Source organism: Streptomyces sp. NPDC047869 (assembly GCF_040704065.1).
Taxonomy (GTDB): domain Bacteria; phylum Actinomycetota; class Actinomycetes; order Streptomycetales; family Streptomycetaceae; genus Streptomyces.
Genome location: NZ_JBEYRK010000039.1, coordinates 1 through 83770 on the forward strand (window position 1 = coordinate 1; position 83770 = coordinate 83770).

The 83770-nt window shown below is 71.6% G+C and carries 63 protein-coding genes, 1 pseudogene and 1 riboswitch; of the genes and pseudogenes, 19 read left to right on the plus strand and 45 right to left on the minus strand.

All coding sequences use genetic code 11. The features are described 5' to 3' along the window. Positions 1 to 112: 112 nt before the first annotated feature. Positions 113 to 964 carry a sulfurtransferase gene (locus AB0924_RS33855; RefSeq protein ID WP_358936614.1) on the minus strand — a complete coding sequence of 284 codons (852 nt, stop codon included), beginning with the start codon at positions 962 to 964 and terminating at the stop codon, positions 113 to 115. Positions 965 to 1278: 314 nt separating this feature from the next. Here AB0924_RS33855 and AB0924_RS33860 point away from each other — a divergent pair, with 314 nt between their 5' ends. Further along, entirely contained in the window at positions 1279 to 2070 is a 792-nt protein-coding gene (locus AB0924_RS33860; RefSeq protein ID WP_366913513.1) for a VOC family protein, read from the plus strand. A 21-nt stretch (positions 2071 to 2091) separates the two neighbouring features. Here AB0924_RS33860 and AB0924_RS33865 read toward each other — a convergent pair whose 3' ends face one another. From AB0924_RS33865 to AB0924_RS33875, 3 genes are all read right to left on the minus strand, one after another. Then, positions 2092 to 5544, minus strand: coding sequence for an AAA family ATPase (locus tag AB0924_RS33865; protein WP_366913514.1), 3453 nt, complete (start codon positions 5542 to 5544; stop codon positions 2092 to 2094). 468 nt (positions 5545 to 6012) lie between these two features. Further along, on the minus strand, positions 6013 to 6195 hold the full coding sequence (locus AB0924_RS33870) for a hypothetical protein (protein WP_358936620.1): 183 nt from the start codon (positions 6193 to 6195) through the stop codon (positions 6013 to 6015). Between the two features lie 144 nt (positions 6196 to 6339). Next, positions 6340 to 6876 (minus strand): ATP-binding protein, encoded by a 537-nt coding sequence (locus AB0924_RS33875; RefSeq protein ID WP_358936622.1) that lies wholly within the window; start codon positions 6874 to 6876, stop codon positions 6340 to 6342. Between the two features lie 152 nt (positions 6877 to 7028). Here AB0924_RS33875 and AB0924_RS33880 point away from each other — a divergent pair, with 152 nt between their 5' ends. From AB0924_RS33880 to AB0924_RS33890, 3 genes are all read left to right on the plus strand, one after another. Further along, entirely contained in the window at positions 7029 to 7928 is a 900-nt protein-coding gene (locus AB0924_RS33880) for a helix-turn-helix transcriptional regulator (RefSeq protein WP_358936743.1), read from the plus strand. After that, the gene (locus AB0924_RS33885) at positions 7925 to 8140 is read left to right on the plus strand and encodes a DUF397 domain-containing protein (protein WP_358936624.1); all 216 of its coding nucleotides are present in this window, start codon (positions 7925 to 7927) and stop codon (positions 8138 to 8140) included. Before AB0924_RS33880 ends, AB0924_RS33885 begins: the two co-directional genes overlap by 4 nt. Positions 8141 to 8613: 473 nt before the next feature. Then, a complete protein-coding gene (locus AB0924_RS33890; protein ID WP_366913515.1) occupies positions 8614 to 9489 on the plus strand; it encodes a PhzF family phenazine biosynthesis isomerase in 876 nt (291 codons plus the stop codon). A gap of 37 nt (positions 9490 to 9526) precedes the next feature. Here the strand turns inward: AB0924_RS33890 and AB0924_RS33895 are convergent, their stop codons facing one another. The 4 genes from AB0924_RS33895 to AB0924_RS33910 form a co-directional block, all read right to left on the minus strand. Further along, complete coding sequence (locus tag AB0924_RS33895) at positions 9527 to 10177, minus strand: thymidine kinase (protein WP_358936626.1); 651 nt, start codon at positions 10175 to 10177, stop codon at positions 9527 to 9529. Between the two features lie 40 nt (positions 10178 to 10217). After that, positions 10218 to 11408 (minus strand): nucleotide pyrophosphatase/phosphodiesterase family protein, encoded by a 1191-nt coding sequence (locus AB0924_RS33900; protein ID WP_358936628.1) that lies wholly within the window; start codon positions 11406 to 11408, stop codon positions 10218 to 10220. Continuing rightward, complete coding sequence (locus tag AB0924_RS33905; protein ID WP_199212309.1) at positions 11408 to 12004, minus strand: DUF5998 family protein; 597 nt, start codon at positions 12002 to 12004, stop codon at positions 11408 to 11410. The genes AB0924_RS33900 and AB0924_RS33905 overlap by 1 nt, the downstream gene beginning before the upstream one ends. A gap of 117 nt (positions 12005 to 12121) precedes the next feature. After that, positions 12122 to 15094, minus strand: coding sequence for a GNAT family N-acetyltransferase (locus AB0924_RS33910; RefSeq protein WP_358936630.1), 2973 nt, complete (start codon positions 15092 to 15094; stop codon positions 12122 to 12124). Between the two features lie 179 nt (positions 15095 to 15273). Here AB0924_RS33910 and AB0924_RS33915 point away from each other — a divergent pair, with 179 nt between their 5' ends. Beyond that, the gene (locus AB0924_RS33915) at positions 15274 to 15555 is read left to right on the plus strand and encodes an HPr family phosphocarrier protein (RefSeq protein ID WP_358936632.1); all 282 of its coding nucleotides are present in this window, start codon (positions 15274 to 15276) and stop codon (positions 15553 to 15555) included. Between the two features lie 149 nt (positions 15556 to 15704). On the opposite strand, the gene AB0924_RS33920 is transcribed toward AB0924_RS33915, so the two are convergent. From AB0924_RS33920 to AB0924_RS33935, 4 genes are all read right to left on the minus strand, one after another. Continuing rightward, positions 15705 to 16400, minus strand: coding sequence for a GntR family transcriptional regulator (locus AB0924_RS33920; RefSeq protein WP_358936634.1), 696 nt, complete (start codon positions 16398 to 16400; stop codon positions 15705 to 15707). 201 nt (positions 16401 to 16601) lie between these two features. Continuing rightward, the gene (locus tag AB0924_RS33925) at positions 16602 to 17357 is read right to left on the minus strand and encodes a M23 family metallopeptidase (protein ID WP_358936636.1); all 756 of its coding nucleotides are present in this window, start codon (positions 17355 to 17357) and stop codon (positions 16602 to 16604) included. A gap of 12 nt (positions 17358 to 17369) precedes the next feature. Continuing rightward, a riboswitch (cyclic di-AMP (ydaO/yuaA leader) is annotated at positions 17370 to 17533 on the minus strand. 245 nt (positions 17534 to 17778) lie between these two features. After that, positions 17779 to 19167, minus strand: coding sequence for a pitrilysin family protein (locus AB0924_RS33930; protein ID WP_358936638.1), 1389 nt, complete (start codon positions 19165 to 19167; stop codon positions 17779 to 17781). After that, on the minus strand, positions 19164 to 20558 hold the full coding sequence (locus AB0924_RS33935) for a pitrilysin family protein (RefSeq protein WP_358936640.1): 1395 nt from the start codon (positions 20556 to 20558) through the stop codon (positions 19164 to 19166). Before AB0924_RS33935 ends, AB0924_RS33930 begins: the two co-directional genes overlap by 4 nt. Positions 20559 to 20840: 282 nt before the next feature. On the opposite strand from AB0924_RS33935, the gene AB0924_RS33940 reads away from it, so the two are divergent. Then, the gene (locus AB0924_RS33940; protein WP_358936642.1) at positions 20841 to 23297 is read left to right on the plus strand and encodes a DNA topoisomerase IV subunit A; all 2457 of its coding nucleotides are present in this window, start codon (positions 20841 to 20843) and stop codon (positions 23295 to 23297) included. Positions 23298 to 23324: 27 nt separating this feature from the next. Here AB0924_RS33940 and AB0924_RS33945 read toward each other — a convergent pair whose 3' ends face one another. Together AB0924_RS33945 and AB0924_RS33950 are read right to left on the minus strand one after the other, a co-directional pair. Then, positions 23325 to 24392 (minus strand): GTP-binding protein, encoded by a 1068-nt coding sequence (locus tag AB0924_RS33945; protein WP_366913516.1) that lies wholly within the window; start codon positions 24390 to 24392, stop codon positions 23325 to 23327. A gap of 328 nt (positions 24393 to 24720) precedes the next feature. Continuing rightward, positions 24721 to 25884, minus strand: coding sequence for a citrate synthase/methylcitrate synthase (locus AB0924_RS33950; protein WP_358936646.1), 1164 nt, complete (start codon positions 25882 to 25884; stop codon positions 24721 to 24723). A gap of 114 nt (positions 25885 to 25998) precedes the next feature. Here AB0924_RS33950 and AB0924_RS33955 point away from each other — a divergent pair, with 114 nt between their 5' ends. The 4 genes from AB0924_RS33955 to AB0924_RS33970 all read left to right on the plus strand — a co-directional run bounded on the left by AB0924_RS33955 (position 25999) and on the right by AB0924_RS33970 (position 30785). Further along, positions 25999 to 27258, plus strand: a complete 1260-nt coding sequence (locus AB0924_RS33955) for a citrate synthase (RefSeq protein ID WP_358936648.1) — start codon at positions 25999 to 26001, stop codon at positions 27256 to 27258. Positions 27259 to 27358: 100 nt separating this feature from the next. Next, complete coding sequence (locus tag AB0924_RS33960) at positions 27359 to 28300, plus strand: sucrase ferredoxin (RefSeq protein WP_366913517.1); 942 nt, start codon at positions 27359 to 27361, stop codon at positions 28298 to 28300. Positions 28301 to 28398: 98 nt separating this feature from the next. Continuing rightward, positions 28399 to 30108 (plus strand): sensor histidine kinase, encoded by a 1710-nt coding sequence (locus tag AB0924_RS33965; RefSeq protein WP_366913518.1) that lies wholly within the window; start codon positions 28399 to 28401, stop codon positions 30106 to 30108. Beyond that, positions 30105 to 30785, plus strand: coding sequence for a response regulator (locus tag AB0924_RS33970; RefSeq protein WP_366913519.1), 681 nt, complete (start codon positions 30105 to 30107; stop codon positions 30783 to 30785). Before AB0924_RS33965 ends, AB0924_RS33970 begins: the two co-directional genes overlap by 4 nt. A gap of 18 nt (positions 30786 to 30803) precedes the next feature. Here AB0924_RS33970 and AB0924_RS33975 read toward each other — a convergent pair whose 3' ends face one another. The 3 genes from AB0924_RS33975 to AB0924_RS33985 form a co-directional block, all read right to left on the minus strand. Further along, positions 30804 to 31859, minus strand: a complete 1056-nt coding sequence (locus tag AB0924_RS33975) for an ABC transporter substrate-binding protein (RefSeq protein WP_358936656.1) — start codon at positions 31857 to 31859, stop codon at positions 30804 to 30806. Positions 31860 to 31947: 88 nt separating this feature from the next. Then, positions 31948 to 32811, minus strand: a complete 864-nt coding sequence (locus tag AB0924_RS33980; protein WP_358936658.1) for an ABC transporter permease — start codon at positions 32809 to 32811, stop codon at positions 31948 to 31950. Beyond that, positions 32801 to 33616: an ABC transporter ATP-binding protein gene (locus AB0924_RS33985; RefSeq protein WP_358936660.1), complete on the minus strand. Its 816-nt coding sequence runs from the start codon at positions 33614 to 33616 to the stop codon at positions 32801 to 32803. The genes AB0924_RS33980 and AB0924_RS33985 overlap by 11 nt, the downstream gene beginning before the upstream one ends. 158 nt (positions 33617 to 33774) lie before the next feature. Here AB0924_RS33985 and AB0924_RS33990 point away from each other — a divergent pair, with 158 nt between their 5' ends. Then, positions 33775 to 34467, plus strand: coding sequence for a response regulator (locus AB0924_RS33990; protein WP_358936662.1), 693 nt, complete (start codon positions 33775 to 33777; stop codon positions 34465 to 34467). Between the two features lie 82 nt (positions 34468 to 34549). Here the strand turns inward: AB0924_RS33990 and AB0924_RS33995 are convergent, their stop codons facing one another. The 6 genes from AB0924_RS33995 to AB0924_RS34020 all read right to left on the minus strand — a co-directional run bounded on the left by AB0924_RS33995 (position 34550) and on the right by AB0924_RS34020 (position 41520). Next, positions 34550 to 36142: a cation acetate symporter gene (locus tag AB0924_RS33995; protein WP_358936664.1), complete on the minus strand. Its 1593-nt coding sequence runs from the start codon at positions 36140 to 36142 to the stop codon at positions 34550 to 34552. Further along, on the minus strand, positions 36139 to 36687 hold the full coding sequence (locus tag AB0924_RS34000) for a DUF485 domain-containing protein (protein ID WP_358936666.1): 549 nt from the start codon (positions 36685 to 36687) through the stop codon (positions 36139 to 36141). The genes AB0924_RS33995 and AB0924_RS34000 overlap by 4 nt, the downstream gene beginning before the upstream one ends. 69 nt (positions 36688 to 36756) lie before the next feature. Further along, complete coding sequence (locus AB0924_RS34005) at positions 36757 to 37437, minus strand: response regulator transcription factor (protein ID WP_358936667.1); 681 nt, start codon at positions 37435 to 37437, stop codon at positions 36757 to 36759. Further along, a complete protein-coding gene (locus AB0924_RS34010; RefSeq protein ID WP_366913521.1) occupies positions 37434 to 38585 on the minus strand; it encodes a histidine kinase in 1152 nt (383 codons plus the stop codon). The genes AB0924_RS34005 and AB0924_RS34010 overlap by 4 nt, the downstream gene beginning before the upstream one ends. After that, on the minus strand, positions 38582 to 39103 hold the full coding sequence (locus AB0924_RS34015) for a DUF1453 domain-containing protein (protein WP_366913536.1): 522 nt from the start codon (positions 39101 to 39103) through the stop codon (positions 38582 to 38584). Before AB0924_RS34015 ends, AB0924_RS34010 begins: the two co-directional genes overlap by 4 nt. Before the next feature lie 293 nt (positions 39104 to 39396). After that, the gene (locus AB0924_RS34020) at positions 39397 to 41520 is read right to left on the minus strand and encodes a DNA topoisomerase IV subunit B (protein ID WP_358936671.1); all 2124 of its coding nucleotides are present in this window, start codon (positions 41518 to 41520) and stop codon (positions 39397 to 39399) included. 439 nt (positions 41521 to 41959) lie between these two features. On the opposite strand from AB0924_RS34020, the gene AB0924_RS34025 reads away from it, so the two are divergent. Next, complete coding sequence (locus AB0924_RS34025) at positions 41960 to 42190, plus strand: hypothetical protein (protein WP_285553302.1); 231 nt, start codon at positions 41960 to 41962, stop codon at positions 42188 to 42190. 102 nt (positions 42191 to 42292) lie between these two features. Here the strand turns inward: AB0924_RS34025 and AB0924_RS34030 are convergent, their stop codons facing one another. The 6 genes from AB0924_RS34030 to AB0924_RS34055 all read right to left on the minus strand — a co-directional run bounded on the left by AB0924_RS34030 (position 42293) and on the right by AB0924_RS34055 (position 51413). Then, a complete protein-coding gene (locus tag AB0924_RS34030) occupies positions 42293 to 43153 on the minus strand; it encodes a serine protease (protein ID WP_358936674.1) in 861 nt (286 codons plus the stop codon). Positions 43154 to 43272: 119 nt separating this feature from the next. After that, complete coding sequence (locus AB0924_RS34035; protein ID WP_358936676.1) at positions 43273 to 44814, minus strand: RNA polymerase sigma factor; 1542 nt, start codon at positions 44812 to 44814, stop codon at positions 43273 to 43275. A gap of 432 nt (positions 44815 to 45246) precedes the next feature. Next, a complete protein-coding gene (locus AB0924_RS34040) occupies positions 45247 to 46134 on the minus strand; it encodes a FadR/GntR family transcriptional regulator (RefSeq protein ID WP_358936678.1) in 888 nt (295 codons plus the stop codon). Positions 46135 to 46297: 163 nt separating this feature from the next. Next, a complete protein-coding gene (locus tag AB0924_RS34045; RefSeq protein ID WP_366913522.1) occupies positions 46298 to 48640 on the minus strand; it encodes an ATP-binding cassette domain-containing protein in 2343 nt (780 codons plus the stop codon). A 161-nt stretch (positions 48641 to 48801) separates the two neighbouring features. Continuing rightward, positions 48802 to 49560, minus strand: coding sequence for an NUDIX hydrolase (locus AB0924_RS34050; RefSeq protein ID WP_366913523.1), 759 nt, complete (start codon positions 49558 to 49560; stop codon positions 48802 to 48804). A gap of 284 nt (positions 49561 to 49844) precedes the next feature. Continuing rightward, the gene (locus tag AB0924_RS34055) at positions 49845 to 51413 is read right to left on the minus strand and encodes a DUF4192 family protein (protein WP_366913524.1); all 1569 of its coding nucleotides are present in this window, start codon (positions 51411 to 51413) and stop codon (positions 49845 to 49847) included. A 144-nt stretch (positions 51414 to 51557) separates the two neighbouring features. Here AB0924_RS34055 and AB0924_RS34060 point away from each other — a divergent pair, with 144 nt between their 5' ends. Together AB0924_RS34060 and AB0924_RS34065 are read left to right on the plus strand one after the other, a co-directional pair. Further along, a complete protein-coding gene (locus AB0924_RS34060; protein ID WP_366913525.1) occupies positions 51558 to 53723 on the plus strand; it encodes a RecQ family ATP-dependent DNA helicase in 2166 nt (721 codons plus the stop codon). 286 nt (positions 53724 to 54009) lie between these two features. Continuing rightward, positions 54010 to 54630 (plus strand): hypothetical protein, encoded by a 621-nt coding sequence (locus tag AB0924_RS34065; RefSeq protein ID WP_366913526.1) that lies wholly within the window; start codon positions 54010 to 54012, stop codon positions 54628 to 54630. A 296-nt stretch (positions 54631 to 54926) separates the two neighbouring features. Here AB0924_RS34065 and AB0924_RS34070 read toward each other — a convergent pair whose 3' ends face one another. The 3 genes from AB0924_RS34070 to AB0924_RS34080 all read right to left on the minus strand — a co-directional run bounded on the left by AB0924_RS34070 (position 54927) and on the right by AB0924_RS34080 (position 57025). Next, entirely contained in the window at positions 54927 to 55544 is a 618-nt protein-coding gene (locus AB0924_RS34070; protein ID WP_358936690.1) for a hypothetical protein, read from the minus strand. Positions 55545 to 55612: 68 nt separating this feature from the next. After that, positions 55613 to 56314, minus strand: a complete 702-nt coding sequence (locus AB0924_RS34075) for a ribonuclease HII (RefSeq protein WP_358936692.1) — start codon at positions 56312 to 56314, stop codon at positions 55613 to 55615. 81 nt (positions 56315 to 56395) lie between these two features. Then, positions 56396 to 57025, minus strand: coding sequence for a TetR/AcrR family transcriptional regulator (locus tag AB0924_RS34080; protein ID WP_366913527.1), 630 nt, complete (start codon positions 57023 to 57025; stop codon positions 56396 to 56398). A gap of 185 nt (positions 57026 to 57210) precedes the next feature. Here AB0924_RS34080 and AB0924_RS34085 point away from each other — a divergent pair, with 185 nt between their 5' ends. Continuing rightward, positions 57211 to 58758 carry an MFS transporter gene (locus AB0924_RS34085; RefSeq protein WP_358936747.1) on the plus strand — a complete coding sequence of 516 codons (1548 nt, stop codon included), beginning with the start codon at positions 57211 to 57213 and terminating at the stop codon, positions 58756 to 58758. Between the two features lie 305 nt (positions 58759 to 59063). Here the strand turns inward: AB0924_RS34085 and AB0924_RS34090 are convergent, their stop codons facing one another. From AB0924_RS34090 to AB0924_RS34100, 3 genes are all read right to left on the minus strand, one after another. Beyond that, on the minus strand, positions 59064 to 59969 hold the full coding sequence (locus AB0924_RS34090; RefSeq protein WP_358936697.1) for an ADP-ribosylglycohydrolase family protein: 906 nt from the start codon (positions 59967 to 59969) through the stop codon (positions 59064 to 59066). A gap of 12 nt (positions 59970 to 59981) precedes the next feature. After that, positions 59982 to 60641, minus strand: coding sequence for a phosphoglycerate mutase family protein (locus AB0924_RS34095; protein ID WP_358936699.1), 660 nt, complete (start codon positions 60639 to 60641; stop codon positions 59982 to 59984). 173 nt (positions 60642 to 60814) lie between these two features. Next, positions 60815 to 61420, minus strand: coding sequence for a YdbC family protein (locus AB0924_RS34100; protein ID WP_366913528.1), 606 nt, complete (start codon positions 61418 to 61420; stop codon positions 60815 to 60817). Positions 61421 to 61568: 148 nt separating this feature from the next. Between AB0924_RS34100 and AB0924_RS34105 the strand changes: the two are divergent. Then, positions 61569 to 62105: pseudogene (locus AB0924_RS34105) on the plus strand (TerD family protein); the annotation flags it as partial. 67 nt (positions 62106 to 62172) lie between these two features. Here AB0924_RS34105 and AB0924_RS34110 read toward each other — a convergent pair. Together AB0924_RS34110 and nrdR are read right to left on the minus strand one after the other, a co-directional pair. Next, positions 62173 to 65070: a vitamin B12-dependent ribonucleotide reductase gene (locus AB0924_RS34110; protein WP_366913529.1), complete on the minus strand. Its 2898-nt coding sequence runs from the start codon at positions 65068 to 65070 to the stop codon at positions 62173 to 62175. 165 nt (positions 65071 to 65235) lie between these two features. After that, on the minus strand, positions 65236 to 65784 hold the full coding sequence (gene nrdR, locus AB0924_RS34115; RefSeq protein ID WP_358936705.1) for a transcriptional regulator NrdR: 549 nt from the start codon (positions 65782 to 65784) through the stop codon (positions 65236 to 65238). Between the two features lie 566 nt (positions 65785 to 66350). Here nrdR and lexA point away from each other — a divergent pair. Then, positions 66351 to 67130 (plus strand): transcriptional repressor LexA, encoded by a 780-nt coding sequence (gene lexA, locus AB0924_RS34120; protein ID WP_358936707.1) that lies wholly within the window; start codon positions 66351 to 66353, stop codon positions 67128 to 67130. A gap of 158 nt (positions 67131 to 67288) precedes the next feature. Here the strand turns inward: lexA and AB0924_RS34125 are convergent, their stop codons facing one another. The 4 genes from AB0924_RS34125 to AB0924_RS34140 all read right to left on the minus strand — a co-directional run bounded on the left by AB0924_RS34125 (position 67289) and on the right by AB0924_RS34140 (position 73897). After that, positions 67289 to 69280: an ATP-dependent DNA helicase gene (locus tag AB0924_RS34125; RefSeq protein ID WP_366913530.1), complete on the minus strand. Its 1992-nt coding sequence runs from the start codon at positions 69278 to 69280 to the stop codon at positions 67289 to 67291. 198 nt (positions 69281 to 69478) lie between these two features. Next, the gene (locus AB0924_RS34130; RefSeq protein ID WP_358936711.1) at positions 69479 to 70153 is read right to left on the minus strand and encodes a GNAT family N-acetyltransferase; all 675 of its coding nucleotides are present in this window, start codon (positions 70151 to 70153) and stop codon (positions 69479 to 69481) included. 65 nt (positions 70154 to 70218) lie between these two features. Next, positions 70219 to 72168: an IucA/IucC family protein gene (locus tag AB0924_RS34135; RefSeq protein WP_366913531.1), complete on the minus strand. Its 1950-nt coding sequence runs from the start codon at positions 72166 to 72168 to the stop codon at positions 70219 to 70221. A gap of 274 nt (positions 72169 to 72442) precedes the next feature. Beyond that, on the minus strand, positions 72443 to 73897 hold the full coding sequence (locus tag AB0924_RS34140) for a diaminobutyrate--2-oxoglutarate transaminase family protein (RefSeq protein ID WP_358936749.1): 1455 nt from the start codon (positions 73895 to 73897) through the stop codon (positions 72443 to 72445). 361 nt (positions 73898 to 74258) lie between these two features. On the opposite strand from AB0924_RS34140, the gene AB0924_RS34145 reads away from it, so the two are divergent. After that, positions 74259 to 75233 carry an alpha/beta hydrolase gene (locus AB0924_RS34145; protein ID WP_366913532.1) on the plus strand — a complete coding sequence of 325 codons (975 nt, stop codon included), beginning with the start codon at positions 74259 to 74261 and terminating at the stop codon, positions 75231 to 75233. 313 nt (positions 75234 to 75546) lie between these two features. Then, positions 75547 to 76779 (plus strand): hypothetical protein, encoded by a 1233-nt coding sequence (locus AB0924_RS34150; protein ID WP_366913533.1) that lies wholly within the window; start codon positions 75547 to 75549, stop codon positions 76777 to 76779. Between the two features lie 256 nt (positions 76780 to 77035). Here the strand turns inward: AB0924_RS34150 and hflX are convergent, their stop codons facing one another. The 4 genes from hflX to dapF all read right to left on the minus strand — a co-directional run bounded on the left by hflX (position 77036) and on the right by dapF (position 83619). Next, on the minus strand, positions 77036 to 78526 hold the full coding sequence (gene hflX / locus AB0924_RS34155; RefSeq protein ID WP_358936721.1) for a GTPase HflX: 1491 nt from the start codon (positions 78524 to 78526) through the stop codon (positions 77036 to 77038). 134 nt (positions 78527 to 78660) lie between these two features. Continuing rightward, positions 78661 to 80184: a M1 family metallopeptidase gene (locus AB0924_RS34160; RefSeq protein WP_358936723.1), complete on the minus strand. Its 1524-nt coding sequence runs from the start codon at positions 80182 to 80184 to the stop codon at positions 78661 to 78663. 121 nt (positions 80185 to 80305) lie between these two features. Then, positions 80306 to 82465, minus strand: coding sequence for an HD domain-containing protein (locus AB0924_RS34165; protein WP_366913534.1), 2160 nt, complete (start codon positions 82463 to 82465; stop codon positions 80306 to 80308). A 284-nt stretch (positions 82466 to 82749) separates the two neighbouring features. Next, positions 82750 to 83619, minus strand: a complete 870-nt coding sequence (dapF, locus tag AB0924_RS34170) for a diaminopimelate epimerase (protein WP_366913535.1) — start codon at positions 83617 to 83619, stop codon at positions 82750 to 82752. Positions 83620 to 83770: the final 151 nt, after the last annotated feature.

Sequence of the window (83770 nt, forward strand, 5' to 3'; positions counted from 1 at the left end):
ACTGGCCGAGCAGGCGAAGGAAGCGGGCCGGCAGGCCGCCAAGGAGACCGCGGCCGCCAAGACCGAGTCCGCCAAGGCGGTCGAGGCCGCCGGGCCCCCCACTTCTCGTCGCCTACCGCGGGTCCGGGCCCACCGCCACCGGACGGGACGGGTCCGAGGACCACTCCGACCAGGAACCGACGTACAGGGCCGCCGGAATGCCCGCGACCGCGAGCGCCAGCACCTCCTGGGCGGCCGACACGCCCGAGCCGCAGTAGACGCCCACCGGAACGTCCGTGGACACCCCCAGGGCCTTGAAGCGGTCCCGCAGGTCCGTCGCGGACAGGAACCTGCCGTCCGGGCCCACGTTCTCGGTCGTGGGTGCCGACACCGCGCCCGGAATGTGGCCGCCGACCCGGTCGATGGGCTCCACCTCACCGCGGTACCGCTCCCCCGCGCGCGCGTCCAGCAGTACGCCCGAGCCGGCCAGGGCGGCCGCCTGGTCCGCGTCCAGCAGCCCGGCGGGGTCGGGCGCGGGCCGGAAGTCGCCCTCGGCCGGCTCGGGCGTCCCGGTCGACAGCGGGCCCTGCCAGGCCGGCAACCCGCCGTCGAGACACCGCACGTCCGGGTGACCCGTCCAGCGCAGCAGCCACCACGCGCGCGCGGCGGCCCAGCCCACCCCGCCGTCGTACACGACGACCGGCCGGGCGGCCGACACACCCGCGCGGCGCATGGCCGCGCCGAACTCCGCGAGATCGGGCAGTGGATGGCGGCCACCCTCCCCGGGGGCAGAGGCGAGCTCCCGGTCCAGGTCGACGAAGACCGCGCCGGGGATGTGCCCGGCCGCGTACTCGGTCCGGCCGTCGAACTCCGGTTCGCCCGCCGCCTTCGCGAGGCTGAGCTGCCAGCGGACGTCCAGCAGGACGGGCGGGGTCTCCCCCTCGATCTCGTGAGCCAGTTCGGTCGCGCTGATGATGGCTGTCATGGCGTCATCCTTACGTCAGGGGTGGCCCCGGCGTCCAGGTCCGGCTACTCTCCCGCCGGACAGGTCCGATCACCCGGCGTACGGGATCGGGCACAGGCTGTACAACTGTCGGACACTCGCCGGCCATCGTCAGGAAGCGACGGGAGACGGCGGAGCGGACATCCTTCCCCGGTGCCCCGGGCGGTCGGCGCGGCCCGGCGTGCGGCACCCCGGAGGACGCGGGTACCGGCACGGGTGTGCGCGCGTGGGCGGCACACCCCTTCCGGCAAGCGGAAGCGACACGGCCCCCGTGAGGGCCGGGGAGAGAGTGATCGATGACCGAGGCACGGGGGTCGGCCGGCCCGCACGCACGGCGCGCGCCCGGCACACCCTGCTGGGTGAGCCTGATGGTGCACGGGCTGGCCGCGACCGAGAGGTTCTACGGGACGCTGTTCGGCTGGGAGTTCCGGCCGGGCCCGCAGCAGCTCGGCCCGTATGTGCGGGCGCTGCTGGACGGCCACGACGTGGCCGGCATCGGCCACCTGCCCCCGGACCGCCGGCTGCCGGTCGCCTGGACGCCGTACTTCGCCTCGCGGGACGTGGACGCCACGGCCGACCAGGTGCGCCTGTGCGGCGGCACGGTGGCCGTGGGCCCGCTGGACGCGGCCGAGGCCGGGCGGATGGCCATCGCCGCCGACCCCTCCGGGGCGGTGTTCGGCATCTGGCTGGGCGCGGCCCACCTCGGCACGTCGATCAGCGGCGTCCCGGGCACCCCCGCCTGGAACGAGCTGCTCACCTTCGAGACCACCGCCGTGGCCAAGTTCTACGAGACGGTGTTCGGCTACGAGGAGGAGCCGGAGATCTCCGCCGACTCCGACCACGTGACCCTGCGCGCCGGCGGCCGGCCGGTGGCCGGCCTGAGCGGCCTGGGCCATGCCCTGCCCGGCGACCGGGGCGCCCACTGGCTGACGTACTTCCAGGTCGCCGACACCGCGGAAACGCTGCTTCAGGTCACCGAACTGGGCGGCCGGATCCTGGACCCGGCCCACGACAGCCCGCACGGCCGGGTCGCCACGGTGGCGGACCCGGAGGGGGCGGTGTTCTCTGTGGTCGAGGATCCGAGCTGACGCCCTGGCCGCCCGGCGCCCCTACTCGCCGCCCAGGGCCGCCTTCGCCTCGTTTCCGTCCCAGCCTGCCGGCGTCCGCCAGATGACGTCGACACCGAACACGTCCCGGACGGCCTGGGCGGACCAGGCCTCCCCGGGCGGCCCGGACAGCACGAGGTAGCGGCGGTCGCCCTTGGCCGACAGGGCGTACTCGATCTCCAGGAGCCGGGCCGCTCCCGCACGCAGTTCGGCGTGGGACGACTGGCCGGCGCCGAGAACCTCGTAGAGCGAAAGCCCCTGCTCGGTGACGCAGCTGACGTCCACGAGCGCGGAGTTCTCGGGCTGCAGGTCGGCTCGCAGCAGAGCCGCCATCAGTTCGAGACGCACCGCTTCGTGGGTCTTGCACCTCCGGTCGGCGGTGACAGCCTCTTCCAGGTGGTGGAGCAGGTCCCCGGCCTGCTGGGGACTCTGGGCGACGGTGGCCATGGAACCGGGCTCCTTCTCTTCGGACTCTGCGGTCTGCGTGATGTCGGTCTGAGTGATGCCGATCTGAGGTTCGACCTCGGTGACTTCCGGCAGAGCCACTTGGCCTTCCACGACGGCCACGCGTTCCTCCAAAACCTTCCGCGCGGTCGTCAGGGCGTCGGCCCATCCGCTGCTCGCCAGCTCGGCCCGGAACAGGTCCGGGTCGAACGTCCCCGCCTTCAAAGCGTGGTTGGTGCTCACGGCGAGGTTCTGCAGGCGGCCGAGACTCGCCTTGTCGGGGGAGCCGAGAACGCGCCACACGTCCAGCCAGTCGCGCTGGTCGAGTTTCATGCAGCGGGTCGCCATGCCCTTGAGCTCCGAGACCCTGGCGCGGGCGTCGTCCGGGGCCGCGGCGCGGGTCAGTTCGTCCACGACACCGACAGCGTCCAGATAGCGCCTCAGCATGGTCGGGGAGATGGGCTGGCGGCCGGAGTCATCGGGTGTGACGAAGGTGGCGTTCGCCGTCCGGCGCATCACCCACACGTCCAGTTCGGTTCCGATGGCCGGCGCCACGGCGTCCTTGCGCACGGCCACGTACAACGGGAGCGCGTGGGCACCCTGAACGGCCTCGGCCTTGTACCGGCCTCCGCTGATCGAGACCACCCGCACCCGGAGCTCTGCGCCGATCTCGAGGGTGCCGGCCGCTTCCGCGCCCTCCGAGGGCGGGGTCGGGAACGGCTCGGGGCGGTCGTCGGCGCCGGTCAGCACCGCTGGAAGAGGAGATGAATGCATGATCGTGAGGCTCTGGGTGCTTCGGGTCAGGGAGATGTAGAGCAGGCGCAGGCCGGCTGGTTCGTGGCCCGCGATGGCCGACGGTTCGACGACGAGGACGTGGTCGAACTCCAGGCCCTTGGCCTGCGAGGCCGGAAGCACGGTGATGGCCTGGCGCTCCTCGGCCGTGATGCCGTCGGCTTCGTCCAGTCCGCGGTCGATCTCACCGGTGGCCTCGTAATCGTCGGGGACGATGACAGCCACGGAACGCACGAGGTTCTGGACGTCGGTGGTGCCGGTCAGGTGGCCGATATGGGCGATCGTCTCGGCGACGAGCGAGCCCGGTTCGGTCTCGACCAGTCGCACGGCGTCGTCCCCGGCCGCACGAACCGCCTCCGGGTACGGCAGCGTGGGTGCGACGGCGCGGGCCAGTGGCGCGGCAAAGCGCATGATCTCGGCGGGAACGCGGTAGCTCGTGTTCAGTTCGGCAAGCCTGCAGTCTCCGTGGTCGGAGAGAAGCGTGCCGAGGCGGTCCCAGTCGGTGTAGGCGTGAGGGCCGGTGGCCTGTGCGAGGTCGCCGAGCACCGTCATGGAACCGCCGGCCGCGAGACGGCGCCGCAGGGAACGGGCCTGCATGGGCGTCAGGTCCTGGGCCTCGTCGATGATGACGTGTCCGTAATGGCGCGGAGTCTCGCCCGCGATGAGGTACCGGAGTTCTTCGAGGCAGACGCGGTCGTCGAGCGTCCACGGCTCCTCGTCCGCCTTGGCCGCGCGGGGGCGCTGCAGGGCATCCTGCTCGACGTCCTCCAGGATGCCCTCGGCGCAGGCCCGCAGCAGCTGCGGGGAGTCGTAGAGGGTGCGCAGGGCCTCCGCCGGGCCGGGCGACGGCCAGACGCGTTCGATGAGGCGCTCCACCCGCCGGTTGCGCTCCAGTTCACGACGGATCGTGTGGTCGCGACTACGGCGTGGTGCGACGGCGACGAGCTCGCGCAGGAGCAGGTCGACGACGAGTCCGCGGAAACGGTCGCGCCGTTCGCGATAGGACCCTCCGCCCTGCCGGACCTCCTCGAGGGCGGTGAGGATCTCCGAGCGCACCACACGCAGGGTCGTGCCGGCAGCGGTGACGACGAACGCGGGCTCGTCCCCCTCGAAGGAGGGTGGCGTGGTGAGGTCGTCGAGAGCCCCCGGGCGGTACTCGTTCTCGACACGTCGCCGCAGCACGGCGGCCATGCGCTCGTCGGACTTCACCAGCCGCGTACGCGCACTGTCCGTGCCCCGGATGTCACCGTCCCACAGGCGTGACAGCTGCACGGCGTTGACGTCCCGGGTGCCCAGGGTGGGCAGGACCTGGCCGACGTACTCGAGGAATCGCTGGTGCGGGCCGATGACCAGGATGTCCCGCGCCTTGAAGTGGTCGTTGTTCACCAGCCACGTCACGCGGTGCAGACCGACCGCGGACTTACCCGTTCCCGGGCCGCCCTGCACGACCAGAATCTCGGAGGGCGCCTCGGTGACGAGTGCCATCTGGTCGCGCCGGATCGTCTCGACGATGTCCCGCATGCGGCCGCTGCGCGAGCGCTGCAGGTCACGCAGCAGGAGGTCGTCCGGCTGCTGGGGCTTGCGCCGCTGGATGCGGGCGATGTCGCCGGGGGTGGGTCCCGGGCGGCCTGCGGTTTCCGGCGCGGCCTTCTCTGCCCCACCGGCCGACCCGCTCCGGACGGCCGGCCGGCGAGCGGCCGCGTCGGTCTTGCCGGGTGCGTCCGCCGCGGTACCCGGTACGGCAACCGAGCTGTCCGGTGTCTGTGTCGCCGGTGCGGGAACCGCTGATGCGATGTCGTCGGTGTAGTCGTCGACGACCCGCTGCGAGCAGATCAGACGGCGCCGCAGCACCACGTCTCCGGGCGACTCCGGCGATGCGTCGAACCACGTCTTGGCGAGCTGGTTGGTCCACTCCACGACGACTCGGTTGCTCTCGTCGTCCGAGACCCCTCGGCGCCCGACGTACCAGGTCTCGACCTCCTGGTGGGGAGCGCTGACGTCGACGCGGCCGATGACCAGGCTCTCGCCCCCTAGGCCGCCGTAGGCGGCCGCCTGTTCCTCGGCCTTGATCCGGTTGACGACACTGTCCTTTCCGCTGGCCGATGCCTTGGCCACGAAGTCGCCGGTCATCTGCGCCAGCCGGGCCTCATAGCAGTCGTAGGCGAAATCCACCTTCTTCTGCTCCAAGGCGATGATTTCCTTGCGCGCGGGTGCTCCCATGTACTTCCCCTCCCTCACGGCCCTCCGGCCGCACCGGACGCATGGCGTCCGGTCCCCTTCACAGAATTATCACGTCTCGTCAGTTGCCGGAGGCACAGTCCCTGTTCTCGGTGTCACCGCATGGAGGGTGACGTCGGCCTCCGTCGGCGTCTCGTCGCGCGGCGCCTGCCGCACGCCCTTCTGCTGGGGGAAGGCCACGGTGCCCACGGGCGCGGCGAGTTCCATGACGAGTGCTGCGACGGTCGCCTGCCAGGCGCACACCTGGGCGTGACTCGGACGGCTTGCCGCTGATCATGTTGCCGAGGTCGGCGTACGACAGGAACGGACGGTGGGCGCGCATCGTCTGCTCCCAGCCGGACTGCTCCGGCGGTACGACGCCCTGTCCCGGCCGCTTCAGCACGGCCCGTGAGTCGGTGAAGGCGTCACCGGTCCAGGTACGGGCGAGGGTGCTCGGCGACGGGTCGCCCTCTATGGCCAGCTTGGCTTCGACGGCGGTCGTCTCACCGTGGTGCAGGCACCCTCGGAGCCACCGAGCGCCTCGCGGACGAGGGCCTTCGCGGCCACGCTGAGCTTCGTGTCGGCGGCCAACCGGGCCTCGACGAGGTCGGGCAGCGGCAGGACGTGGGTGGGGTCCGGTTCCGTCGCGTCCATGTGGTGTCTCCCGTGGTTTCCGTACTGGTGCGGAAGGGGCGAGCACCGACAGGCCGGGGGCGGTGGGGCCGCCGGTACCTGTCGACGGATGGAACCGTAGGAGCGGGCTGGGCTGCTTAGGTGTGGAGCGGTCGATAACCCGTGTTAGCAGCCTGGTTGACGCTGTGATGCCGCGAACACGTACTCCGCCCAGACGGTCTTGCCCGGACCGTCCGGGCGCGGGTGCCAGTCCCAGCGGGCGGCGAGCTGCGATACGAGAAGCAGCCCCCGGCCGGCCTCTTCCTCGGTGTCGGCTGCGCCCTGCGGAACGGCGGGGCGACGGGGAAGGCGTTCGCCGCGGGTGTCGGTGACCTCGACGCGCAGGACGCGGTCGTGGGGCGGGGCGTGGAGGCGCAGGTGGAAGTCCCGGCCGGGGACGTGTCCGTGCCGCACGGCGTTCGCGGTGAGCTCAGCGACGATCAGTACGACCGCGTCATGCGCGTCGGTGCCATACGGGATCCCCCACCCGTCCAGGCGGACGGCCGCCAGGCGGCGGGCGAGGCGGGCTCCGCGGGGTGTGGAGGTGAAGCGCATCTCGAAGGTGTGCTCCGGGGGCGAGGTGCTGGTGGCGCCGGGGCTTAAGAGGGCGTGCGGGATGGTGGGTTGGGCGATGGCGGTGCGATTGATGGGTTTTGCCGTCATGCCGATCACAGTGCCGTTGGTCGCGTAGCGTAACCAGCGGTGACGCAGCGACAGAGCGCGCCTGTACGCGCGGTGTCGGGGGGCGTAGGCGCTGTGCGCCGTAACGGCGTTCCCTGCGGGGGCGTTGGGTCGAGGAGGCGGTGATGGCGGACATGGCGGAGCGCGAGGACGCGGGGGCGGAGACCGGGCCGGTCGTGAGTCTCGGGGACGGCTGGGACAACGACGACGCGGCCGGGCGGCGCCCGGAGGACGAGGCCGGGCGCGGGGTCGTGGTCGCGTTCGGGCAGACCCTGAAGACGCTACGGCTGCGGGAGGGCCTGGAGCGCGAGGAGTTCGGGAGGCGGCTCGGCTACTCGGCGTCCACGGTCGCGGCGTTCGAGCAGGGGCGGAGGATCCCGTCGCCCCGGACGATCGAGCGCGCGGATGAGGTGCTGGGGGCGGGCGGGTTGCTGTGCCTGTGGAAGGACCAGGTGGAACGGGCTCAGTATCCGGTGTTCTTCCAGGGGATGGCGGTGCTGGAGAAGGAGTGCCTTGAGCTCCTCATGTACGACACCCACGTGGTCAACGGACTACTCCAGACCGAGGAATACATGAGGGCGCTGCTCGCCATGCGGCGCCCGCCGCTGGACCCGGAAACGGTCGAGCAGCGGGTGACCGCTCGGCTGGCTCGGCAGGACATCTTCGATCGGCGGTCCGCTCCTCTGCTGAGCTTCGTGATGGACGAGGCGGTCTTGCGGCATCGCTACGGCGGCGAGGGCGTACTGCGCGGACAACTGGAGCTCATTCTCCTCGTCGGTCAGAAGCAGAACGTCGAGATCCAAGTCATGCCGACCGAATGCGAGGAAAACGCAGGCGTGAACGGACCCTTCACAGTGGTCACCCGCAAGGACGGCAAGAAATTCGTGTACGCCGAGACACATGCGACCAGCGCTCTTGAGACCGACCCGGAACAGACAGCTCTCGCCTCGGCCCGCTATGGGATCATCCGATCACAGGCTCTCAGTCCGCGAGAGTCGAAGAAGTTCATTGAAGGGTTGCTGGGGACGCTATGAACAACGCTGAGTCCGCGACCGCAACATCCGGCCTCGCCTGGTTCAAGAGCAGCTACAGCGGGACCGAGGGCGGTCAGTGTGTGGAGGTCGCGCCGGGTTCCGCAGTCGTGCACGTCCGTGACTCCAAGGTCGTCGCGGGGCCCATCCTCTCGGTCTCGCGTGAGGCATGGGCAGGGTTCGTCGGCCTGGCCTCGTCGGAGCGGGGCGTCTGACGCTCGAACGGCCGGAAGAGCCCTGTCGGTTTCTGTCGAACGGCAGGGCTCTCGCGTAGGCAGATGTCCGCTCAGTCCTCCGGGACCCCGTTCACGGACCACTCGTTGGCGAAGTGTTCCATCTGGCGGAGGAGTCCGTCGCCGCCGACAAGGTAGGCACCGGCTACCTCGCCACCACCGGCGAGACCGGACTGCGCGCCATCGGTGCCGGCATGATTTCCGCGGTCCTCGGCAGGGTCGCCGCCGACGCCCAGCGCGGTATTGCCAGACCCGCTTCCTGTGCGACAAGTACGGGATGCCACTGCCGACCGCACTGGCGACCGACCGGGACGACGACCTCCGGACGGACGCCACGTAGCCGATGGCCGCCGGGTCCGCGACACGGCCTCTGCGGGTCCCCGCCCACGGGCGGGCGCCCGCCCCCGTCAGGTCACTCGCGGAATAGGCCATGCCTCGCCCATGTTGCCGCGAGCATGACGACAAATGCGCCGCGGCCCGAGGTGCTGCGCTACACCGCCTTCTCCAGTGACCCCGCCGGCGGTAACCCGGCCGGCGTCGTGCTGGACGCCACCGGCCTGGACGACGGTGACATGCTGGCCATCGCCGCCGACCTCGGGTACTCGGAGTCCGCGTTCCTGACCGCGCCTCCGGAGGGCCTGGGCGGCCGGGAGGGGCGGGCGTACGGCATCCGTTACTTCAGTCCCAAGGCCGAGGTGCCGTTCTGCGGGCACGCCACTGTCGCGACCGCCGTCGCGCTTGCCGAGCAGATCGGCCCCGGGGAGCTGGTGTTCGCGACGCGCGCCGGAACCGTGCCGGTGGAGGTGACCGAGGAGGGCGGAACGGTCAGGGCCACGCTCACCAGTGTCGAGCCGCACGTCGAGGAGATCGCCGGTGCCGACCTCGCGGAGGCGCTCGCCGCGCTCGGCTGGCCGGCCGCCGACCTCGACCCGGCCTTCCCGACCCGGATCGCGTTCGCCGGTGCCCGCCATCTCGTTCTCGCGGCGGCGACCCGCGCCCGCCTCGCGGACCTCGCGTACGACTTCGCGCGCCTCGAAGCGCTGATGCACCGCCTGGACCTGACCACGGTGCAGTTGGTGTGGCGGGAGTCGGCCGCCGTCTTCCACGTCCGTGACCCGTTCCCCGTCGGCGGCGTCGTCGAGGACCCCGCGACCGGCGCGGCGGCCGCCGCGTTCGGTGCGTACGCCCGTGAGCTGGGCCTGGTTCCCGAGGACGCCGTCCTCACCCTGCACCAGGGGGAGGACCTGGGCCGCTCCGGCGAGCTCACGGTGACGCTGCGCGCGGGCGACCCGCGCGTCCGGGTCGGCGGCGCCGGGGCTCGCATCGGCTGACGCGCCGGCGGGGAGGCGCTTCGCCTCCCGGTCGGGGTCAGTCCGCCGTGACCGGCAGGACGTCCGGGGACAGGGCCGCCGCGCGGGACGTCGCGGCGGTCATGCGGCGGCGGTGGTGGCGGCGGCACAGCACTTCGTAGCCGATCTCGCCCGCCGCGTGGTTGACGTCGCCGACGACCACCTGGGCGCCCTCCACGACCATCTCGCCACCCACCGTGCGGGCGTTGTGTGTGGCGCGGGCGCCGCACCAGCACAGGGCCTCGACCTGCAGCACCTCTATGCGGTCGGCCAGTTCCACCAGGCGCTGGGAGCCGGGGAAGAGCTTGGAGCGGAAGTCGGTGGTGATGCCGAAGGCGTAGACGTCCAGGCCCAGGTCGTCCACCACGCGCGCGAGCTGGTCGATCTGCTCCGGCGCGAGGAACTGGGCCTCGTCCGCGATCACGTAGTCCGCGCGGCCGCCCTGGGAGAGGTGGTCGACGAGGTAGGCGTACAGATCCTGGCCGTCCTCGACCTCCACCGCGTCGGTGACCAGGCCGAGCCGCGAGGACAGCTTGCCCTCGCCCGCGCGGTCGTCCCGGGTGAAGATCACGCCGACGAGGCCGCGCGTGGAGCGGTTGTGCTCGATCTGCAGAGCCAGCGTCGACTTCCCGCAGTCCATGGTTCCGGAGAAGAACACCAGCTCGGGCATGAGGGGATGAGCACCTTTCGGCGGGGACGGGCAGGGGGATTCAGGAACGTACTTCGAGCAGCGGGACGAGCTGCTCGGCGGGGGTCATCGAGCCGTGGTTGCCGACCAGCGCCGACTCCTTGGGCTCCCGCTCGGAGGCGATGATCAGGACGTCGTCGTGCGCGGCCGCGATCACGTCCCCGAGCCGCGCGTACACGCGCTCGTCGACGCGCGGCCCGAACCAGCCGGCCTCGATCGCCTCGTCCCGCGAGGCCACCCAGAACTGCTCACCGAGAACCTCGCGCCAGACGGTCAGCACGTCGGTCTCGGCGCCCGGCACCGCGTACACGTGCCGCGCCCGGCCCTCGCCGCCGAGCAGGGCGACGCCGGCGCCCAGCTCCCAGTCCTCGTCGAAGTCGATCCGGTGCTCCTCGTCGAACGGCACGTCGACCATCCCGTGGTCGGCGGTGACGTACAGCGCGCTGCGCGGCGGAAGCTGCTCGGCGAGGCGCTGGGCGAGCCGGTCGACGTTCATGAGCTGGCCGCGCCAGGTGTCGGAGGCGACGCCGTAGCGGTGCCCGGCGCCGTCCAGCTCGGCGTAGTAGGTGTACACCAGCGAGCGGTCGCCGGCGGCCAGTTGTTCGGCGGCGAGGTCCATGCGGTCCTCGCCGGTGAGCCTGCCGTGGAAGGTGCCGCCGCTCAGCGCGACCTTGGTCAGCGGGGTGCTCGCGAAGGCCGGCGAGGACACCTGGGCGGCGTGCACTCCGGCGTCGTGGGCCAGTTGAAAGACCGTCGGATACGGCTGCCAGGGGCGCGGCGGGGCCCACGGCTGCCAGCGGAGCTGGTTCATCAGCTCGCCGGTGGCGGGGTTGCGCACGGTGTAACCGGGCAGGCCGTGCGCGCCGGGCGGCAGGCCTGTGCCGACGGAGGCCAGGGAGGTCGCGGTGGTGGCCGGGTAGCCGGCCGTGAGCGGGCGGCCGGTGCCGCCGCGCGAGCTGCCGAGCAGCGAGTTCAGGAAGGGGGCCTCGTCGGGGTGCGCCCTGAGCTGCTCCCAGCCGAGCCCGTCGACCAGGAAGACGCAGACCCGGTCGGCCGGGGTCAGTTCCCCGATCGTGGCGGTCATGCCGGGGACGCCGAGGCCCGCGGCCAGGGTGGGCAGCAGGTCGGCGAGCGAGCCGCTGCCGTACTGGGGCAGCGGCGCGGTGTCCAGGGCGAGTGGCTCCGGGTGGTCCCAGGCGGAGATCTGCGCCATCAGCGCGTGGGGTCCGCGGTCGCCTCGGAGATGGCCTGTGCGAAGGCGAGCGCCTGGCGCACCGTCTCGGGGCCGTCGCCCGCCTCGCTCACCCGCAGGCTGAGGTCGTCCGCCGTGGAGCTGCCCGTGTAGCCGTGGTCGGCCTCGCAGTTGGGGTCGCCGCAGGCGGCGGGCTCCAGGTCGATGCGGCTGACCGCGCCCCAGCCGATGGTCAGCACGATCTCGCGGGGCAGGGTGCCCGGCTTGTACTGCTCCGGGTTGGCGACCACCCGGCTGACCACGACGGACGAGATCCGGCCGAGCTTCACGGACTCCGTGGAGGTGGTGGCGTACGGCGTCGGGGAGGTGCTGTCGGCGGCCTGCTCGTCGGTGTGGCTGACGATGAAGCGGTTGCCGGTGAGGACCAGCACGGTCACGTGCCGGCGCACCTCGTTCTGGTCGAACGTCGTCTCCTGGTGGACCAGGTACGACCGGATGGGCTCGCCGCCCACGGCGGCCTCCACCGCCTCGGCCACGAGGGCCGGGTAGTAGCCGCTGCGCTCGATCGCCGCGCGCAGCCCCTGGGTCGTCGTACTGGTCTTGGCCATGGCGTCCATCCTAATCCGTGGGCAAGGGCGGTCCGGGCCAGTCGCCGACGGCCGCGGTGGCCCGCCTCCCCGCGCGCGAGAGGGCACCACGAAGGGCGCCGGCGGGCGGCCCGGCCGCTCCCCCGCTCAGTACGCGGGCATGGTGCGCGGGCCGAGGTCGTCGCGGGCGGGCGGCGGCGCGAGGCGCACGGTGGCGCCGAGGACGCTCACGCCCCGCTGGGCGACGACGACCGGCTCGAGGGTGACGGCCACCACTTCGGGATGGTCGTCCACCAGCCGGGACACGCGCAGCAGCAGCCGCTCCAGCGCGGGGGTGTCCGCGGGCGTGGAGCCGCGCCAGCCGAACAGCAGCGGTGCCGTGCGGATGGAGCGCACCAGCGAGGTCGCGTCCCGGTCGGTGACCGGGACCAGCCGGTGCGCCATGTCCCCGAGCAGTTGCGAGGGGGCCCCGGCGATCCCGAAGGACAGCACGGCGCCGGCCGCCGGGTCGATCACCGCGCGTACGACCGTGTCGACGCCCCTCGGCGCCATGCCCTGCACCACCGGCCGCAGCTCGTCGGGCTTCCCGAACAGCTCGGTCAACTCGGCGTAGGAACGACGAAGTTGTTCCTCGTTCGCGAGGTCGAGGCGTACGCCGCCGAGGTCGGCGCGGTGCCGCAGGTGCGGGGCGGTGGCCTTGAGGGCCACCGGGTAGCCGAGGGTGCGGGCGGCCTCGGCGGCGGCGTCGGGGGTGGGCGCGGGCAGCGCGCGGCGGACCGGGATGCCGTACTTGCCGAGCAGTTCGCAGGTCTCCGCCTCCCCGAGGGTGAGCCCCTGCCCGCGTTCGAGCAGGACGCCGATCAGTTCGGCGGCGCCCTTCTCGTCGATGTCCTCGTACTCCGGGACCTTGCCGGGATCGGTGGCCTCGCGCCGCCACTGCCCGTACTTCACGGCCTCGGCGAGGGCGCGGACGGCACGTTCGGCGGCGGGGTAGGCGGGGATGAGGCGGGTCCCGTCCTCCCGGGGAGCACCGGGCGCGTCGGGCGCCGCGGCCGGCGGTCGCCGCGCGGGGTGGACCGGACCGGTGCCGTCCGGGGTGCCGGGTGCCCGCGCGGGCCGGGGCGCTGCGTTCGCGGCACCGGGGAAGCGCGGGGCGGCCTGGGATGCGGTGCCCGTCGCGGCCGAACCCTGCGCGGCGGCCTGAGGCGTGGTGGTCGCCGGGTCCGAAGCCTGCGCGGCGGCCTGCGGTGCCGTGCTGGCCGCGGCGGACAACGCCTCCGCGAGCCCGCCGAGTTCCACGTGCACCACGAGCACCGGCTTGCCGGACACCCCGGAAGCCGCCGACCGCAGCGCCTCCGCCAGTTCGGCGTCGCCCGGCGAGCCCTCCCCGATCGCGGGGATCGCCGTGACCACGACCGCGTCGCACGTGTCGTCCGCCAGTGCCCTCGACAGCGCGCGGTGGAAGTCCTCCGCCGTGGCGCCGGTGGTCAGGTCGAGCGGGGGCGATGGCCGCAGCCCCTCCGCGAGGCAGCGGTCGTAGGTCAGCAGGCCCAGCGACTCGGAGTTCCCGAGGATCGCCACCCGGGGCCCGGCGGGCAGCGGCTGCCGGGCCAGCAGCAGGCCGGCGTCGACCAGCTCGGTGATCGTGTCGACCCGGATGACGCCGGCCTGCCGGAGCAGCGCCGACACGGTCTCGTGGGGCAGTCGCGTCGCCCGTACGGCGTGTCCCTGCGGCGCGGATCCGGCGCCCTGCACCACGACCAGCGGCTTGGCCGCGGCCGTGCGCCGGGCCAGGCGGTTGAACTTGCGCGGGTTGCCGATGGTCTCCAGGTACATGAGGGCGACGTCGGTCTCGGGGTCGTCGTACCAGTACTGGAGGACGTCGTTGCCGGAGACGTCGGCCCGGTTGCCGGACGACACGAAGGTGGACACGCCCGTGACGCCCGTGACCCCTCCCCCGCGCCGGTGCAGCCGGGACAGCAGGGCGATGCCGATGGCGCCGGACTGGGCGAACAGGCCGATGCGGCCGGGCCGGGGCATCTCCGGGGCCAGTGAGGCGTTCAGCCGGACGCCGGGCGCGGTGTTGATGATCCCGAAGGCGTTGGGGCCGATGATCCGCATGCCGTACGCGCGCGCCTGCCGCACCAGCGCCCGCTGCCGCTCGCGCCCCTCGGGCCCGCTCTCGGCGTATCCGGCGGACAGCACCACCAGCCCCTGCACCCCGTGCTCGCCGCACTCGGCGACGACGGCGGGCACGTGCTCGGCCGGGACGGCGACGACGGCGAGGTCCACGGGCCCTTCGATGTCCCGCACCGAGCGGTGCGCGGGCACCCCGTCGACCTCCTCGAGGTCCTCGGTGAAGGCGCTGTTCACGGCGTGCAGCCGACCCTGGTAGCCGGCCTCCCGGATGTTGCCGAGGACGCCGCGGCCGACGCCGCCCGGCGTGCGGCCGACGCCGACGACGGCGACGGAGCCGGGCGCCAGCAGCCGGCGGACCGAGCGTGCCTCGGCGCGCTGCTCCCGCGCGCGCTGGACGGCGACCGAGCGGTCGGTGGGCTCGAGGTCGAACTCCAGGCGTACGACGCCGTCCTCGAAGCTGCGCTTCTGGGTGTACCCGGCGTCCGTGAACACCTTGATCATCTTGGTGTTGGCGGGCAGCACCTCGGCGGCGAAGCGCCGGATGCCCCGCTCGCGCGCGACGGCCGCGACGTGCTCCAGCAGCGCGGACGCGACGCCGCGGCCCTGGTGGGCGTCCTGGACCAGGAAGGCGACCTCGGCCTCGTCCGCGGGCACGGACGCGGGCATGCCGTCGGTGCCGATGCGGTCGTAGCGTACGGTGGCGATGAACTCGCCGCCGATCGTGGCCGCGAGTCCCACCCGGTCCACGAAGTCGTGGTGAGTGAAGCGGTGGACGTCCTTGGCGGACAGGCGTGGGTACGGCGCGAAGAAGCGGTAGTACTTCGACTCGTCCGAGACCTGCTCGTAGAAACTGACCAGGCGGTCGGCGTCATCAACCGTGATGGGCCTGATGCGCGCGGTGCCCCCGTCGCGCAGCACCACGTCCGCCTCCCAGTGAGCGGGGTACTCGTGCCGGTCCTGCCGGTCCGCCGGGCTCTGCATGGGCCCCAGGGTACGGCTCGCGTACGGCGACGTCGCGAGGCAGTCTGTGGAGGACGACAAGCCGGATCGAGGCCGCGGTCCGGCGACAGCACCGCGGCGGGACGCAGGACCGCCCGGGGCACGCTTCACCGTATGGGAAACTGGTCTAGACAACCCTGAACACCGAAGGGCAGCAACACATGGCTGAGCGCCGCGTCAACATCGGCTGGGCCGAGGGCCTCCACGCCCGCCCCGCCTCCATCTTCGTCCGAGCCGCCACGGCCACAGGCGTCCCGGTGACGATCGCCAAGGCCGGGGGCAACCCCGTCAACGCGGCCTCCATGCTGGCCGTCCTGGGTCTGGGCGCCCAGGGCGGCGAGGAGATCGTCCTCGCCTCCGACGCCGAGGGCGCGGACATCGCCCTGGACCGTCTGGCCAAGCTGGTCGCCGAGGGGCTCGAGGAACTGCCCGAGACGGTCTGAGCGCCGGCTCAGGAGAAACATCGGAGCCGTGCCACCCTTTTCGGGCGGCACGGCTCCGGTGTTTCACCGGCAATTCTGATGCGCGGGAAATCCGGGCAGCGAAAATACCCCGCCCCGAAATTCCCTCTTCTTTGTATACGGTGCCCGTGTTAATTACGCGGGCCCGACATGTTTACAACGTGTTGCGAAGTCCTCACACGGTCCGGGCGGCCCTCGCCGCCGGAAAAGCGCAACCGGTGCGCGGCCGTCGCGCGCTCGGTGTGCAGCGCCGTGACGGCACGCGCGCGTTCGCCGTCGCCACGCGCCACCGCGTCCACGATCGCGCCGTGCTCGGCCCAGGAGTCCACCGGGCTCGGCGGGGCCACCACCGCGTACATCCAGGCGATCTTGTGCCGGAGCTGGGTCAGCATCGACGTCAGCGAGGGGCTGCCGGACGCCTGGGAGAGCGTCTCGTGGAACCAGCCCCCCAGCGCGCGCAGATCCTCGCTGTTGCCCCTCCTGGCCCGCTCCTGCCCCAGCCTGACCAGGCCGCGCAGCACCTTCAGATGGGCCTCGGTACGCCGCTGCGCGGCCCGGGCAGCGCCGAGCGGCTCCAGGAGCATGCGCATCTCCAGCAGGTCGGCGGCCTCCTGCTCGGTCGGCTCGGCCACGCACGCGCCGGCGTGCCGCCGGGTCACCACGAAGCCCTCCGCCTCCAGGGTGCGCAGCGCCTCACGGACGGGGACGCGCGAGACGCCGTAGCGGCGGGCCAGGACTTCCTCGGTGAGCCGGCCGCCTCGCTCATGGACACCCGCGACGATGTCGTCCCGGATCGCCGTGCACACCGAGTGCGCCGGAATACGCATGACCGACCTCCGCCTTGATCCCCATGAAACGCCGACGATGGACGTGTTGATCCGTGACTCTATTCCAAGGGAGGGGAATTTCCGACGGCGGGTCGGAATCCATGCATATTTTTTGGCCGACCGTGCCGTCGCGCATCACCGAAAACCGCGAAAGCCCCGGCTCGGTGAGCCGGGGCTTTCGGATGTCCGCGCGGGACGGGGTCAGACGTGCACGCCGTGCTTGCGGAGGTAGGCGATGGGGTCGACGTCCGAGCCGTAGTCGGGGGAGGTACGGGCCTCGAAGTGGAGGTGCGGGCCGGTGACGTTGCCGGTCGCGCCGGACAGGCCGATCTGCTGGCCCGGAATCACCTTCTGGCCCACCGTGACGCCGATGGACGACAGGTGGCCGTACTGGGTGTACATGCCGTCGGCCATCCGGATCACGATCTCGTTGCCGTACGCCCCGCCCCAGCCGGTGGAGACGACGGTGCCGGCGCCGACCGCGTGCACCGAGGTGCCGCTGGCGGCGTGGAAGTCGATGCCCGTGTGCGAGCCGGAGGACCACAGGGAGCTGCTGGCCTGGTAGGCCGTGGAGACGTACGAGTGCACGATCGGGGCGACGAAGGCGTTCAGGCGCTTGCGCTCGGCCTCACGGGCGGCGCGCGCCGCGGCCTCGCGTTCCTTCTTCGCCTCGGCGGCGGCCGCCTTGGCGGCGGCCTCCTCGGCCGCCTGCCGCTCGGCGGCCTGGGTCTGAGCGGCGGCCTGCTCGGCGATCTGCTCGGCGACGTCGTCGCTCACACTGATCACCGGCGTGAGGCCGGTCTGCTCGACGGGCTTCTCCGCGGCGAGCGCCGGGGACGCCGCGAGGGTGCCGATGACACCGGTGGTGGTGAGGGCTGCGACACCCGCCGCCTGAGCGGTGGTGCGCTTGACGCGGCCGGGCTTGCGGTGCTTCCCGGAGGCGCACATGAACGCCATGAAGTGGCTGGTCCTTTCCTTCCCTCTCGCCTACCGGGTTAGCTGACGGGTTCGGAGCAGGAAGGTCTCCTACGGACCCCCTCGCTCACGCGCGGGCGTCCGATTCACCCCAGGGACTGCGATGGGTCCCCGGCTCCCCTGGCTCGCGCCGTACGGGGACTCGGCGATGGCTGTCCGGTGCCGCGGGCGCGGCGCACTGCCTGACGGACAGCCCGGAAGACGCTAAGCGGGCCGGTCTCCGGCGCCCAAACGAATCCGTGATTTTGTAGCGCATCCCACAGGGCAGACAGGCAACCTCTGCCCCAATTCGGACATCTGAACAAGGACGGCTCACCCGTTTCGGGAAGGACCGCACACACGAAGGGGACCTGACGGCCCGTCGGCCGCGAGGTCCCCACGCGCGTGTGACGCCGTCCGGCCGCTACTCGGCGGCGACGACGGTGACTTCGCCGATGCCGAGCGCCTCCACGGGCTCCTTGATCTGCGCCGCGTCACCGACGAGGACCGTCACCAGGCCGTCCACCGGGAAGGCGCTGACGACCGCCGCGGTGGCCTCCACGGTGCCGGTGGCCGCGAGCTGCTGATACAGCGTCGCCTGGAAGTCGTCGGGCAGGTGCTGCTCGACCTGGTCGGCCAGCGTGCTCGCGACGGCCGCCGCGGTCTCGTACTTCAGTGGCGCCACCCCGACCAGGTTCTGCACGGCGACGTCCCGCTCGGCGTCGGTCAGGCCCTCGGCCGCGAGGGTGCGCAGCACCTTCCACAGGTCGTCGAGCGCCGGGCCGGTGTTCGGGGTGTCCACGGAACCGCTGATGGCGAGCATCGCGGCGCCGGTGCCGTCCGGGGCGGACCGCAGGACCTGCCCGAAGGCGCGCACGCCGTAGGTGTAGCCCTTCTCCTCGCGCAGGACGCGGTCCAGGCGGGAGGTGAGCGTGCCGCCGAGGCAGTAGGTGCCGAGCACCTGGGCGGGCCACACCCGGTCGTGCCGGTCGGGGCCGATCCGGCCGATGAGGAGCTGCGTCTGGACGGCGCCGGGCCGGTCGACGATGACGACCCGGCCGGTGTCGTCGGCGGTCACCGGCGGCACCGGGCGCGGCTCGGCGGGGGTGCCGGTCCAGGCGCCCAGGGTGTCGGCGAGCAGGGCGTCCAGGTCGGTGCCGGTGAGGTCGCCGACCACGACCGCGGTCGCGGTCGCGGGACGCACATGCCGGTCGTAGAAGGCACGTACCGCGGCCGCGTCGATCTTCTCGACCGTCTCCTCGGTGCCCTGGCGCGGACGCGACATGCGCGCGGTGGCCGGGAACAGCTCCTTGGAGAGCTCCTTGGCGGCACGGCGGGAGGGGTTGGCCAGCTCGTGCGGGATCTCGTCCAACCGGTTGCGCACCAGCCGCTCGACCTCGCTCTCCGCGAAGGCGGGAGCGCGCAGGGCGTCCGCGAGCAGGCCGAGGCCCTTGGCCAGGCGGGAGGCGGGCACCTCGAGGCTGAGCCGGACGCCGGGGTGGTCGGCGTGCGCGTCGAGCGTGGCGCCGGCCCGCTCCAGCTCGGCGGCGTAGTCCTCGGCCGAGTGCTTGTCGGTGCCCTCGGAGAAGGCCCGCGCCATGATCGTGGCGAGGCCGTCCAGGCCGGACGGCTCGGCGTCCAGGGGCGCGTCGAGCAGCACCTCCACGGCGACGACCTGCTGGCCGGGGCGGTGGCAGCGCAGCACGGTCAGGCCGTTGTCCAGCGTGTCGCGCTCGGGGGCCGGGAACGCCCAGGGTTTGGCCTCGCCCGGCTGCGGCTGGGGGTGGAAGTCCATCGGGGCGAGCTCGCTCACTTGGCCGTCTCCTCGTTGTCGTGTCGGGCCTCAACGGTCGCTTCGGCCTCCGGGTCCTCGGGGACGTCGGCGTCCTCGACGGTCTCCGGGGACTTGGGCTCGTACACGAGGACCGCGCGGTTGTCCGGGCGCAGGCGGGCCTTGGCCACCTCCTGGACCTGCTCGGGGGTCACCTGCAGTACGCGCTCGACGGCCGTCAGGGCGAGCTGCGGGTCGCCGAACAGGACGGTGAACCGGCACAGTTCGTCGGCGCGGCCGGCGACGGTGCCGAGCCGGTCCAGCCACTCGCGCTCCAACTGGGCCTGGGCGCGCTCCATCTCCTCGGGCGTGGGGCCCTCCTCGGCGAACCGGGCCAGCTCCTCGTCGATCGCGGCCTCGATCACCGGGACCTCGACGTCACCGGAGGTCTTCACGTCCAGCCAGCCGAGCGAGGGCGCGCCGGCCAGCCGCAGCAGACCGAAGCCGGCCGCGACGGCCGTACGGTCGCGGCGCACCAGCCGGTTGTACAGACGGGAGGACTCGCCGCCGCCGAGCACGGTCAGGGCCAGGTCCGCCGCGTCCGCGTCGCGCGTGCCGTCGTGCGGGAGCCGGTAGGCGGCCATCAGGGCGCGTGCCGGGACCTCCTCCTCGACGACCTCGCGCAGCTGGCCGCCGATGACCTCCGGCAGCGAGCCGTCGCGGGGCGCGGGCTTGCCGTCGTGGCCGGGGATCGAGCCGAAGTACTTCTCGATCCAGGCGAGGGTCTGCTTGGGGTCGATGTCGCCGACCACGGACAGCACCGCGTTGTTGGGCGCGTAGTACGTCCGGAAGAACTGGCGCGCGTCCTCCAGGGTGGCCGCGTCCAGGTCGGCCATCGAGCCGATCGGCGTGTGGTGGTAGGGGTGGCCCTCCGGGTAGACCAGGGCGGTCAGCTTCTCGAAGGCGGTGCCGTAGGGAACGTTGTCGTAGCGCTGGCGGCGCTCGTTCTTGACGACGTCCCGCTGGTTCTCCATGGACTCCTCGTCCAGGGCGGCCAGCAGGGAGCCCATGCGGTCGGCCTCGAGCCAGAGGGCGAGCTCCAGCTGGTGGGCGGGCATGGTCTCGAAGTAGTTGGTGCGCTCGAAGCTCGTGGTGCCGTTCAGCGAGCCGCCGGCGCCCTGCACCAGCTCGAAGTGGCCGTTGCCCGTGACCTGGCCGGAGCCCTGGAACATCAGGTGCTCGAAAAGGTGAGCCAGGCCGGTGCGTCCCTTGACTTCGTGGCGGGAGCCGACGTCGTACCACAGGCAGACCGCCGCCACCGGGGTCAGGTGGTCCTCGGAGAGCACCACGCGCAGACCGTTGGCCAGACGGTGCTCGGTCGCTGTCAGGCCCCCGGAGCCTGCCTCGGCTGTGGTCGTGTGACCCATGGGCATGTACGTCCCTTCGCGAGCGGAGGCGGTTGATGGAAACCGCGGTTTTCCTGCCGGTCCTGCCACTGTATGCAAGCGTGCGGAGCCTCGGCGAAGTTCCCGCCGGACGTACGCCCACAGCGGATCGCGTAGCCTGCGTCCCGCGTGCCGTGGGAGGGCTTCCCGGCACCGGGCCGCACCGCGGGGGACCGGGTCGCGGCCCGGGTTGTCAGTGCCGCGGTCCACAATGGTCCGCGTCAGATCCGTCAACCCCGAGCGAACAGAAATCTGGAGGAGCCGGCAGCGATGGCCCGCCGCAGCACGAAGACCCCGCCGCCCGACGATTCGTACGAGGAGAGGATCCTCGACATCGACGTCGTGGACGAGATGCGTGGCTCCTACCTCGAGTACGCGTACTCGGTCATCTACTCGCGCGCCCTGCCGGACGCCCGTGACGGACTCAAGCCCGTGCACCGCCGGATCGTCTACCAGATGAACGAGATGGGCCTGCGTCCCGAGCGGAGCTACGTGAAGTGCGCCCGCGTCGTCGGCGAGGTCATGGGCAAGCTGCACCCGCACGGCGACTCGTCGATCTACGACGCCCTGGTGCGCATGGCGCAGGGCTTCTCGATGCGCGTCCCGCTGGTCGACGGCCACGGCAACTTCGGTTCGCTGGGCAACGACGACCCGCCGGCCGCCATGCGGTACACCGAGTGCCGGATGACCGAGGCGACAAGCCTGATGACCGAGTCGATCGACGAGGACACGGTCGACTTCGCGCCGAACTACGACGGCCAGGAGCAGGAGCCGGTGGCACTGCCAGCCGCCTTCCCGAACCTGCTGGTCAACGGCTCCTCGGGCATCGCGGTCGGCATGGCGACCAACATGCCGCCGCACAATCTGCGCGAGGTCGTGGCGGCGGCCCGCCATCTGATCAGGCACCCGAACGCGGACCTGGACGCGCTGATGAAGCACGTCCCGGGCCCCGACCTGCCCACCGGCGGCCGGATCGTCGGCCTGGACGGCATCCGGGACGCGTACGCGTCGGGACGCGGCACGTTCAAGATCCGGGCGACGGTCACCGTCGAGACCGTGACCGCCCGCCGCAAGGGCCTGGTCGTCACCGAGCTGCCCTTCGCGGTCGGCCCGGAGAAGGTCATCGCCAAGATCAAGGACCTGGTCAACTCCAAGAAGGTCCAGGGCATCGCCGACGTCAAGGACCTCACCGACCGTGAGCACGGGCTGCGCCTGGTCATCGAGATCAAGAACGGCTTCGTGCCGGAGGCGATCCTGGAGCAGCTCTACAAGCTGACGCCGATGGAGGAGTCCTTCGGCATCAACAACGTCGCCCTGGTCGACGGCCAGCCGCTCACGCTCGGCCTGAAGGAGCTGCTGGAGGTCTACCTCGACCACCGCTTCGACGTGGTCCGGCGCCGCAGCGAGTTCCGCCGCGGCAAGAGGCGCGACCGGCTCCACCTGGTCGAGGGCCTGCTCACCGCCCTGGTCGACATCGACGAGGTCATCCGGCTGATCCGGTCCAGCGAGAACTCCGCGCAGGCCAAGCAGCGCCTGATGGAGCGGTTCTCGCTGAGCGACGTCCAGACGCAGTACATCCTCGACACGCCGCTGCGCCGGCTCACCAAGTACGACCGCATCGAGCTGGAGGCGGAGAAGGACAGGCTCACCGCGGAGATCGAGGAGCTGACCCGGATCCTGGAGTCGGACGCGGAGCTGCGCAAGCTGGTCTCGGCCGAACTGGCCGCCGTGGCGAAGAAGTTCGGCACCGACCGGCGTACGGTCCTGCTGGAGTCCGGGGGCGCGCCGGTGGCCGCCGTGCCGCTCCAGGTCGCCGACGACCCGTGCCGGGTGCTGCTGTCCTCGACGGGGCTGCTGGCCCGTACGGCGACCGACGAGCCGTTCGCCGAGGCGGCCCGCACCAGGCGCGTGAAGCACGACGTGATCGTCTCGGCGGTCCCGGCGACCGCACGCGGCGAGATCGGCGCGGTGACCTCGGCGGGCCGGCTGCTGCGGATCAACGTCGTCGACCTTCCGCAGCTGCCCGAAGCTGCGACGGCGAACCTGTCCGGAGGGGCGCCGCTGGCGGAGTTCGTGTCCCTGGAGGACGACGAGACGGTGGTCTGCCTGACCACGCTGGACGAGTCGTCCCCCGGCCTGGCGCTCGGCACGGTGCAGGGTGTCGTCAAGCGTGTGGTGCCCGACTACCCGTCCAACAAGGACGAGTTGGAGGTCATCACGCTGAAGGAGGGCGACCGGATCGTCGGCGCGGTGGAGCTGCGCACCGGCGACGAGGATCTGGTGTTCATCACGGACGACGCGCAGCTGCTGCGCTTCCAGGCGTCCATCGTCCGCCCGCAGGGCCGCCCGGCCGGCGGTATCGCCGGCATCAAGTTGACCGAGGGCGCCAAGGTCATCTCCTTCACCGCGGTCGACCCGGCCGCCGACGCGGCGGTCTTCACGGTGGCGGGCTCGCGCGGCACGCTGGACGACTCGGTGCAGACGACGGCCAAGCTGACCCCGTTCGACCAGTACCCGCGCAAGGGCCGGGCCACCGGCGGCGTGCGCTGCCAGCGGTTCCTGAAGGGCGAGGACTGCCTGTCGCTGGCCTGGGTGGGCCCCGTCCCGGCACGGGCGGCTCAGAAGAACGGCACTCCGGTGGAGCTGCCGGAGCCGGACCCGCGCCGCGACGGCTCGGGGACGTCGCTGCCGAAGACGGTGGCGGTGGTCGCGGGACCGGTGTCGTAGGGCGCCCGGCTTCACGCCCTCCGGCCGCTACTCGCCGTAGGTCTCCGTGCCCGGCTCCTCCTCGGAGCCGGGCACGAAGCGCAGGACGCCCCACATGCCGTGCTCGTCGACGTGCGGGGCGTCGTTGCCGCACGCCTCGAGTTCCTTGTGGAGGGCGTCGGCGTCGATGCCGGAGCCGATCAGCACGAGCTGGGTGCGGCGGGGGCCGGCGGGCGGCCAGGGCTCGGGCCTGAAGCGCAGGAACCGGCCGACGGCGTGCACGGCGTACCGGTTGAGGGTGTCGTACGGCCCGAAGTCGACGTATCCCTTGATCCGGTAGAGCCCTTCCGGGCGGGTGTCCAGGAAGCTCATCAGACGGCGGGGGTCCATGGGCGGTGCGGCGGTGAAGGACAGGCTGTCGTAGCCGGTGTGCAGGTGGCCGGCGTGGCCGGGGCCGTCCTCGCGGTGCTCGTGCAGGTCGTCGAAGGAGAGCTGGCCGACGCGCTCCTCGCTCGGCCTGCAGTCGAAGAGGAACTCCGGGTCGACGCGGCCGTAGGTGGCGGGGAGGACCGCGGCACGGTCGGTGAGCGAGCGGACGAGGGCGAGCACGCGGTCGGCGTCCGGTGCCCGGTCCAGCTTGTTGACCACGACGAGGTCGGCGAGGGCGAGATGCCGGTCGATCTCGGGGTGCCTGGCGCGGGTGTCGTCGAACTCGGCGGCGTCGACGACCTCGACGAGACCGCCGTAGACGATCCCCGGATGCTCGCTGGCCAGCACCATGCGCACCAGTTCCTGCGGCTCGGCCAGTCCGCTGGCCTCGATGACGATGACGTCGACACCCGCGGCGGGGGCGGCGAGCCGGTTCAGGTAGACGTCGAGTTCGCTCGCGTCGACAGCACAGCACAGGCAGCCGTTGCCGAGCGAGACGGTCGAGTCGCCGAGGGCGCCGGCCACCGCCATCGCGTCGATCTCGATGGCGCCGAAGTCGTTGACGATCGCCCCGATGCGGCTTCCTCCGCTGTGGTGCAGCAGGTGGTTGAGGAGCGTGGTCTTCCCGGAGCCCAGGAATCCGGCGAGCACGACCACCGGGATCTGCTGCGGGCTGCGGCTGTTCACCGGGCTGTTCCCCAACGGGCGACCTCTTTCACGCGGACGCGCGCACCGGCTCGTGGCCGGGCGCGCGGACGGGAATTGCGGTAATCGACTGCGCGACCAGGATACGAGCGGGAGGAGACACGACGGCTTGCACGCCGGCATGCTTGCCCGCACGCCCCGCGACGGCCGCTCGACCCGGGTGCCGACCGGGCGCCGGGGCGGCTCCGGCGTGGCCCCGGGTCGTTTCGGGTCGGCTCCGGGTCGTTCGAGGTCGGCTCCGGTCATTTGGGGTCGGCTCCAGGGTGGCTCCGGGTCGCACCCGGCCCGGCCTCCCGCCGCCTTCGTCGCCTCAGGCCGCCGGCGGCACCGCGACCGGCGGCTCCGGGCCCACGTAGCGCGCCACCGGCCGGATGATCTTCGGGTCCGCGGCCTGTTCCAGGACGTTGGCGCTCCAGCCCACCACCCGGGCCGCCGCGAAGGTGGGGGTGAACATCTCCCTCGGCAGGCCGCACAGTTCCATGACCACGCCCGCGTAGTACTCGACGTTGGTGTGCAGTTCGCGGCCCGGCTTCAGTTCGGTGAGGATCGCCTCGACGTGCCGTTCGACCTCGACGGCCAGATCGACGCGCGGGCCGCCGAAGCCGAGGGCGATGTCGCGCAGCATCCGTGAACGGGGGTCCTCCGTGCGGTAGACGGCATGGCCGAAGCCCATGACGCGGTCACCGGCGAGCACCCGCTCCCTGATCCAGGCGTCGGCCCGGTCCGGCGTTCCGATCGCGTCCAGGGTGTCGAGCGCGCGGCTCGGCGCCCCGCCGTGCAGCGGCCCGGAGAGGGCGCCCACGGCTCCGACCAGGCAGGCGGCCACGTCGGCGCCCGTGGACGCGATGACCCGCGCGGTGAACGTTGACGCGTTGAATCCGTGGTCAATGGTTGAGATCAGGTACTGCTCGACCGCACGCGCCCGTCGCGGGTCCGGCTCCTCGCCCGTGAGCATGTACAGGTAGTTCGCCCCGTACGGCAGGTCCTCGCGGGGCTCGACGGGCTCGAGGCCCTGCCCGAGCCGGTACAGCGCGGTGAGCAGCGTGGGCACGGCGGCGCAGGCGGCCACGGTGTCGGCACGCCGCTGCTCCGGGTCCGTGTCGTAGACCGGGCGGAACCCCCGCGCGGCCCCCAGCAGCGACAGCGCGGTACGCAGGCCGGCCAGTGGCCCGTCGCCGCGGCCGGCCGCGGCGACGGCGGGAAGGGCCGCGCGGACCTCCTCGGGCAGCCGGCGCAGCCTCGCGGTCTCGGCGGCGAAGGACGCGGCGCGGTCGGGCCCGGGGAGGGTTCCGTGCACCAGGAGGTGCCAGACGTCCTCGAAGCCGCGGGTCCGCGCGAGTTCGACGGCCGAGTACTGCCGGTAGTGATAGAAGCCCTCGATTCCGCGGACGTCTCCGATGCGGGTGTCGGTGACGACGACCCCGGCAAGGCCACGCGGTACCTCGACACGGGGTGCGGTCCTGTTGACGGACATGGTGTCTCCTCCCTGGACTTGATCCGACTGTCCATGCTTGACTCAATTACTGTCAATATTGATCCGATCAATGTCTACCGATCAAGGTAGGGAGGGACGGCTACGGTGACCCCCATGCGCGATCACGAACCCGCTCCCGACCGGCGGCCCGGGCGAAGGCTGAGCACCAGGGAGACCGCCGAGCTGCTCGGGGTGAAGCCGGAGACGGTGTACGCCTATGTGAGCCGCGGCCTGCTCGGCAGCAGGCGCGAACCCGGTGGCCGCGCCAGCACCTTCGACGCGAAGGAGGTCGAGACGCTCGCCCGGCGCAACCGCCGGGAATCCGCGGGGAGTCCGGGCTCCGGGGGTGAGCTGTCCGTCCGGACCCGCATCACCCTCATCGAGGAGGACCGCTACTACTTCCGCGGTGTCGACGCCACCGAGCTGGCCGCGCGCCACTCCTACGAGGAGGTCGCGGAGTGGCTGTGGACGGGCCGGTTGACCCCGGGCGCGGCCTTCACCGCGCCGGGGACCACCGTCGAGGTCGCCCGCCGTGCCGTGAACGCCCTGCCGGAGCACACCTCCCCGGCCGACCGGCTGCGGGTGGCGGCCATCGCCGCGGCGGCCGAGGACCCGTTGCGCTTCGATCTCTCCGAGGAGACGGTGCTGGGTACCGGACGCACCCTCATCCCCACGCTCGTGGCCGCGCTGCCGCCCGTCCGGCACGACCACGAGGACGACGGCCCGCTGGCCCACCGCCTGTGGGGCCGGCTGACCGGCCGCCGCGCCGACGAGGCATCGCTGCGCGTCCTGGACACCGCTCTCGCCCTGCTCGCCGACCACGACCTGGCCGCCTCGACGCTCGCCGTCCGGGTCGCCGCGTCGGCCCGCGCGCACGCGTACGCGGCCGTCTCGGCCGGGCTCGGCGTCCTGGAGGGCCCGCTGCACGGTGCCGCCAGCGGGCTCGCCCACCGGATGCTGCTCGATGTGCTGGACCAGGGCACCGCGGTCCCGGTGATCGCGGACGAGCTGCGGGCGGGGCGGCGTGTTCCCGGGCTGGGGCACCGGCTCTACTCCGGCGAGGACCCCCGCGCGCGCGTGCTGTTCGGCCTCCTGGAGCAGGTACCGCACGCGGAGCCCGCGCTCCTCGCGGCCCGCGACGTCGTCGCCACGACCGCCCGGCACGCCCCGCTGCACGCCAACGTCGACCTGGCGCTCGCGGTGTTCACCGCCTCCTGCGGCATGCCCGCCCCCGCCGGGGAGACGATCTTCGCCGTCGCCCGCACGGCGGGCTGGATCGCGCACGCCCTGGAGGAGTACGGCGAACGCCCGCTGCGCATGCGCCCGAGCGGTCACTACGTCGGCCCGCGCCCCCCGCAGCCCCTGCCGGAGTGACGCCGTCCGAACCGCCGCCGGGGTGAGCCCCCGGCGCCGCCGGAGCGGACACGGGCCCGGCCGGAAGTCGCCCGGCGGGAGCCAGGTTAGGCTCACCTCTGTGAGTAGGTGCGCGACCGTCTCCCGGAACCTCGACGAGCCCGTGTCCGCCACGGCCGCCACGGCGACGACGTGGCTGCTGCTGGAGCAGTCCGGGCCGTGGGGCGCCAAGGCGCTCACTTCGAGCCATCTGGACCCCGTGGTCGGCCGCGCCCTGGAGGCCGCCGCCGAGGGAACCGGCGTCCGCGTCGCGCTCGTCCGGCGCCCCGGCCGGCACGCCGACCCCGGCACCCCGGATCCGCGCCAGGTGTACGCGGCCCACACGGTGCCCGGCAACGTGTGGCTCCACAGCGCCACCACCCGCGACCCGCGCCGTCTGCTCGACCTCGACTTCACCGCTCTCGGCGCCGGCGACCACCGCTCCTTCGGCACGGCGCTCGGCGGCGGGCCGCACACCGGCGATCCGCTGGCGCTCGTCTGCACCAACGGCAAGCGCGACCGCTGCTGCGCCATCCTCGGCCGCCCGCTCGCCGCCGAGCTGGCCGCCTCCGGTGTCCGGGGCGTCTGGGAGGTCACCCATCTGGGTGGTCATCGCTTCTCGCCGACGGTGCTCGTGCTGCCGTACGGCTACGCCTACGGCCGGGTCGAGGCGCACACCGTCGAGGCGGCCCTGCACGGCGTCCAGGAGGGGCGCGTGGTGCTGGAGGGCTGCCGCGGGTGCTCCGCCTGGGAACGGCCCGGCCAGGCCGCCGAGCTGGCCGTGCGCTCGGTGGCGGGTGTGCAGCGGGCAGGCGCGCTGAACGTCGTACGGACCGAGGGCAGGGCGCCCCGCTGGGAGGTCACCGTCGCCCATGCCGACGGCCGCCGCTGGCGCGTGTCGGTGGCACAGGGCGCGTCCTTGCCGCCCCGCCCCGAGAGCTGCGGCGCCTCGGTGCTGGGCGCTCCGGCGCGCATGGACGTGGTCGCGGTGCGCGAGCTGCGGACTACGGCGCTGGCGAGCTGACCCCCGGCGCCCCCGCCGCGGCTGCGTCCGGCACCGGCCGGGAGATCCCTGCCACACCGGCTGGGGCCCGGCCGGGCCGCCCACGTACCGTCATCGGTATGAGCTCCACTCCCCCCGCACGCCGCCTGCGTCTCGGTCTGCCCCGGCGGGTGTTCTCGCAGGTGCTGCTGATGCAGGTGGCGATCGCCGCGGGGGTCGCGGTGCTCGCCACGGGACTGTTCCTGGCACCGCTGAGCAAGCAGCTGGACCAGGAGGCGATGCGCCGGGCGCTGGCCATCGCCCAGACCACGGCGCAGGACCCGGAGATCGCCGAGGGTGTGCTGACCACCCCGCCGAGCAGGAACGGCCCGGTGCAGCGGGAGGCCGAGCGGATCCGGCACGCCACCAACGCCGAGTACATCGTGGTGCTGGACCGCCACTGGGTGCGCTGGTCGCACCCCACCCCCGGGCAGATCGGCCGGCACGTCTCCACCGATCCCAGTGACGCGCTGGACGGCAGGGACGTCATGGAGATCGACAAGGGCACCCTGGGCCGCTCCGCGCGCGGGAAGGTGCCGCTGTACGACGCCGATCGCCGGATCATCGGGGCGGTGTCGGTCGGCATCGCGTACGACAGCGTGCGCGCCCGGCTGCTCGCCGCGATACCCGGGCTGTTCGCGTATGCGGGCGGGGCCCTCGCGGTGGGCGCTCTGGCCGCCTGGCTGATCTCCCGCCGGGTGCAGCGGCAGACCAGGGACCTGGCCTTCTCGGACATCTCGGCCCTGCTCGCCGAGCGCGAGGCGATGCTGCACGGCATCAGGGAGGGCGTGGTCGCGCTCGGCCGCGGCGGCCGCATCCGTCTGCTGAACGACGAGGCCCGGCGGCTGCTTGGGCTCGGCGACGAGGCCGTCGGCAAGTCGCTGGACGAGGCACTGGGCGAGGGCCGCACCGCGGACGTCCTGGCCGGCCGGGTGACCGGCACCGATCTGCTGACCGTGCGCGGACAGCGGGTGCTGGTCGCCAACCGCATGCCCACCGACGACGGGGGCGCCGTGGCCACCCTGCGCGACCGCACCGAGCTGGAGCAGCTGGGCCGTGAACTCGACTCCACCCGTGGTCTGATCGACGCGCTGCGCGCGCAGGACCACGAGCACGCCAACCGCATGCACACCCTGCTCGGTCTGCTGGAGCTCGAGATGTACGACGACGCCGTGGAGTTCGTCGGCGAGGTCGTGGGGGACCACCGGGTCACCGCCGAGCAGGTCACGGAGAAGATCCAGGATCCTCTGCTGGCCGCCCTGCTGGTCGGCAAGGCGACCGTCGCCGCCGAGCGCGGGGTCGCCCTGTGGGTGTCGGAGCGCACCCGGCTGCCGGACCGGCTCGTCGACCCGCGTGGACTCGTGACGGTCGTGGGCAACCTGGTGGACAACGCGCTGGACGCGGTCGCGGGCACCCCGCACGCGCGCGTGGAGGTCGAGTTGCGCACCGAGGGCCGTACGGTCGTGTTGAGAGTGCGCGACACCGGACCCGGCATCCCGGCGGACCAGCGGGAACTCGTCTTCACGGACGGGTGGTCCACAAAGAAGCCGCCCGCGCACGGCAAGCGGGGCCTGGGGCTTCCGCTGGTGCGCCGGCTCGCCGAACGACAGGGCGGTGGCGCGACGGTGGGCACGGCCGACGGCGGCGGCGCGGAGTTCACCGTCGTACTGCCCGAGGCACTCACCGACGCGCTGGGCGCGCCGGACCAGGAGCCCGCGCTCAGGGGGCCCGGCGCGTCCGGGGCGGCCACGGCAGGGGCGCCGGCCCCCGCCGGGGAGGAGGCACGGTGATCGAGGTCCTGGTCGTGGACGACGACACGCGCGTCGCCCGCGTCAACGCCGCCTACGTCGGGAAGGTGCCCGGCTTCCATGTGGCCGGCGAGGCGCACAACGCGGCCGAGGCGCTGCGCCTGCTGGACGCGCTGCCCCGCCTCGACCTGGTCCTCATGGACCACTACCTGCCCGACGACACCGGGCTCGCGGTGGTGCGGGAGATGCGCCGGCGAGGCCACCAGACCGACGTCATCATGGTGACGGCCGCGCGGGACGTATCGACCGTACAGGCGGCCATGCGGCACGGTGCGCTGCAGTACCTGGTGAAGCCGTTCGCGTTCGCGGGACTGCGGGCCAAGCTGGAGGCGTACGCCGTGCTGCGCCGGACGCTGGACGGCGGCGGTGAGGCCGAACAGGCCGAGGTGGACCGGATGTTCGGCGCCCTGTCCGCGCCGTCGGAGCCCGTGCTGCCCAAGGGACACTCCCCCACCACCGCCGAACTGGTGCGCCGGGCCCTGATGCGGGCCGAAGGCGCCCTGTCCGCGCAGGAGATCGCCGATCTCACCGGTGTGAGCCGGCAGACCGCCCAGCGCTATCTCAAGCTCCTGGAGCGGACCGGACGGGCCCGGCTGACGCTCAAATACGGCGACGCGGGCCGCCCGGAACACCGTTACGTGTGGGCGACCCGCGTCTGAGCGGATTCGTCGCGAGCGCTACTTGGCGGCCTCGACGAACTCGGTGGTGTACGTCTTCTTCAGGTCCACCTTGGCGTTCTTGATGTTGGGGTTGAACGCCTTGAGGACCTTCTCGACGGTCTCGGGACCGTTCGCCGGCATCACGCCGTCCTTGGTGAACATCGGCAGCGTGCTCTTGATCGCCTCCGCGTAGAGCGCCTTGTCGCCCTGGGAGTAGTCGGCGGGCATCTTGGCGGCGATCTCGGAGGCGCTGTGGGTGGACATCCACTTGAGCGTCTTGACGAACGCGTTGGCCAGCTTCTGGACGGTCTCCTTGTGCCCGTTCACCCAGTCCGTCTGCATGTACAGACTGGACGACGGGTACGGCCCGCCCAGCGCCTCCTGGGAGCCCTCGGGGGTGCGCATGTCCAGGAGGATCTTCCCGGCCTTCTTGTCCAGGATGGTGGCGACGGTCGGGTCGGTGGTCATACCGGCGTCGATCGAGCCCTGCTGCAGCGCCGCGATGAAGGTGGGCCCGGCGCCCACGGCGACCGGGGTGAACTCGCTGACGTTCACGCCGTTCTTGACCGCGAGGTACTTGGTGAGGAAGTCGGTCGAGGAACCGAGGCCGGTGACGCCGAGCTTCCTGCCCTTGAAGTCCTTCGGAGAGGTGACGTCCCCCGCCTTCTTGGCGGCTACGACCTCCACCTCGCCGGGGGCGTGCGAGAACTGCACGACGGACTCCACGGCCTTGCCCTTGGTCTGCAGGTCGAGGGTGTGGTCGTAGAAGCCGACGGCGCCCTGGACCTGGCCGGAGACGAGCGCGGTCTCCGCCTGGACACCGGCCGGCTCGCTGAGCAGTTCCACGTCGAGGCCCTCGGAGTCGAAGTAGCCGAGGCGCTGGGTGAGCATGGCCGGCAGGTAGATGACCTTGTCCAGGCCACCGACCATGATCTTGACCTTCGTGCCCTTGCCGTCGCCCTTGCTGCCGCCGGCCGAGGTGCTGCTCGCCGCGTCATTGGCGCAGGCGGTGAGCGAGGAGAGGGCGAGCAGGCCGGAGACGGCGAGCGAGGCGTATCTGGCGGTCTTGCGCATGAGGGTTCACGTCCTTGTGAGGGGGCGGTGCGGGGAGGGGGCGTCTTGGGTCTGCCACGGCTGCACAGCGGCGCCGGGCGGCCCGGGCTCAGTGGTCGGAGTTCGCCGGCTTCCACCGGAAGATGCGGCGTTCGGCGAAGGTCAGCAGCCCCTCGGCGAGGAGCGCGACGACCGCGAGAATGACCATCGCGGCGTAGACGCCGGCGGCGTTGAAGGTGCCCTGGGACGCCGCGACGAGCAGGCCGATGCCCTTCGTGGCGCCGATGTACTCGCCGACGATCGCGCCGATGAGGGCGAAGCCGAAGCTGACGTGGAGGCTGGTGAAGATCCAGGAGGTCGCCGACGGGACGACCACCTGAAGCGTCACCTTGCGGTCGCTCGCGCCGAGGATGCGGGCATTGGCGACCAGGTTGCGGTCGACCTCTCGGGCGCCCTGGAAGGCGTTGAAGAACACCGGGAAGAACACCAGCACCACGGCCGACGCGACCTTGGAGGCGGGGCCCAGGCCGAACCAGATCACGAAGATCGGGGCCAGGACGATCCTGGGAAGGGAGTTGAGGACCTTGATGTAAGGACCGAGGACATCGGCGAGGAAGGCGATCCGCCCCAGAGCGATACCGAACACCACACCGGCGATGACACCGATGGCCCAGCCGAGCAGCGCCTCGTGCAGCGTGTACCAGACCTGCTCGCCCAGGGAGCCCTGTGCGGTCCCGTGCATCACCCAGGTGCTGATCTGGTCCCAGATCTTCGAGGGCATCGAGAAGTTGAACGGATCGATGACCTCGGCCCGGGACAGCGCCTCCCACAGACCGAGTACGGCCACCAGGAGGAGCACCCGCGCGGCGGTGATGACCACCTTGCGTCTGCGGGCGGCCTGGGCCCGCGACTCCGCGCGGCCCGGGCCCTTCACCGTGTCGACGACCGGCGTGCTGAGCACCTCAGGCGACATTCGCGGCACCCCTCTCCCGGGTGATGCGGACCTCTTCGCCGAGGGACTCCCAGATCTCGCGGTAGATCTCGATGAACCGCGGCTCCAGCCGTACCGACTCGACCTTGCGCGGCCTCGGCAGATCGATGTCGAAGACCTGCTTCACGGTCGCGGGCCCCGCGGTCATCACGACGACCTTGTCGGCCAGCGCGATGGACTCCTCCAGGTCGTGGGTGACGAAGACGACCGAGGCGCCCGTGCCCTCCCACAGCTCCAGCAGTTCGTCCGACATCAGCGCGCGGGTCTGCACGTCGAGCGCCGAGAACGGCTCGTCCATCAGCAGGATCTCGGGGTCGTTGACGAAGGTGGCGGCGAGGGCGACGCGCTTGCGCTGGCCGCCGGAGAGCTGGTGCGGATAGCGGTCCTCGAAGGCCGCGAGACCGACCCGGGCCAGCCATTCGCGGGCCTTCTGCTTGGCCTCCGCCTTGGGCACGCCACGGAAGCGGGGGCCCGCCATCACATTGGACAGCACCGTCCGCCAGGGGAAGGTGGCGTCCTGCTGGAAGACGAAGCCGACCTTGTCACCGACGCCGTCGACCGGCTCCCCGGCCACCAGCACCTCGCCCTCGCTGGGCTCCTCCAGGCCGCTGACCAGGGTCAGCGTGGTGGACTTCCCGCAGCCGGTCGGCCCGACGACGGCCACGAACTCGCCGCGCCGCACGGTGAGGTCCAGGCCGCGCACGGCCGTGTGCAGACCCCCTGACGGGGTCCTGAAGGTTTTGCTCGCGCCCCGTAGCTCGATGGCGGGGCTGGTGTCTGTGCTCATGGCCCGGGACGGTAGATGTGGCCCCGGCCACAGCAGCAGTCTTGTGAGCACATGCCGTTCTTTTGCTCGCAAGCACCTGTTGTGCTCATTTTGCTCGCGTTACAACTGCGGAGCCGAAACACGGGCTTAACGCTCGCCGGCCTTGGAGGAGAGGCCCGATGATTGACGTCCTGGTCGTGGACGACGACTTCCGCGTGGCAGAGATCAACGCCAAGTACGTGGGGAAGGTTCCCGGTTTCCGGGTGGCCGCCCGCGCGCACAGTGCCGCGCAGGCACTGGCCGCCCTCGAACGCGCCGCCATCGACCTGGTTCTGCTCGACCACTACCTGCCGGACCGGACCGGTCTCGAACTCGTACACCGCATGCGGGAGCAGGGACACGGCACCGACGTCATCATGATCACGGCAGCCGGCGATGTCACGACCGTCCAGCAGGCCATGCGCCTGGGCGCCCTGCACTATCTGGTCAAACCCTTCACCTTCGCCTCCCTGCGCACCCGCCTGGACTCCTACGCGGCCCTGCGCCGCACCGTCGACCGGGTCGGCGGCCGGGGCCTGACGGGTCAGGAGCAGGTCGACCGGATCTTCGGCGCGCTGCGCACCTCCCCCGCGCCCTCGGCGCCGGGTTTGCCCACCGGCCACTCGGAACCCACCACGGACCTCATCTGCGATGTGCTGCACGGCTCGGACCAGCCGCTGTCCGCCCACGAGGTCGCGGCGCGCACCGGCCTGAGCCGCTCCACGGCCCAGCGCTACCTCCGCCACCTGGAACAGGCGGGCCGGCTCAGCCTCTCCCTGAAGTACGGCGACACCGGCCGCCCGGAACACCGTTACGCCTGGGTGGCGCCGTAAGCGCCGGTGTCCATCGGCCACCGCGCCGCACCGCACCGCGCCCGCGCGCGGTGCGCCTGTCCACGCCCCTTTTTCGGTCCCGCTACACAGCGCCCGCGCCGGTCAGCGACCGAACCTCGGTCTCCGCGTACTTGGCCTCGTCGGCGACCTCGTCCGAGGTGACCGTGCCCAGCCAGCCGGCCAGGAAGCCCAGCGGGATGGAGACGATGCCCGGGTTCTGCAGCGGGAAGTACTGCAGATCGATGTCCGGGAACAGCGACCCCGGACTGCCAGACACCACCGGGGACAGCAGCACCAGCACGAGAGCCGGGATCAGTCCGCCGTATACGGCCCACACCGCACCGCGGGTGGTGAAGGCACGCCAGAACAGCGAGTACACCAGCACGGGCAGGTTCGCCGACGCGGCCACGGCGAAGGCGAGACCGACGAGGAAGGCGACGTTCAGGTCGCGGGCCAGCAGACCGAGAGCGATCGCGACGACGCCGATGCCCACGGCCGCGACGCGGGCCACCGCGACCTCGCCGCGCGCCTTGGTGCGCGGCCGCCGCAACGACGCGTACAGATCATGGGCCACGGACACCGAGGAGGCGAGGGTGATCCCGGCGACCACCGCGAGGATCGTCGCGAAGGCGACGGCGGCGACCACCGCGAACAGCACCGTCCCGCCCGTGGAGCCGACGCCCCCGCCGAGATCCAGGGCGAGCAGGGGCATCGCCGTGTTCCCGGCCGCGTTGGAGCGACGCAGGGCCTCGGGGCCCACCACGGCCGCGGCCCCGAATCCGAGCACGATCGCCATCAGGTAGAAGCCGCCGATCAGTCCGATGGACCACACCGCGGAGCGGCGGGCGGCCCGCGCGGTGGGCACGGTGTAGAAGCGGGAGAGGATGTGCGGCAGCCCCGCCGTGCCCAGCACCAGGGCGAGCCCGAGGCTGATGAAGTCGAGGCGGGCGGTCCAACTCCCGCCGTACTTCAGCCCCGGCGCCAGGAACGCGTCCCCGTGGCCGCTTCGTTCCGCCGCCGTGACCAGCAGCCGGTTCACGTCGCCGTGGAAGCGCACCAGCACCAGCACGGTCAGCGCGACCGTCCCGCCGAGCAGCAGAACCGCCTTCACGATCTGGATCCAGGTGGTGGCCCGCATCCCGCCCAGGGACACATAGGTCACCATCAGGGCGCCGACCGCGATGACCGCCCACGCCTGGGCCGTCCCGCTCGCGCGCCCCAGCAGCAGTGCCACCAGGCTGCCGGCGCCCACCATCTGGGCCACCAGGTACAGAACGGACACCGTGACCGAGGCGGTTCCCGCCGCGATCCGCACCGGCCGCTCGCTCATCCGCGCGGCCACCACGTCGGCGAGCGTGAACCGCCCGCAGTTGCGCACCAGTTCCGCCACCAGGAACAGCACGACCAGCCAGGCCACGAGGAAGCCCACCACGTACAGCAGCCCGTCGTACCCGTAGAGCGCGATGAGCCCGGTGACCCCGAGGAAGGAGGCGGCCGACACGTAGTCGCCCGAGACCGCGAAACCGTTCTCCATCGGGGAGAACAACCGCCCGCCGGCGTAGAACTCCTCCGCGGAGCCGTGCCGTCTGCGGCTCACCCATGTCGTGATGGCCAGGGTGACGGCCACGAACCCGCTGAACAGCAGCAGTGCCAGTGTCTGGTGTTCACCGGTCACGAGGCGCCTCCCCGGGCTCCACGGGTCAGTTCTTGTGTGTCCCAGCGCAGTTCCAGCGCGAGCCGGTCCCGGCGCAGCCGAGCATGCCGGGCGTAGCCCCAGGTGAGCAGGAAGGTGCTGAGGAACTGCCCGAGCCCGGCCAGCATCCCCACGTTCACCGCCCCCACCACCGGCCTTGCCATGAGCCCCGGAGCGGTCGTCGCGGTGACCACGTAACCCACGTACCAGACGAGGAAGGCGGCGCCTCCCGGCACCACGAACCTCCGGTACCGGCCGCGCACCTCCTGGAAGGCCTCGCTGCGCTGCACCTCGAGGTACACGTCGCGGGCGCGGACCGCCGCCGCGTCCCGCTCACCGCGTGCGGCCGGTACGGCCCGGGCCGACGCGCCGGTGCCGTCCGGTTCACCCCAGCCGGAGGCCAGGGCGTCGTACCAGGGGTCCTCGTACCTCACCTCGCGGGAGGCCGTGCCATGGTCTTCGTGATTGCCGGCCGCACTCCCGGCACCGTCCCCGGCTCCCCGGGCACGACCGTCGCTTGACTGCATACCCAAGGATGGACAGACCGGGAAGTTCCGTGACTTCTCTTCCCGGAACGCTTCACCCCATCAGGTGACTCATTTCACGGGAGGCCGCACCAGTCCCTTCGCGTAGGCGTAACGCACCGCCTGCGCGCGGTCCTTGAGGCCCGTCTTGGCGAAGAGATTGTTGATGTGGGTCTTCACGGTGGCCGTGGAGACGTGCAGCCGGCGCGCGATCTCCTGGTTGGTGAGCCCCTCGGCGATCAGCACCAGGACCTCGGCCTCCCGCGCGGTCAGCCCGTCGGGCGCCTCGGTCACGGCGGGCACGGGCGCGGGCTCCGACAGTCTCTCCAGCAGGCGCCGCTGGACGCTCGGCGCCAGTCCCGCCTCTCCCGACAGAACGCTCTCCACGGCCCGCACGATCTCGTCGCCGCCCGCGTCCTTGGTCAGATAGCCGCGGGCTCCGGCGTGCAGCGCGGGAAACAGCGACTCGTCGTCCCCGAAGGTGGTGAGCACCACCACCTGGGTGCCCGGGTACTGCGACCGGATCCGGCGCGTGGCCTCCACCCCGTCGCAGCGCGGCATCCGCAGGTCCATCAGCACCACGTCCGGGGCGAGTTCGGCGACCAGCCGCACCGCCTCCTCGCCGTCTCCGGCAGACCCCACTACTTCCAGACCGGGCAGCAGGCCCAGCAGCATCACGATGCCTTCGCGGACCACGGTCTGGTCGTCGGCGACCACGACCCGCGCGGGCTTCCTCTCCCCCGGCTCCGTCATACGGGCACCTGCAGCGTCACAACGAACCCTTCCTCGTCCGGTCCCGCGTCGAGCGAACCGCCCAGCAGTTCGGCGCGCTCCCGCATCCCCCGCAGACCGTACCCGCCGCCGGAACCCGTGAGTTCGCCCGGACGCCCACCCGAGTCCCGTACGCCCAGTGTCACTTCGTGCTCGCCGTAGTCGAGCCACAGCTGCACTTTGGCACCCTGGGCATGCTTGCGGACGTTGGTCAGCGCCTCCTGCGCGACGCGTCGCACGGCCTGCGACGCCTCGGCCGGCAGCGGTCTGCGCTCACCCGTGACGGTGACATCGGCACCGTCGGCCGCACTGACGAGTCCGGTCAGGAACTCCTCCAGCGGGGTCAGCTCGCCACGCAGCGCGCTCAGCGCCTGCCTGGTCTCGGCGAGGCCGTCACGGGCCATGCCCCGGGCGGCCACCACCCGCTCAAGGATCTGGTCCCGGTCCGCACCGCGCTCGATGAGCAGGCGGGCGGCCTCCAGGTGCACCAACTGCGCCGAGAGGCTGTGCGCGAGCACATCGTGGATCTCCCGGGCGATCCTCGCCCGTTCGGCCAGCGCGGCCGACTCCGCCTCGGCGGCCCGGGCGGCGCGTTCCTGTGCCAGCAGCCGCTGTGCGCCGCCCCGGGCCTCCGCGTCGAGCCGCAGTACGTATCCGGCGAGGGCCATGCCCGCCACCGTGGCGGCGGTGGTGAGCCACACGTCGTTGTTGAAGGCGGAGAACGAGGCCAGTGCCACGGACGTCACAGGCAGCGCGGCCCCCAGGGGCAGCCGCTCCAGGGCCGAGACTCCGCAACCGCACCAGATCACCAGGGCCGGTCCCCTGAACCCGGTGGCCTCGGCCGTCACCGCGATACCCAGGAGCACCGCCATGAGGGCGAGCGAGGACACCAGCCGGTGCTCATAGGTGGTGTGGAAGAACGCCCACGAGACGAGGCCGGCCAGCAGGACTCCCGCCGCGGCCGCGAGCGCACCCCAGATGCCGACGTGTCTCTGACTGAAAGCGCCCCACAGCAGCAGGGCGAGTACCAGGAACCGGACCGCCCAGGCGAGCATCCGCCGGGGCCGGCTGGTGCCGGCCCGGCCGAGCGCCTCCCGGGTCGGCCAGCGGGTCAGAGCGTTCTCCGTCACACGCGCTCCTTCCACGCGAGCCGCACGTCGTCACCGTACGCGGGGGCCGGGCGGCACAAGGGGCCGAGGGACTGTGCCCGCCAGGCCAGGACCCCGGCGCGTACCAGCAGGGTGCCGGCGAGGCCCAGCATCAGCGCGGAACTGTCCTGGTGCACGCCTGACGCGGCGCCGAGGGCGAAGAGGCCGGCTCGCAGGGCTATGCCGACGAGCCAGACGACGGCACTGGCCTTGGTGCTCCTGGTCCACACGACACCGTCCGACGCCGTCCAGATCCGCGTGGTCCAGGCCCAGCCGGCGCCCGTGACCACGCCGATGAGCAGTTCGACGGCGAGCAGGGTGGCCGAGGCCGTGGGGTGGTGGTCGTCGACTATGCCGGGTTCACGCAGTGCCACCACGGCGAGGATCACGGGCAGCAGCCACCAGCGCCGGTCCGTGTCGATCGCACGGGCACGGAACTGCCGCACGATCACCACGGCGGCGACGGCCACGATCACCAGCGCGTTGACGAACCCGGACATCACTGCCTCCGTGAGCGAGAAGGTGCGGTCGGGAGCGGGTGCTGCCGACACCATCGAAGCTACGGAAACCCGCCGGTCGGGAGATCGGAGCGGGGGTGGATCACGGGTGGAATCAACGGGCCGGCGTCTCTCCACCCACGGGTGGAGAGACGCCCGGGTGGAGAGACGGGCAAGGCCCACCGCCGGGTGGAGAGAGCCCGGCTCTCACCGGTCTCCACGTATCAGTGACCACATGGCGATCGGCCGGCCGCTCGCCCGGAGCGGACCGGCCGACCGGCGCCGGGGTGGTGCGGCTACGCGTCGATCCGTGACCTGTCCAGGGTGGCCGCCGAGCCGGAGATGAACTCCTTGCGCGGTGCCACGTCGTTGCCCATGAGCAGGTCGAAGACCTGCTCAGCGGCCTCCAGGTCGGACAGGTTGATCCGGCGCAGGGTGCGGTGACGCGGGTCCATCGTGGTCTCGGCCAGCTGGTCGGCGTCCATCTCGCCCAGACCCTTGTAGCGCTGGATCGAGTCCTTGTACCGGACTCCCTTGCTCTGGAACTCCATGAGCTTGTCGCGCAGCTCGCGGTCCGAGTACGTGTAGACGTACTTGTCCTGGCCCTTCTTCGGCTGGATCAGCTCGATGCGGTGCAGCGGCGGCACCGCGGCGAAGACCCGCCCGGACTCGACCATGGGCCGCATATAGCGCTGGAACAGCGTCAGCAGCAGACAGCGGATGTGGGAACCGTCCACGTCGGCGTCGGTCATCATGATGATCTTGCCGTAGCGGGCCGCGTCGATGTCGAAGGTGCGGCCCGAGCCCGCCCCTATGACCTGGATGATCGCGCCGCACTCGGCGTTCTTGAGCATGTCGGTCACCGACGACCGCTGCACGTTGAGGATCTTGCCGCGAATGGGCAGCAGCGCCTGGAACTCGGAGTTCCGGGCCAGCTTCGCCGTACCGAGCGCCGAGTCGCCCTCGACGATGAACAGCTCGCTGCGGTCGACGTCGTCGCTGCGGCAGTCGGCGAGCTTCGCCGGAAGGGAAGAGGACTCCAGGGCGGTCTTGCGCCGCTGCGCGTCCTTGTGCTGGCGGGCCGCGACCCGGGTGCGGGCGGCGGCGACCACCTTCTCCATCACGACCCGGGCCTGGGCGGCCGCGTCCCGCTTGGTGGAGGTCAGGAACGCCTTCAGTTCCTTGGTGACCACGTTGTTCACGATGCGGCGGGCCGCCGAGGTGCCGAGGACCTCCTTGGTCTGGCCCTCGAACTGCGGCTCGGCGAGGCGGACCGTGACGACGGCGGTGAGACCCTCCAGGGCGTCGTCCTTGACGATGTTGTCCTCGGCGACGCGGAGCATCTTCTTGGCCCGCAGCACCTCGTTCATCGTCTGCGTGATGGCCTGCTCGAAGCCGGCGACGTGGGTGCCGCCCTTGGGGGTGGCGATGATGTTCACGAACGACCGCAGCTTCGCGTCGTAGCCGGTCCCCCAGCGCAGCGCGACGTCGACGCCGAGCTCACGCGCGACCTCGGTCGGGGTCATCTGGCCGTGCTCGTCCAGGACCGGGACGGTCTCCTTGAAGGTGCCCTGCCCCGAGAAGCGGAGGACGTCGCAGACCGCCTTGTCGCTCGCCAGGTACTCACAGAACTCACTGATGCCGCCGTCGAAGCGGAAGGACTCCTCACCCTTGCTGCCGCCCTCGCCGAGTCCGAACTCGTCCCGCACGACGATGGTCAGGCCCGGCACCAGGAAGGCGGTCTGCCGGGCACGCTGGTGCAGCGTTTCCAGGGAGAGCTTGGCGTCCTTCAGGAAGATCTGCCGGTCGGCCCAGTACCGCACGCGCGTGCCGGTGCGCGCCTTGGGGATCTTCTTGCTCTTGGCCAGGCCGCTCCCGGCCTCGAACTTGGCCTCGGCGCCGTTACCGCGGAAGGTCCCCGGAACGCCGCGCCGGAAGCTGATGGCGTGGGTGTGGCCACCGCGGTCCACCTCGACGTCGAGGCGGGCCGAGAGGGCGTTGACCACGGAGGCGCCGACGCCGTGCAGACCGCCGGAGGCGGCGTAGGAGCCACCGCCGAACTTGCCGCCGGCGTGGAGCTTGGTCATCACGACCTCGACGCCGGACAGGCCGGTCTTGGGCTCCACGTCCACGGGGATGCCGCGGCCGTTGTCCCGCACCTCGACGGAGGCGTCGTCGTGGAGGATCACATCGATGCGGTCGCAGTAGCCGCCCAGGGCCTCGTCCACGGAGTTGTCGATGATCTCCCACAGACAGTGCATCAGACCGCGACTGTCTGTCGAGCCGATGTACATACCCGGGCGCTTCCGCACGGCCTCGAGGCCCTCGAGGACGAGCAGGTGCCGCGCGGTGTAGTTGGAACCGTCCCGGTCTGCTCCTGCCAGCAGCGCTGTGGACGGCACGGACGTATCGGCGGTCACGCGGTTCGCTCCTCGCTGAATTTCAGATGACCCCCTCGTGGGTAAGGGGTTGGCTTCGGTTGCCGCTCAGAGGGTACCGAGGCCTGGTAGAGCCGTTGTAACGCAACCCTCGTCGAAATCTCAGCCTAGTCCACAATCGCATGGATGTTCGATCCCTCGATGGGGTGAAGTCCACATCACGTTCCCTTGGAGGCATGAACCATTTAGGCTCCGGGCACGTCCTCATGAACAACCGGCAAGCCAGCCGGGAGGACAGAGACCGGATACCGCGCGAAACCGTAAGCACCCAAGAGACGCACTACGGCACATTCGCCGCCACCCGGCAGCAGACAGCCGCCCCGGAAGATTTTTTCCAGAAAAAGCCACGAGCGGGAACGTTTTCGGGCTGGTTGGATGTTGACCCTGGTACGACAGCTCGTCGAGCTAGAGAAGAGGCGACGTGACTACTGTTCTGACCCCCGCGAGCCCGCTGACGGCCGCCGATCGCTGCGACCGCTGCGGCGCCCAGGCATACCTGCGCGTCGTCCTGCTCAGCGGCGGAGAACTGCTCTTTTGCGCCCACCACGGTCGCAAGTTCGAGCCGGAACTCAAGAAGATCGCCGCTGAGATACAGGACGAGACGGAGCGGCTGACGTCCGCTCCGGGCAACGCTTCCGACGAAGAGCGCTGAATCTCGCACCCACGACGAGCCAGCGCCGGCACAGGCCGGTGAACGGGCGGCCGCTCCTGTCTTGCAGGAGCGGCCGCCCGTGTTCATGCCTCCATGAAGCCCTCAGGAGCCCTTCCGGGGCCGCTGCGGACCCGCAGCCGGCCCTCCCAGGCCCCGGAGGACGTCGGACACCCGTGTGTAGACACCGGGGTCTCCGGGCTGGCCGCATCCGCTCCCCCAGGACACCAGGCCGATCAGCCGGCCCGATGCCACGAGCGGGCCCCCGCTGTCGCCCTGGCAGGCGTCAGGGCCGCCCGCGGGCTCTCCCGCGCAGAGCATGGTGTCGGCCCGGTAGGTCCCGTCCGGACCACCGGGATAGGCGCGGGCGCAGACGTCGTCCGCCAGCACCCGTACGTGCGCGGCGCGGAGGTGGCGCGGGTACGCCCCGCCGCCCGTGGTGTCGCCCCAGCCGGAGACCAGTGCCTTCGTCCCAGGCTTGTACGCGGTATCGCCTTCGGGCGCCATCGCCACCACGGCGCCGCGCGGCAGCGGCTCGGCGAGAGTGAGCATCGCGAAGTCGCCGGAGTTGCCGGCGACGTCGTAGCGCGGATTCACCCGGGCATCCCGTACGGCGATCTCCTTGCCCTCGGTCGACAGCAGGTCCGTACGGCTCGCTATGACTCGCAGGTCTCGCACCTGGTTCGGCGGCGCCCCGAGGACCTCATCGGCCATGCAGTGGGCCGCGGTGAGCACGGTGGTCCGTGAGACCGCCACGCCGCCGCAGAACTGCCCCGCCCGCGTACCCCCGAACCGGTCACGGCTCGACAGCGCCACGGTCCAGGGAGCCTGTGAGACGTCTATCGGGAACCCCCCGACGACCACGCTGCCGGGGGCTGCGACGGCCGGTGTGGTCAGGGGTATGGCGGTCATCACGGCCACGAGGGCCACGGGCCCGATCAGTGCCCGGGCAATCGAACGGCACATACGGCCTCCTCACTCTGGGGTGGTACTTGAACACCCAGAGTCATTCAGGCTGCCGTCGCGCGCAGCACGAAGGGCCGGCCCCCTCGGGGGCCGGCCCTTCGGCATCGAACGACCGGGACCTAGTCGAGGTAGTCGCGCAGCACCTGCGAACGCGACGGGTGGCGCAGCTTCGACATGGTCTTGGACTCGATCTGGCGGATGCGCTCACGCGTCACGCCGTAGACCTTGCCGATCTCGTCGAGGGTCTTCGGCTGACCGTCGGTGAGACCGAAGCGCATGGAGACGACGCCTGCCTCACGCTCGGACAGGGTGTCCAGAACGGAGTGCAGCTGCTCCTGCAGCAGCGTGAAGCTGACAGCGTCGGCGGGGACCACGGCCTCGGAGTCCTCGATGAGGTCACCGAACTCGCTGTCGCCGTCCTCGCCCAGCGGGGTGTGCAGCGAGATGGGCTCACGGCCGTACTTCTGGACCTCGATGACCTTCTCCGGGGTCATGTCGAGTTCCTTGGCCAGCTCCTCCGGGGTGGGCTCGCGGCCCAGGTCCTGGAGCATCTGGCGCTGCACGCGCGCGAGCTTGTTGATGACCTCGACCATGTGCACCGGAATACGGATGGTGCGGGCCTGGTCGGCCATGGCGCGGGTGATCGCCTGACGGATCCACCAGGTGGCGTACGTGGAGAACTTGTAGCCCTTGGTGTAGTCGAACTTCTCGACCGCGCGGATCAGACCGAGGTTGCCCTCCTGGATGAGGTCCAGGAAGAGCATGCCGCGGCCGGTGTAGCGCTTGGCCAGGGAGACCACCAGTCGGAGGTTGGCCTCCAGCAGGTGGTTCTTGGCGCGGCGGCCGTCCTCGGCGATGATCTCCAGCTCGCGCTTGAGCTTGGGTGCGAGCTTGTCGGCGTTGGCCAGCTTGTCCTCGGCGAACAGACCGGCCTCGATGCGCTTGGCGAGCTCGACCTCCTGCTCGGCGTTGAGCAGCGGGACCTTGCCGATCTGCTTGAGGTAGTCCTTGACCGGGTCGGCGGTGGCACCGGCGGCGGCGACCTGCTGGGCGGGAGCGTCGTCCTCGTCCTCGTCGGACAGCACGAAGCCCGCGCTCTCGGTGCCCTCGGGCTCGTCGGCGGCCTTGGTCTCCTCGAGGACCTCTTCCTCGACCAGTTCGCCGTCGTCCTTCTTGGCGGTCGTCTTCTTGGCCGCGGTCTTCTTGGCGACCGTCTTCTTGGCGGCCGCCTTCTTGGCGGTCGTCTTCTTTGCAGCGGTTTTCTTGGCGGGTGCGGCTTCCTCGACGGGCTCGTCGGCGGCCGGGGCGGCGGGCGCGACCGGGGCGGCCGTGGTGGCGGTGGCCTTCCTGGTGGTCACCGTCTTGGCCGCGACCGTCTTGGTGGCGGTGCGCTTGGCCGGGCTCTTCGCTGCGACGCTCTTTCGGGTGCGCTTGGGCTCTGCTGCACTGACCATCAGCGTCACACCCTCTTCCTCAAGGATCTGGTTGAGGCTGCGCAGTACGTTTTTCCACTGAGTGGCCGGAATCTGGTCGGCTTCGAAGGCCCGACGCACATCGTCGCCGGCGATCTGCCCCTCAGCCTTTCCCCGCTCAATGAGCGCCATGACAGAGACGGACTCGGCGATCTCCGGCGGGAGCGTACGGGATGTGCTGGCCGACACGAACAACCTCTCGGAACGTTGGAAAACGGCTTCCGGCCCCGTCCACGACGGACAGGAGCCGACCACCGGCCGGGGATGGGCCGACGGAGCGGGCGGGGGCCGGGAAGATGCACAGCGCCTTGCCAGGCGTCCGTATTCCCTCCGCGGCTGTCACCTCTTAGGTCATCGCGCTGCTCCCACGAGCGTTACGCCCAATCTGCGTGGCCCGAGTCACACCCCATAAGCGATCAAAAGCTACCGAAGCCCGACATACAGGATTACCTGTTTAGCCGCTCCGTCGCCGGGGTCGAGCGCAGCCCGGCCACGGCGACGCCGGGCCCCGCCGGACTCCGAGGATTCCGGCGGGGGCCGGCGACGGCCGGTCCCCGAGCCCGGCCGTCGCGCCGGCCCCGGCACCGCGGCAGACCGACGACCGCACCGCTGGGAAACGGGTCAGTGCTCGCGCGGGGCGGGAACCACGCGCTCCACCTCGGGGTGGACGGTGAGCAGCTGGCGCATCGCCGTCTCCGCCGCCGTGCCGTCACCGGTGCCCAGCGCGTCGACGATCCGCGCGTGCAGCGCGAGAGAGGCCTCGTTCGGCCGGTCGCAGCCCGTGACCGGTCCCCCGGAGACCTGGAGAGCGGCCGAGACGATCCCGGAGAGGTGCTCCAGCATGCGATTGCCGGCGATCTGGATGAGCAGCGCGTGGAACTCGGTGTCGCCCCGCGAGAACGTCAGCGCGTCACCCTGGGCCATGGCGTGACTCATGATCTCGACCACGTCGGACAGGCGCTGCTGCACCTCCTCACGTCCGTGCCCGGCGGCGAGGCGGGCGGCCAGCGGCTCGATCGTCCAGCGCAGCTCGCTCAGCTCGCGGCGCTGATCGTCGCGCTGCGGCCCGAAGGCCCGCCACTCGATGATGTCCGGGTCCAGGAGGTTCCAGTCGCTGACGGGGCGCACGCGCGTACCGACGTTCGGGCGGGCACTGACGAGGCCCTTGGCCTCCAGGACGCGGAGGGACTCCCGGACGACGGTGCGGGAGACCTCGAAGCGCTGGCCGATCTCCTCGGGCACGAGCGGGCGGTCGGCCCCCAGGTCTCCCGATACGATCATCTGACCGAGCTGTTGAACGAGTTGGCCGTGCAGTCCGCGCCCGCGGCTGCCCGTGGCCCGCCGGCCCACGCGGCCCAGCTCGGGCTCCGCTCCCTCCCAGGCAGGCGCTCCGACCCGGTCGTTCACCGAGGCGTCGGTGTAGGGGTAGCGGTCGAGTTCGCCCGGGCCGACCAGACCGGAGTCTGAGGAGCGGGCGGCGGTCATCATGGTGTGCGCAAGGGTACTCACGCATCCTTTGTCGGCGTCGTCTTCAACTCCCTTGAGGTCTTTGGTGAAAAGCACACGAAAGGGTGATCGCTCACCCCGTCGCAATTGACGCCTTATCGGAAGGAAACGAGCCGTATTCGGGGAGTTGTTGGCATGCCGGGACCGGATGCGTTCGCAGCGGTGGTCATCGGACCCTGGTTCGCACGGTCGTGACCAGGTACGCGCACAACAGCGCGGCCAGCGACAACGTCAGCGCGCCGCCGACCGGTTGGGCGACGACCCGGGCCGTGGCCAGCAGATAGCGCTCACCTCCGAAAGGCCACTGCGGCAGCAACACCTCCCGCATCCGCACGGGGAAGCCGGCCGCCGTCCGCACGGTCGGCCCGCCCAGCACCCACCGCAGGACGGGAACGAGGGCGACGGGCACGGCGAGGACGGCGGCGAGACCGGCCGTGGTGGACCGGAAGATCCCGGCCGCCAGTACCCCGGCCCAGGCGCAGCCGACCACAAGCCCGAACCAACTCACGCTCAGGGAAAGCCAGTCCGAGGGAACTTGGGTCAGCTCCCGGCCGTGGACGAGGTAGAGCAATTCGGCGTCGCAGCCCACCGTGAGAAAGGCCAGCATCACGGCGGTGGCTCCGGAGACGAGGAGTTTGGCGGTGAGCAGGCCCAGCCGACGTGGCACGGTGCCGCGGTCCGCCGCCAGCGCGGGGTGACGGAACTCGTCCCCGAAGGACAGGGCGCCGAGCAGCCCCGCGGCGAGCGCCGCGGGTGGCAGCGGCAGCTCCCTCGGCCACGCGGCGAACAGCCGCGCCTGCGGGGTGTGACCGATCCGGGCGAGGAGTACGGCGGTGAGCGCGGACACCAGCAGTGCGGCCCCGCAGGTGAGGAAACCGGTGCCGATTCCCGCGGCGCGCCGCAGTTCGTAGCGCAGCGGGCGGAGGGGGGCGCGAGCGGTGCGGACGGAGATGGGGGGCGGAAGGGGGGACGGGACGTCGAGGGTACGGGCCGCGTCGGCGAGCGAGCGCGCCGGCGGTTCGGTCCGTGGCTGCCCGCTGCCGGGGTGCCTGGTGCCCGGGTTCCGTGCGCCGGGCACTGTGGTGCCGGCCGCGGGCGTGTCGTCGGCGACCATGGTCGTGACATCGGCTCTGGTTCGTGCGCCGGCGGCGGCCTCCGAGGAGTCGGCCTCCGGGGCAGGCACGTCCGAACGGGAACCGGTGGCGATCATGGAGGTGCCGGAGGCCGCCGCATCGGCGCCGCCAGCGGGCGCCTCGACTGTGGAAGCGGCACCGGCGGGTGCGCGGCCGGCAGCGGATGCGGCGTCGGACTTCGGCAGACCCTCCGTCTGCGGCCCCCTGGCGGTGTCCGCGCTCCCGGAGAGGGCGTCGCGCTTCCCCGTGGGTACCGGGCGGGGGCCGTCGGCGTTCCGCTCCAGAGCGTCGTCAGGCAGGGAGACACGGGACGCCGGCCGCTTGCGCTCCTCGGATGGAAGAGCGGGCACCGCCGACGCGGGTGCGGCACTCCTCCCCTGCGACGACGAGTCGCACTCGCCCTGCGTCCGCCCCTGCGAGGAGTGCTCCGGGACGGCCCCGTCCCGCCCGGCGGACAGCGGCTCTCCGTCCGCGCTCTCGGCGCCCTCTGGTCCGGCACTGGACCCCATGTCACCGATCTCGTCGGCGAGTTGATGGACGAGGATGCCGTGCCGGAAGGCGATCTCGCCGACATCGGCGGTCGTACTGCCGTACACCGAGAGGTGATTGCCGGCCTCTCGCACGACCTCGACGGAGCGCTGCGCGGTACGCGCCTCCTTGGTGAGCAGGGCCGCGAGGCGGGCGGCGTGGGGGCTTCGGACGGCCACGCGCGGACGCAGCCGGGTGCGGGCGAACTCCCTGCCCTCCTGGTCGGCGGAGAGCCTGCCGCCGTCCAGGGTGACGACCCGGTCGGCCGTGCGAGCCGCCTCCTTGGGGTCGGCCGTCGTGAACAGCACTGTGCCGCCCTGGTCCGCGTGGGCGCGTAGCATGCCGTGCAGCCAGCGCGCCTCGCGGGCGGACAGGCATGCGGTGGGCGCGTCCAGCACGAGTGTGTGCGGGTCCGCCAGCAGGGCGCAGGCCAGTCCGAGCCTGCGGTCCATGCCGCGCGACAGGGTCCCGAGGCGCTCCTCGCGAAGGCTGACGAGACCGACGACCTCGAGCACCTCGTCCGCGCGGCGGACGGGGACACCGGCCGCCGCGCACAGCATGCGCAGGTGGCCGCGGACCGAGCGGGCCGGATGACCGGGCACGTCCCCGAGGAGGACGCCGACTTCCCGTGACGGATGAGCGATCCGGTGCAGGGGCCGCCCCCGGAAGTGGGTGATACCGCGGCCCTGCTGCAGTTCGAGCATCAGCCTGAGCGTTGTCGTCTTACCCGCTCCCCCGGCTCCGTGGAGCACGGTGACATGACCGGCGCGCGCCTCGAAGGAGACGTCGTCGACGGCGGGCGGGTGCGCCTTACGGGGGTTGCTGGTCAATCCGAAGGCCTGGATCACCTGCAGCAAGATAGCGCGCGGTGTCCGGTTTTCCTGGTATCCCCCTATCTGTTCTTCGGTGGTGCGCAAGTCGAGCGGGCTACGCGTCCGCCAATAGGCGGAAGGGACACCGGCACGCCCCTGCCGGCATCGGCCGATACGGGTCCCGGCTGCCGTGCGCGTCAGACCTCGGGACGGAGCATCGGCGGGTTGAGCAGGGTGGCGCCCCCGGCCCGGAAGAGCTGGGCCGGCCGGCCACCCTGGCGGGTCGTGGTACCGCCGGTGGGGACCAGGAATCCCGGCGTTCCGGTGACCTTGCGATGGAAGTTGCGCGGATCGAGGGCGACCCCCCACACGGCCTCGTAGACCCGTCGCAGCTCTCCCACGGTGAACTGGGGTGTGCAGAACGCGGTGGCCAGCGAGGAGTACTCGATCTTGGAACGGGCCCGCTCGACCCCGTCGGCGAGGATCTGGGCGTGGTCGAAGGCGAGCGGCGCCACGGGTTCGCCGTCGCGGCCGTATCCGCCCTGCTGGAGCAGTTCCTCGACCGGAGCCCAGCGCGCGTTGCTCGCGTCGCCGCCGGCACGGGGCGCGGGCAGATCCGGAGCGAGCGCGAGGTGGGCGACGCTGACCACCCGCATCCGGGGGTCCCGCTTCGGGTCACCGTAGGTGGCGAGCTGTTCGAGATGGGCGCCGTTGTGCTGGGCCGGAGCCGCGGGGTCGTGGGCGCGCAGCCCGGTCTCCTCGGCCAGCTCCCGGGCCGCCGCCTGGGACAGGTCCTCGTCGGCCCGTACGAAACCGCCGGGCAGCGCCCACCGCCCCTGGAACGGCGACTCACCCCTGCGCACCGCCAGCGCACACAGCGAATGGCGGCGCACGGTCAGCACGACCAGGTCCACGGTGACGGCGAAGGGCGGAAAGGCTGACGGGTCGTAGGGCATGCGGCGATCATAGTCGTCTGCCTGACGATAAACACCCCCTTCGCCGACCGCCCCGACACGGGATCCGCTTCGATCCGGTATGGCGCGCGGGCCGGGCTACAGATCTTCGAGCCGCCGGTGCCGCACAGGCCAGACTCCTGCTGCGGGCCCTGGAACGTGGAGTGTCTTCCACCCCGCCCGAAGCCCACGTCCTCTCCCGCCCCGGCTCTTCCGAGGCAAGCTGCCACGCGTCGAGGACGGCCGTTCCCCCCTTCCCTCCAGGAGCCGACGGCCTCATTCGGCTCTCACCCCTCGCCCTCGCTCTCCCGGTGTCCACTCGCCGCCGCGGTGCCACGGGGCATGCCGTCACCCGCCCGCACACGGGGGGCACCCGGCTTGGCGCTGCCCGGACGGGAAGGTCCGGTGCCCGACTGCTGGGGGCGGGAGCCGGCCGGGCGTCGGCGCCCTTCGTCCCCGCGCGCCGGGGGAGCAGTGCCGTCGACGGACTCCGCTGCTCGGGTTCGGCGTCGGCGCCGTGGGCCACCTGCCGTCCGGGCACGCTCGGCACCGGGGCCGCCGGGCCGAGTGGTGACCACGGGGCCTTCGACGGAGGCGGGCGAAGGCTCATCGGACGCCGCCCCGGTCGCCGGAGGAGCCTGGCCCGCGGCCTCCGGCCCGACAGGCCGCTCACGTTCCGCGCGCAGACAGCGACGGATCGACTCGGGGTCGAGCCCTTCGTTGCAGGCCTGATGCAGCAGCCGGGCGAACAGGTAGTCGGGGTCGGCGCCGAGGGCCATCGCGAGGGCCTCCCGGGCCTCCAGTTCGTCTCCGGACGACCAGGCCACCCAGCCCGCCAGGGTCAGTGGGGCGGCGGCGTGCTCGCCGTACGGACCCACACAGCGGCGGGCCAGCGCACGCCAGAGCCTCAGAGCCGGACCGGCTTCCTCGCCCTCCATCCACGCGGCCGCACGATCGCGGGTCGTGCGGTCCTGGAGCCCGAGAATCAGCGTCGCCGCCTCATCGTGCGCGAGCAGACCGTCGTCCCTGAGGTCCGCCTGGCGGGCACCGGACACCGGCGTCGCCCCGGCGAGCCGGCGGATGACCCGGTCGGCCAGCCCGAGGGTCTCCTCGGCCACGCGCACACGCTCGGCGTCGTCCAGAATGCGGGGCACCAGGGACATGCCTGCCGCGTCCAGGGCGACCTCCTGTTCCAGGGAGGCACCCGCCTCCCAGGGCAGCAGCCTGGCCCGCAGCTCGCGGAGCGTGCCGCGTACCTGGATCCCCGCGTAGGTGGCCGCGGCGGCCAGCACCGAGGTGCCGGGCAGGCCCATCGGCGTTCCGTCGTCGGGGCAGCATCCCTTGACCGGGCAGCAGTACGACCAGAACCGGCCGTCCGAGACGCACAGTGCCTCGATCACCGGCACGTCGAGGCTGCCGCATTCGGTGCGCAGGAGCTGGGCGAGCGGCTCGAGCCGCTTCATCACGTCCCGGCCCGTCCCGCCGGGGTCCGGTTCCTGGCAGACGTAGGCGACCATCTGCTCGGGCCGTGTGCCACGTCGCTCGCTGCCGGCCACCAGGCCCCGGGCCAGCTGCCGGGCGGCCTCCGGCCAGTCCTCCCGACTCGCCGGGATACCCAGCCGGGCGCGGCCGCCGAACCGCCCGCGGCCCTCCCGGTCGTGCAGAGCGACCAGCACCATGCTGTCCTCGGGGCGGTAGCCGAGCAGGTACGGCAGGGCGTCGGCGAGCTCGGCGGGGGTGCGCAGCGTGACCTGGGGGTCCTGCGCGGACGGGTCGCTCGGTGGTCCGCTCAGTGGCACGTGCCCGGTGAGGTCGCCGTTTTCGAAGGGTCCGGTCGTTTCGCCGTGATTCGTCATGCGCCGACGATCTCGCGGATCTCGGGATTCCGCTTGAGCCTGTGGACAACTCGAATCAGGGACACGACAAGACCCCGACAGGTGACCACTGTCGCGGGCGCTCTTCCCAGCCGCTTGTCAGTCTCGTCCTGTTGTATGGGACGCATGGAGCACACGAGCAACGCGGACCTCCGGGCGCGGGCCGACGCCGTCCTAGCCCGGCTCGTCGGGGACACGACGGCGACGGCGAGGCTGCGCGAGGACCAGTGGCGGGCGATCGAGGCGCTGGTCGCCGACCGGCGCCGGGCCCTGGTCGTGCAGCGCACGGGCTGGGGGAAGTCCGCGGTGTATTTCGTGGCGACGTCGCTGCTGCGGGCCAGAGGCAGCGGGCCCACGGTGATCGTCTCCCCACTGCTCGCGCTCATGCGCAACCAGGTGGAGGCCGCGGCCCGTGCCGGCATCCACGCCCGGACCATCAACTCCGCCAACACGGAGGAGTGGGAGGCCGTCCAGGCCGAGATCGAGCGCGGCGAGGTCGACGTGCTGCTGGTCAGCCCGGAGCGGCTGAACAACCCCGACTTCCGCGACCAGGTCCTGCCCAAGCTCTCCGCGGCGACGGGACTGCTGGTCGTGGACGAGGCCCACTGCATCTCCGACTGGGGTCACGACTTCCGCCCGGACTACCGCCGGCTGCGCACCATGCTGGGCGACCTCCCGCCCGGCGTCCCCGTGCTGGCCACCACCGCCACCGCCAACGCCCGAGTGACCGCCGACGTGGCCGAGCAGCTCGGCACCGGCGGTACGTCGAACGCCCTGGTGCTGCGGGGCCCGCTGGACCGGGAGAGCCTGAGCCTCGGCGTGCTGCGGCTCTCGGACGCGGCGCACCGGATGGCCTGGCTCGCCGACCACCTCGACGACCTGCCGGGCTCCGGCATCATCTACACGCTCACCGTGGCGGCCGCCGAGGAGGTCACCGCGTTCCTGCGGCAGCGCGGCCACACCGTCGCCTCTTACACGGGCCGGACGGAGAACGCCGACCGGCAGCAGGCCGAGGACGACCTGCTCGCCAACCGGGTCAAGGCGCTGGTCGCCACGTCGGCTCTGGGCATGGGCTTCGACAAGCCGGACCTCGGGTTCGTGGTGCACCTCGGTTCGCCGTCCTCCCCCATCGCCTACTACCAGCAGGTCGGCCGCGCCGGCCGTGGCGTCGAGCACGCCGAGGTGCTGCTGCTGCCGGGCAAGGAGGACGAGGCGATCTGGCAGTACTTCGCCTCGCTCGCCTTCCCCTCCGAGGATCTCGTGCGCCGCACTCTGGACGTACTCGCCCGGTCCGCCGGGCTGCTGTCCCTCCCGGCCCTGGAACCCCTGGTGGAGCTGCGCCGTTCCCGGCTGGAGACGATGCTGAAGGTCCTCGACGTGGACGGAGCGGTGCGGCGGGTCAAGGGCGGCTGGATCGCGACCGGGCAGCCGTGGTCCTACGACGCCGAGCGGTACGCCTGGGTGGCCCGGCAGCGAGGGGCCGAGCAGCAGGCGATGCGCGAGTACGCGTCCACCACGACCTGCAGGATGGAGTTCCTGCAGCGGCAGCTGGACGACGAGGGCGCCAGGCCCTGCGGCCGCTGCGACAATTGCGCGGGGCCGCGCTTCACCGCCGACACCACGACAGCGGCGCTGGACGCCGCGCGCGTCGACCTCGGCCGTGCCGGAGTCGAGGTGGAGCCCCGCCGCATGTGGCCGACCGGGCTCCCGGCGATCGGCATCAGTCTCAAGGGCCGCATCGCGGCCGCCGAACAGGCCTCGTCCGGGCGGGCGTTGGGACGGCTGTCGGACATCGGCTGGGGAAACCGGCTGCGGCCCCTGCTGGCACCCCAGGCCCCCGACGGGCCCGTGCCCGACGACGTGGCGCGAGCCGTGGTGGACGTACTGGCCGACTGGGCGAAGGGTCCGGGCGGGTGGGCTTCAGGGGCGGCCGGTGCCCAGGCCCGGCCGGTGGGTGTGGTCACTGTCGCCTCCCGCTCCCGGCCCGCGCTGATCAGCTCCCTGGGCGCCCGCATCGCCGAGGTCGGCCGGCTGCCGCTGCTCGGCTCCGTGCAGTACGCAGGGGAGACGCCCCGGCTGCCGCGCAGCAACAGCGCCCAGCGGCTCAAGGCCCTCGACGGGTCGCTGACGCTGCCGCCGGCCCTCGCCGCCGCGCTCGCCGAGGCGCCCGGTCCGGTCCTGCTGGTCGACGACTTCACCGAGACCGGCTGGACCCTCGCCGTCGCGGCACGCCTGCTCAGAAGGGCCGGCGCCGAAGGGGTGCTGCCCCTGGTGCTGGCCGTCCAGGGGTGACAGCGCACCCCCGCGAGCCGGGCAGGCGCGGCTCGCGGGGACACGGAGGTGCCACGGACGAGCGCCAAAGGGGTCGTCAGCGTCCCCTGTGGGTAGGGATATAAGCCACGCACCGCCAGATAACCGTCGGCGGCTCCAATTGCTCGTTGCCGCATCCAAGTTCGACAGGAAGAATTGAAGTCCGCTCCCCGCACGGCTCGCCCATGATCCGTGGGCTTCGCCGCGGTGCGCGCTCCCCCGAATCCGACCTCGCCCGCAGTGTGGGCGCGTAGCCGAAGGGAGGAACGTGACCTTCGGATTCGCCTCGTCCTCGGCGGCCTCCTTGTCGACGTCCGCGTCCGCCGCTTCCGCCAGTCGCCTGCTCGAGCCCGCGGAGTGGGCAGCCGCCGGAATCCCCCTGCTGCGCAACCCGCGTGAAATCGTCAGCGGGCTCCACGCCCGCCATCGCCCCCGGCCGTCCATGGCGGTCGTGGCCGTCCTGGATCCGGAGGAACGGCTGTGCGCCAGCGCGTCGTTCATACGGCGCCCCGCACCGGCCGACGGCTGGATGTTCCGCAACGCCCTGCTGGCCCAGCTGCGCCGGATCATCCCGCACGACCTGCGCCGCCGTACCCCGGTGCGCACCGCCGTGCTGCTCTACTGCCGTGAAGGCGAAGCGCGTTGGACCGAGGAGGACGGGGCCTGGATGTGGGGGCTGCGTGACGCCTGCACGCTGCACGGGCTGCGCTGCGGGGCGTACATCACGCTGACCGGGGACGGCTGGCAGGTCCTCGGTGAGGGACGGGGCGGACGCCATCCGAACGCCCACTCCGAACCCGAGTCCTTCGCCATGTCGCAGGTCCCGCCCCTGCCTCCCCGTACCGGTGGCCCGGTCTCCGAGGTCCTGCGCCGCGCGGCCGCACGCTGACGCCGGCCCGTCCGGGGGCTCGGGGCTCCGGACACGTCCGGCGCACGGCACGGGCCGGTCACCGGGCGCGCCGCGGCTACGGCTGACGACGGCTGCCGGCCCTGTGCAGGCCGCCCACGCACTGCCACGGGACGCGCGCCTTCCCACACCGCCGCCGCCGGCGCCCGGAAACGGGGCCGGCTCGCACCTGCGGAAGAGCCGCTGCCGGTCGCCCGGGCATGCCGAAAGCCGCGCCGTACGGATGTCGCCGGAGCGGCTCTTCGTCATACCCGGCCCCGCCGGGGCCGGGACGTATCTCAGACGCCTGCGCCCAGCAGCGCGTTGATCCGCTGCGGGTCACCGCAGACGATCAGCAGCGCACCGGCCCGCGAGTGGGCCAGCGGGAGGGCGGTGGCGGCGGAGTCGCCGTTGACGGCCACGACGACCACGGGCCGGGTCGCGGCACGGGAGGCGTGGACGGCGTCCGTGTAGAACACGTCGTCACCGGCGTCGTGCTGCCTCCAGTAGGAGGCTTCTCCGAAGGACAACTCGTGCTCCGCCCACGGGTGCTGGGAACCGGTGGTGATCACCAGCACATCTCCGGGGGCGCGGCCCGAGTCCAGGAGGAGGTCCACCGCCTCTTCGGCGGCGTCGAGCGCACCCTCGGCCGAGGCAGGGATCAACTGGATCTGCGGAGTCGCCGGTGCGGCGGTGGGAGCGGTGGCGGTGGGAGCGGCCGGACCCGACGGGGCCGGCCTGGCCGGAGCCGCCTCACGCGAAGCGCGCTGCACCGGCGGCGCGGGCCGCGGGGGGCCTGGACGACCGGGGCGGGACGGAGCCGCGGGACGGGGGCCGGGTACGGGGCGTGGGGTCGGCGCGGTGCGGGGACCCTGGGCACTCTCGTGAATCTGAGGCTCCTCGGGAATGAGAGGCATGAGCTGATTTTTATCAAACGTTGGTGCGGCACGGTCAGCCGGGTGGCACATCAGTGCGAGCGGAACCGTCAGAAGTCGAAGCCGAGCTGACCCTCGATCTCCGGAACGCTTCCGTCCGCCCAGCTGCGGACCTTCTTGAGGTGCCGCCACTGGGGCAGCGCATCAAGATACGCCCACGACAAGCGGTGGTACGGGGTGGGCCCCCGCTCCTCCAGTGCCGCCTTGTGCACGGGCGACGGATACCCGGCGTTGTCCGCGAATCCGAAGTCTGCATGGTCGATACCCAGTTCGGCCATCATTTTGTCGCGCTGAACCTTGGCGATCACAGACGCCGCCGCGACGGCCACGCAGGACCGGTCACCCTTGATGACCGTGCGCACCTTCCACGGGGTACCGAGGTAGTCGTGCTTGCCGTCGAGTATCACGGCGTCCGGGCGAACCGGCAGCAGGTCCAGGGCGCGGACGGCGGCGAGCCGCAGCGCTGCCGTCATCCCCAGGGAGTCGATCTCCTCGGGGGAGGCGTGCCCCAGGGCATAGGCCGTGACCCAGGACTGCAGTATCCCGGCCAGTGCGGTGCGCCGCTTCACGGTCAACAGCTTGGAGTCGGTCAGCCCCTCGGGCGGCCGACGCAGTCCGGTGATCGCCGCGCAGACGGTGACGGGGCCGGCCCACGCGCCCCTCCCCACCTCGTCGACACCGGCGATGACCTTCGCTCCGGTCGTGGCGCGCAGGGAGCGCTCGACGGTGTGAGTAGGTGGTTCGTACGGCATGGCGCCCTTAGGTTACGCCGCCGACAGGGCCGAGCGACACCCCGGCCCTCCGGAACAGGCCGGGGGCACCGAGGGCACCGATCAGGACCCGGGACCGTACTGCCTCAGCAGCGGCATCATCAGCCGGTCGATCATCTCCTCGAGCTCCTGGTCGCTCCATTCGCTGGCGCACATCTTGGATCGGTACATCATCATCGCCGGAACGGCGTCGAAGACGTAGCCGTTGTCGGCGTCCGGGCGCACCTCCCCCCGGCCGATGCCACGGATGACGACCTCGCGGAGCTGCTGGATCATCGGCTCGACCACCCCTTCGAAGATCACGCTATGGAAGCGTTCCACCTGCGCCGGATCGCATTCGTGAATCACGGCACGCAGAGCGAAACCGGGAAGTGAGAACATCGCGTCCCGCGCACGCCGGCACAGGGCCAGCAGGTCCTCCCGGACACTGCCGAGGTCGGGGACTTCCTCGACGCGGGGCAGTCCGGCCTCGAGGGCATGGGCGACCAGATCCTCCTTGGAGGGCCAGCGGCGGTAGACCGCCGCCTTCCCGGTCTGGGCGCCGGCCGCGACGCCCTCCATGGTCAGACCGTTCCAGCCGACCGTACTGAGCTGCTCCAGGGTGGCATCCAGGATCGCGCGCTCGAGCACCGCGCCGCGCCGACGGGGGGTGGCCGCCTGAGCGGGAGCGGCCGTCCAGCGCGAGGTATCCATCTGTGACTCTCCAGCATGCAAGGGAAGCGGGGGTTCCGGGGCGGGGCCGCGTCACGTCGCAGCAAAGGGGGACGCGACACGTGACGCGGAATTAAGTGAACGCTTGCGTTCACTGTCGGGGACTCACTACCGTTGACGCGAAAGTGAACGCGAGCGTTCACTAACGCCTTTGTGGGGGACCCATGGTGACAACCTCTCAGCTGCTTCAGGAACGGAAACCGGGTGCGGCCCGCCGGGACGGGCATCCCGGCATCGCGCTCACCGTCATCGCGGCCTGCCAGCTCATGGTGGTACTCGACGCGACGATTGTGAACATCGCGCTCCCGCACATTCAAGACGCTCTCAAGTTCAGCACCACCGATCTCACTTGGGTGGTCAGCGCCTACACACTCACCTTCGGCGGTCTGCTGCTGCTCGGCGCGCGGGCCGGCGACATCCTCGGCCGGCGCCGGGTGTTCATGGCCGGCATCCTGCTGTTCACCTTCGCCTCGCTGCTGGGCGGCCTCGCCCAGGAGCCCTGGCAACTGCTCGCGGCGCGCGCCCTGCAGGGAGTGGGTGGCGCGATCGCCTCGCCCACCTCGCTCGCCCTGATCACCACCACGTTCCCCGAAGGCCCGGAACGCAACCGGGCCTTCGGCGTGTTCGCCGCCGTGTCCGCGGGCGGTGGTGCCATCGGCCTGCTGGCGGGCGGCATGCTGACCGACTGGCTCGACTGGCGGTGGGTGCTCTTCGTCAACGTGCCGATCGGCCTGCTGATCGCGTTCCTCGCCCCGCTGTACATCAGCGAGTCCGAGCGGCACCCGGGGCGGTTCGACATCGCGGGTGCGCTCACGTCGACGGCCGGCATGGCCACGCTGGTGTACGGGTTCATCCGTGCCTCGGAGGAGGGCTGGCGGGACGGTCTCACCCTGGGGTCCTTCGGCGCCGCGGCGGTACTGTTGGTGGCGTTCGTCCTCACCGAGCTGCGGGCCAAGGAACCGATCACCCCGCTCAAGATGTTCGCCGACCGCAACCGCTCGGGCACGTACGTGATCATGCTGAGCCTCGCCGCCGCGATGTTCGGCATGTTCTTCTACATCGTGCTGTTCGTGCAGAACGTGCTCGGCTACAGCGCGATCAGGGCCGGCCTGGCCTTCCTCCCCGTGACCTTCGCGATCGCGGTCGGCGCGGGTCTGTCCCAGCGCTTCCTGCCCACGCTCGGCCCCAAGCCCTTCATGATGACCGGCTCGGCGCTCGTGGTGACCGGACTGGTCTGGCAGACCTTCATCACACCCGACAGCTCCTACCTCGGCGGCGTGCTGGGACCGATGCTGGTGTTCGGGTTCGGCATGGGCCTGAATTTCGTGACGGTCACCGTCACGGCCGTCTCCGGGGTGGCCCAGCACGAGGCGGGCGCGGCCTCCGGGCTGCTCAACGCCACCCAGCAGGTCGGCGGTTCGCTGGGCCTGTCCATCCTGACCACCGTCTTCGGCTCCGCGAGCACGGACGAGGCGAAGAAGCAACTGCCGAAGTTCCTCGCCGGCGGTACTCCGGAGCAGAAGGCGCAGTTCGCCAGGACGCACCAGTTGCCCGCGCCCTGGGGGCATGAGGTGCTCGCTCACGGGATCTCCGCGGCCTTCGTCCCGGCCGCCGCCATGGCCGTGCTCGCGTTCCTCACCGCCTGGCTGGTGATCAGGGTCCGGAAGAGCGATCTCGAAGCCCTCGCCGGCACGGCGGGCCCGGGCATCGGCTGACCATCCCGTGGCCGCGCGGAACCGCGGCGAGCCGGACCGCGGCCGGGGGAACGGGAGACGCTGCGGCCCGGCCGTCCGCACCACCCACACGGCCACGAAGACCAGCAGCGGCACAAGCCCGGCCGGCACAGCGACGACGACCGCCATCACCGCACACCCCCTCCCGCCTTCACCTGTCCGGACCGAGCCGTCGTCCGCATCGACGCGGGCGACGGCTACGTGCAGAACGGCGGACGGTCACAGAGAGTTCCCGGCGGGTACGCAGAGTTTTCGATCCTCTGTGGAGTGACGACGACGAGCAGGGGTCAGAACCCCGTCGGCACCCACCCGGGCAGTGCCTCGGTCCGCTCCACCCACGGCGCGGGTGGCGTGCCCGCCTTGCCGGAGCCGAGCACGCCGCCCACGATCGCGCAGGTCGTGTCCACGTCCCCGCCGACCTGGGCGGTCGTCCAGAACGCCGTCTCGAAGTCGGCCAGGGCCCGCGCGGCGGACCAGAGGGCGAACGGGACGGTGTCGTGGGCCGACGTGCGGCGACCGCAGCCCAGCACGGCCGCGACGGTGGCCGGATCGCCGTAGTCGAGCATGTCGCGGGCCCGGCGCAGGCCCGCATCGACAGCGCTCTTCGGAATGAGTGCGATGACACCGTCGAGGAGCGCCTCGGGGCCGGGCGGCCCGCCCGGCGACGCGGCCAGCGCGGCGGCCGCGGCGACCGCCATCGCGCCCACCACGGCCTCGCGGTGCTGGTGCGTGGGATACGCCGAGATCTCCGCCTGGTGGGTCGCCTGCTCGGGGTCGTCGGCGTACCAGGCGCCCAGCGGCGCGATGCGCATCGCGGCGCCGTTGCCCCAGGACCCCTGCCCGTTGAAGAGACCGGCCGCCAGTTCGCGCCAGTCCTCGCCCTCGCGGACGAGGCGGAGCAGTCGATTGACGGCCGGGCCGTACCCGCGGTCGAAGTCGTGGTGCTCGGCGAACGAGCGGGCCAGCGCGTCCTGGTCGAGGCGGTGGTGGACGGCCAGGACGGCCACCACGGAGCAGGCCATCTCCGTGTCGTCCGTCCACTGCCAGGGGCCAGCGGGCAGCTCGCGGCGCTTGAGCAGGGGATAGTTCGCCGGGACGAAGAACTGCGAGCCCAGCGCGTCTCCCACCGCCAGTCCGCGCAGGCTGGCCAGGGCGCGGTTCAGGCGCTCGAGGGAAGAGGAGTCAGCGGTCATCGGTCTGCCACTCTATCCGGAACCCCAGTGCGGTACCGGATCCCGCCATCGCTCGAAGGGCCGGTTCAGGGTGTACTTGCCGTCGTCACCGAGAACGAGCGTCCGCATCTCGGCGTTCCCGGGGTTCGACAGCGACTCGAATTCCGCCACCGTCCAGTGGAACCAGCGCATGCAGAACAGCCGCATCGCGAGCCCGTGCGTCACCAGCAGCACGTTCGGCGGATGGTCCGGCGCCTCGAAGCTGCGGAACAGGCTCTCCAGAAAGCCGCCGACCCGGTCGTAGACATCGGCGCCGGACTCGCCCTGCGGGAACCGGAAGAAGAAGTGGCCGTAGGCGTCCCGGTACGCCTTCTGCAGGCGCACGTCGTCGCGGTCCTGCCAGTTGCCCCAGTCCTGCTCGCGCAGCCTTGGCTCCTCCCGCATCCGTATGAGGCCGGGGTCGAGATGGAAGGCGCGCAGCGTCTCGTGGGTACGGCGGTACGGGGAGACGTACACGCTCACGCGCTCCCGGCCGAAGAGCTCCCGGATCTTCTTTCCGGTCTCCTCCGCCTGTCTCCAGCCGCGCTCGGTCAGGGCGAGAGCGTGGTCGGGCTCCCGCTCGTACACGGAGTCATCAACATTGCCCGTTGACTCGCCGTGCCGGACAAGGACGATGCGCCGTGGTCGTGCCATGCCGAAACCCTAGATCGAACGGGGGACGGTGGAGCACTCGTACGGGCCCCATACCGCGTAGGTCACACGCATCCCGCGCATAGGGGCGCTCACGGGCGCATGATCCCCGCGTCGTCCCCGCGTTGGATTCACCAACTGTCCAGAGGCTCCACTTCATCCTCGAGGCGGCCGGTTCAGACCGTCCAGGACGGCTCCAGCTCCACGATGTCCCCGGTCAGAGCGGCGATGTCCGCCTCCGTCTGGGCACGCAGGGCGAGGCGCTCCACCCGCTCGGTGCGGTACTTGCCGTGCTCGGCCGCCGACCGCCACATGGACAGGATCAGGAACTCCTGCTCGGGCGCCTCGGCGAACATGCCCCGGATCATGCCGGGTGAGCCGGCCATGGCGGGGTTCCAGACCTTCTCCTGCATCAGGGTGAAGTGCTCCACGCGCTCCTCGTGGACCCTGCACAGGGCGACGCGGATCAGGTCGGAGTCGGTGAACCGGGGCTCGAAGCCGGTCTTCACGTCGAATCGGTACTCGAACAGTTTGACCTGGGAATCCTTGTACGTGCCGGACTGGGCGGCCGCCAGACGGTCGTGGGAGCGGGCCATGAAGGAGTCGTAGAAAGAGCGGCTCTCCCAGAAGGTGAAGAGGTGCGCCACCCCGGGCCGCTGCCGGCTCCAGCCTCCGCCCTGCCCCCGAAAACCCGGCTCCCCCGGAAGCCCCGCCCATTTCCGCTGCCCGCGCTCGAAGCCGCGGCGGTCCACGACGGTGCAGCGAATCCACTTGACCAGCACCGCGCCATCGTAAGGCCACCGGGCGTGGCGCCGGTCACGCTCCGGCTGAGATCGCCCGCGCACGCTCCCCCGCGCACGTGGCACGATGAACAAACGGCCCTGGCTTCGGGGCAGTTGACAGCATGGCACTTCAAGGGGGTGGCGAAGCCCGGTGGCTGGCTTCAGCAAGGGAATCCGCAAGGTCGAGGTCGCGCTCAAATGGGACCCCAGTCCGGCGGGCCGACCGCCCACCGATCTGGACATCGTGGCGGGGCCGTTCGAGTCCGGCGCCCCGTACGGGGCGCCGGCCTATCTGGTGCACTTCGACAGCCGTTCCCCGGACGGCACGATCTTCCTCAACCGGGACAGCACCGACGGCAAGGGCTTCGGCTGGGACGAGGTCATGACGCTCGAGCTCGACCGGCTCGACGGCCGTTACGCGCGCGTGGTGGTCGGTGTGGTCATCCAGCAGCGGACCGGGCACCAAACCTTCGCCGACGTGCTCGGCCCGGCCATGCGCATCCGCGAGGGCTACACCGTGCTCGCCGAGGACGACTTCGCCTCTGTCCCCGATGCCACGGCGGCCACGATCGGCGAGTTCCTGCGGGACGACTCCGGTGGGTGGACGTTCCACCGCGGAGTCCACGGCTACGACGAGGATCCGGCGGCCTTCCCCCGTGTCATGGGCAGCAGGCGCCGCCCCTGACGCGAAGGCCCACAGGTAAGGGGCGCCGGCGATTGCCGGCGCCCCTTACCTCAGGAACGGCGTGTCATCAGCTGCAGCCGCTGGTCGAGCCGCAGCCCTCGCAGATGTAGCAGGAGCCGGCCCGCTGCATCTTCGTACCGCAGGAGAAGCACAGCGGGGCGTCGGCCTGGATGCCCAGCTGCATCTCCACCAGCTCGGCGCTGGTGTGCGCCTGCTTCGGGGCCGACTCGGCCACCGCGGCCTCGGCCTTCGGCGTGGCGACCGCCTTCAGCTCCTGGGCGCGCGGCGCCGACTGGGCCAGGCCCTCGACGTCGACCTCGTCGTCGGCGGGCTCGTAGGAACCGGTCTCCAGGTGCCGCTGACGCTCCTCGGCGGAGTGGATGCCGAGCGCGGAGCGCGTCTCGAAGGGCAGGAAGTCCAGCGCCAGGCGGCGGAAGATGTAGTCGACGATCGACTGCGCCATCCGCACGTCGGGGTCGTCCGTCATGCCGGCCGGCTCGAAGCGCATGTTGGTGAACTTCGAGACGTACGTCTCCAGGGGCACGCCGTACTGCAGGCCGACGGAGACGGCGATGGAGAAGGCGTCCATCATGCCCGCGAGGGTCGAGCCCTGCTTGGACATCTTCAGGAAGACCTCACCGAGACCGTCGTCGGGGTAGGAATTGGCGGTCATGTAGCCCTCGGCGCCGCCGACCGTGAAGGACGTGGTGATGCCGGGACGGCCCTTGGGGAGGCGCTTGCGGACCGGGCGGTACTCGACGATCTTCTCGACCGTCTCGCGGATGGCCGCCTCGGCCTTCTCCGTGACCTCGGCCTTCTCCTTCTCCTTGGTCTTGGCGGAGAGCGGCTGGCCGACCTTGCAGTTGTCGCGGTAGATGGCGAGCGCCTTGACGCCCAGCTTCCACGCCTCGTAGTAGATCTCCTCGACCTCCTCGACGGTCGCCGTCTCCGGCATGTTGACCGTCTTGGAGATGGCGCCGGAGATCCACGGCTGGATCGCGGCCATCATGCGGACGTGGCCCATCGGGGAGATGGCGCGCTCGCCCATGGCGCAGTCGAACACCTCGTAGTGCTCGAGCTTGAGGCCGGGGGCGTCGATCACGTTGCCGTTCTCGGCGATGTGGGCGACGATCGCCTCGATCTGCTCCTCCTGGTAACCCAGGCGGCGCAGGGCCTGCGGGACGGTGCCGTTGACGATCTGCATCGAGCCGCCGCCGACCAGCTTCTTGAACTTCACCAGCGCGAGGTCGGGCTCGACACCGGTGGTGTCGCAGGACATCGCCAGGCCGATGGTGCCGGTCGGGGCGAGGACGGACGCCTGGGAGTTACGGAAACCGTTCTTCTCGCCGATGCGGACGACGTCCTGCCAGGCCTCCGTGGCGGCGGCCCAGACCGGGGTGTCCAGGTCGTCCATGCGGACGGCCCCGCCGTTGGCGTCGGCGTGCTGCTTCATGACGCGCTTGTGGGCGTCGGCGTTGCGGGCGTAGCCGTCGTACGGGCCGACGACGGCGGCCAGCTCGGCGGAGCGGCGGTAGGCCGTGCCGGTCATCAGCGAGGTGATGGCACCGGCGAGGGCACGGCCGCCGTCGGAGTCGTAGGCGTGGCCGGTGGCCATCAGCAGGGCGCCGAGGTTGGCGTAGCCGATGCCGAGCTGGCGGAACGCGCGCGTGTTCTCGCCGATCTTCTGGGTCGGGAAGTCCGCGAAGCAGATCGAGATGTCCATCGCGGTGATGACCAGCTCGACGACCTTCTGGAAGCGCTCGGTCTCGAAGGACTGGTGGCCCTTGCCGTCGTCCTTGAGGAACTTCATCAGGTTCAGCGAGGCCAGGTTGCAGGACGTGTTGTCCAGGTGCATGTACTCGCTGCACGGGTTCGACGCGGTGATCCGGCCGGACTCGGGGCAGGTGTGCCAGGTGTTGATGGTGTCGTCGTACTGGATGCCCGGGTCGGCGCAGGCCCAGGCCGCCTCGGCGATCTTGCGGAAGAGCGCCTTGGCGTCGACCTCCTCGATGACCTCACCGGTCATACGGGCGCGCAGACCGAACTTGCCGCTCGACTCGACCGCCGTCATGAACTCGTCGTTCACGCGGACCGAGTTGTTGGCGTTCTGGTACTGGACGGACGTGATGTCGTCGCCGCCCAGGTCCATGTCGAAGCCCGCGTCGCGCAGGACGCGGATCTTCTCCTCCTCGCTGACCTTCGTCTGGATGAAGTCCTCGATGTCGGGGTGGTCGACGTCGAGCACGACCATCTTGGCGGCGCGGCGGGTGGCGCCACCGGACTTGATGGTGCCGGCGGAGGCGTCGGCGCCGCGCATGAAGGAGACGGGACCGGAGGCGTTGCCACCGGAGGAGAGCAGCTCCTTGGAGGAGCGGATGCGGGAGAGGTTCAGGCCGGCGCCGGAGCCGCCCTTGAAGATCATGCCCTCTTCCTTGTACCAGTCGAGGATCGACTCCATGGAGTCGTCGACGGACAGGATGAAGCAGGCGGAGACCTGCTGGGGCTGCGGGGTGCCGACGTTGAACCAGACGGGGCTGTTGAAGCTGAAGATCTGGTGCAGGAGGGCGTAGGCCAGCTCGTGCTCAAAGATCTCGGCGTCGGCGGGCGAGGCGAAGTACTTGTGGTCCTCACCGGCCTTCCGGTACGTCTTCACGATGCGGTCGATCAGCTGCTTGAGGCTGACCTCGCGCTGCGGGGTGCCGACGGCACCACGGAAGTACTTGCTGGTGACGATGTTGACCGCGTTCACCGACCAGAAGTCGGGGAACTCGACGCCACGCTGCTCGAAGTTGATCGAGCCGTCGCGCCAGTTGGTCATGACGACGTCACGGCGCTCCCAGGCCACCTCGTCGTACGGGTGCACGCCGGGGGTGGTGTGGATACGCTCGATGTGCAGTCCCTTGTTACCCGCCTTGGCTCCCTTGACTCGGGAACCTCGTGCCGGACCGCTCGCCGTCTCTGTCATGCCGCCTCCCTGTACGGGCGAAAACGCCCTGAAGTGCCCCGATGTTCCCGTGGCACGGTGTTCTGTCTGGTATCGCGGGAGCCCTCAACTGCCACCCGCGACAGGTCTTCGGTCGCCGCCTTCCGAGCCGGAACCCGGGCGTCCGTCCGGGTTCCGTCGCGCCGGTCAGTCGGCGGCGTGGGCGGGCACGGGGACCTCGGTCGTCCCTCCGGGCCCGGGTTCGTCTTCCTGGCTCCCCGCTCCCGCGTCCCCGTCGTCCGCGGCGGGGCCTCGTGCCCGCCTGAGCTCCGCGATCGCGGCCTCGAAGTCGTCGAGCGAGTCGAAGGCCCGGTAGACGGAGGCGAATCGCAGATAGGCGACGAGGTCGAGCTCCTGCAACGGGCCGAGTATGGCCAGACCCACGTCGTGGGTGGTCAGCTCGGCACTCCCGGTGGCCCGCACCGCCTCCTCGACCCGCTGGCCGAGCTGGGCGAGTGCGTCCTCGGTGACAGGCCGTCCCTGGCATGCCTTGCGCACGCCGTTGATGACCTTGGTGCGGCTGAACGGTTCGGTGACTCCGGACCGCTTCACCACCATGAGCGAGCACGTCTCCACGGTCGTGAAACGACGGGAGCAGTCAGGGCACTGGCGGCGCCTGCGGATCGACGTGCCGTCGTCGGTCGTACGGCTGTCGACCACGCGGCTGTCGGGGTGCCTGCAGAAGGGGCAGTGCATGATCTCCAACCCTCCTCACAGCAGACTCGATAGCCCCGCCGGACCACATGGGCCCCTCGAAGCAGCCCTAAGCATAGGCGATCGCGGAGCCATCCCAGACCCGGGGGACCACAACTTGTGGGCTGCGGTAAGCATCCAACCACTAGATGTAGGGCTTGGCCCATACACCGAGGCGGTCACGCGTGTTGCCGCGCCAGAGCACACCCCGGATACCCGCTGCCGGCATTTCCGAACACGCGGGCGCAGGGACGTATCGATCCTGCGGTTACGGAGATACGGTGGGCGCCGCACGGAGACCGCGTAGGACTCCGGCACAGAAGGGAGCCCGGATCCGGGTGGACCGGGTGCCGGATGGCAGACTGAGGGCACAACCCGCGAGGTCGCCGATCCCGGCGGTGAAGAGTGCAGCAATGGGCGCTTTTGCCCGCCGGATACCGCGTTAGCCATACACCCAGACACATGATCACGTCAGGCGAATCGCACTTTTTCACTCGAACGTGTGTTTGGCGCAACCTTTCGAAAGCAACTACCGTTGTCCAGCAGGGAGACCATCGAGAGGGGCCGACGTGACCACCACCGCAGACAGTGCCACCATCACCGCCCAGGACCGCTCCATGGGCCGAGTCGAGCCGGTACATGCGATGAACGAAGCCACGAATCCCGAGGGGCACAAGCGCTCCCTGCCTGGCCGACCTCCGGGTATCCGGGCGGACAGCTCCGGGCTCACCGACCGGCAGCGGCGGGTGATCGAGGTCATCAGGGATTCGGTGCAGCGACGCGGATATCCGCCGTCCATGCGCGAGATCGGCCAGGCCGTCGGCCTCTCCAGCACGTCCTCGGTGGCGCACCAGCTGATGGCACTGGAGCGCAAGGGCTTCCTGCGCCGCGACCCGCACCGCCCGCGCGCGTACGAGGTGCGTGGCTCCGACCAGGCGGTGTCGGTGCAGCCCACCGACACCGCCGGCAAGCCTGCCGCGTCCTACGTCCCGCTGGTCGGCCGTATCGCCGCCGGTGGACCGATCCTCGCCGAGGAGTCGGTCGAGGACGTGTTCCCGCTGCCCCGCCAGCTCGTCGGCGACGGCGAGCTGTTCGTCCTCAAGGTCGTCGGTGACTCCATGATCGAGGCCGCGATCTGTGACGGCGACTGGGTCACCGTCCGCCGCCAGCCGGTCGCCGAGAACGGCGACATCGTCGCGGCGATGCTCGACGGCGAAGCCACCGTCAAGCGCTTCAAGCGCGAGGACGGTCACGTCTGGCTCCTGCCGCACAACGCGGCCTACGAACCGATTCCCGGCGACGACGCGACCATTCTGGGCAAGGTCGTCGCTGTGCTGCGGCGCGTGTGACGGCCGCGGCGGGCGGGCCGGACGCGGCCCGTCCCCCAGACCGGGCCCCGGGACCCCTGCGCCGGTTCCGGGGCCCTGTGCTGTCCGGACTCCCCCGGACGGCCGCATGGACCGCCATGCGGGTGCTGGTCCGGCCGAAGCCGTCCGGACCAGCCGCCTCACGCCTCCTGCGTCTGCTTCTCTTCCGTCTGCCTCGCGGCCGCGTCGATCGCCGCGAGCGATTTGCGCACCTGGTTGCGGTCCGTGGTGTACCAGAAGTCGGGCAGTGACGCCTTGAGGTAGCTGCCGTACCGCGCGGTGGCGAGCCGCTGGTCAAGTACCGCGACCACACCACGGTCCCCCGAGGCGCGGACCAGACGGCCGGCGCCCTGGGCCATGAGCAGGGCCGCGTGGGTCGCGGCCACGGCCATGAAGCCGTTGCCGCCCGCGTCCTCCACCGCCTTCTGCCGGGCGCTCATCAACGGGTCGTCGGGGCGCGGGAACGGGATCTTGTCCATGACCACCAGCTGACAGCTCGGGCCCGGGACGTCGACACCCTGCCACAGCGACAATGTGCCGAACAGGCAGGTCCGCGGGTCGGCGGCGAAGTTCTTGATCAGCTCTCCGAGCGTCTCCTCGCCCTGGAGCAGGATGGGGAACTCGGGGATGCGGGAGCGCAGCTCCTCCGCGGCGAGCTGGGCGGCGCGCATGGACGAGAACAGTCCGAGGGTGCGGCCGCCGGCCGCCTGGATGAGTTCGGTCAGCTCATCGAGCATGTCGGAGCGCTCGCCGTCCCGCGCGGGGCGCGCGAGGTGCTTCGCGACGTACAGGATGCCCTGTTTGGGGTAGTCGAAGGGCGAACCGACGTCCACGCCCTTCCACTGCGGCAGATCCTCGCCCTCCGTGCCCTCGGGGCTGAGCCCCAGGGAGGCGCCGACGCCGTTGAAATCGCCGCCCAGCTTCAGCGTCGCCGAGGTGAGGACGACGCTGCGGTCCGCGAAGAGCTTCTCCCTGAGCAGTCCGGAGACCGACATGGGCGCGACACGCAGAGAGGCGCCGAAGCGGTCGTGACGCTCGTACCAGACCACGTCCCACTCGGAGCCGTTGGCCACTCGCTCCGCCACGTCGTGCACGCTCTCGACCGAGGCCAGCGCCTGTTTGCGGACCGCGTCCTCGTCCTGGACGGACTTGTCGCGGGTCGAGCCGAGCGCGGTGATGACCGTGCGGGCCGCGTCCCGCAGCGCCATCAGCGCATAGCCGAGGTCCTCCGGGATCTCCTCGAGACGGCCCGGCAGAGCCAGTTCCATCAGCCGCTCGAAGCCTTCCGCGGCGGTCTGGAGCTGGTCGGCGGCCTTCTCGTTGACGAGTTTGGCCGCCCGGCGCACAGCGCGGTTGACCTGGCCGGGCGTGAGTTCACCGGTGGCGACACCGGTGACCCGGGAGACGAGTTCGTGCGCCTCGTCCACGATCAGCACCTCGTGCTGCGGCAGCACCGGGGCACCCTCGATGGCGTCGATGGCCAGGAGAGCATGGTTGGTGACGACGACCTCGGCGAGCTTGGCCCGCTCGCGCGCCATCTCCGCGAAGCACTCGGCGCCGTAGGCGCACTTCGACGCGCCCAGGCACTCCCGCGAGGACACCGACACCTGCGCCCATGCACGGTCCGAGACGCCCGGGGTGAGGCCGTCGCGGTCACCGGTCTCCGTCTCGTCGGCCCAGTCACGCAGGCGCAGCAGGTCCTGGCCCAGCTTGCTGGTGGGCGCGGCGGCCTCGAACTGGTCGAAGAGCCCGTCCTCCTCGTCCTGCGGCATGCCCTCGTGCAGGCGGTGCAGGCACAGGTAGTTCGACCGGCCCTTGAGCATGGCGAAGTCCGGGCGGCGGCGCAGCAGCGGGTGCAGGGCGTCGACCGTGCGCGGCAGGTCGCGTTCCACGAGCTGGCGCTGCAGTGCGAGCGTGGCCGTGGCGACGACCACTCGCTCCCCGTGCGCGAGCGCGGGAACGAGATAGCCCAGCGACTTTCCGGTGCCGGTGCCGGCCTGGACCAGCAGGTGGGATCCGTCGTCGATCGCCTCGGCGACCGCTTCGGCCATGGTCACCTGGCCGGGGCGCTCCGTGCCGCCGACGGCTGCGACGGCGGCATGCAGGAGTTCGGGGAGTGAGGGCTTCGTCATAGCCCGACCACCCTACGGCCCGGCACTGACAAACGGGCGGTCAAGGCGAGGGCGGGGGGCGGGATCACTGCCGGGACTCCTGAGCGGGGGGGGGGCTGGCTGCGGCGGGCTTCGCCGGTCTTCCGGATCTTCTCGCGGCAGCCGGGAACCTCACCGAGCCGCCGTTCGTACTCAATGCGACGACGTCATCACAATTCGTTACGTCAGCCGGTTCGGGACGCGGTCCCGGATCACGAGGGCGGCCCGCTTGCCGGGCAGGTCGACCTCGGACGCGAATCGGAACCCGGCGCGCAGGAAGGCGGTGACGGAGGTGGTGTTACGAAGATCCGGTTCGGCGACGACCCGGGCACAGGCGGGACGACGGTCCAGCACGAGATCGGCCACGGCCTTGAGGAGCGCGGAGCCCAGTCCTCTCCCCCGGTCTGCGGCCTCTCCGACGAGGAGATGGATCCCGGTGTCGTGCGGACGAGTCGGACAGTGGCGGGCCAGCGGATCGAGGTCCGCCCGGTAGATCTCCCAGTAACTCATGGGTACGCCGTCCAGCACGCCCAGGCACGGCACGCTGCGGCCGTCGCCTTCGAGTTGGGCCCGAAGATGGTCCTCGGTCCTCTCCGGGGGTCCCGCCAGCTCCCAGAAGGCGGCGACAGCCGGGTCGTTCATCCAGCGGTGGATGAGCGGAAGGTCGTCGTTCAGGCGTACGGGGACAAGTTGGAAGAGGCCCACGGGGGTGGGGACCGGCCCCCAGCCGGACACGTCGTCGAGCAGGTCGGCAGTGGAGAAGAGGGCGACGAACTCAGCGGGCAGGCGCAGATGCAGCGTGGCCTCGCCGTCCTCGGGGGATGCGGTCTCCGCACTGGTGTCGGTGGAGGGCACGGTGCGCTCCTTTCAGCGAAGGGGGTCGAGGTTCAAGGGAGATGCGGAAGGGCAGGGCGGTTCGTTCAGGAGTGAAGGGGGTTGGCGATGGTGACGTAGACGGACTGGGTGTCGACCGGTCCGACGAGTTCGTCCATGCCGTGCAGCCGGGTCAGCAGGTTGGCCTTGCAGCGCAGGACAGGTGAGTCGAGCAGCAGGCCGGGCAGCGGGGTCCGCAGGGCGAGTGGGCCCGAGGCGGCATCGGTGAGAAACCCGCGGAACGCGGCGAGGAGCAGTCGTTCGTCGGCGAGTTGCTGGGAGCCGAAGGCGCCGATCAGCCCGAGCACGTTGTTGATGGCGAGGTAGTACGCGAAGCGTTCGTCGGTCACCTCGTCGGCGACGAAGGTGTCACTGTGCACGCCGATGCCGGGCAGCCGCGCGTCGAGCTCGGGTCGCCGGGACTCACGGAAGTAGTAGCCCTGGTTGTCGCGGTACCGGCCGCCGGCGGGCCAGCCGTCGCGGTCGAGCAGGACCAGCGTGTTCTGCTGATGGGCCTCGAGGGCGATTCCGGCCTCGCCGTCCAGCCAGAGCACGGGCCGGACGACCTGTTCCAGATAGCGCAGGAACCACTCCGCGGCTACGGCTCCGACGGAGCGCCCGGTGCGTGCGGCGAGCCGCACGACGAGCCGCGCCAGGCGGGACCGCAGGGCCCAGGGTCCCTTGGTCGGCCAGGGGGCGGTGTCCGGTTCGGCGAGGGGCCGGGGCGAGACGAGTCCGGCCAGGCAGCTCACGTCGTCGGCCGGGGCGAACGGGTTGTGCCTGATCATGACGTCGAGGCCGGGCAGGGGCCGCCCGTCGGGATCGTCGACGGCGAGCCAGGCGGGGTCGCGGACGATGTCGAAGGCGGGATGCGCGGCTCGCCACTGACGGGCGAGGCCGCCGCGCAGCAGCCGGTGCACCTCGACTCCGCGGTGGAGTTCCTTGCGCAGGTTCTCGCGACGGGAGTTGGTGATGCGCAGGCCCAGCGACAGTTTCAGCATCGCGGGGGCGCCCGGTCGATGGACGGTGCGTACGGAGGAGGTGGGGTGCCAGGGTGAGCCGAGCGGACCGAGGTCGCGGAGCGCTCCGGAGTCGAGCAGGGCGGCGACCGCTCCGCGGTGCCTGAGCTCCCTGGCCTGCCAGGGGTGCAGCGGCAGCGCGGCGTATGCGTCGGGCAGGGGAGGGGTGGTTCCGGCGAGCCGCTGGGTGAGCCGGTCCGCGGGAACGGTACGGCCGCGCTCGGTCCAGGCCGAGTCGGCCGCCAGCAGGGAGGGGGCCACGGCCCACCAGTGCAGCGGGAACGAGCCGCGTGACTCCGGCGAGTACAGCGGGCCTTCGGCCTCGGTCAGGCCTTCCCGGCTCTTCGGGGCCGGGTGCAGGGGGTGTCCGAGGAGGAGGGACTGCTCGGCGCTGAGGAAGAGGTCGGGGCCGTCGTCCGGGCGTGCGCGCCGGTCGCTGATGAACGTCGCGGTGCGGCGCAGGGAGTCGGCCACCCTGGCGACCAGGTCGCCACCGTCGCCTACGGCTCCGGGCTGCTCCGGGACACCGGGGGTGTCGCGGGTGCCGCCGGGTGTCTCCCTGGCGAGGAGGGCCGCGAGAGTGATCGCGTCGACGGGCGGAGCCGTCTCGGCGCCGGCGAGGCGGACCGGCCCAAAGCGGTGCCAGCCCGCCGGGGACCAGTGCCGGATCTGGACGATCAGCGCGGTGCCACTGCGGAGCAGCGGGATACGAAGGGTGGCGGTGGCGGGGGCGGCGAGGCCGGTCTCCCGTACCCAGCAGCGCAGGAGGTTCTCGACGGCGGCGGCCTGGGCGGCGGTGCCGGGATCGGGGTCCTCCAGCGGGTCGGCGTCAGGGGCTCCCGCGCTCATGCCGTCCGGGGCTCGTCGCTTCTGCTGGGGGAACGACTCGGCGAGCGGGACGTGAGAGGGCTGGGTCCCGGAGTCGCCGTGTTCGTCGGGGCTGCCGGAACGGCCGTCGGGTGCGGGAGTGGCGTTCAAGACGGCTCCTCGGAAGGGGGTGGGCTGGGGCTACGGGGGGGGGTGGGATGTTCGCGTCCGGACGGCCCGTCGTCCGCTCGGCCGCCGTCCGTTCGCCCGCCGTCCGTTCGCCCGCCGTGCGGGGGTGCCGCTGTGCGGTCGTCGCGGGCACGGACGGGGCCGGGCAGCCGCGTGGCGCGCGTCGGCGTGCGATCGGCACGAGGGAGGGACCGGATGTGGGCGGCTCCTCGGGCCCCGGTGGTGGGGGCCAGGTGTGGGCCACTCTGATGGGCTGCTAGCGGTTGCCGGGGCCGGGGGTGTCGTGATGGCGGTGCCGGCGGCCGTGGTCCTGCTGTCGGCGGGCCGCCGCCGCCACCGCGTCGGCCAGGCGGTCCATGACGGCTGCCGCCTGCTCGTCGGTGATGGTCAGCGGTGGAAGGAGGCGTACAACGCCGGCGTGGCGACCGCCGAGTTCCACGATGAGCCCCCGGTGGAGGCACTCGCGTTGGACGGCCGCCGCGAGTTCGGGGTCGGCGCGGTGCGGGGTGCGGCTCGGCGTGAGGCCTTCGGCGGCGAGCTGGTGATCGCCGGCGAAGGGGTCCTCGCCCGGTCCGGCTGCCTCGCTCTCCGGATCCACCAGCTCGATGCCGATCATCAGTCCCCGCCCCCGGACGTCACCCACACACGGGAACGCCGCCCGCAGTTCGCGGAGTTGGGACAGCATCCGCGAGCCCAGGACGGCGGCCCGCTCGTCGAGTGCGTTCTCACGCACGTGGGCCAGGGTGGCCGTTCCGGCGGCCATGGCGAGCTGGTTGCCGCGGAAGGTACCCGCGTGGGCGCCTGGCTGCCAGGCGTCGAGGTCGTCGCGGTAGACGACCACGGCCAGCGGGAGGCTGCCGCCGATGGCCTTCGACAGGACCATGACGTCGGGTGTGACACCGCTGTGCTCCACGGCCCAGAAGGCGCCGGTGCGGCCGACGCCGGTCTGGATCTCGTCCGCGATCAGCGGGATGGACCGGTCAGCGGTGATCTCGCGCATGCGGCGCAGCCAGCCGTCCGGCGCCGGGATCACGCCGCCCTCGCCCTGGACGGGTTCGACGATCATCCCGGCGGGGAGCGGTACGCCCGACTTCGGGTCGTCGAGGAGGGACTCGGTCCAGCGCGCGGCGAGTTCGGCACCGCGCGGGCCGCCGACCCCGAAGGGGCAGCGGTAGTCCTGCGGGTACGGCAGCCGCGCGACCCGTACGTCGCCGGCCCCGCCGGAGGCGGCCATGGCTCCGGCCGTCATGCCGTGGTAGGCGCCGGTGAAGGCGAGCATGCCGGTGCGTCCGGTCGCGGTGCGGACCAGTTTGAGCGCCGCTTCGACGGCGTCGGTGCCCGCCGGCCCGCAGAACTGCACCCGGGCACGGCCGGCGAGCCCGGACGGCAGGGTGCGGAACAACTCGGTGATGAAGGCGTCCTTCACCGGCGTCGCCAGGTCGAGGACGGAGAGCGGGGCGCCGGAGTCGAGGACCCTGCGGATGGCCTCCAGGACCACCGGGTGGTTGTGGCCGAGGGCGAGGGTTCCGGCTCCCGAGAGGCAGTCCAGGTAGCGGCGGCCGTCGGCGCCCTCGATGGTCAGTCCCCGCGCCCGCACGGGCACGATGGGCAGGGCCCGCGCGTAGGTGCGGGCCGCGGACTCACGCGCCGACTGGCGCCTCAGGATCCCCTCGTGCACCGCACGCCTTTCCCCGTACGCACCTTCAGCCATCGACTCGGTCACGGCCACGACTCGCTGTCCTCCCCGCTGTCCAGAGGCGAGTTGATCCGCGGGGACCGGGCACAGGCAGCGGACCCCCCACCCCTACAACCGCGCACCGGCCAGCGGGTTACGGGTTGCCCCGCAATCCCTGTGATCCCTGGGCGGCGGGCCGAATCTCCCGATGCCCGCCCCGCGTGCCCGCACATGTGGCATACCCCTGGTGCCCCAGCGCCCCGCCCCCACCCACTCGCCGCTCGTGATGCCGCCCACCCCGTGTCAGCGCAAGCTGGAAGGCGAGCGTGCCCGGCACCGGGCCGGCACCGCCCGGCGCCCCTGATCGCACCGCACCGGAACCCGCTGGAGGTTGATCATGACGAACCTGCCCCCGCCGCCCACGCCGCAGCTCGAGCCGGCGGCCAAGGAACTCGCCGACGCCACCGCCGCGCACCCCCGCATCTACGAGGTGCCTCCCGCGCAGGGGCGCGACATCCTGGCCGGCCTGCAGACCGGCGAAGGGGTGGACAAACCGGCCGTCGACGAGAGCTGGACCGACGTCGACGCCGGTGAGTGGGGCACCGTCCGCGTCCGTGTCGTTCGGCCAAGCGGTACCGAGGGCCCGCTGCCGGTGATCTTCTACATCCACGGCGCCGGCTGGGTCTTCGGCGACGAGAACACCCACGACCGTCTCGTGCGCGAGCTGGCCGTCGGGGCGGACGCGGCCGCGGTCTTCCCCGTCTACGACCGGGCGCCCGAGGCCCGATACCCCGCTCAGATCGAACAGAACTACGCCGTCGCGCGGTGGGTCGTGGAGCACGGTGCCGAGCTGGGCCTCGACGCCTCCCGCATGGTCGTCTGCGGCGATTCCGTCGGCGGCAACATGTCCGCGGTCCTCGCCCAGATGGTCAAGGACCGCGGGGACGTCCGCCTCGCCGCTCAGGTGCTGCTCTACCCGGTGACCGACGCGAACTTCGACACCGCGTCCTATCTGCAGTTCGCCGAGGGCTACTACCTCACCCGGGACGGCATGCTCTGGTTCTGGGACCAGTACACGACCGACGAATCCCAGCGGAAGGAACGCTACGCCTCTCCGCTGCGTGCCTCCCTCGACGACCTCCGGGACCTGCCGCCCGCCGTCGTGATCACCGACGAGGCCGATGTGCTGCGCGACGAGGGCGAGGCCTACGCGGCCCGGCTGCGGGAGGCCGGCGTCCCGGTCACCGCCGTACGGGTGCTCGGAATGGTGCACGACTTCCTGATGCTCGACAGCCTGCGCGACTGCCACGCGACCGGCGTCGCCCGCAGGATCGCCGTCGGCGCCATCAGGAACGCCCTGCACGGCGACTGAGGTTCCGCACGACCGGGCGCGCTGCCGGGCCCCCGGACTCCCCCGGCTTCCGGGCGCCCGTATGACCGCACCAACCGAGCCGCGGTTCCGTGTCCTCCACGACGTGAGGGCACGGAACCGCGGCTCGTGTGCTTCCAGGTCAGGCCGCTTGTAGCCGAACCGTTGCCGGACCGTCGGAACTCCCCCACAGCGAACGCATAGTGTGTGATGCCGTTCCCAGCGGACCAGTGGACCGGCGTCAACTCCCCACGAGTGCGGTGCCGGTGCCGGGACCGAAGCGCCGAGTACCTTCATCTCAGGGGGAGTCAACAGCATGCGATCCATACGGCCGTCGTTCACCGTTCGCCGAGGAAGGGGCGCGCCGCGCAGGACCTCCCTCGTGCCGGCGACGGTCGCCCTCGTCTCGGCACTGGCCCTGACCGCCACGGCCTGCAACGGCGACGGTGACGACAACGCCGACGGCAGGCCGACCGCCGCCGCCACCCAGGGCGGCACCGGTGACGGCAAGATCAAGATCCCGGACGACATCCGTCGGAAGCTCAAGGAGCACGGGATCGATGTCGACAAGTGGAAGAAGGGCGCCTGGAAGAACTGGGACAGGGACGACTGGCTGCGCGAGGCCAACGACTTCATCAACCCCATCATCAAGGGTCTGTGGGACCCGGACCGGATGCGGGACGCCGACGACCCGGCCAAGCGCGTCGACGACAACGACATCTCCGGCGACCAGGGCGTGACGGACCCGACCCCGGCGCCGGTCACGGCCCAGGCGGTCAGGCCGCCGTACCACACCAGCGCGGCCACGTCGGGCAAGGTCTTCTTCGACTCGCCCGAGGGCACGATGGTCTGCTCGGCGACGGTCGTGCAGGACCCGGCGCACCCGGGCAAGTCCAACCTCATCTGGACGGCCGGCCACTGTGTGCACGCCGGCAAGAGCGGTGGCTGGTACCGGAACATCGCCTTCGTGCCGTCGTACAACAACCAGGGCAGGTCGAACGCCGAGCTGCAGGACGCGAGCAGGGCCGAAGTCGCCCCGTACGGCGTCTGGTGGGCCGACGCGGCGAAGACCTCGCAGCAGTGGATCGACCAGGGCGGCCGCACCGGCGGCAACGGCGCCTCGTACGACTTCGCGGTCATCCATGTGACGCCGGAGCAGGGCAGCGCGGGCAAGTCGCTGGAGGAGACGGTCGGCGGAGCGCTTCCGGTGAACTTCGGCGCCCCGGCCGTGCCGAAGGTGCAGAGCATCACGGCGACGGGCTACCCCGCCGCGGCTCCGTACGACGGCCAGCTGGCCTACCAGTGCCAGGACAAGCCGGGCCGGCTGTCCCTCGCCGAGTCGGACCCGACGATGTACCGCATCGGCTGCACGATGACCGGCGGCTCCTCCGGCGGCGGCTGGGTGGAGACCGGCTCGGACGGCAAGTCCGCCCTGGTGTCCAACACCTCGATCGGCCCGGTGCGCGCGGGCTGGCTGGCGGGCCCCCGCCTGGGTGAGGTGGCCAAGGGCGTCTACGACTCGGTCAGCAAGAAGTTCGCCGGACAGTAACGCCTGCCGCACCGCACGGGACCGGACGGCGGCGAGATGTCCAGGAGGGATCCTGCCGTCGTCCGGTCCGCCACACTTGGCTCGCCCCGCCACACCTGGCTCGCCGGCCCGCGGCTGGGCAAGGAGGCCGAGACGCCATACCGGAACATGGGCCGCGCGTACGGCGGACGGTGACGAGACCCGTGAGCCGATGACGAGAGGCCCGCCACCCGCAACGGGGTGGCGGGCCTCTCGCACACGCCGGGTCGCCCTGGCGTCAGGCCGCGGGCGTCGGTGTGTAGGGCGCCAGGTCCGCGGCCAGCTCCTCGTGCACCCGGACCTTGAGCAGGGTGCCCTCCGCGGTGTGCTCCTCGGAGATCACCTCGCCCTCGGTGTGGGCGCGGGCGACGAGCTTGCCGTGGGTGTACGGGACGAGCGCCTCGACCTCGACCGAGGGACGGGGCAGCTCGTTGTCGATCAGCGCGAGCAGTTCCTCGATGCCCTGGCCGGTGCGGGCCGAGACGGCGATGGATCGCTTCTCCACCCGCAGCAGGCGCTGGAGCACCAGCGGGTCGGCCGCGTCCGCCTTGTTGATCACGACGATCTCGGGTACGTCGGTGGCGCCGACGTCCCGGACCACCTCGCGCACGGCGGCCAGCTGCTCCTCGGGGACCGGGTGCGAGCCGTCCACCACGTGCAGGATCAGGTCGGAGTCGCCGACCTCCTCCATGGTGGAGCGGAACGCCTCGACCAGGTGGTGCGGCAGGTGCCGGACGAAGCCGACGGTGTCGGCCAGCGTGTACAGCCGCCCGGTCGGGGTCTCGGCCCGGCGGACGGTCGGATCGAGGGTCGCGAACAGCGCGTTCTCGACCAGGACGCCCGCGCCCGTCAGGCGGTTGAGCAGGGAGGACTTGCCGGCGTTGGTGTAGCCCGCGATGGCGACGGACGGCACCTTGTTGCGCCGGCGCTCCTGGCGCTTGATCTCGCGGCCGGTCTTCATGTCCGCGATCTCCCGGCGCATCTTCGCCATCTTCTCGCGGATACGGCGCCGGTCCGTCTCGATCTTGGTCTCACCGGGGCCACGGGTGGCCAGACCGCCGCGACCGCCACCCATCTGGCGGGACAGGGACTGACCCCAGCCTCGCAGCCTGGGCAGCATGTACTGCATCTGCGCCAGGGCGACCTGTGCCTTGCCCTCTCGGGACTTGGCGTGCTGCGCGAAGATGTCGAGGATCAGGGCCGTACGGTCGATGACCTTGACCTTGACGACGTCCTCGAGCTGGATGAGCTGGCCCGGGCTCAGCTCACCGTCGCAGATGACGGTGTCCGCGCCCGTTTCGATGACGATGTCGCGCAGCTCCAGCGCCTTGCCGGAGCCGATGTAGGTGGCGGCGTCGGGCTTGTCCCGGCGCTGGATCACGCCGTCGAGCACGAGTGCGCCCGCGGTCTCCGCGAGGGCGGCCAGCTCCGCGAGGGAGTTGTCCGCGTCCTGGACGGTCCCGGTGGTCCACACCCCGACGAGCACGACCCGCTCCAGTCGGAGCTGGCGGTACTCGACCTCGGTGACGTCCTCCAGCTCGGTGGAGAGGCCCGCGACGCGGCGCAGGGCCGCGCGCTCGGAGCGGTCGAACTGCTCACCGTCCCGCTCGCCGTCGATCTCGTGGCTCCAGGCGACGTCCTCTTCCATCAGGGCATCGGCCCGAAGACCTTCGGGATAGTCGTGCGCGAGGCGCTTGGTGTCCTGGGAAGGGGAAGAAGAGGAGGTCATTGGATCCTTACGTCGGTGGAAATGCCGAGTCGGCGGTCATCAGGGATAACGCACGAGTACCCCGGGAGATTCCCGTGTCCCGCGCCGCGCCGACCTCAAGATGGTCGCACGGCGCGGCACGGCTCGTCACCGTCTTATTCCCGGCCCCCACCCTTCCTACCGCCCTTGTCCCGCTTGGGTTCCTTGGCGGACTTGCCGCTCTTCCAGTCCGGGTGGCCGGGCATCGGCGGGGTCTTCTCGCCGTACAGCCAGGGCTGGAAGAAGCCGGTGAGGTCGCGGCCGGCGACGGCCGAGGCCAGCCGGACGAAATCGGCGGTGGTGGCTGTCGAGTCGCGGTGCTCCCGCACCCAGGTCCGCTCCAGGCGTTCGAAGGCCCGCGTGCCGATCTCCTGGCGCAGGGCGTAGAGCACCAGCGCCGCGCCGTCGTAGATGTTGGGCCGGAAGATGCTGATCTTCTGGCCGGGCGCGGGCGCCTTGGGCTGGGCCGGGGGGCCGCCGTCGGCCCGCCAGCGGTCGGAGGCGCCGTAGGCGGCCTTCATGCGGTCCTCCATGGGCCGCTTCGACTTCTCCTGCGCGTAGAGGGACTCGTACCACGTGGCGTGCCCCTCGTTCAGCCAGACGTCGGACCAGGTGCGAGGGCTGACGCTGTCGCCGAACCACTGGTGGGACAGCTCGTGCACCATGACCGAATCGACGTACCAGGCGGGGTAGGCGGGCTTCGTGAAGAGGTCCTTCTCGAAGAGCGAGAGGGTCTGCGTCTCCAGTTCGAAACCGGTGGAGGCCTGCACCATGAGCACGCCGTACGTCTCGAAGGGGTAGGGCCCGACCTTGCTCTCCAGCCAGGCGATCTGGCCGGGCGTCTTCGCGAGCCAGGGTTCGAGCGCCTTGCGGTCGGCGCTGGGCACGACGTCACGGACCGGCAGCCCGTGCGGTCCCTTACGGCGCACCACGGCCGAGCGGCCGATGGACACCTGGGCGAGTTCGGTGGCCATGGGGTGCTGGGTGCGGTAGGTCCAGGTGGTGGCACGGCCGACGCGCTCGGCGCCGGTGGGCAGGCCGTTGGCCACGGCGGTGTAGTCGTTCGGGGCGGTGACCCGGATGGTGAACATCGCCTTGTCGGACGGATGGTCGTTGCACGGGAAGACCAGGTGGGCGGCGTCGGCCTGGTTGGCCATCGCCAGGCCGTCGGTGGTGCGCACCCAGCCGCCGTCCTGCCCCTTGGCGCTGACCGGGTCGCTGGTGTGCTTCACGGTGATCCGCGTCCAGACGCCCCGGGGCAGCCGGTGCTCCGGCGTGACCACGAGATCCTCGCCCGCGCCCGTGAAGGCGGCGGGGCGGCCGTCCACCTCGACGGACTCGACGGTGCCGTGCGCGAAGTCGAGGTTGAGGCGGTCCAGGCCGGTGGTCGTCCAGGCGCTGATGGTCGTGACGGCCCGCAGCGGCTTGTCGTTCTTCCCGGAATAGGTGAAGGACAGGTCGTACGACGCCACGTCGTATCCGGGGTTGCCCAGGGTCGGGAAGAGCCGGTCACCGACGCCCAGGGGCTCGGCCGGGGCGGCGGCGGCGAGCAGGCAGACGGAGACGGCGGAGGCCAGCAGGGCGGCCTTCCGGCGGCGGAAGGGGCGTGGGTTCCGGCCCCGGCGGAGGGTGAGCGGCATGCACCACCGCTACCAGCGCGCGCGTGCGGCACGACGGCGACGCGCGCCGGGCCCACCCGATCGGGTTGGTCGCGCACAGCCTTCTTCAGGAATCCGGGCGCCTTCGGTGGCTGGTGGCTCCTCAGGACGCGGGTGCCTGGTGCTGGGCCCGGGCCACGTCGAACACCCCCGGCACGTCGCGCATAGCCCGCATGAGGCCCGGGAGGTGGGCCGCGTCGGGGAGCTGGAGCGTGTAGGTGTGGCGGACCCGCTGCTGACTGGGGGGTTCCACGGTCGCGGAGACGATGTCGACACCGGCCAGGGCGATCGCCTCGGTCAGGTCGGCCAGCAGATGCGGGCGGCCGAACGATTCGGCGACCAGGGTGACCCGGCACTCGGTGGTGTCCCCCCAGCGCACGTCGATCTCGGTGCGCCCCCGGTTGTTCATCTCCGCCACCGCGGCGCACTCCACCCGGTGCACGGTCACCACTCCCCCGCGCACGGCGAAGCCGGTGATCGCGTCGGGCGGTACGGGCGTACAGCATCCCGCGAGTCGCACGGTGGCCCCCGGGCGGTCCAGGAGCACGTCGGCGCCGCGGGAGCGGGTGACGCCCGCGCTCTCGGGCCCGGGGGGCCGGAGAGCCGCCTCGCCGGCGGCGCTCCCGGTGGCACGTTCCGCCTCCTCGGCCCGCGCCTCGCCGCTGCCGCCCGGATGCGCGGCCAGCCACCGCTGGATGGCGATCCGCGCCGCGGCGGTGTGGGCGTGCTCCAGCCACTCTCGGGAGGGCTCGGAGGCGGGATCCTGGCCCATGAGGAGCTGGACCGTGTCGCCGTCCCGCAGCACGGTGCTGAGGGTGGCCAGGCGGCCGTTGACGCGGGCGCCGATGCAGGCGTGGGCGTCCTCGCCGTACTGGGCGTAGGCGGCGTCCACACAGCTGGCGCCCTCAGGGAGACCGAGGGCGCCGCCGTCCGGCCGGAACACGGTGATCTCACGGTCCTGGGCGAGGTCCTCGCGCAGGGTGGACCAGAAGGTGTCGGGGTCGGGCGCGGCCTCCTGCCAGTCGAGGAGGCGGGAGAGCCAGCCGGGGCGGGTGGGGTCGGCGCGCTCGCCGTCGGCGGGGTCGTCGGCCCCGGGGGCGTAGGGGTTGCCGAGCGCGACGACGCCGGCCTCGGCGACCCGGTGCATCTGGTGGGTGCGGATGAGGACCTCGACGACCTGCCCGTCGGCGCGGGCTACGGCGGTGTGCAGCGACTGGTAGAGGTTGAACTTGGGTACGGCGATGAAGTCCTTGAACTCGGAGACGACCGGCGTCATGCACGTGTGCAGCTCGCCCAGGACGCCGTAGCAGTCGGCGTCTTCCGCCACGAGCACCAGCAGCCGGCCGAAGTCGGCGCCGCGCAGCTGTCCCCGCTTGCGGGCCACCCTGTGGACGGAGACGAAGTGCCGTGGGCGGATGAGGACTTCGGCGGCGATGTCGGCCTCGCGCAGCACCGCGCGGACCGACTCGGCGGTCTCCGCCAGGGTGTCGTCGGGGTGGGCCGCGTTCCCGGCGATCAGTTCCCGGGTGTGCTCGTACTCCTCGGGGTGGAGGATGGCGAAGACGAGGTCCTCCAGTTCGGTCTTCAGTGCCTGCACGCCGAGACGTTCGGCGAGCGGGATGAGGACGTCCCGGGTGACCTTGGCGATCCGCTCCTGTTTCTCGGGGCGCATCACGCCGAGGGTGCGCATGTTGTGCAGACGGTCGGCGAGCTTGATCGACATCACCCGCACGTCGCTGCCCGTGGCGACGAGCATCTTGCGGAAGGTCTCGGGCTCGGCGGCGGCCCCGTAGTCGACCTTCTCCAGCTTGGTGACGCCGTCGACGAGATAACGCACTTCCTCGCCGAACTGTTCCCGCACCTGATCCAGCGTCACGTCGGTGTCCTCGACGGTGTCGTGGAGCAGAGAGGCCGTCAGGGTCGTCGTCTCCGCGCCGAGTTCGGCGAGGATCAGGGTCACGGCCAGGGGGTGCGTGATGTACGGCTCGCCGCTCTTGCGCATCTGGCCGCGGTGCGAGGACTCGGCCAGGACGTAGGCGCGGCGCAGCGGTTCGAGGTCGGCGTCGGGGTGGTGGGCGCGGTGGGCGTCGACGACGTGGCTGATGGCGTCGGGCAGCTTGTCGCGCGCGGTGGGGCCGAGCAGCGCGGCCCGGCCGAGCCGGCGCAGGTCGATCCTGGCCCGGGACTTCCGGCGGACCGCCGCGGGCGCTGCCGCGGGCGCGGCCGGGCCGGGGTTCGCAGGGTTCGTGGCATCCGCACTCATGGGCACCTCCGGCTCGTGGACCGGCGGACGGAGCCCGGGGCATGCGCGGCTCAGGGATGGCGACGTTCCCCCGTCCGTGCCGGTGCTTGATGCTACCGAGCCCATCGCGTGCGGCTGACCGCCTCTCGCCGAGCGTGAAACGGATCACCCAATCGAGCGACGACAAGGAGGTTTAGAGTTTGCGCCACCTGCACTGCGCTCGGCCGCGGTTTCGAATGGCCCCCGGTCGCCGGAAATCGCTGATCCGGGCATCCGGGAGCCGCCACGACCGGCGTCTCACCAGGTCAGCGAAGCGCGCTTTCCAGCCACTCGGCATCGATCTCGCCCTCTGCGACGATCACGGCCGGTCCGGTCATCTCGATCTCGCCGTCGGGCCGCTCGGTGATGACCAGGCGGCCGCCGGGCACGTCCACGGTGTACGTCGCCGGGGTGCCGGTGCGGGCCGGGTCGGCTCCGTCCCGGCGGGCGGCGGCCACGGCGACGGCACAGGCGCCCGTGCCGCACGAGCGGGTCTCGCCGGAACCGCGCTCGTGCACCCGCATCGCCACGTGCCGCGGGCCGCGGTCGACGACGAACTCGACGTTGACGCCCTGCGGGTAGGCGGTGGCGGGGGCGAACGGCGGCGGGGAGAGCAGGTCACCGGCGTGCCCGAGGTCGTCGACGAAGGCGACGGCGTGCGGGTTGCCCATGTTCACGTTGCGTGCGGGCCAGCTGCGCTCACCCACGCTCACCGTGACGTCACCCTCGGGCAGGCGTGCCCTGCCCATTCCGACGGTGACGTCTCCGTCCTTGGCGATGTGGACGCTCTTCACGCCCGCGCGTGTGGCGATCGCGATGTCGCCTTCGGCCACATGACCGGCGTGCTGAAGGTAGCGGGCGAACACACGGGTGCCGTTGCCGCACATCTCCGCGATCGAGCCGTCGCCGTTGCGGTAGTCCATGAACCACTCCGCCTCGGCCGCCATCTCCCTGGCCTCCGGGTGCGCGGCGGACCGCACGACGTGCAGCACCCCGTCGCCGCCGATGCCGGCCCGGCGGTCGCACAGGACGGCGACCTCGGCCGGGGTCAGGTCGAGGGTGTTCTCCGGGTCCGGGACGATCACGAAGTCGTTCTCGGTGCCGTGGCCCTTGAGGAAGGCGATCCGCGTGCTCATTCCTCGATCGTACGGGGTCGGTACGACAAGGACGGCGACGCCGGGGGGGAGGCAGCGGCTAGTGAGCTGGTCCGGAGATCCTGTCGCAGTAGCGGCAGATCCGGTCGATGATCTGGTCGGCTGTCTTGGTCCAGCGGAACGGGCGGGCCTG

What these genes read in the sequence shown, in the direction of transcription:
- AB0924_RS33955 (WP_358936648.1), top strand. Translation starts at nt 25,999, where the DNA reads ATGCGCGATCACGAACCCGCTCCCGACCGGCGGCCCGGGCGAAGGCTG.
- AB0924_RS33905 (WP_199212309.1), bottom strand. Translation starts at nt 12,004, where the DNA reads ATGGACGCCATGGCCAAGACCAGTACGACGACCCAGGGGCTGCGCGCG.
- hflX (WP_358936721.1), bottom strand. Translation starts at nt 78,526, where the DNA reads ATGACCTCCTCTTCTTCCCCTTCCCAGGACACCAAGCGCCTCGCGCAC.
- AB0924_RS34150 (WP_366913533.1), top strand. Translation starts at nt 75,547, where the DNA reads ATGCGATCCATACGGCCGTCGTTCACCGTTCGCCGAGGAAGGGGCGCG.
- AB0924_RS33860 (WP_366913513.1), top strand. Translation starts at nt 1,279, where the DNA reads ATGACCGAGGCACGGGGGTCGGCCGGCCCGCACGCACGGCGCGCGCCC.
- AB0924_RS33975 (WP_358936656.1), bottom strand. Translation starts at nt 31,859, where the DNA reads ATGCGCAAGACCGCCAGATACGCCTCGCTCGCCGTCTCCGGCCTGCTC.
- AB0924_RS34095 (WP_358936699.1), bottom strand. Translation starts at nt 60,641, where the DNA reads ATGGCACGACCACGGCGCATCGTCCTTGTCCGGCACGGCGAGTCAACG.
- AB0924_RS33940 (WP_358936642.1), top strand. Translation starts at nt 20,841, where the DNA reads ATGGCCCGCCGCAGCACGAAGACCCCGCCGCCCGACGATTCGTACGAG.
- AB0924_RS34000 (WP_358936666.1), bottom strand. Translation starts at nt 36,687, where the DNA reads ATGCAGTCAAGCGACGGTCGTGCCCGGGGAGCCGGGGACGGTGCCGGG.
- AB0924_RS34070 (WP_358936690.1), bottom strand. Translation starts at nt 55,544, where the DNA reads ATGCCTCTCATTCCCGAGGAGCCTCAGATTCACGAGAGTGCCCAGGGT.
- AB0924_RS33990 (WP_358936662.1), top strand. Translation starts at nt 33,775, where the DNA reads ATGATTGACGTCCTGGTCGTGGACGACGACTTCCGCGTGGCAGAGATC.
- AB0924_RS34125 (WP_366913530.1), bottom strand. Translation starts at nt 69,280, where the DNA reads ATGACGAAGCCCTCACTCCCCGAACTCCTGCATGCCGCCGTCGCAGCC.
- AB0924_RS33985 (WP_358936660.1), bottom strand. Translation starts at nt 33,616, where the DNA reads ATGAGCACAGACACCAGCCCCGCCATCGAGCTACGGGGCGCGAGCAAA.
- dapF (WP_366913535.1), bottom strand. Translation starts at nt 83,619, where the DNA reads ATGAGCACGCGGATCGCCTTCCTCAAGGGCCACGGCACCGAGAACGAC.
- AB0924_RS33885 (WP_358936624.1), top strand. Translation starts at nt 7,925, where the DNA reads ATGAACAACGCTGAGTCCGCGACCGCAACATCCGGCCTCGCCTGGTTC.
- AB0924_RS34165 (WP_366913534.1), bottom strand. Translation starts at nt 82,465, where the DNA reads ATGAGTGCGGATGCCACGAACCCTGCGAACCCCGGCCCGGCCGCGCCC.
- AB0924_RS33890 (WP_366913515.1), top strand. Translation starts at nt 8,614, where the DNA reads ATGACGACAAATGCGCCGCGGCCCGAGGTGCTGCGCTACACCGCCTTC.
- AB0924_RS33900 (WP_358936628.1), bottom strand. Translation starts at nt 11,408, where the DNA reads ATGGCGCAGATCTCCGCCTGGGACCACCCGGAGCCACTCGCCCTGGAC.
- nrdR (WP_358936705.1), bottom strand. Translation starts at nt 65,784, where the DNA reads ATGCACTGCCCCTTCTGCAGGCACCCCGACAGCCGCGTGGTCGACAGC.
- AB0924_RS34140 (WP_358936749.1), bottom strand. Translation starts at nt 73,897, where the DNA reads ATGGCTGAAGGTGCGTACGGGGAAAGGCGTGCGGTGCACGAGGGGATC.
- AB0924_RS33895 (WP_358936626.1), bottom strand. Translation starts at nt 10,177, where the DNA reads ATGCCCGAGCTGGTGTTCTTCTCCGGAACCATGGACTGCGGGAAGTCG.
- AB0924_RS34050 (WP_366913523.1), bottom strand. Translation starts at nt 49,560, where the DNA reads ATGCCCTACGACCCGTCAGCCTTTCCGCCCTTCGCCGTCACCGTGGAC.
- AB0924_RS33880 (WP_358936743.1), top strand. Translation starts at nt 7,029, where the DNA reads ATGGCGGAGCGCGAGGACGCGGGGGCGGAGACCGGGCCGGTCGTGAGT.
- AB0924_RS33910 (WP_358936630.1), bottom strand. Translation starts at nt 15,094, where the DNA reads ATGCAGAGCCCGGCGGACCGGCAGGACCGGCACGAGTACCCCGCTCAC.
- AB0924_RS34145 (WP_366913532.1), top strand. Translation starts at nt 74,259, where the DNA reads ATGACGAACCTGCCCCCGCCGCCCACGCCGCAGCTCGAGCCGGCGGCC.
- AB0924_RS33920 (WP_358936634.1), bottom strand. Translation starts at nt 16,400, where the DNA reads ATGCGTATTCCGGCGCACTCGGTGTGCACGGCGATCCGGGACGACATC.
- AB0924_RS34055 (WP_366913524.1), bottom strand. Translation starts at nt 51,413, where the DNA reads ATGACGAATCACGGCGAAACGACCGGACCCTTCGAAAACGGCGACCTC.
- AB0924_RS33875 (WP_358936622.1), bottom strand. Translation starts at nt 6,876, where the DNA reads ATGACGGCAAAACCCATCAATCGCACCGCCATCGCCCAACCCACCATC.
- AB0924_RS33915 (WP_358936632.1), top strand. Translation starts at nt 15,274, where the DNA reads ATGGCTGAGCGCCGCGTCAACATCGGCTGGGCCGAGGGCCTCCACGCC.
- AB0924_RS34005 (WP_358936667.1), bottom strand. Translation starts at nt 37,437, where the DNA reads ATGACGGAGCCGGGGGAGAGGAAGCCCGCGCGGGTCGTGGTCGCCGAC.
- AB0924_RS34080 (WP_366913527.1), bottom strand. Translation starts at nt 57,025, where the DNA reads ATGGATACCTCGCGCTGGACGGCCGCTCCCGCTCAGGCGGCCACCCCC.
- AB0924_RS34015 (WP_366913536.1), bottom strand. Translation starts at nt 39,103, where the DNA reads ATGTCCGGGTTCGTCAACGCGCTGGTGATCGTGGCCGTCGCCGCCGTG.
- AB0924_RS33870 (WP_358936620.1), bottom strand. Translation starts at nt 6,195, where the DNA reads ATGGACGCGACGGAACCGGACCCCACCCACGTCCTGCCGCTGCCCGAC.
- AB0924_RS34090 (WP_358936697.1), bottom strand. Translation starts at nt 59,969, where the DNA reads ATGACCGCTGACTCCTCTTCCCTCGAGCGCCTGAACCGCGCCCTGGCC.
- AB0924_RS33935 (WP_358936640.1), bottom strand. Translation starts at nt 20,558, where the DNA reads ATGCCCATGGGTCACACGACCACAGCCGAGGCAGGCTCCGGGGGCCTG.
- AB0924_RS33965 (WP_366913518.1), top strand. Translation starts at nt 28,399, where the DNA reads ATGAGCTCCACTCCCCCCGCACGCCGCCTGCGTCTCGGTCTGCCCCGG.
- AB0924_RS33950 (WP_358936646.1), bottom strand. Translation starts at nt 25,884, where the DNA reads ATGTCCGTCAACAGGACCGCACCCCGTGTCGAGGTACCGCGTGGCCTT.
- AB0924_RS34075 (WP_358936692.1), bottom strand. Translation starts at nt 56,314, where the DNA reads ATGCCGTACGAACCACCTACTCACACCGTCGAGCGCTCCCTGCGCGCC.
- AB0924_RS33980 (WP_358936658.1), bottom strand. Translation starts at nt 32,811, where the DNA reads ATGTCGCCTGAGGTGCTCAGCACGCCGGTCGTCGACACGGTGAAGGGC.
- AB0924_RS33865 (WP_366913514.1), bottom strand. Translation starts at nt 5,544, where the DNA reads ATGGGAGCACCCGCGCGCAAGGAAATCATCGCCTTGGAGCAGAAGAAG.
- AB0924_RS34110 (WP_366913529.1), bottom strand. Translation starts at nt 65,070, where the DNA reads ATGACAGAGACGGCGAGCGGTCCGGCACGAGGTTCCCGAGTCAAGGGA.
- AB0924_RS34060 (WP_366913525.1), top strand. Translation starts at nt 51,558, where the DNA reads ATGGAGCACACGAGCAACGCGGACCTCCGGGCGCGGGCCGACGCCGTC.
- AB0924_RS34030 (WP_358936674.1), bottom strand. Translation starts at nt 43,153, where the DNA reads ATGTGCCGTTCGATTGCCCGGGCACTGATCGGGCCCGTGGCCCTCGTG.
- AB0924_RS33925 (WP_358936636.1), bottom strand. Translation starts at nt 17,357, where the DNA reads ATGGCGTTCATGTGCGCCTCCGGGAAGCACCGCAAGCCCGGCCGCGTC.
- AB0924_RS34160 (WP_358936723.1), bottom strand. Translation starts at nt 80,184, where the DNA reads ATGCCGCTCACCCTCCGCCGGGGCCGGAACCCACGCCCCTTCCGCCGC.
- AB0924_RS33855 (WP_358936614.1), bottom strand. Translation starts at nt 964, where the DNA reads ATGACAGCCATCATCAGCGCGACCGAACTGGCTCACGAGATCGAGGGG.